At 41.9% G+C, this 115,343-nt stretch carries 105 protein-coding genes, 1 tRNA gene and 1 riboswitch (2 of these 107 cut by a window edge); of the genes, 88 read left to right on the top strand and 18 right to left on the bottom strand.

All coding sequences use genetic code 11. The features are described from left to right. From G602_RS0102530 to clpX, 5 genes are all read left to right on the top strand, one after another. Nucleotides 1–1,075, top strand: the 3' portion of a protein-coding gene (locus tag G602_RS0102530) for a UTP--glucose-1-phosphate uridylyltransferase (RefSeq protein ID WP_026657517.1). It extends 152 nt beyond the left edge of the window; the window shows 1,075 of its 1,227 coding nt (coding positions 153–1,227); its start codon lies beyond the left edge, outside the window; its stop codon occupies nucleotides 1,073–1,075. Between the two features lie 349 nt (nucleotides 1,076–1,424). Next, complete coding sequence (gene galE / locus G602_RS0102525; protein ID WP_026657516.1) at nucleotides 1,425–2,441, top strand: UDP-glucose 4-epimerase GalE; 1,017 nt, start codon at nucleotides 1,425–1,427, stop codon at nucleotides 2,439–2,441. Nucleotides 2,442–2,566: 125 nt separating this feature from the next. After that, nucleotides 2,567–2,845, top strand: coding sequence for a hypothetical protein (locus tag G602_RS0102520; RefSeq protein WP_026657515.1), 279 nt, complete (start codon nucleotides 2,567–2,569; stop codon nucleotides 2,843–2,845). 205 nt (nucleotides 2,846–3,050) lie between these two features. After that, the gene (locus G602_RS24865; protein WP_049945010.1) at nucleotides 3,051–4,859 is read left to right on the top strand and encodes a S1C family serine protease; all 1,809 of its coding nucleotides are present in this window, start codon (nucleotides 3,051–3,053) and stop codon (nucleotides 4,857–4,859) included. Between the two features lie 244 nt (nucleotides 4,860–5,103). Then, entirely contained in the window at nucleotides 5,104–6,720 is a 1,617-nt protein-coding gene (gene clpX / locus G602_RS0102510; protein ID WP_081675805.1) for an ATP-dependent Clp protease ATP-binding subunit ClpX, read from the top strand. Between the two features lie 110 nt (nucleotides 6,721–6,830). On the opposite strand, the gene arcC is transcribed toward clpX, so the two are convergent. The 6 genes from arcC to G602_RS0102480 form a co-directional block, all read right to left on the bottom strand. After that, the gene (arcC, locus tag G602_RS0102505) at nucleotides 6,831–7,766 is read right to left on the bottom strand and encodes a carbamate kinase (RefSeq protein WP_026657512.1); all 936 of its coding nucleotides are present in this window, start codon (nucleotides 7,764–7,766) and stop codon (nucleotides 6,831–6,833) included. A 108-nt stretch (nucleotides 7,767–7,874) separates the two neighbouring features. Further along, a complete protein-coding gene (locus tag G602_RS0102500) occupies nucleotides 7,875–8,477 on the bottom strand; it encodes a DUF6553 family protein (RefSeq protein WP_026657511.1) in 603 nt (200 codons plus the stop codon). A 45-nt stretch (nucleotides 8,478–8,522) separates the two neighbouring features. Beyond that, the gene (locus G602_RS0102495; RefSeq protein WP_026657510.1) at nucleotides 8,523–10,454 is read right to left on the bottom strand and encodes a glycoside hydrolase family 2 protein; all 1,932 of its coding nucleotides are present in this window, start codon (nucleotides 10,452–10,454) and stop codon (nucleotides 8,523–8,525) included. A 28-nt stretch (nucleotides 10,455–10,482) separates the two neighbouring features. Next, nucleotides 10,483–11,232, bottom strand: coding sequence for a DUF975 family protein (locus G602_RS0102490; protein ID WP_026657509.1), 750 nt, complete (start codon nucleotides 11,230–11,232; stop codon nucleotides 10,483–10,485). A 108-nt stretch (nucleotides 11,233–11,340) separates the two neighbouring features. Then, nucleotides 11,341–11,889, bottom strand: coding sequence for a hypothetical protein (locus G602_RS24860; protein WP_044930843.1), 549 nt, complete (start codon nucleotides 11,887–11,889; stop codon nucleotides 11,341–11,343). Nucleotides 11,890–11,903: 14 nt separating this feature from the next. Next, nucleotides 11,904–12,308, bottom strand: a complete 405-nt coding sequence (locus tag G602_RS0102480) for a hypothetical protein (protein WP_026657508.1) — start codon at nucleotides 12,306–12,308, stop codon at nucleotides 11,904–11,906. Nucleotides 12,309–12,578: 270 nt separating this feature from the next. Here G602_RS0102480 and G602_RS0102475 point away from each other — a divergent pair, with 270 nt between their 5' ends. Next, the gene (locus G602_RS0102475; RefSeq protein ID WP_026657507.1) at nucleotides 12,579–14,984 is read left to right on the top strand and encodes a Tex family protein; all 2,406 of its coding nucleotides are present in this window, start codon (nucleotides 12,579–12,581) and stop codon (nucleotides 14,982–14,984) included. Between the two features lie 90 nt (nucleotides 14,985–15,074). On the opposite strand, the gene G602_RS0102470 is transcribed toward G602_RS0102475, so the two are convergent. The 5 genes from G602_RS0102470 to G602_RS0102450 all read right to left on the bottom strand — a co-directional run bounded on the left by G602_RS0102470 (nucleotide 15,075) and on the right by G602_RS0102450 (nucleotide 19,647). Then, the gene (locus G602_RS0102470; protein WP_026657505.1) at nucleotides 15,075–15,617 is read right to left on the bottom strand and encodes a PepSY domain-containing protein; all 543 of its coding nucleotides are present in this window, start codon (nucleotides 15,615–15,617) and stop codon (nucleotides 15,075–15,077) included. Nucleotides 15,618–15,809: 192 nt separating this feature from the next. After that, nucleotides 15,810–16,502, bottom strand: a complete 693-nt coding sequence (locus tag G602_RS0102465; protein WP_026493032.1) for a YczE/YyaS/YitT family protein — start codon at nucleotides 16,500–16,502, stop codon at nucleotides 15,810–15,812. Nucleotides 16,503–16,634: 132 nt separating this feature from the next. Then, on the bottom strand, nucleotides 16,635–18,041 hold the full coding sequence (locus G602_RS0102460) for an MATE family efflux transporter (protein ID WP_026657504.1): 1,407 nt from the start codon (nucleotides 18,039–18,041) through the stop codon (nucleotides 16,635–16,637). A 141-nt stretch (nucleotides 18,042–18,182) separates the two neighbouring features. Continuing rightward, the gene (locus G602_RS24855; protein ID WP_081675804.1) at nucleotides 18,183–19,385 is read right to left on the bottom strand and encodes a type II toxin-antitoxin system HipA family toxin; all 1,203 of its coding nucleotides are present in this window, start codon (nucleotides 19,383–19,385) and stop codon (nucleotides 18,183–18,185) included. Beyond that, on the bottom strand, nucleotides 19,372–19,647 hold the full coding sequence (locus tag G602_RS0102450; RefSeq protein ID WP_022763376.1) for a helix-turn-helix domain-containing protein: 276 nt from the start codon (nucleotides 19,645–19,647) through the stop codon (nucleotides 19,372–19,374). Before G602_RS0102450 ends, G602_RS24855 begins: the two co-directional genes overlap by 14 nt. A 455-nt stretch (nucleotides 19,648–20,102) precedes the next feature. Then, a riboswitch (SAM riboswitch) is annotated at nucleotides 20,103–20,196 on the top strand. 146 nt (nucleotides 20,197–20,342) lie between these two features. Here G602_RS0102450 and metK point away from each other — a divergent pair. The 17 genes from metK to thiI all read left to right on the top strand — a co-directional run bounded on the left by metK (nucleotide 20,343) and on the right by thiI (nucleotide 39,729). Further along, the gene (gene metK, locus G602_RS0102445) at nucleotides 20,343–21,539 is read left to right on the top strand and encodes a methionine adenosyltransferase (RefSeq protein ID WP_044930842.1); all 1,197 of its coding nucleotides are present in this window, start codon (nucleotides 20,343–20,345) and stop codon (nucleotides 21,537–21,539) included. 362 nt (nucleotides 21,540–21,901) lie between these two features. Then, nucleotides 21,902–22,243 carry a hypothetical protein gene (locus G602_RS0102440; RefSeq protein ID WP_155829664.1) on the top strand — a complete coding sequence of 114 codons (342 nt, stop codon included), beginning with the start codon at nucleotides 21,902–21,904 and terminating at the stop codon, nucleotides 22,241–22,243. Between the two features lie 84 nt (nucleotides 22,244–22,327). Next, entirely contained in the window at nucleotides 22,328–24,217 is a 1,890-nt protein-coding gene (asnB, locus tag G602_RS0102435; RefSeq protein WP_026657501.1) for an asparagine synthase (glutamine-hydrolyzing), read from the top strand. 56 nt (nucleotides 24,218–24,273) lie between these two features. After that, entirely contained in the window at nucleotides 24,274–25,317 is a 1,044-nt protein-coding gene (locus G602_RS0102430; RefSeq protein ID WP_026657500.1) for a glycosyl transferase, read from the top strand. 137 nt (nucleotides 25,318–25,454) lie between these two features. Then, a complete protein-coding gene (locus tag G602_RS0102425) occupies nucleotides 25,455–26,225 on the top strand; it encodes a DUF5672 family protein (RefSeq protein ID WP_242835476.1) in 771 nt (256 codons plus the stop codon). Next, complete coding sequence (locus G602_RS28500; RefSeq protein ID WP_026657497.1) at nucleotides 26,222–27,343, top strand: glycosyltransferase family A protein; 1,122 nt, start codon at nucleotides 26,222–26,224, stop codon at nucleotides 27,341–27,343. Before G602_RS0102425 ends, G602_RS28500 begins: the two co-directional genes overlap by 4 nt. Next, complete coding sequence (locus G602_RS0102415) at nucleotides 27,333–28,286, top strand: glycosyl transferase GT17 family protein (RefSeq protein WP_026657496.1); 954 nt, start codon at nucleotides 27,333–27,335, stop codon at nucleotides 28,284–28,286. The genes G602_RS28500 and G602_RS0102415 overlap by 11 nt, the downstream gene beginning before the upstream one ends. Further along, nucleotides 28,283–29,479, top strand: coding sequence for a pyridoxal phosphate-dependent aminotransferase (locus G602_RS0102410; protein WP_026657495.1), 1,197 nt, complete (start codon nucleotides 28,283–28,285; stop codon nucleotides 29,477–29,479). The genes G602_RS0102415 and G602_RS0102410 overlap by 4 nt, the downstream gene beginning before the upstream one ends. Before the next feature lie 91 nt (nucleotides 29,480–29,570). After that, entirely contained in the window at nucleotides 29,571–30,149 is a 579-nt protein-coding gene (locus tag G602_RS0102405; RefSeq protein WP_049945009.1) for a DUF6465 family protein, read from the top strand. Nucleotides 30,150–30,289: 140 nt separating this feature from the next. After that, entirely contained in the window at nucleotides 30,290–31,321 is a 1,032-nt protein-coding gene (gene hrcA / locus G602_RS0102400) for a heat-inducible transcriptional repressor HrcA (protein ID WP_026657493.1), read from the top strand. A gap of 20 nt (nucleotides 31,322–31,341) precedes the next feature. Next, nucleotides 31,342–32,049 (top strand): nucleotide exchange factor GrpE, encoded by a 708-nt coding sequence (gene grpE / locus G602_RS0102395; RefSeq protein WP_026657491.1) that lies wholly within the window; start codon nucleotides 31,342–31,344, stop codon nucleotides 32,047–32,049. A 123-nt stretch (nucleotides 32,050–32,172) separates the two neighbouring features. Continuing rightward, nucleotides 32,173–34,053, top strand: coding sequence for a molecular chaperone DnaK (dnaK, locus tag G602_RS0102390; RefSeq protein WP_026657490.1), 1,881 nt, complete (start codon nucleotides 32,173–32,175; stop codon nucleotides 34,051–34,053). 149 nt (nucleotides 34,054–34,202) lie between these two features. Beyond that, nucleotides 34,203–35,378, top strand: a complete 1,176-nt coding sequence (dnaJ, locus tag G602_RS0102385; protein ID WP_026657489.1) for a molecular chaperone DnaJ — start codon at nucleotides 34,203–34,205, stop codon at nucleotides 35,376–35,378. Nucleotides 35,379–35,441: 63 nt separating this feature from the next. Beyond that, nucleotides 35,442–36,497, top strand: a complete 1,056-nt coding sequence (locus G602_RS0102380; RefSeq protein WP_026657488.1) for a 50S ribosomal protein L11 methyltransferase — start codon at nucleotides 35,442–35,444, stop codon at nucleotides 36,495–36,497. Between the two features lie 38 nt (nucleotides 36,498–36,535). Then, a complete protein-coding gene (locus G602_RS0102375; RefSeq protein WP_026657487.1) occupies nucleotides 36,536–37,285 on the top strand; it encodes a 16S rRNA (uracil(1498)-N(3))-methyltransferase in 750 nt (249 codons plus the stop codon). A 22-nt stretch (nucleotides 37,286–37,307) separates the two neighbouring features. After that, complete coding sequence (locus tag G602_RS0102370; RefSeq protein ID WP_026657486.1) at nucleotides 37,308–38,516, top strand: cysteine desulfurase family protein; 1,209 nt, start codon at nucleotides 37,308–37,310, stop codon at nucleotides 38,514–38,516. A 10-nt stretch (nucleotides 38,517–38,526) separates the two neighbouring features. Next, on the top strand, nucleotides 38,527–39,729 hold the full coding sequence (gene thiI / locus G602_RS0102365; protein WP_026657485.1) for a tRNA uracil 4-sulfurtransferase ThiI: 1,203 nt from the start codon (nucleotides 38,527–38,529) through the stop codon (nucleotides 39,727–39,729). A 64-nt stretch (nucleotides 39,730–39,793) separates the two neighbouring features. Here thiI and G602_RS0102360 read toward each other — a convergent pair whose 3' ends face one another. Next, nucleotides 39,794–40,024, bottom strand: coding sequence for an HPr family phosphocarrier protein (locus tag G602_RS0102360; protein ID WP_022760362.1), 231 nt, complete (start codon nucleotides 40,022–40,024; stop codon nucleotides 39,794–39,796). Between the two features lie 90 nt (nucleotides 40,025–40,114). Between G602_RS0102360 and mtaB the strand changes: the two genes are divergently transcribed. The 22 genes from mtaB (at nucleotide 40,115) to G602_RS0102250 (ending at nucleotide 62,582) form a co-directional block, all read left to right on the top strand. Further along, nucleotides 40,115–41,464, top strand: coding sequence for a tRNA (N(6)-L-threonylcarbamoyladenosine(37)-C(2))-methylthiotransferase MtaB (mtaB, locus tag G602_RS0102355; protein WP_026657483.1), 1,350 nt, complete (start codon nucleotides 40,115–40,117; stop codon nucleotides 41,462–41,464). Nucleotides 41,465–41,514: 50 nt separating this feature from the next. Then, nucleotides 41,515–41,790, top strand: a complete 276-nt coding sequence (locus tag G602_RS0102350; protein ID WP_026657482.1) for an IreB family regulatory phosphoprotein — start codon at nucleotides 41,515–41,517, stop codon at nucleotides 41,788–41,790. Continuing rightward, complete coding sequence (ruvX, locus tag G602_RS0102345) at nucleotides 41,790–42,221, top strand: Holliday junction resolvase RuvX (protein WP_026657481.1); 432 nt, start codon at nucleotides 41,790–41,792, stop codon at nucleotides 42,219–42,221. Before G602_RS0102350 ends, ruvX begins: the two co-directional genes overlap by 1 nt. After that, on the top strand, nucleotides 42,221–42,481 hold the full coding sequence (locus G602_RS0102340; RefSeq protein WP_026657480.1) for a DUF1292 domain-containing protein: 261 nt from the start codon (nucleotides 42,221–42,223) through the stop codon (nucleotides 42,479–42,481). The genes ruvX and G602_RS0102340 overlap by 1 nt, the downstream gene beginning before the upstream one ends. Nucleotides 42,482–42,496: 15 nt before the next feature. After that, a complete protein-coding gene (locus G602_RS0102335; protein WP_026657479.1) occupies nucleotides 42,497–42,955 on the top strand; it encodes a Fur family transcriptional regulator in 459 nt (152 codons plus the stop codon). Beyond that, nucleotides 42,952–44,634: a ribonuclease J gene (locus tag G602_RS0102330; RefSeq protein WP_026657478.1), complete on the top strand. Its 1,683-nt coding sequence runs from the start codon at nucleotides 42,952–42,954 to the stop codon at nucleotides 44,632–44,634. The genes G602_RS0102335 and G602_RS0102330 overlap by 4 nt, the downstream gene beginning before the upstream one ends. A gap of 17 nt (nucleotides 44,635–44,651) precedes the next feature. Beyond that, nucleotides 44,652–45,047 (top strand): endolytic transglycosylase MltG, encoded by a 396-nt coding sequence (locus tag G602_RS24845; protein WP_044930841.1) that lies wholly within the window; start codon nucleotides 44,652–44,654, stop codon nucleotides 45,045–45,047. Then, nucleotides 45,044–45,685, top strand: coding sequence for an O-methyltransferase (locus G602_RS0102320; protein WP_026657477.1), 642 nt, complete (start codon nucleotides 45,044–45,046; stop codon nucleotides 45,683–45,685). The genes G602_RS24845 and G602_RS0102320 overlap by 4 nt, the downstream gene beginning before the upstream one ends. A 133-nt stretch (nucleotides 45,686–45,818) precedes the next feature. Continuing rightward, nucleotides 45,819–47,075, top strand: coding sequence for a peptidase U32 family protein (locus tag G602_RS0102315; RefSeq protein WP_026657475.1), 1,257 nt, complete (start codon nucleotides 45,819–45,821; stop codon nucleotides 47,073–47,075). Between the two features lie 156 nt (nucleotides 47,076–47,231). Beyond that, nucleotides 47,232–49,343 carry a glutamine synthetase III family protein gene (locus tag G602_RS0102310; RefSeq protein ID WP_026657474.1) on the top strand — a complete coding sequence of 704 codons (2,112 nt, stop codon included), beginning with the start codon at nucleotides 47,232–47,234 and terminating at the stop codon, nucleotides 49,341–49,343. A 125-nt stretch (nucleotides 49,344–49,468) separates the two neighbouring features. After that, the gene (gene sdaAB / locus G602_RS0102305) at nucleotides 49,469–50,134 is read left to right on the top strand and encodes an L-serine ammonia-lyase, iron-sulfur-dependent subunit beta (protein WP_026657473.1); all 666 of its coding nucleotides are present in this window, start codon (nucleotides 49,469–49,471) and stop codon (nucleotides 50,132–50,134) included. Between the two features lie 5 nt (nucleotides 50,135–50,139). Beyond that, a complete protein-coding gene (sdaAA, locus tag G602_RS0102300) occupies nucleotides 50,140–51,009 on the top strand; it encodes an L-serine ammonia-lyase, iron-sulfur-dependent, subunit alpha (protein WP_026657472.1) in 870 nt (289 codons plus the stop codon). A gap of 205 nt (nucleotides 51,010–51,214) precedes the next feature. Beyond that, nucleotides 51,215–52,306 (top strand): pyridoxal phosphate-dependent aminotransferase, encoded by a 1,092-nt coding sequence (locus G602_RS0102295; RefSeq protein ID WP_049945008.1) that lies wholly within the window; start codon nucleotides 51,215–51,217, stop codon nucleotides 52,304–52,306. A 155-nt stretch (nucleotides 52,307–52,461) separates the two neighbouring features. After that, entirely contained in the window at nucleotides 52,462–53,835 is a 1,374-nt protein-coding gene (locus G602_RS0102290; RefSeq protein WP_026657470.1) for an MATE family efflux transporter, read from the top strand. A 22-nt stretch (nucleotides 53,836–53,857) separates the two neighbouring features. Then, nucleotides 53,858–54,865, top strand: coding sequence for a 2-hydroxyacid dehydrogenase (locus G602_RS24840; protein ID WP_049945007.1), 1,008 nt, complete (start codon nucleotides 53,858–53,860; stop codon nucleotides 54,863–54,865). A gap of 138 nt (nucleotides 54,866–55,003) precedes the next feature. Continuing rightward, complete coding sequence (locus G602_RS0102280) at nucleotides 55,004–56,110, top strand: pyridoxal phosphate-dependent aminotransferase (protein WP_026657468.1); 1,107 nt, start codon at nucleotides 55,004–55,006, stop codon at nucleotides 56,108–56,110. Between the two features lie 26 nt (nucleotides 56,111–56,136). After that, nucleotides 56,137–56,826 carry a cytidylate kinase-like family protein gene (locus G602_RS24835; protein WP_044930840.1) on the top strand — a complete coding sequence of 230 codons (690 nt, stop codon included), beginning with the start codon at nucleotides 56,137–56,139 and terminating at the stop codon, nucleotides 56,824–56,826. A gap of 17 nt (nucleotides 56,827–56,843) precedes the next feature. Beyond that, a complete protein-coding gene (locus G602_RS0102270; protein WP_026657467.1) occupies nucleotides 56,844–57,776 on the top strand; it encodes an ABC transporter permease in 933 nt (310 codons plus the stop codon). Nucleotide 57,777: 1 nt separating this feature from the next. Continuing rightward, nucleotides 57,778–58,779 (top strand): ABC transporter permease, encoded by a 1,002-nt coding sequence (locus tag G602_RS0102265; RefSeq protein WP_044930838.1) that lies wholly within the window; start codon nucleotides 57,778–57,780, stop codon nucleotides 58,777–58,779. 33 nt (nucleotides 58,780–58,812) lie between these two features. Further along, on the top strand, nucleotides 58,813–59,925 hold the full coding sequence (locus G602_RS0102260) for an ABC transporter ATP-binding protein (RefSeq protein WP_026657465.1): 1,113 nt from the start codon (nucleotides 58,813–58,815) through the stop codon (nucleotides 59,923–59,925). Nucleotides 59,926–59,939: 14 nt separating this feature from the next. Next, a complete protein-coding gene (locus tag G602_RS0102255) occupies nucleotides 59,940–60,863 on the top strand; it encodes an ABC transporter ATP-binding protein (RefSeq protein ID WP_026657464.1) in 924 nt (307 codons plus the stop codon). 21 nt (nucleotides 60,864–60,884) lie between these two features. Continuing rightward, on the top strand, nucleotides 60,885–62,582 hold the full coding sequence (locus G602_RS0102250) for a peptide ABC transporter substrate-binding protein (protein ID WP_026657463.1): 1,698 nt from the start codon (nucleotides 60,885–60,887) through the stop codon (nucleotides 62,580–62,582). Between the two features lie 6 nt (nucleotides 62,583–62,588). Here G602_RS0102250 and G602_RS0102245 read toward each other — a convergent pair whose 3' ends face one another. Next, a complete protein-coding gene (locus tag G602_RS0102245; protein WP_026657462.1) occupies nucleotides 62,589–63,560 on the bottom strand; it encodes a LysR family transcriptional regulator in 972 nt (323 codons plus the stop codon). Between the two features lie 235 nt (nucleotides 63,561–63,795). Between G602_RS0102245 and G602_RS0102240 the strand changes: the two genes are divergently transcribed. Next, nucleotides 63,796–63,868: transfer RNA gene (locus tag G602_RS0102240), tRNA-Gln, on the top strand. Nucleotides 63,869–63,995: 127 nt separating this feature from the next. After that, complete coding sequence (locus G602_RS0102235) at nucleotides 63,996–64,631, top strand: CPBP family intramembrane glutamic endopeptidase (protein ID WP_026657460.1); 636 nt, start codon at nucleotides 63,996–63,998, stop codon at nucleotides 64,629–64,631. A gap of 54 nt (nucleotides 64,632–64,685) precedes the next feature. Here G602_RS0102235 and G602_RS0102230 read toward each other — a convergent pair whose 3' ends face one another. Both G602_RS0102230 and G602_RS24830 read right to left on the bottom strand, forming a co-directional pair. Continuing rightward, nucleotides 64,686–66,365 carry a bifunctional diguanylate cyclase/phosphodiesterase gene (locus tag G602_RS0102230; protein ID WP_026657459.1) on the bottom strand — a complete coding sequence of 560 codons (1,680 nt, stop codon included), beginning with the start codon at nucleotides 66,363–66,365 and terminating at the stop codon, nucleotides 64,686–64,688. Then, nucleotides 66,362–67,516 (bottom strand): AI-2E family transporter, encoded by a 1,155-nt coding sequence (locus tag G602_RS24830; protein ID WP_044930837.1) that lies wholly within the window; start codon nucleotides 67,514–67,516, stop codon nucleotides 66,362–66,364. The genes G602_RS0102230 and G602_RS24830 overlap by 4 nt, the downstream gene beginning before the upstream one ends. A 273-nt stretch (nucleotides 67,517–67,789) precedes the next feature. Between G602_RS24830 and G602_RS0102220 the strand changes: the two genes are divergently transcribed. Next, nucleotides 67,790–68,227 (top strand): sugar 3,4-ketoisomerase, encoded by a 438-nt coding sequence (locus G602_RS0102220; RefSeq protein WP_242835475.1) that lies wholly within the window; start codon nucleotides 67,790–67,792, stop codon nucleotides 68,225–68,227. Here G602_RS0102220 and G602_RS0102215 read toward each other — a convergent pair. Next, on the bottom strand, nucleotides 68,198–69,793 hold the full coding sequence (locus G602_RS0102215; RefSeq protein ID WP_026657457.1) for a hypothetical protein: 1,596 nt from the start codon (nucleotides 69,791–69,793) through the stop codon (nucleotides 68,198–68,200). The genes G602_RS0102220 and G602_RS0102215 overlap by 30 nt on opposite strands. Before the next feature lie 48 nt (nucleotides 69,794–69,841). On the opposite strand from G602_RS0102215, the gene G602_RS0102210 reads away from it, so the two are divergent. From G602_RS0102210 to G602_RS0102200, 3 genes are read left to right on the top strand one after another with little or no spacing between them, the layout of a single operon-like run. After that, entirely contained in the window at nucleotides 69,842–71,644 is a 1,803-nt protein-coding gene (locus tag G602_RS0102210) for a DUF6020 family protein (protein ID WP_026657456.1), read from the top strand. Between the two features lie 21 nt (nucleotides 71,645–71,665). Next, nucleotides 71,666–72,433, top strand: a complete 768-nt coding sequence (locus tag G602_RS0102205) for an acyl-[acyl-carrier-protein] thioesterase (protein WP_026657455.1) — start codon at nucleotides 71,666–71,668, stop codon at nucleotides 72,431–72,433. Beyond that, nucleotides 72,427–73,260, top strand: a complete 834-nt coding sequence (locus G602_RS0102200; RefSeq protein ID WP_026657453.1) for a CvfB family protein — start codon at nucleotides 72,427–72,429, stop codon at nucleotides 73,258–73,260. Before G602_RS0102205 ends, G602_RS0102200 begins: the two co-directional genes overlap by 7 nt. 183 nt (nucleotides 73,261–73,443) lie before the next feature. Here G602_RS0102200 and G602_RS30840 read toward each other — a convergent pair whose 3' ends face one another. Continuing rightward, a complete protein-coding gene (locus G602_RS30840; RefSeq protein ID WP_026657452.1) occupies nucleotides 73,444–73,635 on the bottom strand; it encodes a YjfB family protein in 192 nt (63 codons plus the stop codon). A gap of 180 nt (nucleotides 73,636–73,815) precedes the next feature. Here G602_RS30840 and G602_RS0102190 point away from each other — a divergent pair, with 180 nt between their 5' ends. The 37 genes from G602_RS0102190 (at nucleotide 73,816) to G602_RS0102015 (ending at nucleotide 114,637) form a co-directional block, all read left to right on the top strand. Next, nucleotides 73,816–74,898 carry a PucR family transcriptional regulator gene (locus tag G602_RS0102190; RefSeq protein WP_026657451.1) on the top strand — a complete coding sequence of 361 codons (1,083 nt, stop codon included), beginning with the start codon at nucleotides 73,816–73,818 and terminating at the stop codon, nucleotides 74,896–74,898. Between the two features lie 142 nt (nucleotides 74,899–75,040). Next, a complete protein-coding gene (gene ftsE, locus G602_RS0102185; protein WP_026657450.1) occupies nucleotides 75,041–75,730 on the top strand; it encodes a cell division ATP-binding protein FtsE in 690 nt (229 codons plus the stop codon). Then, nucleotides 75,717–76,613 (top strand): permease-like cell division protein FtsX, encoded by an 897-nt coding sequence (ftsX, locus tag G602_RS0102180; protein WP_026657448.1) that lies wholly within the window; start codon nucleotides 75,717–75,719, stop codon nucleotides 76,611–76,613. Before ftsE ends, ftsX begins: the two co-directional genes overlap by 14 nt. Before the next feature lie 27 nt (nucleotides 76,614–76,640). Continuing rightward, on the top strand, nucleotides 76,641–77,921 hold the full coding sequence (locus tag G602_RS0102175; protein WP_049945005.1) for a murein hydrolase activator EnvC family protein: 1,281 nt from the start codon (nucleotides 76,641–76,643) through the stop codon (nucleotides 77,919–77,921). A gap of 55 nt (nucleotides 77,922–77,976) precedes the next feature. Continuing rightward, nucleotides 77,977–79,236, top strand: a complete 1,260-nt coding sequence (locus G602_RS24825) for a S41 family peptidase (protein ID WP_049945004.1) — start codon at nucleotides 77,977–77,979, stop codon at nucleotides 79,234–79,236. A gap of 248 nt (nucleotides 79,237–79,484) precedes the next feature. After that, entirely contained in the window at nucleotides 79,485–80,105 is a 621-nt protein-coding gene (locus tag G602_RS0102165; RefSeq protein WP_026657446.1) for a hypothetical protein, read from the top strand. Continuing rightward, on the top strand, nucleotides 80,093–80,956 hold the full coding sequence (locus G602_RS0102160; RefSeq protein WP_026657445.1) for a serine/threonine protein kinase: 864 nt from the start codon (nucleotides 80,093–80,095) through the stop codon (nucleotides 80,954–80,956). The genes G602_RS0102165 and G602_RS0102160 overlap by 13 nt, the downstream gene beginning before the upstream one ends. Before the next feature lie 59 nt (nucleotides 80,957–81,015). Next, nucleotides 81,016–83,010, top strand: a complete 1,995-nt coding sequence (gene uvrB / locus G602_RS0102155) for an excinuclease ABC subunit UvrB (RefSeq protein WP_026657444.1) — start codon at nucleotides 81,016–81,018, stop codon at nucleotides 83,008–83,010. Nucleotides 83,011–83,171: 161 nt separating this feature from the next. Further along, nucleotides 83,172–86,069 carry an excinuclease ABC subunit UvrA gene (gene uvrA / locus G602_RS0102150; RefSeq protein ID WP_081675799.1) on the top strand — a complete coding sequence of 966 codons (2,898 nt, stop codon included), beginning with the start codon at nucleotides 83,172–83,174 and terminating at the stop codon, nucleotides 86,067–86,069. Between the two features lie 206 nt (nucleotides 86,070–86,275). Then, a complete protein-coding gene (locus tag G602_RS0102145) occupies nucleotides 86,276–87,268 on the top strand; it encodes a rod shape-determining protein (RefSeq protein ID WP_026657441.1) in 993 nt (330 codons plus the stop codon). A gap of 33 nt (nucleotides 87,269–87,301) precedes the next feature. Beyond that, entirely contained in the window at nucleotides 87,302–88,162 is an 861-nt protein-coding gene (locus G602_RS0102140; protein WP_026657440.1) for a flagellar hook-basal body protein, read from the top strand. 88 nt (nucleotides 88,163–88,250) lie between these two features. Beyond that, a complete protein-coding gene (locus tag G602_RS0102135; RefSeq protein ID WP_026657439.1) occupies nucleotides 88,251–89,078 on the top strand; it encodes a flagellar hook-basal body protein in 828 nt (275 codons plus the stop codon). Nucleotides 89,079–89,093: 15 nt separating this feature from the next. Continuing rightward, on the top strand, nucleotides 89,094–89,471 hold the full coding sequence (locus tag G602_RS0102130; protein ID WP_026657438.1) for a hypothetical protein: 378 nt from the start codon (nucleotides 89,094–89,096) through the stop codon (nucleotides 89,469–89,471). A gap of 70 nt (nucleotides 89,472–89,541) precedes the next feature. Beyond that, the gene (gene recD2, locus G602_RS0102125; protein ID WP_026657437.1) at nucleotides 89,542–91,764 is read left to right on the top strand and encodes an SF1B family DNA helicase RecD2; all 2,223 of its coding nucleotides are present in this window, start codon (nucleotides 89,542–89,544) and stop codon (nucleotides 91,762–91,764) included. Continuing rightward, complete coding sequence (locus G602_RS30835) at nucleotides 91,754–92,035, top strand: double zinc ribbon domain-containing protein (protein WP_049945003.1); 282 nt, start codon at nucleotides 91,754–91,756, stop codon at nucleotides 92,033–92,035. Before recD2 ends, G602_RS30835 begins: the two co-directional genes overlap by 11 nt. Further along, entirely contained in the window at nucleotides 91,953–92,474 is a 522-nt protein-coding gene (locus G602_RS28490) for a ComF family protein (RefSeq protein WP_155829663.1), read from the top strand. The genes G602_RS30835 and G602_RS28490 overlap by 83 nt, the downstream gene beginning before the upstream one ends. A gap of 29 nt (nucleotides 92,475–92,503) precedes the next feature. Continuing rightward, nucleotides 92,504–92,929, top strand: coding sequence for a flagellar protein (locus G602_RS0102115; RefSeq protein WP_026657435.1), 426 nt, complete (start codon nucleotides 92,504–92,506; stop codon nucleotides 92,927–92,929). A gap of 7 nt (nucleotides 92,930–92,936) precedes the next feature. After that, nucleotides 92,937–93,326 carry a hypothetical protein gene (locus G602_RS0102110; RefSeq protein ID WP_026657434.1) on the top strand — a complete coding sequence of 130 codons (390 nt, stop codon included), beginning with the start codon at nucleotides 92,937–92,939 and terminating at the stop codon, nucleotides 93,324–93,326. Between the two features lie 5 nt (nucleotides 93,327–93,331). Beyond that, nucleotides 93,332–94,297, top strand: coding sequence for a hypothetical protein (locus tag G602_RS0102105; RefSeq protein WP_026657433.1), 966 nt, complete (start codon nucleotides 93,332–93,334; stop codon nucleotides 94,295–94,297). Between the two features lie 6 nt (nucleotides 94,298–94,303). Next, on the top strand, nucleotides 94,304–95,185 hold the full coding sequence (gene cdaA, locus G602_RS0102100) for a diadenylate cyclase CdaA (RefSeq protein WP_026657432.1): 882 nt from the start codon (nucleotides 94,304–94,306) through the stop codon (nucleotides 95,183–95,185). Further along, entirely contained in the window at nucleotides 95,182–96,462 is a 1,281-nt protein-coding gene (locus G602_RS0102095; RefSeq protein WP_026657431.1) for a CdaR family protein, read from the top strand. The genes cdaA and G602_RS0102095 overlap by 4 nt, the downstream gene beginning before the upstream one ends. A gap of 15 nt (nucleotides 96,463–96,477) precedes the next feature. Further along, entirely contained in the window at nucleotides 96,478–97,827 is a 1,350-nt protein-coding gene (glmM, locus tag G602_RS0102090) for a phosphoglucosamine mutase (protein ID WP_026657430.1), read from the top strand. A 55-nt stretch (nucleotides 97,828–97,882) separates the two neighbouring features. Beyond that, complete coding sequence (locus tag G602_RS0102085) at nucleotides 97,883–98,146, top strand: HPr family phosphocarrier protein (RefSeq protein ID WP_026657428.1); 264 nt, start codon at nucleotides 97,883–97,885, stop codon at nucleotides 98,144–98,146. Nucleotides 98,147–98,258: 112 nt separating this feature from the next. Further along, on the top strand, nucleotides 98,259–99,137 hold the full coding sequence (gene rfbD / locus G602_RS0102080) for a dTDP-4-dehydrorhamnose reductase (protein WP_026657427.1): 879 nt from the start codon (nucleotides 98,259–98,261) through the stop codon (nucleotides 99,135–99,137). Nucleotides 99,138–99,153: 16 nt separating this feature from the next. Continuing rightward, nucleotides 99,154–100,950: an LIC_10190 family membrane protein gene (locus G602_RS0102075; RefSeq protein ID WP_026657426.1), complete on the top strand. Its 1,797-nt coding sequence runs from the start codon at nucleotides 99,154–99,156 to the stop codon at nucleotides 100,948–100,950. A gap of 63 nt (nucleotides 100,951–101,013) precedes the next feature. After that, a complete protein-coding gene (locus G602_RS0102070; RefSeq protein WP_026657425.1) occupies nucleotides 101,014–101,955 on the top strand; it encodes a GDP-L-fucose synthase family protein in 942 nt (313 codons plus the stop codon). Between the two features lies 1 nt (nucleotide 101,956). Continuing rightward, complete coding sequence (locus G602_RS0102065) at nucleotides 101,957–102,889, top strand: glycosyltransferase family 2 protein (protein WP_026657424.1); 933 nt, start codon at nucleotides 101,957–101,959, stop codon at nucleotides 102,887–102,889. After that, nucleotides 102,889–103,662, top strand: a complete 774-nt coding sequence (locus G602_RS0102060) for a glycosyltransferase family 2 protein (RefSeq protein WP_026657423.1) — start codon at nucleotides 102,889–102,891, stop codon at nucleotides 103,660–103,662. The genes G602_RS0102065 and G602_RS0102060 overlap by 1 nt, the downstream gene beginning before the upstream one ends. A gap of 10 nt (nucleotides 103,663–103,672) precedes the next feature. Further along, complete coding sequence (locus tag G602_RS0102055; RefSeq protein WP_026657421.1) at nucleotides 103,673–105,088, top strand: sugar transferase; 1,416 nt, start codon at nucleotides 103,673–103,675, stop codon at nucleotides 105,086–105,088. Further along, a complete protein-coding gene (locus tag G602_RS0102050) occupies nucleotides 105,089–106,222 on the top strand; it encodes a hypothetical protein (RefSeq protein ID WP_026657420.1) in 1,134 nt (377 codons plus the stop codon). A 1-nt stretch (nucleotide 106,223) separates the two neighbouring features. Next, the gene (locus tag G602_RS0102045; RefSeq protein ID WP_044930835.1) at nucleotides 106,224–107,048 is read left to right on the top strand and encodes a glycosyltransferase family A protein; all 825 of its coding nucleotides are present in this window, start codon (nucleotides 106,224–106,226) and stop codon (nucleotides 107,046–107,048) included. 9 nt (nucleotides 107,049–107,057) lie between these two features. Further along, a complete protein-coding gene (locus G602_RS0102040; RefSeq protein ID WP_026657418.1) occupies nucleotides 107,058–108,218 on the top strand; it encodes an EpsG family protein in 1,161 nt (386 codons plus the stop codon). Between the two features lie 8 nt (nucleotides 108,219–108,226). Continuing rightward, nucleotides 108,227–109,180, top strand: coding sequence for a glycosyltransferase (locus G602_RS0102035; RefSeq protein WP_026657417.1), 954 nt, complete (start codon nucleotides 108,227–108,229; stop codon nucleotides 109,178–109,180). A 10-nt stretch (nucleotides 109,181–109,190) separates the two neighbouring features. Then, a complete protein-coding gene (locus G602_RS0102030; protein ID WP_026657416.1) occupies nucleotides 109,191–110,519 on the top strand; it encodes a glycosyltransferase family 4 protein in 1,329 nt (442 codons plus the stop codon). 14 nt (nucleotides 110,520–110,533) lie between these two features. Continuing rightward, the gene (locus G602_RS24815; protein WP_049945001.1) at nucleotides 110,534–111,787 is read left to right on the top strand and encodes a glycosyltransferase family 4 protein; all 1,254 of its coding nucleotides are present in this window, start codon (nucleotides 110,534–110,536) and stop codon (nucleotides 111,785–111,787) included. Then, nucleotides 111,787–112,842, top strand: coding sequence for a glycosyltransferase family 2 protein (locus G602_RS0102020; RefSeq protein WP_044930834.1), 1,056 nt, complete (start codon nucleotides 111,787–111,789; stop codon nucleotides 112,840–112,842). The genes G602_RS24815 and G602_RS0102020 overlap by 1 nt, the downstream gene beginning before the upstream one ends. After that, a complete protein-coding gene (locus G602_RS0102015; RefSeq protein ID WP_026657413.1) occupies nucleotides 112,817–114,637 on the top strand; it encodes a hypothetical protein in 1,821 nt (606 codons plus the stop codon). The genes G602_RS0102020 and G602_RS0102015 overlap by 26 nt, the downstream gene beginning before the upstream one ends. Before the next feature lie 44 nt (nucleotides 114,638–114,681). Here G602_RS0102015 and G602_RS0102010 read toward each other — a convergent pair whose 3' ends face one another. Beyond that, nucleotides 114,682–115,343 carry the 3' portion of a hypothetical protein gene (locus tag G602_RS0102010; RefSeq protein ID WP_026657412.1) on the bottom strand. 16 nt of this gene lie beyond the right edge of the window, so only the last 662 of its 678 coding nucleotides appear in the window; its start codon lies beyond the right edge, outside the window — the gene reads right to left on this strand; its stop codon occupies nucleotides 114,682–114,684.

Below are 115,343 nucleotides of genomic sequence, written 5' to 3'. Positions count from 1 at the left end.
AGGACATGGTTCTGAGAGAGGGAAATTCTCGCCTCTTGCCTGCATGCAGCTTTCTGAGATTGAGAAGAGAAAAGATGAGTTTACCAAGATCGGAACAGATGCTATTAAGGAAGGAAAGGTAGCAGCATGTCTTCTTGCCGGTGGTATGGGAACAAGACTTGGTTCCGATGATCCTAAGGGTATGTACAATATCGGTCTTACTAAGGAAGTGTTCATTTTCCAGAGAATTATTGAGAATCTTCTTGATGTAGTTAATGCTACAGGTTCATGGATTCACCTTTTCATCATGACAAGTGAGAAGAACCATGAGAAGACTGTAAACTTCCTTACAGAGAAGAATTTCTTCGGATATAAGGCAGATAAGGTTACTTTCTTCAAGCAGGACATGGCTCCCGCTTCAGATTATGAAGGTAAGGTTTATATGGAAGAGAAGGGACGTATCTCTACATCTCCTAACGGAAATGCAGGATGGTTCTCATCTATGATCAAGGCAGGGCTTGATAAGACACTTCATGCTGAGGGTATCGAGTGGGTTAATATATTTGCTGTTGATAATGTACTTCAGAGAATCTGCGATCCTACATTTGTAGGTGCTACAATTGAGCAGAAGGCTGAGGTTGGTGCTAAGGTTGTTAAGAAGAATGCTCCTGATGAGGGTGTTGGTGTTATGTGCCTTGAGGATGGCAGACCTTCAATTGTAGAGTATTATGAACTTACACAGGAGATGATGGATGCTAAGGATGAGGCAGGAGATCCTGCTTACAACTATGGAGTTATCCTTAACTATCTCTTCAATGTTCCTGCACTTGAGAGAATTGCTAAGAATGAGCTTCCTCTCCACGTTGTTGAGAAGAAGATTCCTTTCATCAATGAGAATGGTGAGCTTGTTAAGCCTGAGACACCTAACGGATGCAAATTTGAGCAGCTTGTTCTAGATATGATTCATGAGCTTGACAGCTGTGTACCTTATGAAGTTGTTCGTGAGCATGAGTTTGCACCTATTAAGAATAAGACAGGTAAGGATTCAGTAGAGTCAGCTAGAGAACTTTGCAAGAAGAACGGAATTGAACTGTAAATAGTACCCCTCATCCGGCGCTGCGCGCCACCTTCCCCCCAAGGGGAAGGCAAAATAGTAAAGCAATCTACCTTTGGTAAGTAAAGTATTAAAGTCTTCCCCCAAGGGGAAGGCAAAATAGTAAAGCAATCTACCTTTGGTAAGTAAAGTATTAAAGTCTTCCCCCCAAGGGGAAGGCAAAATAGTAAAGCAATCTACCTTTGGTAAGTAAAGTATTAAAGTCTTCCCCCCAAGGGGAAGGCAAAATAGTAAAGCAATCTGCCTTTGGTAAGTAAAGTATTAAAGCCTTCCCCTTGGGGGGAAGGTGGCAGCGAAGCTGACGGATGAGGGGAAATAGGGAGGACAGAGTATGGCAATATTAGTTACAGGTGGTGCCGGATATATCGGAAGCCACACAGTAGTAGAGCTTCAGAACGCAGGCTATGATGTAGTTGTTATGGACAACCTTGCTAATGCAAGCGAGAAGGTTCTTGGACGAGTTGAAGCAATTACAGGCAAGAAGGTTCCTTTTTATAAGACAGATATACGAGACAGAAAGGGCCTTGAAGAGATCTTCACTAAGGAGAAGATTGACAGTGTTATTCACTTTGCAGGTCTTAAGGCTGTTGGCGAGTCAGTGCAGAAGCCTTGGGAATACTATGAGAATAACATTGGCGGAACACTTACACTTGTTGATGTTATGAGACAGCATGGATGCAAGAATATCATCTTCTCTTCATCCGCTACAGTTTATGGTAATCCTGCATTTATTCCGATTACAGAGGAGTGCCCTAAGGGACAGTGCACAAACCCTTATGGCTGGACCAAGTCAATGCTTGAGCAGGTTCTTACAGATATGCAGTTTGCAGATAAGGAATGGAACGTAGTTCTTCTTAGATACTTCAATCCTATCGGAGCTCACAAGAGCGGAACTATCGGTGAAAATCCTAACGGAATTCCTAACAACCTTATGCCTTATATTACACAGGTTGCGGTTGGCAGACTTCCTAAGCTGAACGTATTTGGTAATGACTATGATACTCCGGACGGAACAGGTGTCCGTGATTACATCCATGTAGTAGACCTTGCAGTAGGACATGTTAAGGCTCTTAAGAAATTAGAGCCCGGCAGTGGTCTTTCAATCTACAATCTTGGTACAGGTGTTGGTTACAGTGTTCTTGATATTGTTAAGAATTTCGAGGAAGCTAACGGAGTGAAGATTCCTTACGAGATTCAGCCCAGACGTGCGGGAGACATCGCTACCTGCTACTCCAATGCTGATAAGGCAGAGAAGGAGCTTGGCTGGAAGGCACAGAACGGCATTCGCGAGATGTGTGAAGATTCCTGGAGATGGCAGAGCCAGAATCCTAATGGTTATGAGGACTAATTACACTGACAATTAGAATATCAGGTTAATGAATTAGTTGATTTAAGGGAAGGTGTGTAGCCTTCCCTTAATTAGATATATGACATTTGACCGGAAAAGATAAGTTATATGGAGATTTTGAGTTAATGTTTAGACTTTGGGTTCGGCTAATTAATGATAATCATTTGTTGAAAGATGTTACTATTGAAGATAATACGATGGATACCAGAACACACAAGGTTATGAATGCTATTGAAAAGGCCTGCTACGAGCTTGATCTTAGTAAGCCAATATGGCTTAAGTCAACGGTCCATGACTTTCAGCTTCATAATAAGTGTCGTTTTACAAAGGATGCATTTATTGAGGAAATTCCATTTGAATATATGGAAATCCAAGTGATTGAAGAAGACGATTTTTATTATTAGGAAAAATTAGAAATATACGGTTGCCGGTACAAGAAAAAGCCTTGTGCCGGCTTTTTTGAAATTATCTTTTAGGTTCAATTTAAGTATAAGAAATATTTTTTTGATACTTTTATCACAATTTCGTCACATTCTCTTTCTATACTGAGTACATGCAAAGAGAAAAATATAATTTATCAAAAAGTTTATCAAAGAAAGAAGGTAATGGATGATGTTTGATAATGAGAATAATGAGCAAAACAAAGTAGAAGGTGGGGGAAACACCTACAGCTCAGATAACCAGAGCGGAGGTTACGGTGGTTATAATCAAAACAGTAGTAACAACAATGGCGGAACATATGGTGGATATAACGGAATGAGCAGTGAATCCAACGGGATGAACAACGCTAACGGTAACTACAACCAGAGTGGTAATTATAACCAGAATGGTAACTACAATCAGAACGGTAATTACAATCAGAATGGCAATAGCTATGGTAATTACAACTATGGTAACAAAAATACATATGGTAATTACCAGTATTCTTACAATCAGCCCGGTATGAATGGTGGAAACGGACCTCACAAAAAGGGAACAGGGAAGAAAGTTGCAGCAGCAATTGCCATTGCACTCGTTCTTTTCCTCGGACTTGGAGCAGGATATTACAGCATGACAAAGATTTCCCAAATGCCTGCAGCTATACAGGATAAGGCAGATGCCGGAAATGAAGACAAGCAGGAAGCAAAGGAGAAGGGTTCTTCGGATAGCGCTGTGAATAACAACAATCAGGCACAGGCTGATGAGAATGCAATAGACTCTACTATTACTGCAAACAATGCTGAGTCAGGAATTGCTCAGACTGAAACTGTTGAGAATTCAAGAACAGTTGTGACAGATGTTACAGAGGTTGTTGCCAAGGCAATGCCTGCTATGGTTTCAATCAACAATAACTATACACAGTCTGCTTCATATTTTGGACAGACATATAGCCAGGAGCTTACAGCTTCAGGATCAGGTATCATTGTAGGTACAAATGAGACAGAGCTCCTTATCGCTACTAACTATCATGTTATTGAAGGTGCTGATTCTCTTGAGGTTCAGTTTGTAGATGAGAATACTGCAAAGGCAGAGGTTAAGGGAACAGATTCCAACATGGATCTGGCAGTTATAGCTGTTCAGCTTAGTGATCTTAGTGTTGAGACAAAGAATGCAATAGCAATAGCAACTCTTGGAGATTCCAATTCACTTACACTTGGCGAACCTGCAATTGCAATAGGTAATGCTCTTGGATATGGACAGTCGGTTACAACAGGTGTCATCAGTGCTGTGAATCGTGTAATAGATCTTGATGACAGTAAGCAGGGAACTTTTGTACAGACAAGTGCAGCTATTAATCCCGGTAACTCAGGTGGTGCGCTTCTTAACATAAGTGGTGAAGTCATTGGTATTAACTCAAATAAGATTGGTGGCGAAGCTATAGAAGGCATGGGATATGCAATACCGATTTCAACTGCTAAGCCTATCATTGAACAGCTTATGACAGAGAAGACACGTGCTAAGGTTTCTGAGGATAACAGAGGTTACATCGGTATTTCAGGTGTTAGTGTAACTTCAGATGTATCACAGATGTATGGACTTCCTCTTGGAGTATATGTTGCAGGTGTTTCCGAGGATGGCGGCGCTAAGGCAGCAGGTATTCAGGAAGGTGATATCATAACAAAGTTTGACGGAAAAGAAATTTCATCAATGGATGATCTTCAGAACAGACTTGCTTATTATGAAGCAGGTGAGACTGTTACCGTTACAGTGCAGAGACAGGCAGAGGGTGGTTACCAGGATCAGGAGATAACCGTTACTCTTGGTTCAAAGCCTACAGTACAGTCAGACAGCGGTGCTGATAACAAGACTTATCAGGGTGAGAAGCAGCCCGATGCAAAGCAGGAAGAAGGTCAGGGTAGTCAGGGACAGGGCCAGCAGAGTGATGAGCTTGATCCTTTCCAGAGTCCCTTCGGATTTGGTTTTAATTTCGGAAACTAAAGAATGATAATTATATTTTTTGATTTGATTCAATCGCATGATAATAAAGGGAAGAGTGCTGTATGAATCAATGAAAACCCTCTTTGTCGGATTGATTAACCGATAAAGAGGGTTTTTATATTTCATAGTTTCTTTACTTGAAGCAGGGCGGAGGCGCGCATATAATGGTGTATGGGCATTAGATTGTATGAAATGAATAGTAAAAAGCTTAAAGCACAGAAACTAACTTAACGGAGAAAACATAATGGGTAATAATTTTGATAATAAAGATAATGATGAGCTTGATTTCAGAGAGGTTCCGGAATCTGAAATAAAGAGAGATATAAATAAAACAAGTGATAATAAAAGTGACAATTCAGTTGATGTAATTGATTCAGGTAATGTAAACGGAGATAAGGAGACGAGCAAGGATTCAGGCAATAATTCAGGTAATGAATCAGGCAATGCTTCCAATAAGGAAAGCGACTATGAGGATGTCTGCTTTATATGCAGACGACCTGAGAGCAAGGCCGGCAAGATGTTCCATCTTCCAAACGGTATAAGTGTCTGCGATGATTGTATGCATAAGACTATGGATACTGTCAGCCAGTTTGACTATCAGAATCTTTTGAATAATCCAGACCTGATGAATGAGCTTAATAAGCATTCAGGAATACCTGGATTGAATTTCATGGATTTAGGAAACTTTATGAATTCCGGTGGTATTCCTAATTCTCAGAAGATAAAAAAGAAGAAGGAAGAAGATATCAAGGTAAAGCCTGAGTTTAGCATTGATAATATACCTGCACCGCATATCATCAAGGGTAAGCTTGACGATTATGTTATTGGTCAGGAGCAGGCAAAAAAGATAATTTCAGTGGCTGTTTATAATCATTATAAGCGTGTTAAGACAGGTACAATGGATGATATAGAGATTGAGAAGTCAAATATTCTCATGATCGGACCAACAGGTAGTGGAAAGACATATCTTGTTAAAACACTTGCTAAGCTTCTTGATGTGCCGCTTGCCATAACAGATGCGACATCTCTGACAGAGGCAGGATATATCGGTGACGATATAGAGAGCGTTGTAAGTAAGCTTCTTGCTGCAGCCGGAAATGATATTGATAAGGCTCAGCAGGGTATTATTTTCATAGATGAGATTGATAAGATTGCGAAGAAAAAGAATACAACCTCAAGAGATGTAAGCGGTGAGTCTGTTCAGCAGGGTATGCTTAAGCTTCTCGAGGGATCTGATGTTGAGGTTCCTGTAGGCGCCAGCAGCAAGAATGCTATGGTTCCTATGGCAACAGTAAATACCAGAAATATTCTGTTCATCTGTGGTGGTGCTTTTCCGGAGCTTGAGGAGATAATAAAGCAGCGTCTGAATAAGCAGACTTCTATAGGCTTTGATGCCGATCTTAAGGATAAGTGGGATAAGGATCCTGATCTTATTACAAAAGTTACAATAGATGATCTTAAGAAGTTTGGAATGATTCCTGAGTTTTTGGGAAGACTTCCCATCATTTGTACGCTCAAGGGATTGTCAAAGGAGATGCTTGTGGAGATCCTGAAAGAGCCCAAAAATGCAATACTTAAGCAGTACCAGAAACTGCTTGCACTTGATGAGGTTAATCTTGAGTTTGACGATGATGCACTTGAGGCAATAGCTGAAAAGGCTATGGAAAAGGATACCGGAGCCAGAGCTCTGCGCGCTATTATTGAGGAGTTCATGCTGGATATTATGTATGAAATTCCAAAGGATGATAATATCGGAAATGTAACCATAACCGGTGATTATATCAGAGGAAAAGGCGGTCCGAGAATTGAACTTCGTACTACTGAGGTGCCTAGGGCGATACCTCTGAAGACAGTAGATTAATCTTTGTGATGGCATAAGAGAAAGCCCCATATATGTAGTGCTTCGATTCAATCGATTATGCGTAAGCAACGAGATTGAAGCGAAACACTACATATATGGGGCGTATTATTTTATGCAGTAATAAAGGTTCCTGCCTTACCCTTAAGCGCGTCGCTAACCTCTCCAAGAGATGTAATAAGAACACTTCCTGAAGGATTTTTTCTGAGATATTCAATAGCAGCTTCAATCTTAGGAAGCATATCTGTAGCGCCGAACTGGCCGTCACGGATATATTCTTCTGCAGTAGCTACATTCATACGTTCAATAGGTGCCTGAGATTCTTTTCCGAAATCCTTGTAAACATAAGGAACAGAAGTCAGGATGATAAGTCTGTCTACGCCGAGATCAGCGGCAAGTTTTCCGGCTATAGCATCCTTTTCAATAACAGCGGAAGCGCCTTTTAGTACATGATTCTGCTGTATTACAGGGATTCCGCCGCCTCCGCAGGCGATAACAATCTGGCCGGCATCTGAAAGAGCTCTGATAGCATCAATTTCTACAATATCTATGGGCTTGGGAGCAGCAACGATACGAAGGTATCCCTTTCCGGGAACTTCCTGTACAAAGTTTCCCTTCTTAACCTCGTTATCAGCGTCCTCTTTGGACATGTATCTTCCGATAACCTTGGTGGGAGCATAGAAAGCCTCATCGTAAGGATCAACAGTAACCTGAGTCAGAATTGTGCTGACAGGGGTGGATATTCCTCGACTTGTGAGCTCGCTTTTCAGGGAGTTTTGGAGATCGTAGCCTACATATCCCTGGCTCATTGCGCTACAAACACTCATAGGAGCAGGAGTGTAGTCGATGTAAATTCTTCGCAGCTCTGTCATAGCCTTGTGAATCATGCTGACCTGAGGACCATTACTGTGAGTGATATTCAGCTGGTAGCCTGCTTCAACGAGATCGGCAAGAGCTTTTGCGGTTACTTTTGTGGCTTTCATCTGTTCATTGGTTGTGTATCCGAGGGCTTCGTGGCCAAGGGATACAACGGCCTTCTTGTTTTCCATTGCGTTTCCTCCCGATTATGCTAATAAAAATATGTCTAATCATACCATAAAATGGAATGGTGAGATACATTATTGCACTGTATAATACAAGCTTTACGTTAAAGTTTTTTAATGTGTGCGACTGGACAAATACTCCTGCCATAGATCTTCACCCTTTTCAAGTATCTGGAAATAAGTTTCCTTAAAAATATTAAAAATCGGCTCAGATTTTTCAAAAAGACCATAGGATTCAGGTACCTCATGAAGAGCGGTATCAATATCTGCCGCAATTTTCATGGCGATATTCTTATCGGGCATTGTTATCATACCAAGGAAGGCAGAGCCGTAGGCTTTGCTGGAGGTACAAGAGCCGATGTAGCAGGCTGCAAAATCAACCCATTCCTGAATCTGAAAAGAATCCATAGTGCAGTCATCGAGCCCAAGCTCTGTGAGATAGCCGGAAACTTCTTTTTTTCTTTTGTTGTTTAGAAAGCCCAAACCGGAAGCACGGTTCATGGTAAGTAGCATCATGAAGGCGCGCATATATTTATCAATCCACTGGTTGTCTTTTTGTTCATATCTGCTGTCAAAAAGTGAAAGACATCTTGCAGCATCTTCCGGGGCACTGTCATATAATTGCTGCAGATAAGCTCTTCTTTCGGATAATTCTTTTATTTCGTGATAGTTATTAATTTCTCTTGGTTTATCATAGATGTTTTTGCTGTTTAGCATTTGGAACCCTCATCCGTCAGCTCTCCCTTGAAAGGGGAAGTCTTATTAAGCCATAAATAGTTTATTCTTTCTGCGATCATACGTCATTATACCGTTTACTTCCTCTTCAACATCGGAAAGCTGAGTATAAACGGCACCTGCGAGCCCCTTTTTCTTAAGGGGCTCTATGGTTTCTTCCATTAAAAGCCGGTAAGCTTTTTGGAAATCTGCAACGGTATCAAACTTCTTATAACCGAAAACTCTGTCCACACTGCTGTGTCCTTTGATATAGCAGGTATATCCTCCGTATTCGGAGACTACAAAAGCACGATGCTTCTTATCTTCAATGACATCCAGCGGTCTGAAATAGTTGTGTACACTTCTGAAATCACCGCCGTTTTCGTCAAACCAGCCGCTGGCCTGGTCAATCAGCCTGTTGTCAGCAAATTGTCTTGCCTGTATGGTTGCCGCAGAGGCATTGAATTGTCCCCAACCCTCATTGAAAAGAACCCACACAGATATACTGGGGACATTTATCAGATACTGAATGGTCTCCTTCATCTCGTGTGTCCATTCTTTTCTTCCGTCGGCAGATTCGCGTGAAAAAATGTGATAGTTTATCGGACCATCAGGCATGTGACCAAAGATTCCCGGGAAAAGTGTGGGAAGGTAGGTTACAATGGGCTTCGCATAGGATGAACCGCCGCTTACCATATCCTGCCAAACGATCATTCCAAGCCTGTCGCAGTGGTAGTACCATCTTGCGGACTCAATTTTTATATGCTTTCTCAGCATGTTAAAGCCAAGCTTTTTCATCTCTGTAATATCAAAAATAAGAGCCTCATCACTTGGGGCGGTATACAAACCGTCAGGCCAGTAGCCCTGGTCAAGAACTCCGTTAAGGAAGTAGGGCTTGCCGTTAAGGAAAAACAGAGGATGTCCTTCATTGTCAAATTGTCTAGTAAATGAACGCATTCCAAAGTAAGTCCAGGCTTCGTCCTGCCCTGCAGTGATGCATACCTGGTAGAGATAAGGATCCTCGGGGCTCCATAGATGGGGCTTGGGGATAGTTATCTTGCATGAGTAAACGTAGTTAGATACGCCCTTGCTCTCGATATCGGGTGAAAAGGTGGCAAGTTCATCGGAGTTGTGATTAAAGGAATCATGGAAATCCTCTGATTCAAAACGATCGCGATTTTTGTCGCTTCTGTGGGTTGTATCGCCTTCATTTTCAGCATTCAGAATCTGTCTCTTTGAATCCATTACCTTAATTGACATCGGGCATTCACCGGTGGTGTGAACTGTGACATAGATTACGTCAAGGTCGCGGTCAGGGATGATTCTGTAGGCTGAAATATGCGTTGCAGGAACGATTTCAAGCCATACTGTCTGCCAGATGCCGCTTTGGGCAGTATAATACATTCCGCCACGCTTTAAGGTCTGTTTGCCTCTGCTGTGATAGGAGGAGTCACTGTCATCCTGAACACACACTGTAAGTGTCCCGCCAAGACATAAAGTATCATCGGGTGCTTCAGGCTTAAGCTGCTCTGTAATATCAATTGTAAATGGAAGATATCCGCCGGAATGAGCACCGACCGGAGTGCTATTTATGAAAATAATGGCGCGCTGATCAATGGCACCAAAATGTAAAAGTACACGGGAATCCTTCGAGGGGAGTTTTATAGAGGAAAGTCTCTTTTTATACCATAAGTATTCGTCAGGCTTTAGCTGTCTTTCGACGCCTGAAAGAATAGTTTCCGGTGAAAATGGAACGAGAATGGTACCAGCCATTTTTTTAGGATGTACATCGCTTTTTGAGATGGCATATTCCCATTCTCCGTTCAAGTTTATGTAGCTGTCGCGAACGAACTGTGGACGGGGGTATTCCTGTAAAACATTCTCTTTATCGAGTGAATCGCCCCAGACAGTGGTCAATCTGTGAAGTACATCGTCCTCATGTGTTTTGTCTATTGCTTTAATTGCATCTATTATATCCATGTATTAGTCCTTTCGGGAATGCCCTTCATTATATATTAGAATTCTGAGCTTTCACTGCGACGAGGTCCTGATAAAATGCTGCATCTGATGTGGTCAGATATGCTGTTACCCAGAAAAGCGGGATAAAGCAGGCAAGCATTCCGATAAGCCCAAGAGGTATGAAGCTGAGGTAAAGGAGGAGAAGTCTTCCTTTATTGCCGCGCATAAGCTTCATGCTGGTTTTTAATATTGAAGTGGCCGATTTTTCCGGAAAATCCTGAAGTATGTAATAGGACTGTGAAAATGTCAGGCGTACATAAATGTTCACTATAGCTAAAATCGCGATCACGGCTATGACTGCGATAGTAACCTGCGAATCAATGTTCCCTGTGAGTTTGGCATTCGTTGCAAGGATTACTGAAAGTACCTGGATGGGGATCATGGTGAGTGTGTCCATAACCGCCAGCGGAATCTGAAGAACGATTGCCTTATCGGGGTGGTTCTTAAAGCCGTGGAAGATGTCAGCTACAGACACGGACTGTCCATAGACAATGTTCATGAAAAGATAGGCAATCCCTGATTCAAATACTCCAAAGAACAGGTTGACCAGGATTGTTGCCGCAAAATATACCAAATATGAAAGAAGAGTATTTGGGATGATTGAACCAATAATGAAGTTAATAATCATAAATGAAATGAATCGGTAAAGAATTATGGCTGAGATCGTAGTGCCATAGTGCCCAAGGAGTCTTTCTCTTGCTGTGGCCTTGAGTGCGGTAGTGTTCTTTAATTGTCTCATAAGTTCCTCTTTTTGTTAGTTTTTTATGCTGAGCTTCAAAAATGCCACACTCAGTATATTTACATAAGATAAGGCGAAGCACTGGGGCTTCACCTTATATAAAACGTATTAAACTGCAGCGTCGAAGCTTGATCCTATGATACCGCTTGCCGCATCTGCAGATTTTTTGTTTTTCTGATAAGGATTGTCTTCGTTTTTATACATTATCTGAGTGGTTGTGAGTCCGCCGGATACATATGTCCTTCCACACTCGGGGCATACCGCTGTAGTAATCTTGACGGATGCCTGTAATACCTTACCGTTACCCTCAGCTGCTTTTTTGTATGCGTTGGCAACATGTTCCTGTTCATGCCCGCGAACTCGTGCAGGAGCCGCTTCGGGAGAGATATGCGAGGCGCTCTTGAAAGAAACGTTTTCGTTTGAGCCATCCTGATATTTGCGATTCTTGCAGGTCTCGCATTCAGCCGGTGATGAGCGCATACCGGGCTTTTTCTCAACGGATTCCCCGGGATTCAGTGTAACCTTGCCATCGCCCATGACGGGGACAGAACCGGCTGCTGCTTCAGAAACTGTTCCGGAGCCGCCGTTATTAAAGGCAGGACCAAAGAATCCTGATGCGTATGAACTGTTAAATCCAATTCCACTGATACCACTCATAAGCACATCCTCTTTTAATTCTCAGCAGGAATGTCAAATTGTATTCCGAGATTATTGGTGATCTCCTTGAACATGTCATCAAAGCTCTCACCTGTAATCGCCTGAGAATACTGATTTACCATTTTGTGCGCTTCGGGATCGGTAAATACCGTCACGAAGGATGTAACAATCAGTGCGTATCCCCCAAATAATCCGATGAGGCCAAAGATTATTGCTCTCTTTGCCTGCGGATATAGATAGCCCTTTTCATCTCTGGTGAGAAATGCAAGGGTTATTGCAATTCCTCCAAGTATGATGGAGAAATAAACACTTAATAAAAGTGCTATTGAAACCAGGCCTATAATCGAGGCGATAGTAGCCAGTGTAACCCTGGGATTTAAAGGGTTATGGGTCCGGTTATATTCAAAACTCTCAGTCATTTATCAGTTTGTGTGCCGGGCATCTGATAACTGTGCCGGCAGGTTCCTCCTCTTGCCGTTTCTTATTTTTTTGAATATGGCATAATAAAAAATGACAATACTTCACTTTAAGTTTACCGCAAAAAGAGGGGATTGTGTATTAAATTTTGATGAAAAATGACTATGATTGAAAAAGGGGGCGACCTCATAGTAAAATAGTGAAGTGTCGCTTTACATTTCTTTTTTGAAAAAGCGAAGAGCTGAATAAATTCAAGGAGTTATACAGTCAGTATGGATATTTTACAGAAAATTACAGAAGAACTCAGTGTACAGAAATGGCAGGTGGAGGCAGCAGTTAAGCTTATTGATGAAGGTAACACCATACCTTTTATTTCAAGATATCGTAAGGAGGTAACCGGATCTCTTAACGATGAGCAGCTCAGAACTCTGGGCGAGAGACTTACATATTTAAGAGGTCTTGAAGAGAAAAAAGAGCAGGTTATTTCCAGTATAGAAGAGCAGGGTAAGCTTACAGACGAGCTCAAGGCTAAGATCATCGCAGCTGAGACCATGGTTGCGGTTGAAGATCTTTACAGACCTTACAGGCCTAAGAGAAAGACAAGAGCTTCCGTTGCGAAGGAAAAGGGACTTGATGGTCTTGCGGATATCATCAGGGCTCAGGAGACCACTAAGACACTTATTGAGGAAGCGGCTCCCTACGTTAATGAAGAAAAAGAGGTTAAGAATATTCAGGAAGCTATTCAGGGTGCCATGGATATCATCGCCGAGGAAATCTCTGATAATGCTGACTATCGTACATATATCCGTGAGGAAACCTGGAATCAGGGCTTTGTGACATCTAATGCCAAGGATGAGAAGGCAGAGAGCGTTTATGAGATGTACTACAACTTCGAGGAGCCTGTAAACAAGATCCTCGGACACAGAGTACTTGCCCTTAACCGAGGCGAAGCAGAGAAGTTCCTTACAGTTAAGATTACAGCACCCGAGGAACAGATACTTCGTTTCCTTGAAAAGAAGACAATTACAAAGGAAAATCCCGAGACAACACCAGTACTTCAGGCTGTTTGCAAGGATTCCTATGACAGACTTATAGCTCCCGCAATTGAGCGTGATATCAGAAACGAGCTTACTGAAAAGGCAGAGGACAGCGCTATAGGCGTATTTGGCAAGAACCTGGAGCAGCTTCTTATGCAGCCTCCGATTGCAGGTAAGACAGTACTTGGCTGGGATCCTGCTTTCAGAACAGGCTGCAAACTTGCTATCGTTGATGCCACAGGAAAAGTTCTTGATACAAAGGTTATCTATCCCACAGCGCCTCAGAACAAGGTTGAGGAAGCCAAGGCAGAACTTAAAAAACTTATCAAGAAGTATGATGTTGACCTTATTTCAGTAGGTAATGGTACTGCTTCAAGAGAATCGGAGCAGGTAATCGTAGAGCTTATTAAGGAGCTTGATAAGCCCGTTCAGTACGTAATCGTAAACGAGGCAGGTGCTTCGGTTTATTCAGCAAGTAAGCTTGCTACAGAGGAGTTTCCACAGTTTGACGTAGGACAGAGAAGTGCAGCTTCCATCGCTAGACGTCTTCAGGATCCTCTTGCAGAGCTTGTAAAAATCGATCCTCAGAGTATCGGTGTCGGACAGTATCAGCACGATATGAACCAGAAGAAGCTTGGAGAAGCTCTTTCAGGTGTGGTTGAGGACTGCGTTAACAAGGTAGGTGTTGACCTTAATACAGCATCAGCTCCACTTCTTACTTATATATCAGGTATCAGCAAGGTAATTGCCAAGAATATCGTAGAGTACCGCGAGGCTAACGGCAAATTTGAGAGCAGAGATGAACTCCTTAAGGTACCGAAGCTTGGTCCCAAGGCCTATGAGCAGTGTGCAGGATTTTTACGTATTCACGATGGTAAGAATGCTCTCGATGATACGAGTGTACATCCGGAGTCCTATGAGGCAGCTGAGAAGCTTATGGATAAGCTTGGACTTACCATGGATGATGTAAGAGAAGCTCAGAAGAAGAGTGCCAAGGCAAAGGCTGAAGCCAAGAAGGCAGAAGCTAAGGGTGCAGGTGATAGAAACAAAGGCAAGAACCCCAAGAAGGAAAAGACATTTGTTGTCAAAAATACCAGTACCGCTATGGGAGCAGCTCTAGCGGCAGCATTAAACGGGGCAAATCTTGTTGCAGATAGCGCACAGTCAGCTTCTGATAATGGCGTTGCTAAGGGAAAATCCGGCAATAATGCAGGCGCAGGTATTGGTGCAGGATTTGCAGGTGGAAGCCTCCTTAATAAGGTGGGCGATAAGAAGAAGCTCGCTGAGGAGCTCGGAGTTGGTGAGATTACTCTTACTGATATTCTCTCAGAGCTTGAGAAGCCTTCACGTGACCCCAGAGAGAGCATGCCTGCTCCTATCCTCAGAAGTGATGTAATGGATATGAAGGACTTAAAGCCCGGAATGATTCTTAAGGGAACAGTAAGAAATATCGTAGACTTCGGTGCTTTCGTGGATATAGGTGTTCACCAGGATGGTCTTGTGCACATCTCTCAGATAACAGACCGCTATATCAAGCATCCTCTTGATGCAGTAAGCGTCGGAGATATCGTTGATGTCCAGGTTATCGAGGTTGATGTGAAGAAACAGAGAATCGGACTTACCATGAAGATAAAGAAGTAAGTAGATTTTTAAAGAAAATGATAGGTTTAGAAATATTATTATAATAGAGTGTAAAGGCTGCTGCAGTTGACTGCGGCAGCCTTGAATTTATTAATGATCAATCTCATAATCAAGAATTTGTCCATCTGATACTCTGATATCGTATTGGTATTCTTTTCCATAAATATAGAATACAACTTCATAGATGTTTTCACCCTGATCGTAGTCGTTTTTGACTTCAGAGCCGGTGGTCTCAGCAGCGGTGTAGCCTGCATGCTTTAGAGCAATATCAAGAGCCTGATCCGGGGGTATCTCCTGCGGAGGTGGAACAGGATTGGATTCCCTGAGCTTGCGCTTTTTCTCGTCATAGTACATATAATAGAGTATTTTGCCGGTAGAAGCCTCTATTTCGTAATAATACTCATCGGGTTCTACAACGAAACCTATATCATATTGTGCGATTCCATTCTCGACTTCTCTTTCAGATTTTATGATAACGACCTCATCTGCATTAAAGCCTGCATTCAGAAGAGCAATCTGTGTGGCTTCGTCTAGAGAAATCTCTGTGTTGGTCATAGCACTTGCAGGTGAAAAAAATAAAGTGGCTGCCAGAACTATGGCGGTAATAGGGATTGCTAAAATGATTTTTTTCATTTGGAAATTCCTTGCAAAAAAAGAGATGAATCAATTCAAATCATCTGTAAAGCTGTAAGTTTTTTACATCTATATATTTAATTATATGGTTTTTAAGAAAGGTAAGGATGAAAGGTTTATTAAATATAGATAAACTCTTTTGAAAAAAGGCTATGGAAAATCAATCTTCCATAGCCTTTGGTATCCTTACTATTATTTTGCGTTCTTGCCATATCTTAGAGGTCTTGCTACATGAACATTGAAGAACTCGATGAGAGGTCCCATGAAAAATGCAGTAATAATGGTTCCTATTCCCGGGAGAACACCCATCACAAATCCCAGTCCTGTGCAGATGAGGTCACAGGTTATTCTTACAAATTTAAAGTCCCATTTTTTCTGCTCGGACAGAGAGAGTGCTATTGCGTCGTAGGTTGACACACCGAGGTCACTTGTGAAGTATAATGCAGAACCAAAGCATATGATTACAATCGCTACGAGAAGGAATACAATTCTTATTAAAAATGTCGGCTCGGGTATCAGCCTGATCCAAATACTATAGGAGAAATCAACCACATAACCAAGCAGAAACAGATTGATGAAGGTTGCGATTCCTATCTTCTTTTTATCCAAAAAGAAATCAAACACCAGCAGCACCATATTGATTATCATATAAACGATACCGTAGCCTATGACTGCGTTTGCCGGATCAAATTCTGTAAAGAACCTTGGTGTTCCATCAGTCATTATATGCAGGAGCTGTGTCCAGATTCCGTGGGCAAATACTTGGAACGGATCCATTCCCATAAGTGAAAACTGGAACATTCCAACGGAAAAACCTGATATAAGTACGCCTCCAAAGGTCATGGCAAGGCGACGTTTCATTTCTGCGTCAATCTTTTTTAACATTGATTCCTCCAAAGAAGATTACGATGACTTCATGTATGTAAAAGCGGAAGAAGTCATATTTTGTTACTCAAAGTACTATAGCAAAATCGATTTTGGGCAACATTGTCATTTTGTGTGTTCTTTTTCTGATAATCATGCCTTTTTGTGCTCTTTTTCATCGGATGCGTAATTGATGATATCAGGATTCTTTACTATTTGAGCTTTGCCCTTCCACTTAATGTTGTAGTAGATGAGCTCTACCACGCAGCAGCACATCCAACCCACGGGATAACCAAATCCTACCCACTTCGGGTCATTTACTATGAAATGAGTTAGTACGAAGAGATATATCTGTCTTACCACAACGAAGGTTGCAATCATAATGACCATGGGACCTCTGGAATCACCGCGTCCGCGAAGGGCAGCAGCGAGAGTGTGGTTTACGCAGTTTGCAATAAGGAAGAACACGTTTGTCTGAATGAAAAGTGCTCCGAATTCGATAACCGACTCGTCTGATGAAAAGAGTCTTATGGCAGGTCTTGCAAATATGTAAAGCATGAGGGCAATAACAAAGGTAACAAAGGTTGACAGAAGTATAGCTGTTCTGGTTCCTTTTTCTGCTCGTTTTTCTTTTCCTGCGCCGATGTTCTGACTGACAAACGTTGTGGCAGCCATAGCAAAGCTGGACATGGGCAGCATTATGAAGGTATCGAGTTTGTTGTAGCTGCTCCAGCCTGCCATGCAGCTTGAACCGAAATGATTTATGTAGGATTGCACGAATACATTAGAAAAAGCTGTAATAACTGACTGTATACCTGCAGGGAGGCCAACCATGAAGATGCCTTTAAGGATAGTTTTATCAAGTGTCAGATCCTTCCAGACAAGCTTGTAGATATCGTTTGTCCTTGTAAGAAGCATCAGCGTGAGAATGGCTGAAATAAACTGGGAAATGATGGTTGCATAGGCAACACCTGCAATTCCTGCGTGGAGACCGATTACGAAGACAAGGTCAAGAACGATGTTCATAAGACTTGTCAGAATGAGGAACATAAGAGGCCTCGTAGTATCACCTACAGCTCTAAGGATTCCGCTTCCCATGTTATAAATAAGAAGACCTGAAAATCCAAGGAAATATATTCTAAGATAAGTGGTTGCCTCGGGCATAACATCATCAGGAGTTGCCATAAATTTCAGCATCGGAACCACGCCTGCACTACCGATAATTGTAAACAGTACGCAGAATACAAGTGTTGTAGCAATCGTGGTTTCGATTGCAAGGTGGAGACCTTTTAAATCCTTTCCTCCAAAATATCTGGAGATCAGAACGCCTGCTCCGATTGAAAATCCGTTAAAAAAGAACACCAGCATATTTACAATCATGGTGGTGGAGCCCACTGCAGCAAGGGCTTCTTTTCCTACGAAATTGCCCACCACGATCGAATCTACGGTGTTATATAACATCTGAAAAATATTTCCGAACATAAGCGGCAGCGAGAACGCAATTATCTGCTTTAAGATTGAGCCGCTTGTCATGTTTCTTGTTGTAGTTTTTTGTGCCATTTTTTGTATCCCTGGTTTCGTTTAGTTATTTGTTTTTATGTAAAATCACTTTGAATAGTTTCCATTTATAAAGTTTAGCACAAAGGGATAGTGTGTTGTCTTACCGAAATTTGTCTTTTTATGTCCGTTTTTTGACATGATTTATAAGTTTGGTTTTGTAATATCAGATAATCGTTTGTTATATGGTACGTGGGAATTATTGCCTGCTTTCTGATTATCAAAATATTTTTCTAATGCTTTTACTTCGTTTCTTATATCAGTCAGATGTTGGTTACACATTTTTTCAGATAATCCTGCACCAATTCCGAGTGTGATTAAGTCGTTGTCGGATATGTTTTTTCCTTTACCATTCACAGAAGTTGTATGTTCGCCCCAGTAGGTATCGCTATAAGTGAGATCGTATGCCGGGGCCAGTTTCCAACCATTCATATCTGTATAAAGAAATGAAAAATTCTTAGTATGATCATCTCTGTTATGAGCCAGGACGTTGAAACACATTATTTTATACAACTGTTCTATGTCATAATAGGCATCTTTTGTAAGTACTCTTACTAATTTGAAAAAAGCCTCATAATCACATGAGGGAGAGCGAAAATCTGCTTCTAAAAGTGCTGCGAAGGTTATGGTAAAAATTTTTTCTCCTCTTTTTCTGTCAAATCGTTCAGTTTTAAAGTAACCGTCACAGACAGAAGATGGAATAAGTTCTGCTTCAGTCATGGAAATACCGCAGCTTTTAGCGCATAGAGAATAGTCATATTCGCGTTTTCCACTAACCTCGGGATCGGTTTTGGCTGGGAATTTAACAATCCATTCCCGATTACCTTCGGAAAGAAGTATTTTGGGACGTGTTCCACCACTTGATCCACCCATTTTATAGAGTATATCCAATTGCTCAGTATGCTTTGATGATAGGATATTTGCGCATTCTTTCGCAATCATATCATAGTCAAGGCCAATATTTTTCAAATCAAAGTCGGATTCCTTAGATGGTAAATATTCAAGAGCGCCCATTCCGCTTTGGCCTACATATGCTAAACGTTCAAGAGTTGATATTTCTCCACGCTTTATTCCAAGTGTCTCAAGATGTCGGTCTAATAACAGCTCACCCCAGCTATCCGGCAGGCTGTCAGCAAAAACGCCGAACAAACCACCAAAACGGTCCATAGCCCTTTCGTTAGGCACAAAGACATCATTCCGTAGAGGTAATGAAAAGGGGCTAATGGCAAAGCCATTTCTTTGCCACTCGCTACTATATTGAAAGGCGATTCTCTTGTCGGGAGTTTCCGCAAGTGTTCCCACATGCTGTCCGTGATAATATACGTCAAGTGTCTTATTTGTTCGCATTTATAACTTCCTCAATACTGTTGTAAACGGGTTCGGTAAATAGTTCATTGAGTTCATTAACAACGCCAAGTTCCATGGTTAGTTTTATAAATGATTCCAAAGATATTTGCCCGGTCTTTTCGAATTTTCGGAGCGTAGCATAGCTTACATTACTACGTCCTGCTAATTCTTTTTGAGTTATCTTTTTTCTTTTTCTGATATCTCTTATTTTTGTTGCCAATCTTTTTGCAACGTCAGAAGGGGTGTCCCATAAATAATCCATCGCTTAATTCTCCTATTGCTATTATAATAGCATTTAGGCTATTATCATTCAATAAAATGCTATCATGATAGCAAAAAAGAGCTGCCAATTGTCAGCCAATTGGCAGCTCCGAGTATATAAATTTCAAATAACGAGTTTATTAGTTTGGATATTTTTTTTCTTTGAATTTAGCCTTTTGCAAACCGGCTTTCTTTATGAGCTGTTTGATTTTTGAAAACTGTTTAGAGCTCATGTTACGGACAGTAACTTTTGCTTTCTGAGGTGTGTTTCCAAATGCTTCCTTGCCTAAATTGAAAGTGATTTATTAAATGCAAATGTATTATCATTTTATAATATCAGAATTGTTATTGCTATATTATGCGATGATTTATTAATTTTTCTTAAAACATCTTGCAAGATTTAAATTTATATAGTAGTGTATCTAGAAGATATGACAATTCCATATTGTGACATTTCTCTTATTCAGAGTGGTGGAGATACATAGGATCTGTGAAGCCACGGCAACCCCGGACGTCCGGAAGGTGCCAACCTGAGCGTAGTGAGTAAGTGATCGAGTATCGGTTTGCAACATATTTGCCGATAGGATCTGCGAGCAATAAGAGGATTTGATTATCTGATATCAGGTCCATTTGGCTTCGCAACCGGATGGACTTAATTTTTTGTTTGAGCGCAAGTGCGCAGAAAGGAAATTTATAATGGCAGAAAAGTTTATTTTTACTTCCGAGTCAGTTACTGAGGGACATCCCGATAAAATTTGTGATAACATCTCTGATGCTATCCTTGATGCCTGCCTTGCACAGGATCCCATGAGCCGTGTTGCTTGTGAGACTACAGCCTGCACAGGTTTTGCACTTATCACAGGAGAGATCACAACTAAGGCAGTTGTTGATTATGCAAAGATCGCAAGAGAGACTATCGTAGAGATTGGTTATGACAGCTCAGAGAAGGGTTTTGATGGTAACACATGTGCAGTTATGGTAGCTCTTGATCAGCAGTCAGCAGATATCGCTATGGGTGTTGACAAGGCTATCGAGGCCAGAGAGAACAAGATGACTGACGAGGAGATCGAGGCAATCGGTGCCGGAGATCAGGGGATGATGTTCGGTTATGCTACAAACGAGACAGAGGAGCTTATGCCTTATGCTATTTCTCTTGCTCACAAGCTTACAAAGAAGCTCACAGAGGTTCGTAAGAACGGAACACTTCCTTATCTTAGAGCAGATGGTAAGAGCCAGGTTTCTGTTGAGTACGATGAGAACGGCAAGCCCATCAGACTTGAGGCTATCGTTGTTTCAACACAGCATGACGAGAAGGTTACTCAGGAGCAGATCCACGCTGATATCAGAAAGCACGTTATTGATGCAGTAGTTGACGCTTCTATGGTTGATGACAATACAAAGATTTATATCAATCCTACAGGCCGTTTCGTAATCGGTGGACCTCAGGGTGATGCAGGTCTTACAGGACGTAAGATCATCGTTGATACTTATGGCGGAGCTGCTCGTCATGGCGGCGGTGCTTTCTCTGGTAAGGATTGCACAAAGGTTGACCGTTCAGGTGCTTATGCAGCTCGTTATGTTGCTAAGAACATCGTTGCAGCTGGTCTTGCTGACAAGTGTGAGGTTCAGCTTTCATATGCTATCGGTGTTGCACAGCCCACATCTGTTCTCGTAGATACATTCGGAACAGGTAAGGTTTCAAACGAGAAACTTGTTGCTGCAGTTCGTGAGTTATTCGACCTTCGTCCTGCAGGAATCATCAAGATGCTTGATCTTCGTCGTCCTATCTACAAGCAGACAGCTGCTTACGGACACTTCGGACGTAACGATCTTAACCTTCCTTGGGAGAAGACAGACAAGGCTGAGGAGCTTAAGAAGATTGTGAATGCATAATTGTCGCTGAAAATTTTATATTTAATGTAATGAGCGCTGTACTTTCGGGTATGGCGCTTTTTATATGGGGGATATCCCTCATCCGTCAGCTTCGCTGGGATATTTCTTCACTCCGCTTCGGCCTGTGCTAAGCCAACGGCCCTCTGGATGCTGAGTGCCCCTTAAGAAGGTGGAAGGCTGTAGATAAAGGAGAAGGCCATAATAAAGGAGGAGGCGATAGATAAAGGGGGAGGCTTTATATTATAGGCTTTAGTGTGGTAGTATAATGATATTAATGACAAGATCCTAGTGTGGTTGTTTTTTCTTTTATCATAAACAACATCAGAATTTGTTTTATGTTGTTTGCGGCGCAGGATTTTGGGATGTTTAGCCTGCTGTTATTTGGGAAAGCGAGAATTAGAGCAGGCGATTTTGGGACGTTGAGCCTGCTGAAGTTTAGGAAAATGATAATTAGGGCAGGTGATTTAGGGATGTTGAGCCTGCTGTTATTTGAGAAAACGAAAATTAAGGCAGGCGATTTTGGGAAATTATGCCTGCTATTATTAGGAAAACAGATAATTATGGCAGGCGATTCTGGAATATTTTACCTGCTATTATTAGGAAAATATACAATTAAGGCAGGTGATTCGAGAATATTTTACCTGCTGATATTAAGAGAATGGACAATTAGGGCAGACGATTTTGATAAAATGCGCCTGCTCTGATTGAAGAAATTACAAATAGAAGCAGGCATTTTAGCAAAAGTGTATGTAATTTGATAGCGATGTACTAGTGTAAGGGAAAGACATATGTGTGGAATAGCAGGACTAATCAAATTCCGTGGTGATGCGAAGGTGAACATTCAGAGGATGAATGACCGCATGGTGCACAGAGGCCCGGATGATAACGGCGTATATATCAGTGACAATAAGGAAGTAGCGCTTGGACACAGGCGCCTTTCTATTGTGGACCTTTCGAAAAATGGTGCACAGCCCATGACGAGCCACTCCGGAAGACTGGTGATGGTTTATAACGGAGAGATTTATAATAATAAGGATGTGAAGCAGAAGCTGATAGCGGATGGTTTTGCTGCTGATTCTGATTTCAGGGGAAGCTCTGATACGGAGGTTTTGCTTGAGGCAATTGAGTATTATGGTGCAAAAGAAGCTCTTTCCATGTGTAAGGGAATGTTTGGAATAGCTGTTTATGATACTGAGGCAGGGACAGTTACACTTGCCAGGGACAGAGTAGGGGAGAAGCCGCTTTATTATGGAAATGTTGCAGGTGCCTTTGGCTTTGCATCTGACCTTGGATGCCTCAGAGTTGTAGATGGTTTTGATAATGAGATTAACACTGATGTGCTGGATATTTATTTTACGGAAGGATATATTCCCGCACCCTACACTATATATAAAGGGATAAATAAGCTCGAGGCAGGTACTCTTTTAACAATAGACATCGATACTCTGAAAACCACGGAGACGGTCTACTGGTCAATGAAGGAGACTGCAAAGAAAGGACAGGACAATCCTTTTAAGGGAACAAGGCAGGAAGCCTCCGTGGAGCTTGAGAGACTTCTTAAGGAGTCCATTAAGGGGCAGATGGTTGCAGATGTTCCGGTTGGAGCATTTTTATCAGCAGGTATTGATTCAAGTACGATTGTTGCACTGATGCAGGACTTACAGCCCGGTAAGGTTAGAACCTTCACCATAGGTATGGAGGATAAGGCTTACAATGAAGCTGTTTATGCAGCTGAGATTGCAAAGCACCTTGGAACTGAGCATACTGAGCTCTACATCACAGAAAAGGATGCGAAGGCTGTGATTCCAAAGCTTTCGAAGATGTTTGCTGAGCCTTTTGCTGATTCATCACAAATTCCTACCTATCTTGTAAGCAAGATGACCAGAGATCATGTGACGGTATCTCTTAGCGGAGATGGCGGAGATGAGCTGTTCTGCGGTTATACCTCTTATGAGTCCATCAGCAGAATCTGGGGCAAGATGCACGGAATCCCTTATCCTATCAGGAAGGCTGCAAGTGCCATGGTGCTAGGCTCTCCTCTGTCAAAGAAGGAAATTTACAGGATAAAAGGTACGCTCCTTGGAGCTGAGGGACCGGTTGATCTCCACAGAATGGAGCATGAGACAGATCCTCTTACCAAGATGATCGCGCTTAAAAAGGGAAATCTTCCCTATAAATATACCGAGCTTCAGAATGGTTTCTTAAATGAAGTGAATCACGAGACCATGCTTATGGATATGCTTGTTTACCATCCCGATGATATTCTGGTGAAGGTGGACAGGACTGCCATGGCTGTTTCGCTTGAGACCCGCGTGCCCATGCTGGATAAGGATGTGGTTGAATTCGCATGGACACTTCCTGTAGAATACCTCCGTGACGGAAATGTTGGTAAGCAGGTTCTTAGAGATGTGCTTTACCGCTATGTTCCCAGGGAGATGATGGAGCGCCCCAAGAAGGGCTTCTCAATTCCTATCGAGAAGTGGCTTAAGGAGAGCGAGCTTCGCGACTGGGCAGAGGGACTTCTTAATAAGGAAAAGATCAGGCAGCAGGGTATTCTTGATCCTGATGTTGTTGAAAGAATTTGGACGGACTTTACTGAAAAGGGAATTTACCGCATACAGATATGGTACATATTGATGTTCCAGCAGTGGTATGAAGAAGAGTTTATAAAGAAGTAAAGCCTTCTCCTTGGGGGGCTGACGGATGAGGGGATATCTGTAAGAAGGATATAAATATGATAGGAACAGAATTTATAAAAGGATACGGCTTGGGAAATCAGCTGTTTTTCTATATAGTGACAAGATGTCTTGCCGAGGAAAAGGGCGTTCCCTTCGGATTCGTTAATCCTGGACAGGTGGGCAATGTTTTCCATTCAAATAAGGGAATGTACTTTATGGATATAGACCTTGGAGAGGAAATCCCCAGGGAGGATATGGATAAGTTCACGATTTTCAAGGAGCAGGATGACAGACTTTATATGGGGAATTCCATTCATGATATGACGAATGGATGTTACATATCAGGCGCGGATCCGAAGCTCTTCGAGATAGAGGACAATACACTGATTTATGGTAATCTTCAGGATCAGTCCTATTTTGAAAAGTACAGGCATAAGATTAAGGACTGGCTCCACGTAAAAGAAGAGGCGGAGTCCTATGAATATACAGCGGATGATCTTTGCATAATTAACATGCGTGGCGGAGAGTATACGAGCTGCCCAGAGCTTTTTCTTGACAGAAAGTATTGGCTTAATGCAATTGAGAATATGAAAAAAGTGAACCCTGATATGAGGTTCATGATAATTACAGAGGATGAAGAGGCAGCAAGGAAGGTGCTTCCGGAGTATGAGTGCCACCATTTTGATATGGGTAAGGATTACGTCACCATAAAAAATGCCAGATACCTTATTCTGTCCAATTCGTCTTTTGCGATGATGCCGGTTATGTCCAGCACAGAGCTTAAATATGCCATAGCTCCAAAATACTGGGCAAGGCACAATATTTCTGATGGCTTCTGGTCATCGGAGCAGAATATATACAGCTTCCTGACTTATCAGGATAAAAAAGGAAAGCTGTTTACAGCTGACGAGTGTAGAGCTGAACTTGAGGAATACAAGAAGAGATCGGCGCTCTATGCTAAGAGGAATGTAAGACCGGGAGGGGTAGTGACCTTTTTCCAAAATATAAAGAGAAGGCTTCTGTATGGGCGATTTTTCTTCTGGAAGATTGTGAGATCTCTTGGAAGAAGAACCGGTCTTATCAAGACCTACAGGAAATAGGATGCTATCATCCGTCAGCATTGCTGATACCGGTCTACGTTCCGCTTCGGTCTGCGTAAAGCAGACGTCCTCTGGACGTCTTACGCCCCTAAGGGGAAGGCTTTATTGGAATTGTGTGCGAAAAAAGAGTATTAAATATGAGCGAAACAACGAAAAAAATCAAACTTCCCAATGTCACCATCGCAGCAATGACGAGTGTTGATGTATATGAGACGGTTGAGGCTATGAAGTACAGCATGCGGGACATAGAGTTCGGTGATGCTGTTCTTATTACGGACAAAAAGCCTTTTTACCTGCCAAAGAACATCAGATTCAGTTATACAACCAAGCTTGATGATATTGATAAATTTAATTATAAGATGGTCTACGAGCTGGGAAGACATATTAAAACCGAGTTTGTTCTAATTGTTCATGCAGATGGATTTGTTATACATCCCGAAAACTGGTCGGACGAATTTCTACAATATGATTATATTGGATCACCCTGGCCTCTTCCGAAGAATGATTATGCCTATCGTGACAGGAACGGAGAAATCTGTCGTGTGGGAAACAGCGTGTCAATAAGATCAAAAAGACTTCTGGAGTATCCGGTGGAGCATCATCTTCCATGGGAAAAGGTATACGATGGTTTTTATAATGAAGATATATTCCTTTGCTGCTATTGCAAAAATGAAATGGAGGAGCATGGACTCAGATGGGCTCCGATCGAGACGGCGGTGAAATTCGGAAGAGAACATCCTCTTCCCGAGAACAAGGGAATTGAACCTTTTGTATTTCATAAATGGTGGGGAGAAAATAAGAACTATCCGAGATTTTACAGTCCTAAAAAGAGATTTAAACGTGCTGTCAGACCGCTGCTATTCTGGAGAAAATCAGAGAAATGGAAGAGGGAGCATAAGATTACATGAAGTTTTCAGTAATAATTCCTGTTCATAATGCTGAAAAGTACATAAGAGAAGCGGTAGATTCCGTGATTGCTCAGGAGATACCATCCGATGTTGAACTGGAAGTTCTGCTGATTGAAAATGGCTCTGAAGATGGCAGTGCTGATATTTGCGATGATTATTCAGCAAATAGTATATGTGAGAATATTCGGATTAAGAACACCCATATGGGTAAAGCATCTGCTTACGAAGCAAGGCAGGAGGGCGTAAGACTTTCTTCCGGTAAGTGGATAGTTTTTATGGATGCCGATGACAAGGTGGTGCCGGGGCTGATTAAAAACCTTCATGAAGAAATTAGTAAACATGTACTTGAAGACAGTTCTTCTGATAAAGAGTATGAGGATAGTGGACATAAGACTGTGGATGGAAGAGAGGCTGTTGATGTAATTCTGTACAATGCTGCTGAACTCCAGACGCCTGATAATAAAATGTTTAAATTTCCTTTTAAGGAAGGTGTTGTTTACGGAACCGAGGACAGAGCGGATTTTCACAGACTCATGTGCTCCGGAGATTCACTCAATGCCATGTGGAACAAGTGCATAAAAAGAGAACTTGCAAGAGAAACATGCCTTTCGGATGGGAAACGCCTTAATCACGGAGAGGACCTTTTGCAGACCGCAGCAATAATTGATAGGGCAAAAGGTATTGCATATCTTGACCGCATACTGTATCTTTACAGGATAAATGAGGAAGGACTTACAGGAAGCTATCACGAGGAATTTCTTGATAATCAGGCTAAGGCCTGGGAGGCTTTTGATGAATATGCTCATAAGTGGTGCGGTGATAAGTACGATGAGATTATCAGGCAGAGGAAGACACTGACCTGCACAATAGGCATGAAAAAGCTGATTTATTCAAGCCTTCCTGTCGGTGATATAAAAGTAAAGCTTAAGGACATGATGACGACGGATTTTTATGAAAAGTACGCCCTGCAAGAGCTTCCCGACTGGGCACCCGAGGAGGATGTTTTCGTACACGGGCTTCAGGTTATGGATGATGCTGAGAAGAAGCTCATGAATTCATGTCGCAAGCATAAGTTTAAGTCCTATATTAAAGCGAGGATCAGAAAAAATGGTATATGATTGTATCCCGTTTTTTAATGAGGTTGATATATTAAAGCTCAGATTAAATATACTCGGCCCATATGTTGATAAATTCATAATCGAAGAAGCAACCATGACCTTTTCCGGCGAGGAAAAGGAGTTGTGCTTTGAGAAAAACAAAGAGTTCTACAAAGAGTTTCTTGACCGCATAGAATATGTGGTTGTTACCGATACTCCAAAAGAAGCGCTTACTCATGAGAGAGACTATTTTCAGAAGAATTATCTGGAAGAAGGCTTGAAGAGAGTCGGAGCTACATCAGACGATATTATTCTTTTTGGAGATGTGGATGAGATACCCAATCCTAAGGTTTTGGAAGAAATTATCCATAATTTTGATAAGACAAAGGTTTATCATCTTGCACAGAGAAACTTCTATGGCTTTTTTAATATGGAAGAAAAATCAGGAAAACTGTTGTCAATAACAGGAGAATTTCCTGAGATTGCAGTTTCTGCCAGGAAGTGGCTGGGAACTAAGGTAACTTCCATAGATAATATTCCCGGAGAAGGAATTGTCCGCTTGAGAGATCTTGTACCGCCTACTGATAAAAGGTCGGTGAGAATAGCCGGTGGTGGCTGGCATTTTGGTTATATGGGCGGACACCATGAGACAAATCCCGCAAAGAGAATCGGGGTAAAGGTCAAGGCTGCCGCACACCAGGAATATAATGACAGAGAGATTCTTGCAGAGACTATGGACAGGCTGGTACTTGGACAGGATATATTCGGAAGAGACGCAAAATTCGAAAGAGTTCAGATAGATGAAACTTACCCTGCGTATTTAAGGGAGCATATTGGGGAATATGACTACCTGGTGATGCCGGAGATTACTCCGCTTTCGAGACTTTATCACAAGTTTGATATTACGGTGGGGAGATTTTGCAGAAAGGCTTATCACAAGCTGAGGAGGATGTTGAAAAAATGAGCACAAATTTATCCAGTAGGATGTCGACCTTAAGAGTTTCGCCGACCACTGCGCTTTTTGCTAAGGTGGATGAGATGAGGCGAAAGGGCGAGGACATTATTTCGCTTAATGTGGGAGAACCGGATTTTCCAACGCCTGAAAATGTTAAAGAGGCAGGAATAAGGGCTATCCGGGAAGATTTTACGAAGTACACGACCGGAAACGGAATTGCGCCTCTCAGAGAGGCTATTATAGAGAAGCTCCGCAGGGACAATGGTGTTACCTACGGAATGGATGAGGTTGCTGTCATGGTTGGCGCGAAGCAGGCGCTGTTTGCTGCGCTTTGTGCTGTTGCGGGCGAGGGTGATGAAGTAATAATCCCGACTCCCTGTTATGTCAGCTATCCCGATATGGTTCGCCTTGCAGGTGGAACGCCTGTTATGGTTCCCAGAAACGATGATTTTTCACTTAATCTTGAGGCTATTGAGGATGCTTGCAATGAGCATACAAAGGCCGTCATAATATGTACCCCTGATAATCCCACCGGTAAGGTTTACGGCGAGGATGAGCTCAGGACCCTTGCGGAGATCGCGGTCCGCAAAGATATCTTTATTATTTCCGATGAAATCTATGAAAAAATAATATTTGAAGGTAATCGTCATTTTAGTGTTTCTTCTATTGAAGGAATGAAGGACAGGACAATTGTCGTGAATGGTTTTTCAAAGACCTATTCAATGACAGGCTGGAGACTTGGATATGTGTGCGGAAGGCGAGATGTTATCGCGAACGCAGTTAAGGTGCAGAGTCAGACTACCACAACTCCTCCAAGCATTTCACAGTATGCAGCCGTTGAGGCACTTAATGGTCCGCAGGAGTGTGTTTCCTATATGGCATCTGAGTTTGGGAAAAGGAAGGACTACGTTCAGGACAGGCTTTCAAAAATTCCGGGAGTTATTTGCCATGAGATACAAGGCGCCTTTTATGCTTTCTTCGATATAAGAGCTTTCCTGGGAAAAGAATATGAAGGATATGGTGTGATTGAAAAGGATACAGATATTTGTGAATATCTTTTGGAGAAACATCACGTTGCCGTAATGCCCGGAAGTGCCTATTTTGCCCCTGGATTCCTGAGAATTTCGTTTGCGAGTTCCATGGAAGTGCTTAAAATGGCGATTGACAGAATTGAAATAGGTCTAAATGCGCATAAATGTTGACTTTTTTCGATAATTGTACTAAACTCAAAATCGTAATGATAAATTTGCTAAAACGCATAGCATGCGTTCCTTACGTGAAAGAGAGGGAGATATGGCTGACGACAAGTTGAGAGAAGCAGCTTTAAAGCCGATTGCAACTATCAAGAAACCGGTAATTGCTGCAGAAAAGAAAGAAGAAGTAAAGACAGAAGAGGCTCCGAAGGAAGAGGCTAAGGCTGCTACAAAGAAAGCCGCTGCCAAGAAGCCTGCAGCAAAGAAGACAACAGTTAAAAAGGCTACAGCTACAAAGGCTGCTGAGAAGAAGGCAGAACCTAAGGCAGCTGATAAAAAAGAAGAGAAGCCCGCTGCAGAGAAGAAGCCTGCTGCAAAGAAGGCTGCAACTAAGAAGGTTGAGGCTAAGCCCGTAGAAAAGAAGGCAGAAGCTAAAAAGCCTGCAGAAAAGAAGGCTACAGCTACAAAGGCTGCTGCAACAAAGACAAATATTGTTCTTCAGTATGCTGACAAGAGTGTTACTTATGACACATTTGTAGAGAATGCTAAGAATGTTTGGCAGTATGATTTAGGAAGAAAAGTTTCTGAGATCAAGACTCTTGAGCTTTATGTTAAGCCCGAAGAGGAGAGAGTATACTTCGTTGTTAACGGCGAGGTTCACGCTGATTTTGGAATGTAATATTCTGATGGTTAATCCCCGAGAACGTAGTTCTCGGGGATTTTTTGTTGACATTAATAATTTATAGTGGTAATTTATTCTCAGAAGATGTTAGCACTCAACCTCAATGAGTGCTAACATAAAAATTAAGGAGGTATGTGATGCAACTGGATGACAGAAAAAAGAAAATACTGCATGCAATTGTTCGCAATTACCTCGAGACGGGCGAACCGGTAGGAAGCAGAACAATTTCCAAATACACTGATTTGAATCTTAGTTCAGCTACTATCAGGAATGAGATGGCAGACCTTGAGGAGATGGGACTTATATTACAACCCCATACTTCCGCAGGACGCATTCCTTCAGACCAGGGGTATCGTGTTTATGTAGACGAGATGCTTGCAGAGAAGGAACAGGAAGTTGAGAACATGAAGGAGATGCTTCTTGATAAGGAAGAGAAGCTTGAGAAACTCCTTAAACAGGTGGCTAAGACACTGGCTGTCGATACCAATTATGCTTCCATGATTTCAGCGCCCATGATTAGCAGGAATAAGCTGAAGTTTGTACAGCTTTCCAAAGTGGATGAGGAACATCTCCTTACTACCATAGTAATTGAGGGTAATGTTATTAAGAACCGCATGGTTGAGGTGGATCAGGAACTTTCGGAGACGGATCTGTTGAAGCTGAATATTCTTCTTAATACCAGGCTGGCAGGGCTCTCGGTTGAGAATATCAATTTGGGACTTATAACTGCCATGAAGCAGGAAGCAGGTATACACAGTGAGATAATCGGCAAGATAATAGATGCTGCTGCGGAAGCCATTACAGAGGATGAAGATCTTCAGATTTACACCAGCGGAGCTAATAATATATTCAGATATCCCGAGCTTGCTGACAAGGAGAGGGCAAGTGATCTCATTACCACCTTCGAGGACAAGAGTGATCTTACGAGCATTGTTGAGAATGCACTTCAGTCCACATCAGAGGAGACCGGAATTCAGGTTTATATCGGTAATGAATCTCCGGTTCAATCCATGAAGGATTGCAGCGTTGTAACCGCGACGTACGACCTCGGAGAGGGAATGAGGGGGACGGTAGGTATTATCGGACCTAAGCGTATGGATTATGACAAGGTTGTCGGAGCGCTTAAGAATATGATGAGAGCGCTGGATGATTTATATAAAAAAGAATAGAACCATAAGGAGTATTAAAATTGAGTAAGGAAGTAAAAAAGGACGTTAATAAAGAGTCCGGTAAGAAAACTGCAAAGGAGCTTCAGCAGGAAGTAGCTGAGAAGGCTAAGCAGGTAGCGGATGCAGCTAATAAGGTTGCAGAGGCGGCTGAGGAAGAGGCGGCTGAGGAAGAGGCAGCTGAAGCAGTTGCAGAAGCTGCAGCAGAGGATGCTGAAGTTGAAGCAAATGCTGAAGGTTCTGAGAAAGCTGAAGGCGAGAAAAAAGGCCTTTTCGGTAAGAAAGAAAAGAAGAATCCCTTCAAGGAAAAATTTGAAGAGATGCAGGATAAATACATGCGCCAGCTTGCTGAGTTTGAGAACTTCAGAACAAGAACTGACAGAGAAAAGGCGCAGATGTTTAATCAGGGAGCATCCAGTGTACTTGAGAAATTTCTCCCTGTTGTTGATAACTTCGAGAGAGGACTTGCTGCTGTCCCCGAAGAAGAAAAGGGTTCCGCTTTTGCTGACGGAATGAACATGATATACAAGCAGCTTATGAAGCAGATGGAGGATCTTGGTGTAACTCCCATCGAAGCCGTTGGAAAGGAATTTGATCCCAATTTCCACAACGCAGTAATGCAGGTTGAAAGCGAAGATGTCGAGGAAGGATTCGTAGCACAGGAGCTTCAGAAGGGTTATATGTATCACGACACAGTGCTCAGACACAGCATGGTTGCCGTTGCAAAGTAATATAGAGAACAGTAAAAATTATATTTTAAAAATAATGCCCTTGTTATAAAGCCTTCCCCTTGGGGGGAGGTGTCAGCGGAGCTGACGGATGAGGGGAATTGATATTCAATGGAGGAATAAAAAATGAGTAAGATCATAGGTATCGATTTAGGAACAACTAACAGCTGTGTAGCTGTTATGGAAGGTGGACAGCCCACCGTTATCGCTAACGCAGAGGGTGCAAGAACAACACCTTCAATCGTAGCTTTTACAAAGAATGGCGAGCGTCTCGTAGGTGAGCCTGCTAAGCGTCAGGCTGTAACAAATGCTGAGAACACAATCTCTTCAATCAAGAGAGATATGGGTACAGACAACGGTCGTACAATCGACGGCAAGAAGTATTCACCTCAGCAGATTTCAGCTATGATCCTTCAGAAGCTGAAGGCAGACGCAGAACAGTATCTCGGCGAAAAAGTAACAGAGGCAGTAATCACAGTTCCCGCATATTTCAATGATGCACAGCGTCAGGCTACAAAGGATGCAGGTAAGATTGCAGGTCTTGAAGTAAAGCGTATTATCAACGAGCCTACAGCAGCAGCTCTTGCTTACGGCCTTGATAACGAAAAAGAGCAGAAGATCATGGTATACGACCTTGGTGGTGGTACCTTCGATGTATCAATCATTGATATAGGTGACGGTGTTATTGAAGTTCTTTCAACAAACGGTGATACACACCTTGGTGGTGATGACTTCGATCAGAAGATCATCGACTGGATGGTAGCAGAGTTCAAGGCTAAGGAAGGTGTAGACCTTTCAGGCGACAAGATGGCTATGCAGAGACTTAAGGAAGCAGCTGAGAAGGCTAAGAAGGAGCTTTCATCTTCTACAACAACCAACATCAACCTTCCTTTCATCACAGCTACAGCAGAAGGCCCTAAGCACTTTGATATGGATCTCACAAGAGCTAAGTTCGAGGAGCTTATCCACGATCTCGTAGAGAGAAGTGCTATTCCTGTACAGAATGCTATGAAGGATGCAGGCCTTAACTATTCAGATCTTGGTAAGGTTCTCCTTGTTGGCGGTTCAACACGTGTACCTTGTGTAGTAGAGAAGGTTAAGCAGCTCACAGGTCATGAGCCTTCAAAGAACCTCAACCCTGATGAGTGCGTAGCAGTAGGTGCCGGTATCCAGGGTGGTAAGCTTGCAGGTGATGCAGGCGCAGGCGATATCCTTCTTCTTGATGTAACACCTCTTTCACTTTCAATTGAGACAATGGGTGGTGTTGCTACAAGACTTATCGAGCGTAACACAACTATTCCTACAAAGAAGAGCCAGGTATTCTCAACAGCAGCTGATAACCAGACAGCAGTTGATATCAACGTTCTTCAGGGTGAGAGACAGTTCGCTAAGGACAACAAGTCGCTTGGACAGTTCCGTCTTGATGGAATCCCTCCGGCAATGAGAGGCGTTCCGCAGATCGAGGTTACATTCGATATCGATGCAAACGGTATTGTTAACGTATCCGCTAAGGATCTTGGAACAGGTAAGGAGCAGCACATCACAATCACAGCCGGTTCTAACATGTCTGATGAGGATATTGATAAGGCTATTAAGGAAGCTGCTGAGTACGAAGCTCAGGATAAGAAGCGTAAGGAAGGCATCGACGCCAGAAACGAAGCTGATTCCTTCGTATTCCAGACAGAGAAGGCTATTCAGGAAGTTGGCGACAAGATCGATCCTTCACAGAAGCAGACTGTAGAGGATGACCTCAAGGCTCTTAAGGATACACTTGAGCAGACTAAGGATCGCGAGCTTACAGACAGCGAGATCGATACAATCAAGAGTCAGAAGGAAAAACTCATGACTGATGCTCAGGCTCTCTTTGCTAAGGTTTATGAGAGTGCACAGGGCGCAGCAGGTGCTCAGGGTGCAGGTCCTGACATGAGCGGTATGGGCGGAGCAGCTCAGAGCTCAAACAATGGTGCAGCTGACGACGTAGTTGACGGCGATTATAGAGAAGTTTAATTTAGTAGCTTTATAAAAGTTTAATAATTAAATTATTGCTAATGCCCAATACATCATATAAGATGTATTGGGCTTTAAGTAATCAATTGGCAGATTATATCGGAGTCGGTTGACTACTTCCATATATAATATTTTTTTAGGAGACATAAATGGCAGATCAGAAGCGCGATTATTACGAGGTCCTTGGCGTAAGCAAGGGAGCTAGTGATGATGAAATAAAAAAGGCATACCGTGTTCTTGCTAAGAAGTATCATCCGGATATGAATCCCGGAGATGCTGCGGCAGCAGATAAATTCAAGGAAGCTTCAGAGGCATACGCCGTTCTGAGTGATCCTGAGAAGAGACGTCAGTATGACCAGTTCGGACATGCTGCATTCGATCAGGGAGCTGGCGGATATGGCGGATTCGATTTCAATGGCGCTGACTTTGGTGATATTTTTGGCGATATATTTGGAGATTTCTTCGGCGGTGGCAGAAGAAGTCAGGGGGCAAGAAGTGGCCCTGCAAAGGGAGCCAATATTCGTGCAAGCGTACGAATTACTTTTGTAGAGGCCGTATTTGGTTGTGAGAAGGAGCTTGAGTTAAAGCTTAAGGATCCCTGCCCGAACTGTAAGGGAACCGGAGCTAAGCCCGGAACAACAGCTCAGATGTGTCCTAAGTGCGGTGGTAAAGGACAGGTTGTATTCACACAGCAGTCATTCTTTGGCACTGTAAGAAATGTACAGACATGTCCTGATTGTAACGGTAGCGGTAAGGTGATCAAAGATAAGTGTCCTGATTGTGGTGGTACAGGTTATGTAGCAAGCACAAAGAGAATTCAGGTATCCATTCCTGCCGGTATTGACAACGGACAGAGCGTACGTATTCGTGAGAAGGGTGAACCCGGTAGAAACGGCGGACCAAGAGGAGATCTTCTTGTAGAAGTTATAGTTGCAGATCATCCTATTTTCCAGAGACAGGATTATGATATCTTCTCAACTGTTCCTATGTCCTATGCTATAGCAGCGCTCGGTGGAACTGTTGCCATCGATACAGTAGACGGCAAGGTTCTGTATGATGTAAAGGCAGGAACACAGACTGATACAAGAGTAAGACTTCGTGGAAAGGGCGTGCCCACACTTAGAAATAAGGATATTCGCGGAGATCATTACGTAACACTTGTGGTTCAGGTTCCGGATAAGCTGTCAAAGGAAGCAAAGGAGCTTCTTAAGCAGTTTGATGAGAAGACAGGTGATAGTCTTCATGCAGCCGATGCCATATCCGGTAATAAGGACGGAAATGATGACGGCAAGAAAAAAGGTGGTTTTTTCGGTAAGAAAAAATAATATATGAATATGGAGCGGGGAGAAAAAATTCTCCCCGCTATTCGCATGTAAAGGAGTCTTAATATGAAATGGATGCGTTTCCGAATCAGAACCAATGAGGAATCAGAGGATATTATTGTAAGCAGTATGATGGATATAGGCCTTGAAGGTGCACAGATTGAAGATAATGCGCCGCTTACTGCTGCTGACAAGGAGCAGATGTTTACAGATGATCTTCAGGATGCTGATGATGAAGAGACAGGTGTGGACAGCTGTGCGGTAACAGCTCCCGGAGAAGAGGGAATAGCTTATCTCAATTTCTTTGTAGAGGTTGATGACAATAATATACTTACAATTCATGAGTATGATGATGACGGAGAGGAAATTGAAGTCAAAAAGACTCCCGACGAGATGAAGGAAGCTATAAAGGGTGTCCTGGATGAGCTTAAGGAGTTTTCTGATATCGGAGACGGAACCATTTCAGTAGACGTAACTGAGGATATCGACTGGATAAATAACTGGAAGCAGTATTTTCATAAGTTCTTTGTAGATGATGTACTTGTAATTCCATCCTGGGAAACTCCCGATGAAGAGGATAAGAAAAAAGCAAACATTACACTTCATATAGATCCCGGAACTGCGTTCGGAACAGGTATGCATGAGACAACACAGCTTTGCATACGTGCCCTCAGGAAATATATTACTCCCAGAGCAAGAGTACTTGACGTAGGAACCGGAAGTGGGGTATTGTCTATACTTGCGATGAAGTTCGGAGCAGGTCATACTGTCGGTACTGATCTGGATCCGTGCGCTGAACCCGCAGTTGCTGATAATAAGGAAGCAAACGGCATAGCAGCGGAAGATTTTGATCTAATAATCGGTAATATCATTGATGATGATAAAGTTAAAGAAGAGGTTGGCACAGGATATGATATAGTGGTTGCCAATATTCTTCCATATGTACTTGTTCCGCTTACCCCTATTGTTCCAGGCCTTTTAAAGGATGGTGGAATTTATATTACTTCAGGAATTATTGAGGCCAAGGAAGAGGTTATTCGTAAGGCTCACGAAGAGGCAGGCCTTAATGTGATAGAGGTTTGCAAGCAGGGCGAGTGGGTAAGCGTTATTTCCAAAAAGTAAATTTGTGAATTCCTGGTATAGGAACGGATGAGGACTATATGTACCATTTTTTCGCTGAGAGCAGTCAGCTTTTTGATGATGGAAAAAGAATAGCTATAACGGACTCTGATTATAATCATATGGTGAATGTTCTCCGCATGAAGGCCGGCGAGGAATTTTCTGTCAGCTTCAGGGAAGAGGAGGACAAGGAGTATCGCTTTGGTATAGAGTCAATAAATGATAATGAACTGATCGGAGAGCTTCGTTTTGTGAAGGAATCGGGAGTGGAGCTTCCCTCGAAGATTTACCTTTTTCAGGGGCTTCCCAAGGCAGATAAGATGGAGCTTATTATTCAGAAGAGTGTTGAGCTGGGAGTTTTTAAGATTATACCGGTTTCTATGAAAAGATCGGTTGTTAAGCTTGATGACAAAAGAGCGGCTAATAAGATTAAACGTTGGCAGGCTATAGCTGAGGCGGCAGCAAAACAGAGTAAAAGGGCTTTTGTTCCTGAAATCGATATGCCCATGAGTTTTAAAGAGGCTGTTAAACTTTGTGCTGATATGGATGTTAAGCTTCTTCCCTATGAGCAGGCTGAGGGAATGAAAAAGACACGTGAACTTATTGATTCAGTAAAGCCCGGGCAGAGCATAGCGGTATTCGTAGGCCCTGAGGGCGGCTTTGCCGATGAGGAAGTAGAATTTGCAACAGAGCAAGGCTTCAATTCAATAACTATGGGAAAGAGGATACTTCGTACGGAAACTGCCGGTTTTACCATGCTGGCATGGCTTATGTATCATCTGGAAGAGTGAAAATAAATTAAAACGGTGAATTATGGAAATATACTTAGACAACTCTGCAACAACTAAAATTTACAAAGATGTGTCGGAATTATGCATAAAGACTATGACTGAGGATTACGGTAATGCCTCCAGTATGCATCACAAGGGTGTTGTTGCCGAGAATTACTTAAAAAAAGCGACAGAGCAGATAGCGAAGACACTGAAGGCTAAGCCAAAGGAGATATTGTTTACATCAGGTGGAACAGAGTCCGATAATATCGCAATAATCGGCGGAGCCATGGCTCACCACAGAGAGGGTAAGCATCTTATTACCACCTGTATAGAGCATCCTGCTGTTGGGAATTCAATGAAGTACCTTGAGGATCAGGGCTTTGATGTGACTTATCTTAGTGTGTCAGAGGAAGGCCTGATAGATTTAGAAGAACTTAAGAATGCAATAAGAGAAGATACTATTCTTGTTTCTATAATGGCAGTAAATAATGAGATGGGTGCTGTAGAGCCTTTGGAAGAAGCCGGAAAAATAATTCACGGCGCAAATCCAAAAATTCTTTTTCATGTAGATGCGGTTCAGGGCTATGGAAAAGAACAGCTTATTCCCAAGCAGCTTGGAATAGACATGATGTCTGTAAGCGGACACAAGATTCATTCACCCAAGGGAATTGGATTTTTATATATAAGAGATGGTGTAAGAATTGTTCCCATAACCTATGGCGGAGGACAGCAGGGCGGATTGAGATCAGGTACCTTGAACATACCCGGAATCGCCGGGCTTGGAAGAGCTTCTGAAAAAATTTATACAGGTTTTGATGAAAAGCAGTCAAAACTTTTTGAACTGAAATTCAGACTGATAAAAGGACTTACAACAGAGCTTCCTGATATAAGGATTAATGGTATCGAGACTTCGGAAAGAAAGATTAGTGAGTTGTCTGATGATGAACTCATGGATGTTATAAAGAAGACAGCACCGCATATTGTCAGCGTGTCTGTCAAGGGAGTCAGGGCAGAGGTTCTGCTTCATGCGCTTGAGGATAAAGAGATATATGTGTCTGCGGGAAGCGCATGCTCTTCAAATCATCCGTCAGTTTCAGGAACCCTGAAGGCTATCAGGATTCCGAAAGAGTTTTACGATAGTACAGTAAGAATCAGTATGTCAGAGTTTACAACTTCAGAAGAGATAGATGAGACAGTAAAGGCATTTGCGGAAATAGTTCCAATGCTTCGCCAGTTTTCAAGGAGATAAAGGAGAAAATATGCAGTACCATGCATTTATAATCAAATATGCAGAGATAGGAATAAAGGGTAAGAACAGATACCTTTTTGAGGAAGCACTTGTAAAGCAGATGGAGCGTGTGCTCTCAAAGTGCGAAGGAGAATTCAGTATATTCCGCGTTTCAGGAAGAATATACTTAAATGCCAAGGGCTTTGATTTTGACGAAACAGTTGCAGCGCTTCAGACAGTTTTTGGTATTACCGGTATCTGTCCTGCTGTCTGCATAGAGAGAGATGGTAATGGCAAGCTTCCGGACATCAATGGTCTGTCACAGGAAGTTATCAAGTTCCTTGACGGGGTATATCCTGATAAAAACAAGACATTTAAAATTAAGTGCAGACGCGTTGATAAGACATATCCTCTTGATTCAATGGAAGCTGCAGCGGAGATAGGAGCACAGGTTCTTGATGCATTCCCGGAGATGAAGGTTGATGTAAGAGAACCTCAGATTCTTGTAAGTGTGGAAATCCGTGAGAAGGTAAATATCTATTCAGAGATTATTCCCGGACCGGGAGGAATGCCTATAGGAACAAGCGGCAAGGCATGTCTTCTTCTTTCAGGCGGAATTGATTCTCCTGTAGCGGGATATATGATTGCCAAGCGTGGCGCCGAAATTGAGGCAGTATATTTTAATGCTCCGCCCTATACCAGTGAGAGAGCTAAGCAGAAGGTAATTGATCTTGCCAGAGTTATAGCAAGATTTACCGGAAAAGTGCGTCTTCACGTGATCAATTTCACCGATATACAGATGTATATTTACAAACAGTGCCCGCACGATGAGCTCACTATCATCATGCGCAGATACATGATGAGGATTGCGGATACAATTGCTGCTCATAATAAGTGTATGGGACTCGTTACCGGAGAGAGCATCGGACAGGTTGCATCTCAGACTATGGAGAGCCTTATGGCTACCAATGAGGTAGTGACAGATATGCCGGTTTATCGCCCTCTTATTGCATTTGATAAGCAGGATATTGTGGATATTTCATTAAAAATTGATGCGTATGAGACTTCGATTCTTCCTTATGAGGATTGCTGCACAATATTTGTTGCCAAGCATCCGGTAACAAAGCCCAGGTTGGAAGTTATTCGCTCACACGAGCACAGACTTGATGAGAAGATTGATGAACTTGTGCAGACAGCACTTGAGACAGATGAGATTATTACGCTTGAAGCATAACAATCTAAAAAAACCTGCGACCAGGTCGCAGGTTTCAGTAGTTTTTTTGAAATTAGATCTAAAATTAGATCATGTAAGGCTTTAAGATTGAAAGCACTTCATCGGCGCCGTCTTCAGCATGGATGTTAAGGTCAATCGGCTTTGAAAGGTCGAGTGAGAAAATACCCATGATGGACTTTGCGTCAATTACATATCTACCTGATACAAGGTCGAAATCATAATCAAACTTTGTAATATCGTTTACAAAGGACTTAACCTTATCGATAGAGTTTAAAGAAATTTTTACGGTTTTCATTGCGCAAATACCTCCTTCTTTTCTTCATAATAAACGGAAGGACGTTAAAAGTCAATGATGTAAATTCGTCAAAATTAGCGGAGGTTTAATATGAAAAGTGTCGCCTTGCATAGTCTTGGCTGTAAAGTAAACAGATACGAGACAGATGTTATGGGACAAAAGTTACAAGAATGTGGATATAAAATTGTACCATTTGATGAAATGGCAGATATTTATATCATCAATACCTGCTCGGTGACGGCTATTGCAGACCATAAGAGCAGACAGATGCTGCACCGTGCCAAGAGAAAGAATCCGGAGTCTGTTGTTGTGGCCTGTGGCTGTTATGTTGAGACAGACAAGGAAGGTGTCAAGCTGGATGACAGCATAGATCTCATCGTTGGAAATAACAAAAAGGCAGATATAGTCGGTATCCTTGATGAGTATTTCAGAGAAAAGGAAGATAATTCAGAAGGATGCACGGATAAGGTTCTTGGAGGAATCAGTGTCACTGAGATAAATGATCCTGAGCAGCAGTATGAGCGCATGGAGCTTGCCAGCATGCCTGGTCACACCAGGGCGTATATCAAGATTCAGGACGGATGTAACCAGTTCTGTACGTACTGCATTATTCCGTATGCCAGAGGAAGAATCAGGAGCAGGGATGAGGCAGACATTATTGATGAAGTTAATAAACTTGCAAAGGATGGCTGTAAGGAAATAGTTCTTACGGGAATACATATCAGCTCATATGGTGTGGATAAGGGTGAATCAGCCCTTTTACCTCTTTTACAGAAACTCAATGATATTGAGGGAATAGAGAGAATAAGACTCAGTTCTCTTGAACCGAGAATAATCACAAAAGAGGTTGCTTTCGGAATGGCTGCGCTTTCCAAGGTTTGCCCTCATTTCCATCTCTCGCTTCAAAGTGGCAGTAATGACACCTTAAAGAGAATGAACAGACATTATTCCGCAGAGGAATACATGGACAGCGTTAAGCTGCTGCGGGAAGCATACGAATTGCCGGCAATAACAACGGATGTTATTGTGGGATTTCCCGGTGAAACTGAGGAAACCTTTGAGGAGAGCAGAAAATTTGCAGAGGATATAAATTTTTATGAAATGCATGTCTTTAAATATTCTCCGAGAAAGGGAACTGTAGCTGCGAAGATGGAGGACCAGCTGACAGACAGGGAAAAAACAGCAAGAAGTAATGTTCTTCTTACAATGACTAAGCAGCAGTCAAAGGAATACCGTGAGAAATTTATCGGTAAAACAGAGAAAATTCTCTGGGAAGATATGGAAAAAATCGGTGGAAAAAACTATATGATAGGGCTTACCACAAGATATATAAGAGTAGCAGCTCCTGAAGATAAAGCAAAGGAATTAAATATTTTTTCAGGCAGCATAACAGAGCATACGCTTAATAGTTTCTTAAGAGACGATACATTGCTTATTTAGGCGTAATGCGGTATTATTTTTTTAAGTAAAGTTTTAGCGAGGTCGGCAATATGACAGATAACAATCTTGGCAACACACAATTTTTTAAAGTAGAAGTTGATCCGGAAACAGGCGTTAAGAAAGTACTTTCTATCGTATATGAAGCGCTTCTCGAGAAGGGATATAACCCTGTAAATCAGATTGTGGGTTATATTATGTCAGGAGATCCTACTTATATCACAAGCCACATGGGTGCCAGAAGCCTTATCATGAAGGTTGAGCGTGATGAGTTGGTAGAAGAAATGCTCACAGAGTATATTAAAAATAATAACTGGTCCAGAAAATAATGAGAATTATGGGATTGGATTACGGATCTAAGACGGTCGGTGTTGCGATTAGCGACGAACTCCTTTTGACAGCACAGGCCAAAGAGATTATCCGTAGAAAAGAAGAGAACAAACTTCGGAAAACACTGGCTAGAATAGAAGAGCTGATTCAGGAATTTGGTGTGGAGCTTATAGTACTTGGGCTTCCACTGAATATGGATCAGTCTGAATCAGTGCGTTCTGCTCTCTCTGAGAATTTCAGGGATAAGCTTGAGAGACGTACATCTCTTCCTGTGATTATGTGGGACGAGCGCCTTACTACGGTAGAGGCTGATGCCATAATGGATGAAGTGGGTATTAAGAAGTCTGATCGCAAGGAATATGTGGATATGATCGCAGCGCAGATTATCTTGCAGGATTATCTTGATAACAGAAAAAAGGAAAATGAATAATGGAAAAAATTACATTCCGTCCTGAAGGTGATGAACCTGTGGACTTTTTTGTGCTGGAACAGACAGTGATCGGTGCCAAGTCATACATTCTTGTGACAGACACTGAGGATGGAGATGGTGAAGCACTGATTCTTCGCGATGATTCGGACGAAGGTGAGGCTGAGGCCAATTATACAATTGTTGATGATGACAAGGAGCTTGAAGCAGTTGCTGCTCTTTTCAGAAAGCTTCTTGAAGAGGATGATATAGGATTGGATTAACCGGGAGGATGATCCATGGGAATGGTTTCAACCGATGAATTCAAGGTATTATTAAAAGGAAAAGGTCTCAAGATCACTACTCAGAGACTTGTAATATTGGAAATTCTTGGCAGGAATCCCGGGAAACATCTGACTGCCGAGGAAATTTATAATTTGGTAAAGACAGAGCACCCTGAAATAGGGCTGGCTACTGTTTATAGAACTATACAAGTACTGATGGAGTTACATCTTATAGATCGGGTGAACTTTGATGATGGTGTAGAACGTTATGAACTCGCTCATGAAGCGGATGCAGATGGCGCACACCACCATCATCATTTGATATGCGTTAAATGTGGGAAGGTCTTGGAATTTGAGGAAGACATGCTTGAGGGGCTGGAACTCAAAATCGCCGAGAAGACCGGATTTAAAGTTACCGATCATGAGGTTAAACTCTACGGCTATTGCAATGAATGTGGAGGAAAAACTGATTGAATAAAAAGAAAACTAATAATTCTGCTTCAGGGCTTCAGGTCATACCGCTTGGTGGACTGGAGCAGATTGGTATGAATATAACTGCCTTCAGATATGAGGACAGTATTATTGTGGTAGATTGCGGTCTGTCATTTCCGGATGATGACATGCTGGGAATCGATCTCGTAATTCCTGATATTACATATTTGAAAAATAATATGGATAAAGTAAAGGGCTTCGTAATCACTCATGGACATGAGGATCATATCGGAGCGCTTCCTTATATCCTGAAAGAGCTTAATGTTCCTATCTATGCTACCAGACTGACAATGGGAATAATTGAGCATAAACTTGAAGAGCACGGCCTTTTAAAGAAGGTAAGAAGAAAGGTTGTAAAGTTTGGCCAGTCAATAAATCTCGGAGATTTCAGAGTTGAGTTTATAAGGACTAACCATTCCATAGTAGATGCAGCGGCACTTGCTATTTATTCGCCTGCAGGTATTGTGGTTCATACAGGTGACTTTAAGGTTGATTACACACCTGTTTTCGGAGATCCCATTGATCTTCAGAGATTTGGTGAAATTGGAAAGAAGGGTGTTCTTGCACTTATGTGTGATTCCACAAATGCGGAGCGTCCGGGATTTACAGCATCTGAGCGTACGGTTGGTAAGACCTTTGATTCACTGTTTGAGGAACATAACGATTCCAGAATCATTGTTGCGACCTTTGCATCCAATGTAGACCGTGTTCAGCAGATTATAAACACAGCATACAAGTTCGGAAGAAAGGTTGTTGTAGAGGGCAGAAGTATGGTCAATATTATTGATATTGCCCAGAAGCTTGAGTGTATCCAGATTCCGGATAATACCCTTGTGGATATTGACCAGCTCAAGAATTACCCTGACAACAAGACGGTAATTATCACTACCGGAAGCCAGGGTGAGAGCATGGCTGCTCTTAGCAGAATGGCCAGCGGACAGCATAAAAAGATAAGTGTTCGTCCCGGCGATACAATCATCTTTTCATCACATCCCATACCGGGAAATGAGAAGGCAGTTACTAATATTATAAATGACCTCCTTGTCAGAGGTGCTGATGTTATATTCCAGGATGTTCATGTATCCGGACACGCCTGCCAGGAGGACATCAAGCTTATTTATACACTGGTTCGTCCCAAGTATGCGGTTCCTGTTCACGGAGAGTATAAGCATCTTATTGCGCAGAAGAACATTGCCATGGGGCTTGGAATGGACAAGGATAATATTTTTATTATCAGATCCGGTGATGTCCTTGAGCTTAAGGAGGACAGTGCAAAGGTTGTAGGTAAAGTTCCGACAGGAGCTATTCTTGTAGACGGACTCGGCGTAGGTGATGTCGGAAACGTAGTTCTTCGCGACAGACAGAGACTTGCAGAGGACGGAATTGTTATCGTAGTATTTGGCATAGACAGAGAAAATGCGCAGCTTGTATCCGGTCCCAGCATTGTATCGAGAGGCTTTGTATATGTGCGAGAATCCGATGAGCTTATTGATGATGCTACAGATCTCGTGCTTGATGAGGTAACGGAGGCACTTGATAAGAATATTACAGACTGGAATAAGCTTAAGAATATAGTTAAGGATGTTCTTTCTGATTTTATCTGGAAGAAGACCAAGAGAAGACCCATGATTCTTCCTATTATCATGGACTCTAACTACTGATTGGGAAAAGAGGACTTATGAACGTTAGAAGTGTAGGATTAGGTGTTGTGGACACAATAGTAAAGGCGTTCCTTATTATTGTCGCTATAATGCTTATTAGCAAATATGCATCACTTGCATATACCTATGGATATAACATATATAATCAGCTTCCGGCTTCTCAATATGATACGAGGACAGTTACTGTATCAATAACGGATAGCATGTCAGTCGGAGATATTGCAGAGCTTCTTGAGAACAGAGGACTGGTTAAGGATAAGAATCTGTTTTGGATGCAGGAGCGCTTTTCGGAATATCATGGAATGATCGCTCCGGGAACCTATGAGCTTAGCCCGTCGATGACACCTGATGAGATAATAGCAATTATGTGTGCTGCAACTATCGAAGCAGACAAAGAGGAGTCGAAGCAGTGATCAGTGACGAGAGAATAAGTACCTTTATCAATTCACTTGATCAGGGAAATGAGCCTTTTCTGGATGAGCTTGAGAGAAAATCCCTTGCGGACGATGTTCCTATAATCAGGAAGGATACTCAGAGCTTAATAAGATTTTTACTCAGTATGAATCATCCGAAGAATATTTTAGAGGTAGGCTGCGCAGTTGGATTTTCCGCGCTTTTGATGGCAACCTATTCTGATCCGGATACGAAGATTACGACGATAGAAAAGTTTGAGAAACGTATCCCGGTGGCTTATGACAATTTTGATAAATATGATGTAAACAAAAAAATCACACTGCTTGAGGGGGATGCAGCAGATATTTTAGCAAAGCTTTCCGGGCAGTATGATTTTATTTTTATGGATGCAGCTAAAGGACAGTATATAAATTTCCTGCCTGACTGTAAGAGGCTTCTTACAAAGGGAGGATTGCTACTGTCGGACAATGTACTCCAGGATGGAGATGTAATGGAGTCGAGGTTTGCCGTAACAAGAAGAAACCGCACGATCCATGAGAGAATGAGGGAGTATCTGTTTGCAATAAAGCATGACCCCGAGCTTCAGAGTGTAATACTTAATGTCGGTGATGGAATGGCGATGTCGTTGAAGCTATAAATATATAGCAATGTAGCTGAAATAATGATTTAAGCAATGTAGTTAAAATAGATGATTTAAAATGTAACCCAAGGGCGTTTTTATATGCCTTCCCCCTCTGGGGGAAGGTGCCCGAAGGGCGGATGAGGGCTTTATGAGAGAAAGAAGAAAACCTGAGCTGCTTATTCCTGCAAGCAGCCTTGAAGTATTAAAAACAGCAGTAATTTTCGGAGCAGATGCCGTTTATATCGGCGGTAACTCCTTTGGACTTCGTGCCAAGGCAAAGAACTTCAGCCATGATGATATGGCTGAGGGCATAAAGTTTGCTCACGAGCATGGTGTTCATGTTCATGTAACAGCGAATATCCTTGCTCACAATGATGACCTTAAGGGAGCAGAGGAATATTTCCATGAGCTTAAGGAGCTTGGTCCTGATGCACTTATTATCGCTGACCCCGGCATGTTCATGATGGCGAGAAGAATATGCCCTGAGATAGATATTCATGTATCAACACAGGCTAATAATACTAATTACGAGACTTACAAGTTCTGGGCTGATCTTGGTGCAAAGAGAGTAGTTGCGGCAAGAGAGCTTTCATTAAAGGAGATAAAGGAAATTCGCGAAAATATTCCTGATGATCTTGAGGTTGAGAGCTTTATTCACGGAGCTATGTGCATAAGCTATTCAGGAAGATGTCTTCTTTCAAACTATTTCACAGGCCGTGACGCAAACCACGGAGAATGTACACACCCCTGCCGCTGGAAATATGCTGTTGTTGAGGAGACAAGACCCGGAGAATATCTTCCTGTTTATGAGAATGAGCGTGGATCTTTCATCTTCAATTCCAAGGATCTGTGCATGATCGAGCATATTCCGGAGCTGGTTGATGCAGGAGTTGACAGCTGCAAGATAGAGGGACGCATGAAGACCGCTCTTTATGTTGCTACTGTTGCCAGAACCTATAGAAAAGCTATTGATGACTTCTTCGAATCAGAGGAGAAGTATCGTGAGAATATGCCCTGGTACCTTGATGAAATCTCAAGATGCACCTACAGACAGTTCACAACAGGCTTCTATTTTGGTAAGCCCTCTGATGAGGCACAGATTTATGATGCCAATACCTATGTGAACGAGTACACATACCTTGGCATAGTTGGTGAAGTGACAGAGGATGGTCTTGCTAAGATCGAGCAGAGAAATAAGTTCTGCGTCGGAGACACGATCGAGATCATGAAGCCTGACGGAAGAGATATCGAGACCAAGGTTCTTGGTATCACCAATGAGGATGGAGAAGCTATGGATAGCTGTCCTCATCCGAAGCAGGTTCTTTATATAAAGCTTGATAAAGAGACTGAGAAATACGATATTCTGAGAGTGCACACAGGATCTTCAGAGAAGATATCCTGCTAATAAATAGTTTTTAGATTTAATTGAAACCACAAATAATTGAGCAAAAAGTCTCAGCGGGTACAAACTACCTGCTGAGATTTTTAGTTTGTGTAATTTGAACGAATATAGTACAATCATTGGCGAAATTACTTTTTATAAAAAGAAAATGAGGTGTATATGAGTAAGCAGGTCATGGTTGAGGAACTATTCGGTAAAAACGTATTCACACTAGAGAAAATGCGCGAGCGTCTTCCCAAGAGTGTCTACAAAGAGGTCATTCAGGTCATGGAAAATGGCGGAGATCTCTCACTTGCTTCTGCAGATGCTGTTGCAAATGCGATGAAGAACTGGGCGATGGAGAATGGTGCTACACACTATACGCACTGGTTCCAGCCGCTTACCGGTATTACTGCTGAGAAGCACGATGCATTTATTACAAGTGCCCGTGGTGACGGACATATGATGACATCTTTTTCGGGAAAAGATCTCATCAAGGGTGAGCCCGATGCTTCATCCTTCCCGTCAGGCGGCCTTCGTGCCACATTCGAGGCAAGAGGTTATACCGCATGGGATATTACATCCCCTGCATTCCTCAAGGAAACAGGCGCAGGCGTTACGCTCTGCATACCCACCGCATTTTGTTCATATAACGGAGAGGCTCTTGATAAAAAGACTCCTCTTCTCAGATCCATGGAGGCTGTAAATGAGCAGGCTTTGAGGATTGTTCATCTTTTCGGAAATACCGAGGCAAAGAAAGTAAACGTATCTGTTGGTCCCGAGCAGGAGTACTTCCTTGTAGACTGGAAGAAGAGTTTACAGCGTCCTGACCTTATCTTTACAGGCCGCACACTTTTTGGAGCTCAGCCCCCTAAGGGACAGGAGATGGAGGATCACTACTTCGGCGTTATCAGAGAGCGCGTCGGAGAGTACATGAAGGACCTTAACAACGAGCTCTGGAAGCTTGGCGTTCCCGGAAAAACCCAGCACAACGAGGTTGCTCCCGGTCAGCACGAGCTTGCACCTATTTACGAGACAGCCAACATTGCTGTAGATCACAACCAGATTATAATGGAGACCATGAAGAGAGTTGCGGAGCACCACAACATGAGATGCCTTCTTCATGAAAAGCCGTTCCAGGGAGTTAATGGTTCCGGTAAACATGATAACTGGTCTCTTTGCACGGACAATGGAGTTAATCTCCTTGATCCCGGTGATACACCTAATGAAAATATTCAGTTCCTGTTTGTTCTTGCCTGCGTAGTTAAGGCTGTTGACAGACATGCAGACTTATTAAGACAGAGTGCATCAGATGTAGGTAACGACCATCGTCTTGGTGCGGATGAGGCACCTCCGGCAATTATTTCAATTTTCCTTGGAGAGCAGCTTGAGGACGTAGTTCATCAGCTCATTGAGACAGGTGAAGCCAAGAGATCCAAGCGCGGCGGAAAGCTTAAGACAGGTGTTTCCACACTACCTGAATTTGAGAAGGACGCTACAGACAGAAACCGTACATCACCCTTCGCATTTACAGGTAATAAGTTTGAGTTCCGTATGGTTGGATCATCCGATTCAATGGCAAGCTCAAATACAGCTCTTAATACAATTGTTGCAGAGGCATTCAGTGAGGCAGCAGACAGACTTGAAAAGGCTTCCGATTTTGATATGGAAGTACACGATATCATCAAGGAGTATTTAACAGATCACCAGAGAGTAATCTTTAATGGTGACGGATATTCTGAAGAGTGGAAGAAGGAAGCGGAAAGAAGAGGTCTTCCAAACATTCCTTCCACAATTGAAGCTGCTGAGGTTCTTACAACCGATAAGGCAATTGAGCTTTACAAGAAATTCGGCGTATTTACAAAGACAGAGCTTGAGTCACGTCAGGAGATCATCTTCGAGACCTACTCAAAGACTATAAATATTGAAGCGCTTACAATGATTGATATGGCCAGCAAGCAGATCATCCCTGCAGTTATGAAATATGCAGGAGGACTTGCTGCAAATATCAATGAAGTTAAGGCAGCAGGCTGCGATGTATCAGTAATGACAAGTGAGCTTACAGAGGTTACAAAGGAACTCGGTGCCATGAAGAAGGCACTTGATGAGCTCAATAAGGAAGAGGAGAAGGCCAGAAGCATAGCTGAGCCCAGAGAGAGAGCATATTATTGTAAGGATAAGGTAGTTCCTGCAATGACAGCACTCAGGACTCCTGCCGATAAGCTTGAGATGCTTGTCGATAAAAATGACTGGCCGTTCCCGACATATGCAGATCTTCTTTTTGAAGGCTAATGCAGAAAAATAAATTTTCATATTGTGAGTGGCTTACTGTAAGCCATATAATCAACTAAAACAAAGGCGTATGTAATCTTTATTGGATTTACAGCGCCTTTTGTTGCCTTAGGGAGGAATAGGCTTTGGAATTATTTGATATTATAGGCCCTGTGATGGTAGGACCATCAAGCTCGCATACAGCAGGGGCTGCCAGAATAGGATTTATCGCAGGAAAGCTTCTTGGAGAAAAAATAAATGAGGCAAAAATCCTTCTTTATGGCTCATTCATGGATACCGGTAAGGGACATGGAACAGATAAGGCTCTGGTTGCAGGACTTCTTGGTATGACACCGGATGACTACAGACTTTCGAAGAGTCTTGAGATGGCAGCGGAAGAAGGCATGAAAATTGAGTTCGGTGAGGCAAAGCTGGTGGATGCCCACCCCAATTCCGTACAGATGATTTTAACAGGTGAGAGCGGAAGTACCATAGATATTGTTGGGGAATCCATAGGCGGGGGGAAAATAAACATTGCCAAGATAGATGGAATAGCTACCAATTTCTCCGGAGAATTCCCCACACTTATAGTTCATAACCTTGACCAGCCGGGACATGTGTCGGAGGTTACCTCGATGCTGTCGCATAAGCTTGTGAATATTGCGACCATGCAGCTATATCGTGACAGTAGAGGCGGAATGGCTGTTATGGTAGTGGAATGTGACCAGGAGATACCTGAGGATGGAATCAACTGGCTAAAGAAAAGCGAAGGTGTTCTTAAAGTTACTTATTTTGAAGGCATAAGAGGATAAAAGACATGTATAAATCTATAGCAGATATATTGCAGCAGGCTAAGGAGCAGAAAAAACAATTTTGGGAAATTGTACTTGAAGCAGACATGGAGAGCAGAAATGTATCTGCGGAAGAATCATTACAGGATATGGAACAGATGTATGACGCCATGAAGGATGCTGATTCCAAATATGACGGGAAGCTTAAATCTGCAAGTGGAATGAGCGGAGGGAATGGCAGTCTTCTGGATGAGTACAATGCATCCGGGAAAAATCTGTGCGGTGACTTTCTTGGAACCGTAATGGCAAGAGCAATAAAAATGGGTGAATCCAACGCCTGCATGAAGAGAATAGTTGCTGCGCCAACAGCCGGTTCCTGCGGAGTTCTGCCTGCAATTCTTATAAGCTATGAAGAATATGGGAACTGCTCAAAGGAAGAAATGATAAGGGCGCTTTACGTGGCAGCCGGAATCGGCAAGGTGATCGGAGAAAATGCGAGTATATCCGGAGCCTATGGGGGATGCCAGGCAGAGATAGGAACGGCATCTGCTATGGCAGCAGGAGCACTTGCATATCTGCAGGGTGGGGATAACTCTGCGGTAGTCAACGCACTGGCTCTGGCACTTAAAAATATGCTGGGTCTTTCCTGTGATCCTGTTGGAGGACTGGTGGAAGTCCCCTGCGTTAAGAGAAATTCTCATGGAGCTGTAAATGCTGTGGCGTCAGCTCAGCTTGCACTTGCGGGAATAAAAAGTGTTATCTCACCTGATGATGTAATTGACAGCATGAGAAGGATCGGGAATGAGATGGCACCTGATATAAAGGAGACCGGAAAGGGAGGACTCGCAACAACGGAGTCAGCCAGGAAGATTTTTTGTCAGCAGGAAAAACAATAACTTATAAATTTTATTCTAAGGGGAAAAATAACCTATAACAAAAAAGTTATGAGGTATAAAAAAACAGATATTTGTTTTTCATTTGTTTTGCTAACTATAATACAAGCATTACAGATGCGAAGGCGTGATCTCAGTAAGAGATTGCGCCTTTTTGCATTTTTAAATGGAAGGATATATGAAAAGAGTTAGGAAAGGAGAGTTAATTATGACAACAAGGGATTTGATGAGAGAGTCACTTAGGAATTTCAGGGCATATGTTGCGGGTGGAAAGCAGCTGCAACCGGATTTGTCCATGCCTATTGTTAAGCTTAATGCGAATGAGAACCAGATGGGGCCGGGACCTAAGGCGGTTATGGCCATGACAGCAGAGCTTGGTTTGGGACATCTGTATCCTATGGAGACCATACAGAGACTTAAGAAGAAAATATCAGAGCATGTGGGACTTCCTGTGGAATGTGTATCTGTCTATCACGGATCCGGAAGTGGAATTGGTGCTATCGGAGAAGCTTTCCTTAATCCGGACGATGAGATGCTTGTCTGCTCTCCGACATACATGGCTTATTACATGCTGCCGGGAAGATTTGGTGCAAAGCTTGTTGAAGTGGAGGCTGATGACGGAGTAAGCACGGACCTGGATAAGATTTATGATGCTATCACAGATAAGACCAAGCTTATTTTTATCTGCAATCCCAATAATCCGACGGGTACGCTTTTGGATGCAGAAAAGCTTTTTGACTTTATAAAAAAGGTACCGGAACATGTGATTACAGTAGTGGATGAAGCATATATTGACTGGGTATCTGATGAGTCATATCCAAGTGCTATGAAGATGGTAGAGGATGGAAGGAATCTTATTGTTCTAAGAACCTTTTCAAAAATATACGGACTTGCGGGCTGCAGAGTCGGCTATGCCATAGCTAATGCAGAGGTTACGGAGTGCCTTGGAGCTGTTGCCATGGGGCCAAACAGAATAGGTGCAGCGGGAGCGGCAGCAGCTCTTGATGATATTGAATACTATAATGCGGCTAAGGAAAATAACTCTACCCAGCGTGAATATCTTACCAGAGAAATGGAAAAGCTGGGAATTACAGTAGTTCCAAGCTCTACAAGTTTCATTTATTTTGCGCCGCACTGTGATACTAAGGACTGCATGGATTTTCTGGAGTCTCAGGGAGTATTCATAAGATACTTTTCAGAGGAATACATCCGGGTAAGTATAGGATTACCGTGGCAGAATAAGCAGTTCTTAACAGCGCTCTCAAAATACCTTATGCGTTACCAAAAGAAAGCGGTATAACAAAAATATTATAAGGTATAAATCAACAGGTATTTGTCTTATAAAACAGATGCCAATATAATACACCCATAGCAAAGACAAAGGCGTCGGAAATAAATAATTCCGGCGCCTGTTTTCGTTTAATAAGAAAAAATGACAGGGAGGAGAGCAGATAAATGTTTAGCAGAGAAAAACTAATGAAGCTGATCATCCCAATGGTTATAGAACAGCTCCTGGCAGTAACAGTAGGTATGGCTGACATGATCATGGTATCGGGAGCCGGTGAAGAAGCTGTCTCAGGAATATCACTTGTAAATTCAATATGTGTACTTCTGATAATGGCCTTCGCAGCAATGGCTTCCGGCGGATCGGTTGTTGTAGCACAGCTTATAGGAGCGGGAGATGAGAAAAAGGCCTGTGAAGGAGCTAACCAGCAGATGCTTATCTGTATCCTTATTTCAGGGGTACTCACAGCAGTGGCACTACTCTTTAACAGACAGGTGTTGGGACTTATATACGGAAATGTTGATGAGCTGGTTATGAAAAATGCTGTTACTTACTTTTACATAGTGGCCTGTTCGTTTCCGTTTCTTGCCACTTATAACGCAGGGGCGGCACTTTTCAGAGTAATGAATAACGCACATATCTCAATGATAATGTCAGCGATAATGAATGGCATCAACATTACACTGAACTACATCCTGGTATTCAAAATGGGAATGCAGGTTTCCGGTGTAGCATATGCGACTCTCGTATCAAGAGCAGTTGCAGCGACAGTAATTATGACAATGATAAGGAAGCCAACACTTCCGGTTCATATAGACAAGTACTTCAGATTTGGATGGCATCCTTCGATGTTGAAAAAGGTTTTATCAATCGGAGTACCGCAGGCAATGGAAAACAGTATGTTCCAGGTTGGAAAACTCCTTACACAATCTCTTATATCCAGTTTTGGAACAGCTGCAATTGCCGCAAATGCCTGCGCCAATACAGTGGAAATGCTGGCAGACATTCCGGGCTCGGCGATGGGACTTGCACTTGTAACAGTAGTAGGACAGTGCGTAGGAGCAGGGAGATATGACCTGGCAAGAGGATATGTAAAAAAGCTTTTGAAAGTAACCTACGCATTTTTGATAACACTGAATATAGTGCTTTTCCTGATAGCAAGAAATATCGCAGGTATGTATAACCTTACAGACCTTGGAACACATTATGCGGTACAGCTCATCAGATACCACAGCATCTGTTGCATGGCCATCTGGCCGCTGTCATTTACGATCGCAAGCGTGCTTCGAAGTGCAGGGGATGCGAAGTATACAATGACCACTAGCATCGTATCAATGTGGGTATTCAGAATAGGTTTTGCATACATAATCGCAAAAGGGCTTGGAATGGGAGTCCTGGGAGTGTGGATAGCGATGACAATAGACTGGGCCTTCAGAGCAGTTATGAACACAATCAGGTTTCATGGACATAAATGGGAGACAAAGGCAGTTGTTAAGGCCAGGGTTTCAGAAATGCCAAATAAGAAAACAGCTGCAGCATCATAAAACATCTGACAGGAGGAATGTTATGAAAATAGCAATTGTAAAACAAAGATCTATGGAATCAACCTACGGACCGGGTTTTGATGAAGCATTTTTCGAGAGGTTATGGGAAAAATCCCTTATTGACAGGCTTGATCCTTCGGACGAAGTTGACTGGATTGATTTCATGAAGCTGAGAGACTTTGATAAAACTGTTTCTGATTACGATGCAGTTATAGGAGCGTGGATACAGGATGGAATGATATCGGAAAAACTCCTTTCGGAGCATCCCAGACTAAAGTATGTTTCAACTCTTGCTCATGGATTCGGGCAGATAGATGAGGAAGCGTGTCATAAATATCATTGTACAGTTACAAATACAGTGTATGGGGACACAACAATAGCTGAATACGCCTGGGCACTACTGATGGATATCTGTCACAACATAAGTAAGAACGATTATTTCTACAGAGTGACACAATGGGAGCCCGGTAATGAAGGAAAAAGACAGTTCACAAGACAGATTGAACTCTATAATAAGACCTTTGGCGTTGTGGGACTTGGAAATATAGGTCTATGCGCGGCAAAGATGGCTAAGGGATTCGGGATGAAGGTTGTAGCAAACAGCAGACATAAGAAGACCGGTCCTGAATATGAAGGAATCGAGCAGGTTAGCCTTGATGAGGTACTGGAAAGGAGTGATGTCATTTCAATCCATTGTCCGCTCACTCCGGAGACAAAGAATCTGATTGATGCAAAGGCCATCTCAAAAATGAAGGATGGGGTGATCCTCATAAATACAGCAAGAGGAGCAATCATTGATGAAGCGGCATTAAAGGAAGCACTTGATAGCGGAAAGATATACGCTGCAGGGCTTGATGTAGTAGCAGGAGAGCCTCTCACAGAACCCTGCGAGCTTATGAAGTGTCAGAACACGAGAATTACAGAGCATATTGCATGGATGCCGATAGAGGCAAAGATAAGAAGCATCATGATAGCAGGAGAAAACTTCCTTAACTGGAAGGAAGGTCATCCTACAAGTGTAGTTGCATAAATGCATTTCACAAGTGTAATTACATAAATACCTTACTCAGGGGTGTAGAAAAACAACTTAGCCTTCCCCCATTGGGGGAAGGTGTCAGCGAAGCTGACGGATGAGGGGAAATAGTTCAAGTTGAAGAAGGAGGAGCGTATGAATACTGCAGAAGTTAAGAATTTATTATGTAAGGCCCTTAGAGAAAAACCTGAGACACTGCGTGCCAGCAGAAAGATGGGGAATATCGATTTTGCCAAGTTAAGACACATGGGACTTAACGAAAATGTATTTGGAATGTCACCCAAGGCACTTGAAGCAATCAGCGAGGCGAGTGCAACCTCTAACCTTTATGCGGACTGGACACAGAAGGAATTAAAGGAAGCCATAGCAAAGACCTTTGGACTTACTACCGATTATGTGATAACGGGCTGCGGATCAAGCGCAATGATCGATGCCATGGGAACAGCTTTTTTGGATCCCGGGGATGAGCTTATTCTGTGTATGCCTACATTCCCCGCAATCATAGATACGGCACAGATGCACGGGGCTTCTGTAAAGGTAATTCCTCTTAAGGATGATCTCAAATATGACCTCACCAGAATGCTGATGGAGATATCCTCCAAGACCAAGATGATTTACATATGTAATCCCAATAATCCTACAGGAACATATCTTGGTATTGATGAGCTTAGACAGTTTGCTTCAGAGTGTCCGGATGATGTGATTCAGGTTTATGACGAAGCATACATTGAGTTTGCAGAGGCTTCCGATTGTCAAAGCATAGTTGAAGTGATGAAGGAAATGCCTGAAAAGCCAATTGTATGTCTTAAGACTTTTTCAAAATTCTACGGTATGGCAGGTGTAAGAGTCGGATATTCACTGGCTCAGCCTGAAATCAGTTCCTGGCTTGCAAAATGCGGTACACAGTTTGGTGTATCCAAAACTTCACAGGCAGCAGCTGCAGCAGCCATCATGGATAAGGAGCATGGAGCATATGTTCATGAACAGGTCAGAAGAGGACGTGAATATCTGGCACAGGAGATGAAAGCATTAGGATGCGAAGTATATGATTCACAGACCAATTTCATTTTCTTTGATGCTCATGTGGATCCGCTGGAAGTTCAGTACAGGATGATGGAAAAAGGAATTTTTATATCTGCACAGGCTGGGATGAACAGAGTCTCGGTTTCATATATGGAGGATTGCGAGAGATTCATCCTGTATCTTGCGGAAATAATGCATAGCCTTAAAGCCACCGCATAAAGCTCACGTAAAGAGAGGTGAGGAGTATGAAAAAAAATTATGTGATTACCATAGCCAGGGGATTCGGTTCCGGAGGAAAGGCACTTGGTATGAGGCTTGCAGATGAGTTGGGGATCAGCTGCTATGAAAATACCATCCTGGCACTTGCTTCCAAGATGACCGGCAAGGAGACAGCAGAGCTTATTGAGATTGATGAAAAGCTAAGAAAAGGCTCCATAAATGCTCTCCTCAGAAAGCTTCCGCGAACAACAGAACCCAAGGCGGTCCAGAAGAAATTTGAGTCAGACGAGGAGATATACAGAGCTCAGTGCGATATTATAAGGAACCTGGCAGATACGGAATCCTGCATTATTATTGGTAAGTGCGCTGACTTTGTTCTGAAAAATTATGACAATGTAGTTTCCTTTTACGTAGAAGCTCCAAGAAGTTACTGTCTCGAGAGAATCACCAAAAGAATGCATGTCGACGAAGAGGAAGCTGCAAAGCTTATTGAAAAGACAGATAAATACAGGGCTAAGTACTACGAGTATTACACAAACGGTAATTATTGGACAAATCCCGTTAACTACGACATGACCTTTAATATGGCAAGAGTCGGAGAGGACAAATGTGTGCAGGTTATAAAGGATTATCTGGTTTCAAGATTCGGAAAAAATGTAGTTTATCCTGAAGCACCATCAGAGAGTAACCTCTTCACATTTTCAAAAAATGCATAAGAAAGGGGAGGAGCCGTATGACTAAGTATATTTTAAAAAGAGCATTGATGGCGGTGGGAACAACACTGGTTATCATAATCATTCTTTTCTTCCTGCTCCAGTTAATGCCTGGTTCACCTTTTAATAACGAGAGACTGACAGAAACACAGCTGCAGGTTTTGTATGAGAAATATGGATTGGATAAGCCTGTTCCTGTTCAGATAGTGATTTATATAAAGAACATGCTTACAGGAAATTTCGGTGTTTCCTATAACATTCAGCAGAATTATCCGGTGGCGAGTCTTCTGTCAACCAGATTTCCAATAACCATAAGGATCGGTGTACAGGCATTTGTGGTGGGAGTTGTGTTTGGACTTATTCTTGGAATCGTAGCAGCACTTCACCATAATGGAGCTCTTGATACAGGTACTACAGTATTCTCCATGCTGGGATCAAGCATACCTTCATATGTTGTAGCACTTGGATTGGTTTACTTCCTGGCATATAAGGCGGGACTTTTCCCACTTACCTATTCATCAGAGCATCCGTTCTTATCATCAATTCTTCCTACACTTGCCTTATCGATTGCACCAATGGCCATGACGGCGAGATTTACAAGAAATGAAATGATAGAGGTTATGGATTCTGAGTATATTCAGCTTGCTGAAACAAAGGGAATGCCGAGATGGAGAGTAGTTGGAATACATGGTCTTAAAAATGCAATGGTTCCGCTGGTTACGGTTATGGGACCGATGCTTATGGGAATGATGACAGGTTCTACGGTGGCTGAACAGATTTTTGCAATACCGGGAATCGGCTCACTTTTCATAACAGCGATTGAAACAAATGATTATAACGTTGTTATTACACTGGCGTTTATCTTCAGTGCAATGTACATAGTAACACTACTGGTTATCGATATACTGTACGGACTCATCGATCCCAGAATACGCCTGGCAGGAGGTGATTGATATGGTAGCACATGCTGAATTACAAAGATATGCATTTGCAAACAAAGACGGAATATACAGGGATGATGCTTATGCAGTTCAGGCATCCTGGAAGGAATCGCTTCATATTTTTGCACAGAATAAAGGAGCGGTGCTTGGAACTATATTTCTTACCTTCATGATTATCCTGGCGGTGTTTGGACCAATGATGACTTCCTATACATATGATGAAGTAAGCGTGGAAGAGCAAAACCTTCCGCCAAGAATTTCCGCCTTTGAAAGGTTCGGAATATTTGATGGAACCGTAAGTGGAGTGAATATCTACGAGTTTACGGGAAATAGTAAGGTTTATCACTGGTTTGGAACAGATAATCTTGGAAGAGACCTGTTTACAAGGTTCTGTCAGGGAACAAGAATTTCACTCATTATTGCAGCAATCAGTGCTGTTCTGGATATTCTTATAGGAGTTGGATATGGTCTTATTGCAGGCTACTATGGCGGCAAGGTAGATACAGCCATGATGAGGGTGATAGAAATTATTAACGGTATTCCGTCACTGGTCGTTGTTTCACTTCTGGTCGTTGTCTTAAATCCCGGTCTTACATCCATCATTATTTCGATGACAATTTCCGGATGGACGGGAATGAGCAGACTGGTAAGAGCAAATACACTAAGACTTAAACAGAGTGAGCACATTATGGCATCAAGAACACTTGGAACAGGAACTGTTACCATCCTTTTCAGAGAGATTTTTCCTAATCTCTTAAGCTCGGTTATCGTAATGGCTATGATGTCTGTACCTAATGCGATTTTCATGGAATCCTTCCTGTCGTTCATAGGACTTGGAATTCCTGCACCGCAGGCATCACTTGGAAGTCTCATAAATGACGGCTATAACCACATGCTGAGTTATCCGTATCAGTTGGCTATACCTGCAGTATTCTTTGCGCTACTGATGCTTTCACTCAATCTTATAGGAGATGGGCTCAGAGATGCTCTTGATCCTAAGCAGAAGAGGGTGTGACCTAATTATCCGGCATCCAGGGAGGAGGCAGTTATGAAAGAAATTAATTATGGAGAACCAATTCTTGAAGTTAAAAATCTTTCCATATCTTTTCGGACTTCAGCGGGAAATCTGAATGCTATTCGCGGAGTGAGCTTTACACTGCATAAGGGCGAGACCGTAGCAATTGTTGGAGAATCGGGAAGCGGAAAATCCATAACCGTTAAATCAGTTATGGGAATAGAAAGTTCCAATCAGAAAATAAATGACGGGGAGATTCTTTATACCTTTTCAGAAAAGGGTAAGAAAAAAACAGTTGATCTTCTGAAGTTTTCAAAAAGAGATAAGATAGCAAGGTTCAATGGACAGAGAATCGCCATGATTTTCCAGGATCCCATGACAGCACTTAATCCGCTATTATCCATAGGAGATCAGCTTACGGAAGGTATGATAAGGCATCTTAAGATGAGTAAAAAGGACGCCTGGAAGAGAGGAATAGAGCTTCTGGATGAAGTAGGAATTCCCAACCCCACACTTTGCATGGAAAACTATCCACATCAGCTCTCCGGTGGTATGAGACAGAGAATAGTCATAGCGATAGCTCTTTCCTGTAATCCGGACATTCTTATCTGTGATGAGCCCACAACGGCTCTGGATGTGACAATACAGGCAAAGATACTGGATCTTATAAAGACTATGCAGGAAAAGCGCGGAATATCCGTTATTTTCATCACCCATGATCTTGGTGTGGTTGCAAAGGTTGCAGATTATGTCTGTGTAATGTATGCAGGAAAAATTGTTGAGAGAGGTACAGCGGAGGAAATTTATTTAAAGCCGAGGCATCCATATACATGGGGACTACTTCTGGCACTTCCTACACTGGATACAACATCGGACAGGCTGTATGCCATTCCCGGTACACCGCCTAACCTGCTTAAGAAAATCGTTGGTGATGCGTTTGCACCTCGTAACAGATATGCTCTTAACATCGATTATGAGGAAGAGCCACCGGAATATCAGATTTCGGAATCTCACATGGTGAGGTCGTGGCTTGAAAATCCTCAGGCGCCTATTGTGGAAATACCTGAGGAGTTGCAGGAGAGAATCATGGTAATGCTGGATAAATCATCAGCAGAAGATATCAGAGAGAGCTCCGTGGCAAGCTGAGAAAGGAGACTATTATGGAAAACAACACTCTTTTGGAAGTAAAGAATTTAAAGCAGTATTTTAAAAGCGGAAAGACTACTGTGAAGGCTGTTGATGATGTCTCCTTTAAAATTAAGAAGGGCTCTACTTTCGGTCTTGTAGGAGAATCTGGCAGCGGTAAATCAACCATAGGACGTGCGATCATCAGGCTCTATGATCCCACTGACGGTGAAGTGATTCTTGGAGGCAAAGAGGTATCCGGAAAAATGACAGCTGAAAAGAAAAAGTATCTCACAAGTAAGATGCAGATGATTTTTCAGGATCCCATGGCAAGTCTTAACCCCAGGAAAAAGGTAATTGATATTGTTGCAGAGGGGCTTGATTCCAATCATCTGTATAAGAACCGCAAGGAGAGAGAGGAGAAAGTCTTTGCAATGCTTGAGAGAGTCGGACTTAACCACGAGCAGGCAGGCCGATATCCGCATATGTTTTCGGGTGGACAGAGGCAGAGAATAGGAATTGCCAGAGCCATGATCATGGAGCCGGAACTGATTATCGCAGATGAGTGTATAAGTGCATTGGATGTATCAATTCAGGCACAGGTTGTAAATATTATGAAGGATCTGCAGAAGGAAAGAGGACTTACCTATCTTTTCATAGCACATGATCTCGCAATGGTTAAGTATATATCTGATTATATCGGAGTTATTCATTTGGGGCATTTCGTTGAGATGGGGACAAAGGAGGAGATTTTTGAACATCCGGTACATCCCTATACAAAATCACTTCTGTCGGCGATTCCGGAACCGAATCCACTGACGGAACCCACAAAGAAGCTTATCACATACGATAAGGCTAAGGAGAAAGTAGATTATTCCGCAGGAACAAATCATTTTCTGTCGGAGAATCATATGGTACTTGGAACTGACGAGGAGGTTGCCCGCTGGATGGCAGTTTAACAGCGGAGAGAGGAGAGGCTTATGAAAAAAGATCTATTGAAAAAGACTATTGGAATGATGACGGCACTGACGATGGCAATGTCTGTGACAATCAGTGTGACAGGCTGTGGCAGCGCGGGGGCAAAATCCTCAAGCGGAGTCGGAGGAACAACAGCATCGGCTGCAGAGGGAATTAACCTTAAGTATGCGCTTACGGAAGAACTGAATTCCCTTGACCCCAATCTTAACTACTCAGCAACATCCATGAGTATGATCAGTAACACAAACGAGGGTCTTTATAAGTACGACAAGGACGGCAGGATATCATATGGTCTTGCTGATAAGGTGGATATAAGTGAAGACGGTCTGACCTATACCTTCCATATCAGGGATGATGCGTATTGGTCAAACGGAGATAAGGTAACCGCAAACGACTTTGTATATAGCTGGAAGCGTCTGGCAGATCCCGATATGGGCTGCGTATATTCTTATATGCTGGTTACGGCAGGAGTCGAGAATGCACAGGAGGTAATAAGCGGAGCAGATGGCTTTACTACTGATGATCTGGGAATAAGCGCTCCTGATGAGAGCACCTTTGTTGTAAAGCTTACGGCGGCTAAATCCTATTTTGATTCTATTTTGGCATCAGGTACGTATTTCATGCCGGTAAATCAGAAGTTTGCTGAGGAAGCAGGAGACCAGTTCATGCTTGATAAAGAGAACTCAATCTACTGTGGACCGTTTGTAATGACCGAGTGGGAAGTAGGCGGAACAACCTATACACTTTCCAAAAATCCTGATTATTACGCTGCAGACGATATTGAGGTATCAACAATACATTATTCACTTTTAACAGATGCACAGCAGAAAATACTGGCTTGGGAAAGCGGAGAGCTTGACAGTGTGACCCTCACGGGTGACTATATTGCAAAGTATAAAGGTGACGAATCAATGCAGGTTCAGCTTCTTGGCGGACTGTTCTTTATAGCCTTTAATACAGAAAACAAGTACCTTTCCAATCAGAACTTAAGACTTGCTATCAGTACTGCAATCAACAAGGAGCCTATTGTAGACAGCATTCTCTGTGATCAGTCGGTGGCAGCGGATTATATTATTCCCGCAAGCTTTGCAGCTACCTCTGACGGAACCTATTACAGAGATTATGCAGGCAATCCTACATTCAATGAGTACGATCCCGATAAGGCAGCTGAGTATTTTGAAGCAGCAAAGAGTGAACTTGGAACAGATACGTTTGAATTGGAATTTTTGTACAACGATGACAGTAACCTTGCGGCTATTGCAGCAGATATTCAGTCTGAGCTTCAGGAGAAGCTCCCCGGTATGGTGATTACCCTAAGAAGTACCTCATATAACCAGAGACTCCAGGATATGGGAAATGGCGATTATGATTTCGGTATCACAAGATGGTATGGTGACTATCAGGATGCATCTACATTCCTTGATATGTGGATTGACGGCTCAGGACTTAACTATGAGAGATTCCACGATGATGAGTATATGGAGCTGTACAACAAGGTAATCGGCGAGCTGGCTACAAAGGATAAGGAAGCAGAGAGACTTGCAGCTCAGATGCGAATGGAAGAAATCATGGAAGAGCAGGCAATCATCTGTCCTCTCTATCAGCCTTCATCGGTAACACTGGTAAACACAGAGTATGAATATACATATAACACAAGCGGTTATATCATTCCCAGGTATACAAGAAAAAAAGCTGAGTAATAAGGATTACTCCCCGCGACCACAGTGGTACCGGGTGTACTTTATGAATGCTTCCTGTGCAGGCGTTATGGTAAGGGAATTCTGATAATAAAAATTAATATTTCTTATAGCCAGGTCGTCGTCTATTTTATAGAATACGACCTGGTTTTTATCGTTTTCAGAGGGCTGGGGAACTACATGAAGTGTTGTGTCCCTTATAAGTGTGAAACCATAGCCGTAGGATACAAGGTGGTAGGCCGTAGGTATCTGATCAAGATACATATAAACTTTTGGCACACTTCCCACGTGGTCGAAGAGTTCTAAGCTTCTGGAGTATAGATCATTCCCTTCTCTAAGGGATAAAAAGGGGAGGTCCTTAAAATACTCAAGAGAAACCCGTGGACAGGTATAGCTGCGCTGCCTGCCATCAAGAATATCCTCAAAGGAGAGCTGAAATTCCTTAAGAGTTTCGTTTATTTCCCATGAGCCCGGGATTGCAAGGATGAGCTGCTCCTTTAGGAAAAAAAGTTTTTTGAATTCTTCAAAGCCTGCAGGGTTGCTGCTTAGTGCGAAGTCAGTATGACCAAGCCTGAGGGACTTTATCATTTCCTCGCTTATGGTGTTTTCGCTAAGGTTAATATTTATGTGCGGATATTGAGAACGGAATGGATTTAGATATATTGGGAGTGAATAACAGCAATAGAAGCTTGTAGTTGTGAAATTAAGGTGGCCCTGATCAGAATTTTTAAGGCTTTCAAAATAATTCTGTGCTTCATTTTCAAGTGCCATGTACTTTTCTGCATACAAAATATACTGTCTGCCGGCATCAGTCAGAGTGATGGGATTGGTTGAACGATCGAATAAAGTGGTCCCAAGTTCATTTTCAAGGCGCCTTATAGTGGCGCTTAGTGATGGCTGCGAAATAAACATACTGGCAGCAGCCTTGGAGAAACTTCCACTTTTATAGACAGCATTGACATATTTGGCTTCACGTAACATATCAGAATTCCTTTCCTTTTTAAAAAACAAATAAAAAACGAGGGCGCTTTTTTAAACGTCCTCGTTTGGATTATAATAATACAAGCGTATACAAAATTCAAACACCTTTTTTGAATAAATTCCTAAAAACGATGTATAAAAATACAATTTATGGAAACTGCAAAATAAAATTATAAAAATTTTAAAAAAGTGCTTGCAATTTCTAAAAAACATCCGTATAATACAATCTTGTCGATGGGCTATCGCCAAGCGGTAAGGCAACGGACTCTGACTCCGTCACTCCGTAGGTTCGAATCCTACTAGCCCAGCTAATACTCCTCAGAAATAGTTCTGAGGAGTATTTTTTTACTATAATGTTATATACTAATATAAAATATAATGACTGTTGTGCTATAATTAGTTGATATATAGATGAATCAAGCTTAGAGGTGCGTTGTGAAATCTCAAATTAAGAATCTTGCATTCCCTATTGTATGGGAAGCATTATTTATAGCATTTTGTATAATAAAGCCTTTTAAGACTTTGTATATATTCTTTGTGTTCTATCTGGTTCTTGCTGTATATTTTGCCAGGGACTTTTCCTTTAAAGAGTATTCGCGCAATTTTAAGAGTCTTAAAAAGTTTTGGATTCCTGTTGCGTTTACGATTGTAGGAGCGCAGATAGCCTATATGGTTAAAATGAACCTGATTCAGGCTAATTTTATCGGGATTCTTGACGGGACGTATGGAATCACCTGGGAGAATAGCTATATTGGTGAACTTCTTTATGCTGTTACGATTTTATTCCTTTGTCCTGTTTCAGAAGAACTGTTTTTCAGAAAAGCAATTATGTGTTTTGATTCCGCAACCTGTGCTCTTTTGACATTTGTTTTGGGTGTCGTTCTATGCGGACTTAGCTATGCATATCTTCCATTGGGGATTGTAGAAGCTATGGTGTTATCGTTTCCTTACGCCATCGCATTTTTCTGCACCAGAAACATATATGTTCCGATCACAGTACATATGCTTTTCATGATGTATCAGCATATCCCGTCTATTGTCTACGATGTTGCGCGCATATCATTGAGGTAAAAAAATACGAGTTCCCTGAATATACAACTGCATGGGACCCGTATTTTTTATTATCTAATATTTTTCCTCAAAGTCCTGAATAGAAATAGCATGTGAGAAATAGTAGCCCTGGAATCTGTCGCAACCTATGGATTTCAGGAAAGCAAATTGCTCTTCAGTCTCAATCCCTTCTGCAACAACCTTCATGCCGAGCTTTTGAACCAGCTTAAGAGATGCCTCCAGGACTATTCTGGTTCTGTCATCGGATATACCCGCAATAAAGGATTTATCAAATTTTACATAGTCTGTATGAAGCTCCTTTAGCATATGTAAAGAGAGGTTTCCTTCACCGAAATTGTCGATGGCAACTCTGAAGCCTGCCTGTTTGAATCGGTCTATGATGGCAAGCTTGCCTTCGGTATCATTCATCAGATCTATCTCTGAGAATTCCAAAATAAGTTTATCAGCATCAATATTATATTTCTGTACAAGCTCCTTGACCTTTTTTAGAGCGTCCATGTAGAACAGATCCTTAGGCGATACGTTTACTGATATTACCAGGTGATCTCGGGCTGTGTTTTGCCATGAGCTGAGCTGTTTCATTACGTTTTCCCAGTTCATGATGTCGAGATCTGCTATATGTTCAGATTTTTCAAGAATGTGAATATATTTGTCGGAGGATACAACAGTTCCATCGGGCTTTATCCATCTGGTGAGGGCTTCTGCCCCTGTTATGTTTATTTCAGCGTCAAATACCGGCTGCAGATAGATATGGAATTGTCCATCCTCGAGGTTTTCCTTAAAGGTATTTAGAAATTCTATTTCGCTTTCAGCCTGTTTTAATAGTTTATTTGTATAGAAGGTTAGCACGTTTTCCCTGCGCTCATGCAAGGTTTGCAGGGCAAGGTCTGCTCTTTCAATCATAAGGGTTACCGGAATATCGGGATCGTCAATTCTGTATACACCCATATGGAAATACAGATGATAGTTCTCAGTGTCGATAATCTTGCCGATTTCTTCAATGGCATCCATAAAAATGCCCTCATCAAAGCGGCTCTCGGGCATACAGAGGACAAAATGGTCAGCATGGGTACGGCCATAAACGGTATCGGGACCGCAGCTTTTTCTTAGCATATCTGCTATGGCGATAAGGACTTCATTGCCTCGCTTTTGACCGTAGCGCTCATTGAGCGTGCGGAAGTGACGTATATCACCGGTTATAAGAACACGGTCCACATCGGGATCGTCAACTAACAGACGTCTTATTTCGCGGCTTAATCCGTCAAGGTTATAGAGTCTTGTGAGTAAGTCGTGGGTTGCAAGATAGTCAGCCTCAGTGCTGCCCTGAGACATTTGACGTCCGTCCACGCTATAGGATACTGCAGGAGCAGCTTCGGCCGGTTCCCCTTCCTTGTCGTCAATGCTTATAAGTTCCATTACACATGAAAAGTTATTTCTGTCCGGAAGTATCAGCTTAATAGGAATCGATTGGACGAGAAAACGATGACCTTCAAACACCTCGTCTTTTGTCTGGCGCTGTCCGCTCATAACCGCACGATAACTACAGCAGTTTGAGCATCTTGCTGCTGCATTCCAAGCTGCGTGACATTCTTTCTCGTAGTGAAGCTCACCGGAAGTATCTACTGAAATCTCGCGGCACTCAACGGGATCTACAATGCGAACAGTATCGTACATTCGCTTCATGTAATCCAACATATGCTTCAGTTCCTGATATGTGTACTCCTCTACATTCATGTCTGTTCCTCTTCGGGTGGTTCATTATGTGAAGCACGGGCAGCTTCTTTTTTCTGAATCCAATCCTGATATGTAAAATTGAAGATAGCTGCAAAAGGTATGGCGAGCATGATTCCTGCAATTCCAAACATTCTTCCGCCAACTACCAGGGTTACAAGTATCCAAACAGAAGAAACACCTAAAGTGTTACCGAATAACTTAGGCTTTATTACATATCCGTCCAGCGTCTGTAAGACAATGGTGAAGATAAGGAAAATAAGTGCGTGGATCGGATTAACAAGCACAAGTATAAATGCTCCGATAATGGCGCCTACGATGGGACCAAAGGTAGGAGCAAGGTTTGTCACGGCTACAAAGAGCGAAATAAGTACGGAATATGACATCCCGGTAATGAGCATAAAGATCCAGTTGATCACGCCGACAAGTAAGCCATCAAGAATATCTCCGGCTATGTAGCGTTTGAGGATATCATTGCAGGTGCTCCAAAATATACTTGCTCTCTCATACATGGCAGAGGGGATAAAAAGCTTCATAAGTCTTGTTGTTCCGTACTGCAGCTTTTCCTTACCTGCCAGAAAATATATGGCGAGGATTGAGCCAAGTATGAAATTGAAGAATCCCTTACCGATACCTGCTGATACATTGATTATCTGAGATACTGCAGCAGGAAGAGTTTGTGCAAACTGTGAAAGGAAGGTATTGATCCTGCTTGTGATACCGGATAAATCTATGTGGTAATTGCCTGCTGTAGCGCTGAAGTTGTTAAGGAGTGACTCCAGTGACAAAGCGTAATCATTCAGGTTATAAACAAAGGTTGATATACTGTCAACAAGCTGAGGAATAAGCGCAATCATAAGTACTACTATAAAAAGTATAATGGTCATAAAGGATAGCAGTATAGCCAGCGATCTTTTTATTGCTGCCTGTTTTATATCAGATAATACTGTTCTTTCGAAGAAAGAAACCAGTGGATGAACTACATATGCCAGTATCAGTCCGGTAATAACCGGGGCAAAATATTTTCCGAGGACACCGATTCCTTGGAAGAGCAGGTTGATATTTGATAGACCAAGATAAACAACAACTGCAGTACACGATGCGACAGTATATGGGAACCATTTCTGGTTGATGCATTTTTTAAAAAAGTTCATAGCCTTATTTGTGCTAAAATTGCACAAACCCCCCATCTTTGATATTTTTATATAGAACCAAGCATAAATATGTAAAAATACATATATCAAGCTTGCTTGTGTATATGTATTTTTGCATATTTATATTTGGCGAAAGCCAAAAATGAGAAAATGCTTGCATTTTCGAGTCTTGGTTCTATATATACTATATATCAATTGTAGACTCACAGACGAAGTCTTTCAATTAAAAAAGTATTAAGTTTCGTACAATTATTTACGTATAGGAGTATAACTATGTTAAATCACATGGATCGTGTAAAGATGATCGAATTTAAAGATATGGGTGATGAGAGGGGGCAGCTTGTTGTAGTTGAAGGCGGGATAGACATCCCTTTTGAGATAAGAAGAGCTTTCTACATTTATGGAAGTGATGCTACTGTTGTACGTGGTAAGCACGCAAATAAAAAGACAGAATTTGTATTGATAAATGTTGCCGGAACAAGTAAGGTCAAGGTGATGGATGGAGCAGGAAATGAAGCCATCTTTTGCCTTAACAGACCGAATACCGGAATCTACCTTCCAAACATGGTTTGGAAGGAAATGTATGATTTTAGTCCGGATTCAGTACTCCTGGTACTTGCCAGTGAGCACTATGATGCAAGCGAGTATATAAGAGACTATGATGAGTACGTAAAAGAGATATCATCTTTTGCCTTTAGCTCTGAGAATTGAAATAAGTAAAACTGATAAAAGGCCTGCCCATAATCCACAGGAAACAATGCTCCGTATGTATTCCATATGCGGAGCCTTTTTCTTGAAGACATACATGGTGGGATCTTCGGGACTGTATCCCTCAACGAGGTTTCCCTCTGCAATGGCGGCATCTACATCTGCCTGGGTCATCTCGATGTTCTTGTGTTTGAAATACGGATCCGCAATCTTTGTATTTACATAAAGAATCTGCGGCTCTGAGGTAGCTTTTTCATATACAAATGAGCCAAGCATACAGACAACCACAAAGATAAGGGTGTACCTGATTGCATGAGATGCGATTTCGCAAAAAGTACCTGAAAAGAAATTCCTGATTTTTTCGGGTATTACAGGAGAGCAGGTTATCTCTTTTTCACCGAAAGGGAGTATTAGAAATTCCTTTGAGAGAAATTCGGGATATTTTTCCGACTGCTTTTCCAAAGTGTTGTACAGCCATTGTCCAAGGAAAATGAAGGTCAGGTTCTTATAGCTTAGGTTGAATAAAAAAGGATCACTCATTCCTATAAAGCAAAAGGTAATGATTACAGCCAGTTCTCTGATTTTGTTTTCAGAAATAAGATTCCTTATCCAAAGAAGGTATATAATGCAGACGAATGCAAAGGGCACGACTCCTAGCTGTAAAAACAGATACAGAAAGGAATTATCAAGCATATACCAATTGGTCGGAGGCTTTTTAAAATATGATCCGAATAAGGTAATCTTTTCGTTGGTAAGAAAATAAAGAGCATATTCGTAGCGCTTGTGAAGGAGCTTATTGAGTATTGTAAAAAGACTTCCCTTCGCAAGAATGGGGCCGACGATTGAAAAGATTACAATAGCAGGAAAGAGAATGTGCAACAAAGCGTTTTCAGGTTTTGATCTGTCTGTTCTTGCATGTAAATAGAAATTAATTGCAAGATAAATTGTAATTGAAAGCAGACCTGTAAGACTGACTGTGTAGAGATAGACATACAGGTTTAAAAGCATGGCGATTATTTCTGCTTTCAGGAGTGCCTTGAGATCAGAGGCTTCGTACAGAAAGAAAAAAAGGATCACAAGGATAAGCAGAGTAGTATGTGCGGTGTTGGGGTAGGGGTATCCAAGGGAATGCCGTAAGAGATACCCATAGCCTGTTCGCCTGTTTATGTGGTTTAGCTCGGTTATCAGACCTGTAACGGAGAGCAGGTATAAAATAAAATATGCTGCACTAAGAATACAAAGTCCAAGGCGCATGACCTTCTTTTTGTTTATGCTTTTCATTCCAAGCATCATGGTGAAATAAAGAAGAAGCCCTTTTTCACCTGAGCACAGATAAGTCAGGGCACCGATTGATAAAAAGGATGCGATGGCAAGGTATTCCGCCAGGGTGTGTCTTGTTGACAGAACCTTAATTCCAAAGGCGAGTACTCCAAGGACCAGACATACATTATAAATCTTTTGTCCGTCGTAAAGTCCGACTGCTCTGGCTCCGAAAAGAACAAGAAAATAAATATAGTAAATAAGCTCGTATATTTTTATACTGTTTGTTGAGGGAACTGCTTTTTCCATGAGATTATGTGCTTCCTCCGCTAATATTCTAAAAGGATTATATCAGATATGTATGTATTTAATGCAAAAGAATTGAAGAACGCTCTTGTGGCTTTTATGTGTACATGGGGGGTGCAGCTTCTTTTTGGAATGACAGTCAGAAATCCGCTGACACTGATTTTCTTTGCGGTTTTCTTTTTAATGGGAGAAAAAGCAGGGGGTGGACACAGTAAAAGAGCCTTCCTGGTAATGGCTCTGATTTCTGTTTTTTTGTCTGCTGCCATTACATTTTTATGTGGGAAAAAGGCAGTATCAGCTTTCGACAGCGCGCTCTTTAAGCTTATGGGAATGGTTATTATTTTTGCAGGAGTGTCGCTTGTTGCCTTCAGGGTGATTCTGTTTCTGATAAGCCTTGTTCACGGGAAAAATGATTTGGGTAATGCTGCAGTAAAAGGCGATATTTTCTCAGAATTAAGGCCCGGGGAAGAAGAGGAAAAAGAATGCGGGTTTACTCTAAAAGACTGTGGGGTGATGCTTTTCTTTGCGCTAATTTGCTTTTTGTGCTGGTTTCCCTATTTTTTATATGAATACCCCGGAATAATGACCGCAGATTCCATAGTGCAGTATGAGCAGATTATAGGTGTTAATCCTTTGTCCAATCATCATCCTGTAATACATACGCTTACGATCGGTTTTTTCTACAATATAGGAATGAAGTTTACAGGGGATGTGAACAGAGCTATCAGCTTTTACACAATTGCGCAGATGGTGTTTTTGGCTTTATGTTGTGGAAGGACGGTCGTTCAGGTAAAGAGAACCCTTAAAGGGGGTAAATGGTTTATTCTTTCTCTTGTGTTTTTTGCACTGGTTCCCTTTAATGCAGTGTTTGCCGTGACAATATGGAAGGATGTTCCTTTCGCCGGGGTTGTAATGCTGATGGGATGCAGGCTCTGTGAAATGATAAGGAAAGAGAAGGCCGGTTTGTGTGATTATGTACTTTTGATGATACTGTCAGTATTTCTATCTCTTTTCAGATCAAACGGATGGTATGCTTTCCTGCTCTGTGCACCCTTTATGGTATGGGCATTCAGACGGGATATGGTAAAAGTTCTGATGGCTGTAGGCGGTGCGGTGCTGATTACTGCTATTGTCAAGGGACCTGTGATGAATGGCGCAGGGATAATACAGCCGGATTTTACAGAGTCGCTGTCGCTTCCGATTCAGCAGGTTGCCCACGTGCTTGTAGAGGATAAAGATATCCCGGTGCAGGATATGGAGAAGATTGAAGCTGTTATAGATACTACCTATATCCACGAGCTGTATGCTCCTGATTTTGCAGATAACATGAAAGAACTGGTAAGGGCTGGACATCCTGAGGTTATAGAGAATAATAAGGGGGAATATCTTGGATTATGGATCCGGACTGGTCTTAAGTATCCTGTTCAATATTTAAAGGCATGGTTTGACTTAGAGGGCGGATATGTGTATCCTGATATTCCTTATGAAGTGGGAAATATCGATGGAATAATGGGCAATGACTATGGCCTTATCCCTACTCCGCTCATTGGCGGAAAGGCTGTTGTAAAGGGGAAAGAGATACTTATTAAGCTTGGAAGCTTTGTTCCTCTTTACGGTATGCTGTGGTGTGCGGGCGCTTATACCTGGATGGTATGCTTTGCGCTTTTTGTGGTGATAAAAAAAGACAGGGGATATTTACCTTTTGTTATTTTGCAGGCGGCACTTATTTTGACACTTCTCATAGCAGCACCTGTGGTGGATTTCAGATATGAGTACGGGATTACCATGCTGATGCCGCTAACAGTTGCAATTTGTGTTATGATTATGAAAAAAAGAGGGATATTACATAGATAGAACTACTGGCGGAGATTTTACATGTATACGTTTAATTCAAGAATTAGATATACTGAAACTGATTTGGAACAGTACCTGACCCTCGAATCGCTGATTGATTATTTTCAGGACTGTTCAACCTTTCAGACGCAGGAGGGACCTGCAACCATTGAGTATATGGAGGAAAGAGGACTTGCCTGGGTGATAAACAGCTGGCAGGTAGTTGTAAAAAGGTTGCCGCATCTTGGCGAAAAGGTTACAATCGGAACACTGCCCTATGAGTTAAAAGGATTCATTGGGATGCGTAACTTTTTTATGGATACCGAAGATGGCGAGAGACTCTCGCTTGCAAATTCGGTGTGGTCGCTGATAAATATAAAAGAGGGAAGTCCTTACAGAATAGATGATGCGGTTGTTGCGACTTATCCTCTTGATGAAAAGCTACCCATGAATTACGAGGCTAGGAAGATTGCGATGCCGGATACTTCCGAGATTTATGAGGCAGATAGCAAAAAGGTCGGGATGCACCATCTTGATTCCAATCATCATGTTAACAACGGACAGTACATTAGAATTGCTCTGCAGGCATTTGATGCAGTTGCTAAGCGAGAAGAACTTGAGGATTTAAGAACTCTCGCTGAAAGCAGGGATGGGATTCAGCTCAGGGCGGAATACAGGCAGCAGGCGCATCTTGGTGACGTAATCAGCCCGGTTGTTTATATTAAGGATGGAGTTTATACGGCATTTTTAAATGATACAAACGGAAAACCATATTCAATAGTAGAAATAAAAAGGATAGAAAAATGTTAAGAATTGGAGAAAAACAGGAACTGATAATTATAAAGCAGGTGGATTTCGGTGTTTACCTTGCAGAGAAGGAAGGAAGCGACGACAAGGTCCTTTTGCCTAAGAAGCAGGTGCCGGAGGATGCGAAGCTTGGAGATAAGCTCTCGGTATTCTTATATAAGGATTCTGATGATAGGCTTATAGCAACAACAAGAACGCCCAAGCTTATGCTTGGACAGGTAAATATGCTTACCGTAAATGATGTGGGTAAGATAGGTGCTTTCATGGACTGGGGACTTGAAAAGGATGTGCTTTTGCCCTTCAGAGAGCAGACTCGCAAGGTGAAAAAGGGAGAAACTGTACTGTGTGCTCTTTATGTGGATAAGTCCGGAAGGCTTGCCGTGACAATGAATGTTTATGAGTTCCTTCGCACAGACAGCCCTTATCACAAAGAGGACAGAGTCCGCGGAACGGTTTACGAGACCAGCAGCAATTTTGGAGTATTCGTGGCAGTTGATGATATCTTTTCTGCACTTATCCCCAAAAAAGAACTGTACGGAGATATTAAGATCGGCGATGAAATAACAGCGAGAGTGGTGGACGTTCGTGAAGACGGGAAGCTGACATTAAGTGTCAGGGAGAAGGCATACCTTCAGATAGATACCGATGCACAGGTTATTCTTGATAAAATGGATAAAAACGGTGGTGTTTTATCTTTCACGGACAAGGCTTCGCCTGAGCGCATCCGTGAAGAAATGTCCATGAGTAAGAATGAATTCAAACGCGCCGTGGGACATCTTTTAAAAGAGGGTAAGATTGAGATTCTTGAGAATGAAATAAGAAAAATATGAGAATTATTACCCTCATCCGGCACTTCGTGCCACCTTCCCCCTGGAAGGGGGAAGGCACTGGAATGAGGTATAAACAAACAGGTAGCCCCATATGTATATGTGGTTTTTCAGCCGATTGTACGTCCATCGTAACGAGACTGAAACAACTACATATACATATGGGGCTACCGTCCGGTTAAACAATTATAACCTAACGTCGATTGTGCCACCCAGTTCGGGGGTTACACTCCTTTCGAGGGCGGACACATCCAACATATCTTCAATGGTATTTCCGGCTTCCTTAAGTGCATCAAGATTTTTGGAGAGCATAGCTGTTCCCCAGTCCGATTGAACCTTACTTGCTGATAATGCCATTGATAATTCGGGTATGTCCATAGGCACCTCCTTTTGCGCATGGAATACGCATCTACTTTTCTGTATCTTATATCGGATAAGTGTCCTGAAATTTTTATTATGGAAAATTAACAAAAAAATAGATAAAATTTGTGGATTTTTATGCATTTATCGAGTAGAATGAGAGAAGAACAATGAAAATATAATCGTGGGAGATTATCTATGATTTCAAATCAAATCCTTCAAAATACCATAGATGGGCTGAAAGGCATTGCCCATGTTGATTTATGTGTGCTGGATGTGGATGGCAATGAGGTTGCTGCCACAAGACCGGATTTTGCTAACATGGGAGAGTCTGTAAGGGACTTTGTCAGATCGCCTGCAGATTCACAGGAAGTTCAGGGACACCAGTTTTTCAAGGTGTATGATGAACAACAGCTGGAGTATATTCTGATTGCTGCCGGAAGTGGTGAGAGTACCTATACGATTGGTAAGATGATTGCTTATCAGATACAGGGACTGCTTGTCGCTTATAAAGAGCGCTTTGATAAGGATAACTTTATCAAGAACCTGCTTCTTGACAACCTGCTTTTGGTGGATATATATAGTAGAGCGAAGAAACTGCATATTCCTGCAGATTCCAAGCGGGTTACCATGATTATCGCAGCTGAAAAGGTTAGAGAAAACAATGTCCTTGAGCTCGTAAGAACCCACATAACAGGTAACGGCGGAGACTTCGTGACAGAGGTTGACGAGGATAATGTTATTGTTGTGAAGGATGTTTCTGAATACTCTAAGAATGAGGATATTTCCAAATCTGCGATTGAGCTCCAGGAGCATTTGGAATCACAGGGTATAACAGGGGTTCATATAGCAATCGGTACAGTTGTCGGTGAGATTAAGGAAGTCAGCCGTTCTTACAAAGAGGCTAAGATGGCACTTGATGTAGGAAGGATTTTCTTTGATGAGCGCAAGGTTATAAGCTATGGGGAGCTTGGCATCGGCAGACTTATTTATCAGCTCCCGATTCCGCTTTGCAAAATGTTCATCCGTGAGATATTCGGTGGAAAAAATCCTGATGGATTTGACCAGGAGACTCTGGCTACGATTGATAAATTCTTTGAGAATAACCTGAATGTTTCCGAGACTTCAAGACAGCTTTTCATACACAGAAATACCCTTGTGTACAGACTTGATAAGCTGCAGAAGAGTACGGGACTTGACCTCAGGGTCTTTGATGATGCGATTACCTTTAAGATTGCACTTATGGTTGTGAGATATATGAAATACATGGAGCGATATTAAATTTCCAAAGTCAAAGCCGTTGTGCTTGCACAAAACGGCTTTTGACCTCACCATGTGTTCTGTAAAATGATTTAAGAGGAGTTTTTGTATGGAAAAAGTTAACAGGAGAAAGCGCTCAGTCAGTGTCGATCTGGCTGATGATATAATCACGCTTGATAACGTGACCAAATCATATTCGACGGGCGCACCAGCTTTAAATGGAGTCACCCTTCATATCAGGAAGGGTGAATTTGTTTTTATAGTAGGAGACAGCGGATCGGGTAAATCTACTTTGATCAAGCTTCTTTTGAGAGAGCTTGTTCCCACTGACGGAACAATAACAGTCATGGGGCAGGATCTTGGCAGAATGCGCCACAGAAACATTCCGAAATTCAGGAGAAAACTGGGGATAGTTTTCCAGGATTTCCGTCTGCTAAAAGACAGAAATGTATATGAGAATGTTGCATTTGCGCAGAGAATAATTCAGAAATCCACCAGGGATATCAAGAAGAATGTTCCTTCGGTACTGGCTATGGTGGGACTTGCAGGAAAGTACAAAAGTAAGGTTACTCAGCTTGCAGGTGGTGAGCAGCAGAGAGTTGCTCTTGCAAGAGCTATCGTGAACAGACCTGAAATACTGCTTGCAGATGAGCCTACAGGTAACCTTGATCCTAATAATACCTGGGAAATTATGAAGCTCATGGAACAGATAAATGCGAATGGTACAACAGTCATAGTTGTTACTCATAACAGGGAGATCGTTAACGCGATGCATAAGCGCGTTATTACTATGAAAAAAGGCGTCGTGATTCACGACGAAGAAGAGGGTGAATATCACGATGAGGATGAGTAGTTTATTTTATACACTGGGACAGGGCTTTAAGAACCTTAGGCGAAACAGATGGTATACGCTTGCGTCTATAGCAACAATCAGTGCCTGCCTGTTTTTGTTCGGTGTATTTTATTCAATAGTTACTAACTTTCAGCATGTTGTTCAGACTGCTGAGGAAGGGGTGTCGGTCACTGTATTTTTTAATGAGGGCACAAGCGAGGATGTTATTCTGGCGACGAAGGCTCTTATTGAGAAAAGACCTGAAGTTAGCAGGGTAGATTACATATCTGCCCAGGATGCATGGGATAGTTTTAAAACAGATTATCTTGGAGAGTATGCAGATGGCTTTACCGAGAACCCGCTTGAAGATTCGGCCAACCTGCAGATATATCTGAATGATGTATCCATGCAGCCTGCAGTGGTTACCTATCTGGAGTCTATTGATGGCGTCAGAATGGTTAACAGATCAGAGGTTACCGCATCTACGCTTAGTGGAATAAACAGTCTTATAGCATATGTTTCACTTGGAATAATTGCTATACTGCTGCTGGTTTCCATTTTCCTTATAAGCAATACTGTCACAATCGGTATTTCTGTAAGAAAAGAAGAAATTAATATCATGAAATACATAGGTGCTACAGACTTTTTTGTTCGTGCTCCGTTTGTAATAGAGGGTATCATAATCGGCCTTATAGGCTCGCTTATACCGCTGGTTATTATTTATTTTGTTTATAACAAGGCAGCAGAATTCTTGGCAGTAAGATTTTCAATGCTCAATTCTATATTGGATATTCTTCCTGTTGGAAAGATATTCGAAGCGCTTACGCCCATTTCAATACTTATTGGTGTGGGAATTGGCTTCCTTGGAAGTGTTACAACTGTTCGTAAGCACTTACACGTATAAAAAGAGCATTTGGGAGGCTGCTATATTTTGGACAGCAGAGGAATCGGAAAAAGAATAATTGGGGTAGTCATGGTTCTGTGCCTGCTTGCGGGCACAGTTTCTTTTGATTTCAGAGACCATGTCCGGAGCAGGGATTTCGCATTTGAAATTTTATCTGAGCACTGTTCTATTCATGTGAAGGCTAAAGTTACATCTGAGAGCATCAAACAGAAGGAGAGTCAGATTTCAAGTGCGAAGAAGGAAAGGGATTCTATGAAGAACTCCCTGACGGATCTTCAGAATGTGAAGAAGTCACTGGAAAAAGAAAAAGCGGACTTAAATAGCTATATAACACAGCTGGATGCTAATCTTGAGGGTATACAAAAAAAGATTGATGACCTTACTCAGAAGATAGCCGAGAAGGAGCAAAGTATCGAGGAGACCACAGCGGAGCTTGAAGAGGCTGTGCGTATTCAGAACGAGCAGTACGAGGCGATGAAAAAGAGAATTCGCTTCATGTATGAAAAGGGAAACGACCTGTATATTCAATTTTTTATTGAGGCAGGAAGCTTTTCGGAAATGCTGAATAAAGCTGAGTACATTGAAGAACTGTCAGCTTATGACAGGGCAAAGCTGAATGAGTACATTGAGCATACGGAGCTGACTCAGCTGACCAAGGAAGCGCTTGAGGAAGAGAAGAAGACTCTTGATGAGGCAAAGGCTAGTGTGGTAATTGAAGAGGAAAATCTTCAGAACCTTATTGTTGAAAAGAATAAGGAAGTCAACAGTATAGCCGGAGATATCAAGGACAAAGAGGCGGCAATCGCTGAGTATGAGAAGCAGATTGCTGAGGAAAACGCGACTATCGCTGCTCTGGAAAAGGCGGTTGAGGCTGAAAAAAAGGAACTTGCTGCTCAGAATGCAAGAAAATATGACGGAGGAATGTTTGCTATGCCATGTCCGTCATATTCAAGAATTTCAGACAATTTTGGAATGAGAATGCACCCTACCCTGGGAATTCAGAAAATGCATAATGGTGTGGATTTTGCCGCTCCCAGTGGCTCATCTATACTTGCTGCCTATGATGGAAAAGTTGTTGCGGCAGCATATAATTCTACTATGGGTAATTATGTTATGATATCTCATGGAAGTGGTTTGTTTACGATTTATATGCATGCGTCTTCTCTAAGTGTTTCTACGGGACAGGAAGTGTCCAAAGGACAGAAAATAGCAGCTGTCGGATCAACAGGAAGATCAACAGGACCACATCTCCATTTCGGAGTAAGATTGAACGGAAATTATGTAAGTCCTTGGAACTATTTGAAATAATAGTAGTTATTCCATATTATTCAGGAATGATTAAGCTGAGGCGAAAGGAAGAATTATGGAGCAAAAAGATAACAGACTGGGTATGCTCTTTGTCGGACTGATAATGGGATTTTTTTGTACAGCACTTCTGGTTGGAGTAGGTTTCCTGGTGGTCAGAATCAAGGGATTCGCAGTTGCGCCTGTTCAGGGAAAAATTACCAACTCCGAAACAGCCATGACCGATAGTACAATCGAGAAGGTAAAAGTAATCGAGGATGCAATAGGAACGTATTATTACAAGACTGAGATAGACAGGGATGCAGAGGCCAATGCAATTTATAAAGGTGTGGTTTCTTCCCTTGGCGATCCCTATTCCGAGTACTATACACCTGAAGAATATCAGGATCTGATGTCTGATACGCAGGGAATTTATTACGGTATCGGAGCTTATGTCAGCATGGACAAGGATACGAATCTTCCGAGAATTACAGGTACTATCAAGGACTCCCCTGCAGAGAAAATAGGCCTTAAGGCTAATGATGTAATCTATAAGGTTGCTGATGAAAGCGTTCAGGGCATGACACTTACAGAAGTTGTAGGTATGATAAGAGGTGAGATAGGAACGAAGGTCAAGCTCACAATTTATCGTGAGGGTGAATCTGATTATCTTGAGTTTGAAGTTAGCCGCGATAAGGTTGAAGCACAGACTGTTAATACCACAATGCTTGAAGATGATATTGGTTACCTGGGAATTACAGAATTTGATTCCGTAACCACGGAACAGTTCAAAGAGGGTATGAAGGAACTCAGATCCAAGGGAATGGTTGGACTTATCCTTGATCTTAGATCAAACCCCGGTGGAAGTCTTGCAGCTGTCTGTGATATAGCACGTGAGCTTCTTCCAAAAGGCGATATAGTTTATACTGTGGACAGGGACGGTAATCGTGAGGATTATGAGTGTGACGGAAAGAATGAAATCGACATTCCGGTTGTGGTTCTTGTAAACGGATATTCAGCGAGTGCTTCAGAGATTCTTTCAGGTGCAATAAAGGACTATGGCGTTGGTATAATCGTTGGTGAGACAACATATGGGAAAGGAGTTGTACAAAGAATTTTCCCGTTCTCTGATGGAACAGCCGTAAAGCTTACAATAAGCAATTACTTTACACCTAATGGGAATGACATAAACGGCGTAGGAATTACTCCTGATGTTGAGATTGCACTTGATAGTCAAAAGTACAATGAGGATGGTACAGACAATCAGCTTAACAAGGCTATTGAGATTATAAAAAAGGAATTAAAAAAAGCCGGTTCGGCACTTGATGATGCAGCGTAAGGGCTTGTAATAAACAGAATATAACAATTGCGGGTAGAGGTTAATGGAATTAGCTCTACCCGTTTGTTTTTTACCCAAGAAGTCATAAGAAAAAGTATTTGGCAAATATCCATATGAAAAAATGCTTTACAAATTTAATCTTCTGAGATATATTCATTTATGTTTTTATTTCTGATTCAATGTCCGGTTTCACCGGATGTTTATTCCATTAAAAGTTTGAAATATTTATTTGAAAGGATGTGTAGTAAATGGAGTACTATGCGGCCACTTTGCGTGAGCCGGGAGAAAAATTGAATAATGATGGTCTAATGGTTAAAGGGATTCATACAAAAAGTCGCTCTGATGTAGTAGTAATGGTTTTAAGTGCTCAAAAATCAGATGCAAAATTAAATGATAAGGTGATACGAACAGCTGAGAAGATGGTATATAAATCGCCGGAGGATATCGAAAACAGGCTCACGATACTTTTTGACAAATTTGGAAAAGGGAGAGTTTTTCATAGAAAGGCAACGCCTGATATTACAATTTTGGTCTTAAAAGGTATTAACTATCACATCATGAACCGCGGGAAAAATAAGGTGGTCAGGATAGGCAGAATGGGAGTTGAGGAGATTATCTGTGAAAAAGAAGGAGAGGATTTCGGAGATTATTATTATGCCTCGGGACGATTATCGGAAGGAAGTACGCTGATTGCCGGAACCAGGTCTTTTTATGACAGACAGCTGGGAGCTGATATGCATAAAAGACTTTGCCCGCAGATGTGTGTTGATAATGAGGCCATGCAGGAAAATATTGAATATCTGAAAAAGCTTCTTTGCAGCAGGGGAGAGGAGAGACCTGTAACGGCAGCGGCTTTATGTATGAAATAAATGTAACGCATAGGATTGGAAGCGGCGGTAATGGTGAGATCCTTAAAGGATTATTGGGTAAGGATAAAACAGAGTGTGTTGTAAAAAGAGTGTCAGGTAATAGCAAAGCTTCCTATATGCAGCTAACGAATGAGGGAAGAGTTCTTAAATATCTGTGCGACGCAGGTTTTGTGGATGCACCCTGTTACTTTTGTGAGAAAGATGGAGCGCTCGTTATGGGATTTGTTCCGGGAAGAACGATTGGTGCGATGGATATACGACAGATGTCAGAAAAGGAACTCAGGTCGCTGTTTGTGGATATTACCAGCCTCATTGTAAGGCTGCACGGACTAAATCCTCCGGTTATACATAGGGATATAAAACCTTCAAATATAATGATTGATGATAGGGGAAGATTATATCTGATAGATTTTGGAACTGCAGAAATACTTGATGATTTCTCTGTGGAAAATAAGCGGAAGGGAAAATCTCTTCCTGCCGGAACGAAAAGCTATGCGGCTCCGGAACAATATGGAGGACTCGGGAGTGAAAGCTATCAGGTTGATATCTATCAGCTTGGAAAAACTATGGAGAGGCTTTTGGGTAAAGCTATAGTATCAAAAAGATTTGCGGGTGAAATGAAGGGAATAGTGGACAGATGCTGTATGCCAAGCTGTGCGGAAAGGTATCTGAGCGCATACGATATAAGAAAAGATCTTATGAGTATCAGTGTCAGAAAAAATAATTTTCCTATCAAAATATTTAATAAAAAGTTTATGGGAAAGTTTCCTTATAAAGATGGAAAATGTAAGGAGAATAACGAGGTTTTTATTGATATAGTAAGAACATATGACACGATTGAGTTTTTATAAACCATATGTTAGAATTAAGAGATATCGAAAATATGTTCGGAAGATGAAAAGGAAAATTCATGGATCATTTTGAACTGAAATCAGAGTATAAGCCCACCGGAGACCAGCCGCAGGCTATAGAAAAACTTGTTAACGGATTTAAGAGCGGGAATCAGTTTGAGACTCTGCAGGGAGTTACCGGATCGGGAAAAACATTTGCCATGGCAAATGTAATACAGGCCTTGAACAAACCAACCCTTGTAATAAGTCATAATAAGACTCTTGCGGGGCAGCTGTATGGTGAGTTTAAGGAATTTTTTCCAAATAATGCGGTTGAATATTTTGTATCCTACTATGACTACTATCAGCCCGAGGCGTATGTACCTCAGACTGATACCTATATTGCCAAGGACTCGGCGATAAATGATGAGATAGACAAGCTGAGACTCTCTGCGACAGCATCTCTTACCGAGAGAAGGGATGTTATTGTTGTTGCCAGTGTGTCATGCATTTATGGGTTGGGTAGTCCGGATGAATTCAAGGGGATGTCAATATCATTAAGGCCGGGCATGGAGAGAAGCCGGGACCAGATTCTTAAGGATCTTGTAGCTATTCAGTATACAAGAAATGATCTTGATGTTGGCAGATGTAATTTTCGCGTCAGAGGGGATACGATTGAGGTTTTTCCTGCCCAGGCTGATGATTATCTCATCCGTATAGAGCTTTTTGGCGATGAGATAGACAGAATCTGTGAGGTTGAGCCTGTGACGGGAACTATTAAAAATGAGCTGTCACACGTTATGATTTATCCTGCTTCTCATTATGTGGTTCCGCAGGAAAAGATAAATCTTGCCTGTCAGAATATTGAAGCTGAGCTTGATGAGCAGGTTAAGTTTTTTAAGAGTGAAGATAAGCTCATTGAGGCACAGAGAATCGCAGAGCGCACTAACTTTGATGTTGAGATGATGCGTGAAACGGGATTCTGTTCAGGTATTGAGAATTATTCAAGACATCTTAATTTTGCCAAGCCCGGGGAACCGCCGCTCACGCTGATGGACTTCTTTGACGGAGAATTTCTGATAATTGTGGATGAGTCACATATGACTATCCCGCAGATAGGCGCTATGTATCATGGCGACAGATCGCGTAAGACTACTCTGGTAGATTACGGGTTCAGACTGCCCTCTGCACTGGATAACAGACCGCTTAACTTTGAGGAGTTTGAGACACATATTGACCAGATGCTGTTTTGCTCTGCTACTCCCGGCCCATACGAGGCAGAACATGAGCTTTTAAGAGCTGAACAGATAATACGACCTACAGGACTGCTTGATCCTGAGATTTCCGTCAGACCGGTTGAGGGACAGATTGATGACCTTATTACGGAGATAAACAAGGAGACTGCTAAGAACAGCAAGGTGCTTATTACAACCCTTACCAAAAAGATGGCGGAGGATCTGACAGAATATCTTGCTGAGACCGGTATAAGAGTTAAATACATGCATTCGGATATAGATACCTTGGAGAGAGCACAGATAATACGCGATATGCGACTTGATGTTTTTGATGTGCTTGTGGGAATCAATCTTCTCAGAGAGGGTCTTGATATTCCTGAGATTTCCCTTGTGGCAATAATCGATGCTGACAAAGAGGGATTCCTCAGATCCGAGACATCGCTAATCCAGACTATCGGAAGAGCTGCGAGAAATGCTGACGGACATGTAATCATGTACGCTGACAACATGACCGATTCAATGAAAAATGCCATTGAGATAACCGAGCGCAGGAGGAAGATTCAGCAGGCATACAATGAAGAGCATGGAATAACTCCTCAGACTATTCGCAAGGCTGTACGTGATCTTATAAGTGTTACCAAGGCTGTTGCTAAGCAGGAGGTTCAGTTTGAAAAAGATCCTGAATCAATGGATAAGAAGGAGCTTGAGAAGGTAATTGCTGATGTTGAGAAGCGTATGAAACGTGCTGCTACTGAGCTTGATTTTGAGACGGCAGCCATGCTCAGGGATCAGATGATTGATCTGAAGAAGCATTTGCTTGAGGTTATCGGAGGAAAATAACCCTCATCCGTCAGCTTCGCTGACACCTTCCCCCAGAGGGGGAAGGCAGGATAAGGGTAAAGAAAATAATGTCTATCCCTGAGGGGTAGGATAGGTAATGTTAAAGCCTTCCCCCTCTGGGGGAAGGTGTCAGCGAAGCTGACGGATGAGGGCAAATACAAATGACAGAAACAACACACTTTACTAAAGAAAATACAACCGCAAAGAAGATTCTCTCCGAAGACATCCACGATTACATCCGTGTCCGCGGAGCAAATGAGCATAATTTAAAGCACATCAAAGTCAATATCCCAAGGGATACATTAACTGTTTTTACCGGACTGTCCGGATCCGGAAAATCATCGCTCGCCTTCGATACAATTTTTGCAGAGGGACAGAGAAGATATATGGAATCTCTATCCTCTTATGCAAGAATGTTCCTGGGACAGATGGATAAGCCTGACGTTGAAAAAATAGAAGGCCTGTCACCGACGATTTCCATTGATCAGAAGTCGACAAACAGGAACCCCAGATCAACTGTCGGAACAGTCACGGAGATATATGACCATTTCAGACTTCTGTATGCACGTATAGGTGTTCCGCATTGTCCTAATTGCGGGCGTGAGATCAGAAGACAGACAGTTGATGAGATGGCTGATCAGATTCTGTCGCTTCCCGTGGGTACCAGATTTCAGATTCTTGCACCTGTTGTAAGAGGAAGAAAGGGAGAACATGCCAAGGTTCTGGATAGAGCTAAGAGAGCGGGATTTGTCCGTGTAAGGATAGATGACAGCCAGTATGATCTTTCCGAAGAGATTAAGCTTGATAAAAACATCAAGCATAATATTGAAATAATTGTGGACAGACTGGTTATAAGGGAAGATACGGATGAGCTTAGAGGACGACTTACAGATTCTATTGAGAGTGCTCTTAATCTTGCGGAAGGGCTTCTGACTGTGGATGTTATTGACGGAAAGCCAATGAACTTTAGCCAGAGCTTTGCGTGTCCTGATTGCGGAGTCAGTATCTCAGAGATTGAACCCAGAAGCTTTTCCTTTAATAATCCCTTTGGTGCATGCCCTGAGTGTACAGGTCTGGGATACAAGATGGAATTCGATGAAGATCTTATGATTCCTGATAAATCCCTTTCCATAAATGAAGGATGTTTTCAGGTAATGGGATGGCAGTCTTCCAATAAGGAAGGCAGTTTTTCCAATGCTGTACTCAGGGCTCTCGCCAAGGAATATAAATTCAGTCTGGATACACCTTTTGAAAAGCTGACTCCTAAAGTGAGAAACATGCTTGTACACGGGGCTGACAGGGAAGTTACGGTTGCCTATTCAGGCCAGCGCGGTGAAGGCAGATATCCTATAACCTTTGACGGTTTGATCAAAAATGTAGAGCAGAGATACAGGGAAACATTTTCCGAAAATCAGAAGGCTGAATATGAGCAGTATATGAGAATTACCCCCTGTCCTGCATGTAAAGGACAGAGACTGAAGGCTGATTCACTTGCAGTTACAATTGATGACAAGAATATATTTGAGATAACCTCCATATCCATAGGAGAGTTACACGAATATCTTGAAGGGCTTAAGCTTACCAAACAGCAGGAGCTGATCGGAGCGCAGGTTCTCAAGGAAATCAGAGCCAGAGTCGGATTTCTTATTGATGTCGGACTTGATTATCTCTCCCTGTCCAGAGCGACAGGAACATTGTCCGGAGGTGAGGCTCAGCGAATAAGACTTGCAACCCAGATCGGATCGGGGCTTTGCGGGGTATGCTACATATTGGATGAGCCGAGTATAGGTCTCCATCAAAGGGATAACGATAAGCTGCTTAATACGCTGAAAAACCTGCGGGATCTTGGCAATACTCTTATAGTGGTCGAGCATGATGAGGATACCATGAGGGCTGCGGACTATATTGTGGACGTAGGTCCGGGTGCCGGTGCCCATGGAGGAGAGATTGTTGCTGCGGGTACAGCTGAGGAGATAATGCAGGTAAAGGAATCAATTACCGGCCAGTATCTATCGGGTAAGCTTAAAATAGCAGTTCCTGACCACAGAAGAAAACCCACAGGATGGCTAAAGGTAAAAGGAGCGGAAGAAAACAATCTTAAGAATATAGATGTAAAATTCCCCCTTGGCGTTCTTACAATAGTTACGGGTGTATCAGGATCCGGTAAAAGTTCTCTGGTAAATGAAATATTATATAAGCATCTTGAGAGAGATTTAAACAGGGCAAGGTGCATCCCGGGAAAGCATAAAGGAATAGAAGGAATAGAGCAGCTTGATAAGGTGATTGCCATAGATCAGTCCCCGATAGGCAGAACGCCAAGGTCAAACCCCGCAACCTATACAGGTGTGTTTGATATGATAAGGGATCTTTTTGCGGGAACCCCTGATGCCAAAACCAGAGGCTACAAGAAGGGAAGATTTTCCTTTAATGTTAAGGGAGGAAGATGTGAAGCCTGTGGCGGAGACGGCATCATCAAGATAGAGATGCATTTCCTGCCGGACGTTTACGTTCCATGTGAAGTCTGCGGAGGAAAGAGATACAACAGAGAGACGCTTGAGGTTCATTATAAAGGGAAAAATATTTATGATGTGCTGAACATGACTGTTGAGGAAGCACTGCCGTTTTTTGAAAACATTAAGACTATAAAGAGAAAAATCAAGACCTTGTACGATGTGGGACTGGGATATGTAAAGCTGGGACAGCCTTCAACAGAGCTTTCCGGAGGTGAAGCACAGAGAATTAAACTTGCAACCGAGCTTTCAAGAGCAAGTACCGGGAAAACAATTTATATTCTTGATGAGCCGACCACCGGACTCCATTTTGCAGATGTACAGAAGCTGGTGAAAATACTTCACGAGCTTGTGGATGCAGGGAATACTGTGGTTGTTATAGAGCATAACCTGGACGTTATAAAGACAGGTGATTATATCATTGATATGGGACCGGAAGGAGGCTCCGGAGGTGGAACAGTGGTTACTCAGGGCACGCCGGAGCAGGTCGCAAAGTGTAAGGAGTCATATACCGGGGCATATATTAAAAAGATGCTTGAGAAAAAATAAAAAAATTTTGCAAAAAAGTATAAAGTTTTTATAAAGTGCTGCCGATATATCTTATGACGCGAATGTGGCACATGAAAAATTTGTTATTTTGTGTTTCAAATATTGCCCTATTGGTTTATAATGCTTAATGAATTATATCTTTATAATAGTTAATGTGAGCGACTATGCGCTCTTAGCCTTATTTCCAGAAAGGGGTAATAGATTTCATGCAGTATACAGACATAGGTATTGATTTAGGAACAGCAAGTATCCTTGTTTACATCCGTGGTAAGGGTGTTGTCTTAAAAGAGCCCTCAGTTGTGGCGTATGACAGGGATACAGAGAAGATCAAAGCCATTGGTGAAGATGCAAGACTTATGCTTGGCCGTACACCCGGTAACATTGTAGCGGTTAGACCTCTTAGACAGGGTGTTATTTCAGATTACAAGGTAACCGAGCAGATGATGAAGTATTTCATCACCAAGGCGATTGGACACAGAACATTCCGTAAGCCTCTTATAGCTGTTTGCGTACCCAGTGGAGTAACAGAGGTAGAGCGTAAGGCGGTTGAGGATGCTACCCTTATGGCAGGTGCCAGAGATGTTCGTATTATTGAGGAACCTATCGCGGCTGCCATCGGTGCAGGAATAGATATTACAAAGCCTTGCGGCAATATGATTGTTGATATAGGTGGTGGTACATCTGATATCGCCGTTATCTCTCTTGGAGGAACTGTTGTCAGCACATCTGTTAAGATCGCGGGCGATGATTTTGATGAAGCTATAGTCAGATATATGCGTAAGAAGCACAATCTCCTTATCGGTGAGAGAACTGCCGAGGATATTAAGATTAAGATTGGTGCGGCTTATCCCAGAGCTGAGGCTGATTATATGGATGTCAGAGGACGTAACCTTGTAACGGGTCTTCCCAAGACGGTTAAGGTGTCCTCAGAGGAAACTGAAGAGGCTTTGCGTGAGACTACAGCGCAGATAGTAGAAGCTATTCATGGCGTACTTGAGAAAACTCCTCCGGAACTTGCAGCGGATATCGCAGACAGAGGAATAGTTCTTACAGGTGGCGGCAGCCTTCTTCGCGGACTGGATGACCTGATTGCATCAAAGACAGGCATCAATACAGTAACTGCGGAGGATCCCATGACAGCAGTTGCTATCGGAACCGGCAGATATGTAGAGTTCCTTGCAGGATATCGCGAAGTGTAATCTCTTAATAAAAAATCAGATAGGGGATAGTATATGGTTAAAGGTCTTTACACCGCGTACACAGGAATGGTAAACGAGCAGAAACGCATGGATATCCAGACGAACAATCTCGCCAATGTGAATTCCACGGGTTTTAAGGAAGAACGTTCGGTGAGCCAATCGTTTCGTGATCTTCTGGGATTGAAGATCAAGGACTATTCCGATGCGCCCTGGACTGCCAGAAGACTTGGCCTCATGAATCCGGGTGTAAAGCTTGCGGGATCATATACTAACTTCGAACAGGGAGCCCTTAGACAGACAGGTCAGACCTATGATGTTGCTCTTAATAACGGACTTCCGAATGTCGATGACCAATCGGTTAAAGATAATATGGGCGCAGGTGGCAATGCTTTCTTTGCTACCTCTTTCGCCTCAGATGACCCTGATGGCGGAGGACAGCTTATCAAATATACCAGAGACGGTAATTTTACCCTGACGCAGGAGGGCTATATGGTCACCAGCGAGGGTAATTATGTCCTGGATGTCAATAATAATCCCATTCAGATTGATCCATCAATGGATTCAACAATTATGCAGGATGGCAGAATTGTTCAAAATCTAAATGAAGTTGCGACAATACAGGTTGCACGATTTGATTCACCTCAGCTTTTGCAGAGATATCAGGATAATGCTTTTATCATAGGTGATGGTGGGGCGCAGGTGATTTCCACAACAGCTGCTGAAGCCAACGCAACTGTTAATCAGGGGTACCTTGAGTCATCTAATGTCAGTGTTGTAGACCAGATGGTAAATATAATTTCGATTCAGAGAAATTATGAAACTAATTCCAAGGCAATGCAGGCAGAAGATGATACAATAGATATAGCAGTTAATCAGCTTGGAAAAGTTCAGTAAACCATAACGCTTAGGTCTAAATTTTAAGAACTAAGCAGCCGATATATTAATTGCCGAAGTATGGTTTTTAATCGCTAGGAGGTATTTTATGGTAAGAAGCTTATGGACAGCAGCATCCGGAATGAATGCTCAGCAGACAAATGTAGACACCATAGCGAACAACCTCGCTAATGTTAATTCAGCAGGTTATAAGGCACAGAGTGCAAAGTTTAAATCACTTCTGTATCAGGAGCTGAAAACAAAGACAGTGCAGACTACCGGTTCACCTGTTAATTCAGATGTGGGACTTGGTGTTAGAGTATCCTCTATAAATCAGTTTTTTACACAGGGTAATTTGCAGGATAATGATTCAAGTTCTGCATTTGCTATTCAGGGAGACGGATTCTTTGCATATTCTACAGATGCACAGGATTTGAACCAGAATAATATCAGATATACCAGAAACGGTAACTTTGTATGGGCTCTTACAGATCAGAATACACTTGAGCTTACAACCTCTGAGGGTAATCCGGTACTGGGTGTCGATGGTAACGCTCTTGTAGTTAACGATGAGACAGTTAAGGCATCAGATATTACCTGTGATGCTGACGGAAACCTGTATTATCTGGATGCTAACCAGGAGAGACAGGACATCGGAACAATAGCACTTTTCCAGTTTAGAAATGCTGAAGGTCTGGAAAGAATCGGTGATACAAGCTTTATGCAGACCATGGCATCAGGTGCAGCTCTTCCGGAGGCTACAACTCAGGGAATCAGAAGAAGTACAGTAGTTCAGGGATATCTCGAGGGATCAAATGTTAATGTGGCAACAGAGATGGTTAACCTGATTGTTGCGCAGAGAGCTTATGAGATGAACTCAACGGCTATTACTACTACCGATGAAATGATGCAGACAGCAAACGGACTTAAGAGATAAGTAAGGGTGTAAGATATGGCAATTGATATGAATTCTTTAAACAATTTGTCCGGAATTTCACAATATGCCAGCAGCCAGGCTGCTTCTGATAAGGTAAACTCAGCAGCTTCCAAGGTGAGACGGGTTCAGACTGACGAGGATAAAGCTGAAGTTGATAAGGAACTTATGGATGCCTGCAAGCAGTTTGAGGCATACTTTATGGAGCAGATCTATAAGGGATATGAAAAGACTGCAAAGGTTTTCAGCAAGGATGAGTCCGGATCTATGAGTAAGATGGTTGATTATTTCAAGGATCTGACCATTCAGGATATTGCGTCTACCGGAGCAGATACACAGAGTAACGGACTTGCGCAGATGCTGTATGAGAATATGAAGCGTAATTATGACTTGTAAATTATGATCAAGTGAACAAATAATTGAGAAAAGAGTCGCTTGCGGCTCTTTTTATTTTTTAGGGAGGAAAATGGAAGCAAAGGGGTATATAGACCATTTTATATACAGAAGTCCTGACAAGACCTACGGAGTTATGGTTTTTGTATCGGATGGAGAGGAGATAACCTGCGTTGGAAGCTTCGTGGATGTGGATGAAGGAGATACTCTGATAATTGAAGGGGATATGACTGAGCATCCTGTCTATGGGGAACAGATAAAAGTAAGCAGTTATAAAATATCCGTACCGGATGATACCGAATCCATGGAGAGATACCTGGGATCAGGTGCTATAAAGGGCATCGGAGAGACGATGGCCAGGAGGATAGTGAAAAAATTCGGTGCCGATACATTCAGGATTATAGAGGATGAGCCGGAGAGGCTTGCTGAAATAAAAGGAATAAGTGAAAAGAAGGCCCGGGACATAGCCATTCAGCTGGCTGATAAAAGAGAGATGCGTGATGCATTTGTTTTTATGTCCGGGTATGGAATTACCGGAAATATGTCGGTAAGGATATATGAAAAATACGGTGCGCAGGTCTATAGGATATTAAAGGAAAATCCCTATAAACTGGCTGATGATATCGAAGGAATAGGTTTTAAGACCGCTGATGAAATAGCGGCAAGAGTCGGAATAAGCGTTGATTCAGACTATAGAATAAGAAGCGGAATTCTGTATGTTCTGCTGGAAGCCTCTGCTGACGGGCACAGTTTTTTGCCAAAAGAAGAGCTTTTAACAAAATGTGTTCAGCTTTTGGGCGTTCAGAAGGATAATGTTGCACTTCAGATGGATAATCTCATGGTAGAAAGGAAGCTTATCTACCGGGGAGAAAATGAAGTTTATGCATCTTCGTTTTTTTATGAAGAGCAGGCTATTGCGGTTATGTTAAAGGAATTGAATCTGCAGGTATCGGATACTTCGGATAAGGCTCTTCTTGAAAGAATTAAGAAAATTGAACAGAAACGTGATATTGAGCTTGATGATTTGCAGAGAAAGGCAGCGGCAGCAAGTGCAAAGAATGGTGTGGTTATAATTACAGGAGGACCGGGAACAGGAAAAACCACAACAATTAACACCATAATAGAATATTATGCGGAAGAACAGATGGAGATACTCCTGGCTGCGCCTACGGGGCGCGCTGCCAAGAGAATGAAGGAAGCAACCGGATATGAGGCGTATACTATACACAGACTTCTGGGAGTGGGAGGAGGCTTATCAGACGATAATACTGACAGGGCAAGAATTCATTTTGAAAAGAACTCCGATAATCCATTAGAGGCGGACGCTATCATAATCGATGAAATGTCAATGGTGGATATGCATCTTTTTGCTGCGCTGTTAAAGGCTATCCTTCCTGGAACACACCTTATACTTGTGGGAGACAGCTCGCAGCTTCCAAGTGTGGGACCGGGACAGGTCCTACATGATCTTATAGAGAGCGGAGTGTTCACAACTATAACTCTTCAGAGAATTTTCAGACAGGCTCAGCAGAGTGATATCGTAATGAATGCTCATAAGATTAAGGATGGAAATCAGATAAAGATGGACAATAAGAGCAGAGATTTCTTTTTCCTTAAAAGAGATAACGCTGATGTCATATATAAGCACATGATTGAGCTTATAAGAGATAAGCTCCCGGGGTATGTGGAGGCTTCCAGCAGTGATATACAGGTGCTTACGCCAATGAAGAGAGGACCACTTGGGGCACAGACTCTTAATGCGGTTCTGCAGAGATATTTAAACCCTGCTGATGAGCATAAAAAGGAATATGTTCATGGCGACAGGGTGATAAGGGTCGGCGACAGGGTCATGCAGATACATAACAACTATCAGGCCGAGTGGGAAATATGCGGAAAATACGGCATAGCAGTTGAAAAAGGTCTCGGTGTTTTTAATGGCGATATGGGAGTTGTAAAAGAGATAAATACCGCCATGAAGGAATTGGTGGTTGAATTTGATGAGGGAAGGCGCGTTACGTATCCCTTCTCTGATCTGGATGATCTTGAGCATGCCTATGCCATAACAATACATAAATCGCAGGGATCGGAATATCCGGCAGTTATATTACCTCTTCTTGGAGGACCGAGGATGCTGCTTAACAGGAATCTTCTGTATACGGCTGTAACTAGAGCACAAAAATGTGTAGTGATACTTGGAAATAAGGAAACTGTGGATACGATGATTGAGAATGAAGAACAGCTCAGAAGATATACGGGACTTAGAACCAGAATTACGGAGGTTATGAGTGCGGACTAATGAGCTAAAGGAGGGGGTAATATCAATTCTCTATCCTAGAAGATGTCCTGTATGCGATGATATTGTCGGGAGAGGTAAAGGGCTCATACATCCTGAATGCAGAAGAATTATTAAGCCTGCAGGAAAAGATATCTGCATGAAATGCGGAAAGCCTTTGGGAGACCCTGATAAAGAGTTATGTCCTGATTGTGAGAAGACAAGGCACTATTTTGACAGGGGGCTTTGGAATTTTCAGGTACAGATCCATATCAGGATCAATATACAGATTTAAATATTCGGGAAGAAGAGAATATGCTGATTTTTATGCAAAAGCGGCGAGGGATTATCTTGAGGAAATCATTTGCAGCATGAATGCGGATGCCATCATTCCTGTACCAATGTATAAGAAAAAACAGCGAAAACGTGGATATAATCAGGCTGAAACCTTTGCACGGGCACTGGGGAAAGAATTTGACATACCTGTCAGAAATGATATCGTATCCAGGGTCCGTGATACGGTTCCCATGAAGCTTTTGGACGCATCACAAAGGCGTTCTAATTTGAAAAAAGCTTTTAATATAAGTAAAAATGATGTAGAATTTAAGTGTATTATCCTTGTTGATGACATTTACACAACCGGCAGTACTATTGATGAGCTAGCCAGGGAATTTCGAAGACATGGAGTGAAAAGGGTATTCTTTGTAACGCTTGCAATAGGCCAGGTGGTGTGAAAATAACCACTGCAAAATAGGAGGATATCATGAGTAATATTCGTAATTGTTCCAGATGTGGTAAGATGTTCAATTATGTCGTAGGTGATGTTATTTGCGACAATTGCAAGAAGGAGATTGAGGAAAAATTCCAGCAGGTCAAGAAATATATTGAAGAGAACCCTGGAAGCGGCATCAAGCAGATAGCTGAGCAGTGCGAAGTTTCAACAAAGCAGCTGAAGAAGTGGATATTGGAGGAGAGGCTGGTATTTTCGGAGGCATCTCCCATACAGATCACTTGCGAGAATTGCGGAACGCGCATAGCTACAGGCAGACTTTGTGCAAAATGTAAGGCAACTGTTACAAACGCATTAAATAATACAGTTAAGGAACGCCAGCAGGCCCTTGCTGCTGAGATAGCCAAGAAACAGGCAGCTCAGAAGCCGAATGCCGGAATGAAATTCCTTAAAACCTGAGGATATTATGTTAAACGAGGAGAGAGTTATCCTGATGACCAGGATGGCTGCTTACGAGCAGCATGAGGGGAAAAAGAATAACGCTATAAATTCGTACTTTCGCAGCGACTATGTCGGATTCCAGGTGCTGAAGTCTATTATCAGTGCCACAGTGGTATATCTGATACTGGTCGCTGCCTATGTGATGTATCATTTTTCTGATGTACTTCAGGATCTTTACAACACGGATATTGCAGCCACAGCCAGAAAATATCTGGTTTATTATGTTGCGCTTGTAGTCGTGTACTCAGTAATTTCATACATCATTTATTCCATACGTTACGGAAGAATGCGTAAGAATATGAGAGCTTATTTTTCCTGCCTTAAAAAGTTGGGGAAAATGTATGAAAAGGAATAAGGAAAATGACATCTTTACTAGAATTACGAGAATATATAAAGAATTTTTATGTTAAATATGAATTATACATCACATATGTGTGGAAGTTTTTGCTTTCGCTGATCGCGCTTACGATGATTAGTAATAAGATTGGATATCAGACCAATCTGACAAAATTACCTATATTGTTAATGGTATCGTTGCTGTGCTCGATAATGCCCCAGAATTTCATGGTACTGATTTCTGCCGGCTTTATTCTTGCACATCTGTACAAACTTTCCATTTTTTGTGCGGCTATAGCTCTTATTATCTTTCTTTTGATGTTTCTGCTTTATTTCAGATTTTCACCAAAGGATACAATTGCGGTAATGCTGACACCTATGTGCTTTTATCTTAGTATTCCTTATGTGATGCCGATTGCACTTGGACTTATGGGAACTCCTGCTTCAATTGTTTCCATGTCATGCGGAATAATTATTGCGTTTCTTGTGAATTATATTTCAGGGAATGCTACCACACTTACAGGCGGACAGATTGAGGAGACTGCTGCACAGTTTCAGACAGTAGTGTCCGAGCTTATGAGTAATAAACGCATGTGGGTATTTGTTGTGGCATTTGCGATTACGCTTGCAATAGTTTATTTCATTAGAAGAATGTCCATAGATCATGCATGGACAATAGCTATTATTTCGGGCGCACTTGCAGATATAATCTGTCTTCTTATTGGTGACATGATTTATTCTACAGAGCTTTCATTCATAGCAGTTATATTACAGACTGTTATTTCGATTCTGCTGCTTATGATTCTTCAGTTCTTTGCGTTCAACCTTGATTATTCGAGAATTGAGAAGGTTCAGTTCGAAGATGATGAGTACTATTACTATGTCAAGGCTGTTCCGAAGGTTACGGTTTCCACACCTGCACCTAAGGTAAAGAAGATCAGTGGATCAAATTCAGGCAGAGACTATAGAGGTAAGGATAGAGGCGAGTAATTTTAGATGCAACACATCGGATTTTTTCTTGATAACAATCTGACAAACCTGCATATGCCTTCGGTCAGGGCTCTCGATATAGTTGAGATGCTGATAATTGCATTCCTGATCTACCATATTCTGGTTTGGGCCAAAACTACAAGACTATGGTCCCTTTTAAAAGGGGTCGTAGTTATTGTTGTCTTTATAGTTATTGCAGCTGCATTCAATATGTCTACAATATTGTGGATAGTTCAGAATGTATTTGGTATTGCGGTAACAGCGATGGTTGTAATTTTGCAGCCTGAACTGCGAAAGGCACTGGAGGGTATCGGACGAAGGAATTTCCTCCACGGCTTATTCAACTTTACTGAGGCAACAGAAGAAGGAAGGTTTTCAGATAAGACAATTAACGAGATTATAAGAGCCTGTGTCGAGATGGCTAAGGTTAGGACAGGTGCACTCATAGTGATTGAGCAGCTGTCTTCACTTAGTGAGTATGAACGTACAGGAATTGATATAGACGGCATTATTACAAGTCAGCTGTTGATCAATATTTTCGAACATAATACACCGCTCCATGATGGTGCGGTTATAGTCAGGGGGGACAGGATTACTTCCGCTACCTGTTATCTTCCGCTTTCCGATAACATGGAGCTTGGTAAGGAACTTGGAACAAGACACAGAGCCGGAGTAGGTGTTTCCGAGGTTACTGATTCCCTTACGATTATTGTTTCGGAGGAGACGGGTAAAATAAGCGTTGCTTATATGGGCGAACTCGAGAGAGGCGTGGACAGTGAGCGCCTAAGAGAGAGACTGCGCCAGATCCAGAACAAATCCTCTGAAGATAAAAAGGATAAAAAGAAAAAGAATAAGGGACTTAAAAAAGGGAAAGGAATTGCAAAATGAAGAAGCTCAATTTGACTGCCAACATGGGGCTGAAGATTGCTTCACTTTTATTTGCAGCACTTCTTTGGTTCCTGGTTACAAATATCAGTGATCCGGTAGATTCGGTTAGGTTTAGTAATGTTCCGGTCACTCTTAGAAATGCAAACAGTATAACGGATAATAATCAGGTTTATCAGGTGCTTGATGACACTGATGTGATTTCAACGGTAACTGTTTATGCACCAAGATCAATCGTAGATTCTTTGGATAAAGAAAATATCGTGGCATATGCCGATCTTGAAAATACTACGAATATTAATGGTACATACTATGTAGCCATAACGCTTCAGACAAATAAATACTACAATCAGATACAGAGTATAAACGGAAGTATAGACTCAGTGGAGCTGAGTATAGAAGAAAGAGCTTCCAAGACGCTGGCAATTTCAGCAATTACGACAGGTACCTTGACTGATGGGTATATAATAGGGGATGTTGTTACTGACCAGAATCAGATCAGAATTACAGGACCCGAATCAGTTGTTGATAGCGTGAAGGACGCACAGGTTAATGTAGAGGTTACGGGTTATACAACTAATATTGGAACCAATGCTGAAATTCATCTGTATGATGAAGAAGGCAATGAGGTACCAAAGGATAATCTCAAGCTTAGCAGTTCTTCAGTCGGTGTATCTGTTAATATCCTTGCTACGAAGAGAGTACCGATCATATATCAGGTATCGGGAATCCCTGCTGAGGGATATGTTGCAACAGGAGAGATTGAGGCAAGTCCTGAAGATGTTCTTCTTGCAGGCAGGATGTCCGTACTTAATAAGATTGATTCAATCACGGTATCGGATGATCAGCTTGATATAACAGGATACACAGGAAATCTTACGACCACCATTGACTTATCCGGATACCTTCCGGGTAACGTAAGCTTTGGGGATCAGGACTTCAACGGAATAGCAACAGTTGTTGCCTATATTGATAAAAAGAGCGAGAAGACTTTAAGTGTACCTTATAGTCATATAGAGATAATAAATGTACCTGAGGGTTATGAAGCACAGCTTGTTGACGAAGATAAGTCCTTTGATCTGCTTGTAAGCGGTCTTTCCGATAAGGTAAACAGTATTAGGGCTGATGATGTGTCAGGTTCTGCCGATCTTTCGCAGATTGTTAGCGAGAACGAGGATTTGTCGGGAGAATATAATGTAAATGTTTCATTATTACTTCCCGGAGGGCTTACAACAGGTGATGTGATAAACGCTACGGTAATATTGACTAAGAACGAGTGATATTTGGAGGATAATATGTCTAGATTATTTGGAACAGATGGAGTAAGAGGTGTAGCAAATGATGAACTTACACCACTCCTTGCAATGCAGCTTGGACAGGCAGGAGCATATGTGCTTTCTAAAGAGTGCAAGCATAAGCCTACTATTATGGTAGGATGCGATACAAGACTTTCAGGAGATATGCTTGCTTCTGCGCTTATGGCAGGAGCCTGCTCTGTTGGTGCGAATGTTGTAAACGTAGGAGTTCTTCCCACACCTGCTGTTGCGTATCTTACAAGAAAATATCGTGTGGATGCAGGCGTTGTTATTTCTGCTTCACATAATCCCATGGAATTTAATGGAATCAAGTTTTTTGATGGCAATGGTTTTAAACTTCCCGATGCAATGGAAGATGAGATTGAAGAGCTTATAAGGAATAACCTTGAGGGTGTTAAGATGCCCACAGGTGCCGGGGTAGGTAAAATCAAAAATCGTACCGATGCACGTGAGGAGTATATCAATCACAATCTCACCTGTGTTGATGTAAGACTTGATGGATTCAAAATTGTAATGGATTGTGCTGAGGGTGCAAGCTCTTATACCTCTGTTGAGACAATCAGACAGACAGGAGCCCAGGTAATAGCGATCCACACTAATCCTGACGGAACAAATATCAATGCTAACTGTGGTTCTACACACATGGAAGAGCTCATGGGACGTGTTGTTACCGAGAAGGCTGACATTGGTCTTGCTTTTGACGGAGATGCAGACAGATTCCTTGCTGTTGATGAGAACGGTAAATTTGTTGACGGTGATGAGATTATGGCCATCATCGGTAAACATATGAAGAATAATGGTGATCTTAAGGGTGATACCATTGTGGCAACGGTTATGAGTAACCTTGGCTTTTTCAAGATGGGAGAGCGTGAGGGAATCAAGATTGAGAAGACTAAGGTCGGAGACAGATATGTTCTTGAGCGCATGAAGGAAATTGGTGCTAATCTTGGCGGCGAGCAGTCAGGACACATAATTTTCCTTGATGACAACACAACAGGAGACGGACTTCTTTCTGCACTTCATCTTCTTAAGGTAATGAAGGATACAGGCAAAAAGCTTTCCGAACTGTCCAAGGTTATGGAAGTTATGCCTCAGGCTCTTTGTAACGCAACAGTGCCTACACATAAGAAGGATCATTACATGGAGTATCCTGAGATTGCAAGCGCAATTGAGGAACTTGAAAAGAAATTTGCCGGAGATGGAAGAGTACTCATCAGACCCTCAGGAACTGAGCCGCTAGTTCGAGTAATGATAGAGGGTAAAAATCAGAAGGAAATTGATGAAGAAGCAAAGAAGCTTGCGGAGTTAATACAGGATGTAATGCTGTGATTTCGTGGGCAACATGCCGGTTTATTAGAATGGTTCTATTAGAGGAAATGCATATATGATTACACAAAAGGTGGTTATTAAAAACCCTACAGGGTTGCATTTGCGCCCTGCCGGAAATTTATGTAAGGTCGCGATGAATTACAAATCGCACATCACATTTATGTATGGTGACAACTCAGCAAATGCCAAGAGTGTTTTAAGTGTTCTCGGTGCATGCATAAAGTGTGGAGATGAATTGGAATTTAAGTGCGAAGGGCCTGATGAAAATGAGGCAATGGAGGCGCTTGTAACAGCTATCGAGAACGGACTTGGTGAATAAAGCACCGAAAATTAACGGACGGCATTTACTTGTCGTCCGTATGCGCGTTTCATAGGGAATTTTTATTTTTGCTTATTATTTATGAAAAATTATCAAGAGAGGTGAACTGAAAATGAAGAAAATTATAGTAACAGGATGCAACGGACAGCTTGGAAGAGCAGTAAATTTTGAGCTTGGAAAAACAGGCGAGTATGAGCTTGTAAATACTGATGTTTTTGAGGGTGAAGGAATAACACCTCTTGATATTACAAATGTAGATGCTGTTGTAGCGCTTGCAAAAGAAGTAAAGCCTTACGCAATAATCAACTGTGCGGCTTATACAGCAGTTGATGCTCAGGAGAGTGATGTTGATCTTGCATACAAAATAAATGCCATTGGTCCCAGAAATCTTTCTATTGCTGCTACTGACACAAATGCAAAGCTTGTTCACATATCAACTGATTATGTTTTTGCAGGTGATGGTAATAAACCTTATACAGAATTTGATAAGACAGGTCCTGTCAGCAAGTACGGTATAACAAAGCTTGCAGGAGAGCAGTTTGTTGAGAAGTTTGCCAAGGAATATTTTACTATCAGAACAGCATGGCTCTATGGTGATGGTAAGAATTTTGTAAAGACAATGCTTGGACTTTCTGAAAAGTATGATGAGGTTAGCGTTGTATGTGATCAGCTTGGAACACCTACAAGTACCTATGAGCTTGCAAGGGCAATTCACTATCTTCTTGAGACAGAGAATTATGGTCTCTTCCACGGAACATGTGAGGGAGATACCAACTGGGCTGACTTTACTGAAGAGATTTTCAGGCTGGCAGGTAAGAATACAAAGGTTAATCATGTCACAAGTGCAGAATATTCTGCCAAGAATCCGCAGGCTGCACCAAGACCGGCATATTCAATACTTGAGAACTATATGTTTAAGCTGACATCTGATTTCATGTTTGCAGACTGGCATGATGCAATTGAGAGATATCTTAAGGATCTGTTAGGGTAAAGGGTAGTAACCTGAAATGCTGGGTGTAATTGCTAATTGGATCTATGTGCTTATAACTACATACATAATTGGATTTGCTACTCTTGAAGGAATTTCAACAATAAGCTGTATGCACGCTTCGAAAGGTCAGAGGAAGTTTGCATATACATATAAATATAACGAGAGCTTCCTTATAGCGGGAATACTGGTTGTAAATGTATATGCGGAATTGTTCAGCCTTATTAGCAGGGTATCACTTGCAGCTAATCTGGTTTTGATATTTGCCTGTTTTATCTTATATTACGAATACAGAGAAGCGATGAATGAGAGGCTTATAGCCGGTGTCGGAAGAATAATAAGTACCGGGAGCTTTTGGCTGTATCTTGCTATCTTTTTGATCATGGCCTATGGAACTTCCCATGGGCTTATGCACTATGATACAGATCTCTATCACGCGCAGGCAATAAGATGGATTGAAGAGTTTGGAACCATAGTAGGACTTGGAAATCTTCATTTGAGACTTGGGTATAACAGTGCGGCCTTTGCTCTTTCAGCTCTTTACAGCGGTTCTTTTTTCGGTAAATCATATCATGCTATGGCAGGTTACTTTGCTTTACTGCTTGCCTGGCAATGTGCTGATATAAAGACCATAGTTAGAAGAAAACATCCGGTATTATCCGATTTTGTAAGGCTTATAGCCATATATTATTTGTTTACAATTTTTGATGAAATGGTTTCACCGGCATCAGATTACTTTATGGCTACCATGGTATTGTATATAGTCATCCATTGGCTGGACCTGTATACATTTCGGGAGAGAGCTTTTTTGCCATATGCCTTATTGAGTATATGCACAGTTTATATTACAACGATAAAATTGTCGGCAGCACCGCTTTTGCTTCTTTCCGTGTATCCGATTATCAGGATTTTAAGAAAGTATGGAAAAAAAGGAATAGCAGCAATACTTCTGAGCGTTTTTCTTTGTATTATAATTGCAATTCCGTATTTTACCAGAAATGCCATACAGACGGGATGGCTGATATATCCCTTTACGGGAATAGATTTATTTCACTTTTCATGGAAAATTCCTTATGAAACCGCGCTCAGTGATGCGAATGAAATAACCGTATACGGGAGAGGATTTACTGATGTATCCATGATAGGCGCAGCTTTTGGTGAATGGTTTCCCGCATGGTTTTCAAAGCTTTCATTATTTAATAAAATCATGCTCTCGCTTGATGGAATATGTTTTCCTGTTTTCCTGGGATGCGTGGGATATTACGTTACTGAAAGGATTAAGGGAACCGGGAAGAGGCTGCCCGCTTCAGAGAATGCGATTTCAAATGTATTCCATTTACATCACAGAAGATCGGTTTCACTTTCGGATTTTTTGTTTATTGAAGGAATATCCTACATTGCACTTTTATATTTCATATGCACTTCACCACTTGTTCGCTATGGATGTGTGTATTTATGGCTTCCTGCGGTAATGCTGATTGGAAGATTTGTTATCCTTCTGGATAATGCGTTTGACAATCCTGTAAAAAATTATATCTATAAATGTGCCATAGTGATATTTGCAGCGTTTATGGCATTTAAGTTTGGTGTGCTGATAAGGGATGATATTCCCAGATTCAGATTAAATAATCTGGTGACACAGCAGCCATATAATAGTTATTCACTTAAGGAAAAGCAGATAAACGGGCAGACTTTTTATTATCCTGAGGAAGGTGACAGGACCGGGTATGATCCCTTTCCGTCAACGCCGAACCCGGATGGATTCAGAATGGCAGGGGAAAAGATTATTGATGGTTTTTTGCCACCCGCCGAGTGAGTTGAAAAAAACAAGTAAAATAGAGTAAAATATAGTATTGTAGTTTGATTGGAGATATATGTTATGGAAAAAAATGCAAAAATTTATGTTGCCGGACATCGTGGAATGGTTGGTTCGGCAATTGTAAGAGCACTTGAAAAACAGGGCTATACAAATATTATTACTCGCACACACAAAGAACTTGATCTCACAAGGCAGGATGCAGTAGAGGAATTTTTTGCAAAGGAGAAACCTGAGTATGTGTTCCTTGCAGCTGCCAAGGTTGGTGGTATTGAGGCTAACCAGAGTGCGCTTGCAGATTTCATGTATGAAAACATGATACTTGAGATGAATGTTATACATGCTGCATGGAAGAATGGCTGTAAGAAGCTTGAGTTTTTGGGATCATCATGTATCTATCCCAGAATGGCACCCCAGCCTATGAAGGAGAGCTGCCTTCTTACAAGTGAGCTTGAAAAGACAAATGAGGCGTACGCCCTTGCTAAGATATCAGGACTTAAGTACTGCGAATTTTTGAATAAGCAGTATGGAACAGATTATATTTCTGTTATGCCTACTAACTTATACGGACCTAACGATAATTATCATCCTACACATTCACATGTACTTCCTGCCATGCTGAGAAGATTCCATGAAGCAAAGGAAGCAGGACTTGAAAAGGTAACATGCTGGGGAGATGGTTCACCTCTGCGTGAGTTTCTTTATGTAGATGATCTTGCTGATATGTGTGTATTCCTTATGAATAACTACAGCGGAGATGAGACTGTTAATGCCGGAACAGGTAAGGAATTAACTATCAAAGAGCTGGCAGAGACAATAGCAAGAGTTGTGGGATATGAAGGCGAAATTGAGTGGGATACAAGTAAGCCAAACGGAACTCCCAGAAAGCTTCTGGATGTATCCAAGGCAGCAGCACTTGGATGGACCTATAAGACAGAACTTGAAGATGGAATAAGACTTGCCTATGATGACTTTTTGAATAATCCCATGAGAGCGGAGAGGTAAAATGCAGTTGATAAGTATCATCGTTCCCTGCTACAACGAAGAGGAGAACGTAAAAGATTTTTATGATGAACTCATGAAGACAGAGGGCTTCTTTAAGGAGCATGATGTCGAGATGGAAATAATATATGTAAATGATGGTTCAAAGGACGGTACAGTTTCGGAAGTAAAGAAACTTCATGAGAAGGATGAGAGAGTTCATCTGATTAATTTCTCAAGAAACTTCGGGAAAGAATCAGCTATTTATGCAGGTTTGCAGAAGGCAAAAGGAGATTATGTGGTTATGCTTGACTGCGATCTTCAGGATCCGCCGGCTATGCTGCCTGAGATGTACGGATATATTGTAAATGAAGGTTACGATTCTGTTGCAACAAGACGAGTTACACGAAAAGGCGAACCGCCTATCAGATCATTTTTTGCACGCAGATTCTACAGTCTTATAAATAAGATGTCAAAGACAGAGATTGTTGATGGCGCAAGAGATTACAGACTTATGACCAGACAGTTTGTTGATGCTATCCTTTCCATGGAAGAGTATAACCGCTTTTCAAAGGGAATATTCGGATGGGTTGGATTTACAACAAAATGGCTGGAATTTGAAAACATAGAGCGCAAAAAGGGAGAAACCAAGTGGTCCTTCTGGAAGCTGTTTTTATATGCTTTGGATGGAATTATGGCTTTTTCAACAGCACCCCTTGCATTTTCCTCAATACTGGGAGTGGTATTCTGCTTCCTGGCGCTTGTACTTATTATTGTAACAATTATCAGAAAGGCAGCTTTTGGGGATCCTACAAGCGGATGGCCGTCACTGGTATGTATTATTTCATTGGTAAGCGGTGTTCAGCTGTTCTGTCTTGGAATTGTTGGACAGTACCTCAGCAAGACCTATCTTGAAGTTAAGCGTAGGCCGATTTATATCGTTAAGGAAGAGCTTTAATGAAAAGTGACAGAAGCCTTGAGAATCGTATCAGTATTGTAGTTCCTGTATTCAACGCTCAGGATTATATTCTTGATACCATTAGAATGGTTCAGCGTCAGACTTATGAAAACTTTGAACTTATTCTGGTTGATGATGCATCCTCGGATAATAGTACGGAAATTATTGATGGTGTTATTGCAGAGGGTGATGACAGGATAAAACTGATACGAACAAGTACTAATAACGGAGCAGCTTCTGCGAGAAATACAGGAATTAATGCAGCGACCGGAAGATACCTGGCATTCCTTGATGCGGATGATATCTGGATGGAGGATAAGCTGCAAAAGGAACTCACCTTTTTAAGAGAAAAAGATGCTGCATTTGTCTTTACTGCATATGAATTCGGGGATGAGAATGCAAAGCCTACAGGGCGTATAGTTCATGTGCCGGAGAGACTTTCGTTTAAGGAAGCGCTTTCAAGAACGATCATATTTACAACCACTGTTATGATCGATATGGATAAGCTTCCTAAAACGGTTATCTACATGCCGAAGATTGAGAGTGAGGATACTGCCACATGGTGGAATATCCTTAAGACAGGAACCGTAGCATACGGACTGGATGAAGTTCTTGCGATATACAGAAGACCTCGTAAGTCACTCTCCTCTAACAAATTTACGGCAGTACGAAGGATTTGGGGACTGTATAGAAAAATAGCCGGATTATCAGTAGTGGCCAGTGCGTTTTATTTTATCGGCTGGGCATTCAGAGCAACTGTTCGCCGGCTATAAGGGTAATTGTATGAAACAGGTTGAATCTATCAAAAGAGTATTTATATTATGCCTAGGTCTGACAGGCCTTCTTATGCAGACTGCAGTCTATGGCTGGTTCTGGTTTAAGGTCTACTATCCGCTTTTGTCTGCGCCCAGAATCAGTGTGGACGGATATATGCTTGGTAACGGACTTAAGCTGTACTTCAGGGGACATTTACTGGTTATCGCCATATACTTTGTCCTGATGCTCTTTTTCTCTAACACCTATGGCGGATTGAAGATTGGATATCTGAAAGCTATGGATATCTTTCTTTCACAGATATTCGCGCTCTTTATGGTGAATGTTATCTCTTATTTTCAAATATCACTCATGAGAAACTGGCTTGTGCCGGTATATCCTATGTTTGAAATACTTGCTGTTCAGATGGTTATATCCTTCTTGTGGGCGGTGTGTACTAACTGGCTTTATCGGCAGATATTTCCTGCAAGACAGATGCTTCTTGTCAGTGGGGAGTATCCGGTAGATGATATCTTAAGAAAATTCAATTCCAGACAGGATAAATACAATATTGTAAAATGCATGAATATCAGTGAAGGACTGATGACTATCGAAAGGGAATGTCTCGAACGATATGATGCGGTTGTTATCTGGGATATCCCCACTAAGGAAAGAAATAAGCTTCTTAAGTTTTTGTATTCAAATTCTATAAGAGTTTATATGATGCCCAAGATTACGGACGTGCTTGTAAAGGGATCCGAGCAGCTTCATATATTTGATACGCCTGTTCTTCTTTTGCGTGAATACTATCTTAAGATAGAGCAGAGGGCTATAAAGAGACTCATTGACATAGTCTGTTCGCTGATACTTATAGTGCTGTCTTCACCTGTAATGCTTATTACAGCAATAATAATAAAGCTCTACGATCGTGGTCCGGTGCTTTATAAGCAGATTCGATGCACCGTTAATCAAAAAGAATTCAAGATCATGAAGTTTAGAAGCATGAGGGTTGATGCTGAAAAGGATGGCGTTGCAAGGCTTGCTACTAAAAATGATTCAAGAATTACTCCTATCGGAAAGTTTATCAGAGCATGCAGAATTGATGAACTTCCACAGCTTTTCAATATATTAAAGGGAGAAATGTCATTTATCGGACCAAGACCCGAGAGGCCTGAAATAATTGCGCAGTATATGGAAACAATGCCTGAATTTGCCTTCAGAATGAAGGTGAAGGCCGGACTTGCAGGATATGCGCAGGTATATGGAAAATATAACACAACTCCCTACGATAAATTAAAACTTGATCTGGCTTACATTGAGAATTATTCGGTTTGGCTCGATTTTAAGCTTATGCTACTGACACTTAAGATTTTGTTTACTCCCGATGCAACGGAGGGGGTAGAGGAATCTCAGACTACAGCACTTAAAAATTCCGGTGAAAACTAAATGACAACAAAACGTGAGAGCTATGATAACGAAATATTGAACCTCAGGGCTTTTTATCTGGTACTGCTAAAAAAGATATGGTTAGTTCCGGTAGTGGCGGTTTTAGGGGCTATTGTAGCAGGAATAATATATTTTCTTGCAAATGTGGTATATGCGCCTGCAAGAAATTACGTGACGGAGTCAACATTATATATTTACTTTGCATATGATGAGAATAAAAGATCAGAGGTGGACTTCTACAATGCTTATACTTGGAATATTCTGGTAAAAGCAGAGGACAGTAACCTGGAGGTCAGGACAGAGTATAACATTCTTGACAGGATAATGGAGAATCTTGAAGCTGCAGGGTATAAGGAAGGCGTCGATATCACCAGGGAAGAGGTGAAGGCATCAGTTAATGCGGATATTCCTTCTGATATCAGGGTTATGATTTTCACTGTTTCCAATCCCGACAGGGAGCTGTCAGGTGCAATTGCCGATGCAGCAAACGATGCACTTGTTGAATACGGAAAAGCAAATTATGCCTTTACGCACATAGAACTCCTTGGAAGATCTGATACCAAATTGGAACTGATTCCTGACAGAATGGGAGTGGCAGTAACATTCGGAGCAGTTTTGGGAGCGGTTTTGGCGTGTTTATCATTACTCTTTTCCAAGGCCATGGACGATGCGGCATATGTTCCTGAGGATTTGGAGAGAAGATATAATCTGCCTGTGCTCGGAGTACTTAGTAAAGAGGGGGAGGAGGAGCCTTCGTTTTTTAGAAATGAACTTCTTCTTACATTTAAGGAAAAGCTAAAGACAGAGAAAAATATCGTAATCATAAGTGCTGATGATAAAAACGGGGCCGAAACGGCTGAGGCTGTTGTTAAAAGACTGAAAAATGTCATAGGAAACGGATTGCCGGAGGGCTGCCCTGTATTTAAGCCTATGTCACTTCCCGGAAATGACAATGATTCCGCATCTCAGCTTTCAAGTATGGATGGAGCGATTATTGCTGTTCAAATGGGAAAACACAACGGAGCCATGACAGAGCATCTGATTTCTTTACTGAAAAAGCTTGGCTGTAAAGTATGCGGAATGGTGGTTACGGATGCTGATATGAAGTTATTGAACAGATATCTGGGACTTTAATATGTCAAGAATACAACTTTTGGTATCCGGCGTTAATCAGGATACAGTGGCGCTACCACGAAAAATGAATATTCAGTCTGATGCTGTAATTGTGAATCAGTGCAAGGAAAATCAGACTTTTGAAAATGAATACACGGACATTTTTGGACGTATCTGCAGTATAAAATGTATTCACAGGAATGAACGGGGAGTAGGATTATCAAGAAATCTGGCTCTGGATAATGCAGACCATGAATTCCTTCAGTTTGCCGACGAGGACATTGTGTATGACGATGGTTATACAACTCTTGTGGAGAATGAGTTTGATAAGCATCCTGAAGCAGATATGCTCCTGTTTAATGTCAAGGCCGCTGAAGGCAGGGAAACCTATCACAATACGGATTTTGCGAAGGTTACCTGGAAAAACTATGGGAGATATCCGGCATATGCCATAGTTGCAAGAACAGAATCCCTGAAAAGGGCAGGGGTAAGATTTTCCACACTGTTTGGCGGAGGTGCTAAATACAGTAACGGCGAAGATTCACTTTTTTTACATGATTGTTTAAAAAAAGGAGTCAGGATATATCGTACTGATATCCATTTAGGTCATGAAGTGGCAGATAGACCTTCTACCTGGTTTAAAGGCTTTAATGACAAATTCTTTTTTGACAGAGGAGTATTGTATCATTTTTTGTACGGCTGTCTTGCCGTCCCCATGAGCCTGAGATTCCTGCTGATAAAAAAAGATGTTATGTGTCGTGATAAGTCGGTATGGGAATGTTACAGACTCATGAAAAAAGGCATAAGACAAGGGAAAGCTGAAGAAAAACATACCGTTTCCCAATGAGGATAACATATGCTTGTTTATTTGGTGCTTACAGCGGTAAGCCTTATAATTGCATATCAAATAAGCAGTACAAATACGAGCCCTAAGATAAGGGCAGGAGAATATCGCATTATTCACCGCGGTATAAGCAGAATACAGGTAAGAAATATTGCAGGACTTATCTTCCTTTTTTTTATTCTTACAGGGGTATCCGCGCTTAGACTTAATGTGGGTAATGATTACAGCAAGTATGTGGAATTTATGCACAGGACCTACAGTAATGCGATAGTTCCCACAGAGATTGGGTTTAATTACCTTACTAAGATTATTTATTTCCTTTCGGGATTTGAGAACTACGTAGCGGTCTTTGCAATATTTGCCGCAGCAACTGTTTTTTTCTTTTTGAAGGGAATATATGACCAGTCAGAAAATTTCTTTTTATCCTTTGCCATGTTTATGCTGCTGGGATATTACTTTCAATCGCTAAACACAGTAAGGAATTATCTTGCTCTCGGAATAGCATTTTATTCGATTAAATACTGCATAAAAAGAGACTGGCCAAGGTTTGTATTATTGATACTGTTTGGAGCACTTTTTCATAAATCACTTTTGCTTGTATTGGTATTGTATCCGCTTGCACAGATGAAATGGAAGAGGTGGATGCATGGAGTGCTGATTTTGTTATGCATCTCATGTCTGTTTTTAAAGGACACATATCTGGAGCTGGCAGTTAAACTCTATCCGTCATACGAGGGAACAGAATTTCTGTCCGGTGGAACAAGTAAAATGGGGATAGCAAGATGTGCGGCAGTCCTTATTCTTGCATTTTATGTCCTCGCAAAAGATGTTGTATCGGAACGCAGAATGAGATTTTATTTCTATGCAAATTACGGAGCACTGATGCTGTATGTATTCTGCTCATTTCTGCCTACGATTTCAAGAATTGCATATTATTTCACAATTACACAGATTTTGTATGTGCCTGCTCTTTTGGCGAGACTTCTTAATGATCGGGAGAATACGAGATACAGGGCAGGAAAAGTTTTTAGAGCACTTACTATAGTCGGATGTATATTGTATTTTGCGGTATTTATGATGAAAGCGGGTGACGACGGAATGAGGATTTTACCGTATGAGACCTTCCTGTTTCATGAACTTCCGGCGACATTATCAGAGAGAGGCTTTGGCTAAGGTTCGATATGAAGAGACCATTTTTTACAATCATTGTAGTTACATATAATGCCGGTGAGGATCTTATCAAGACGCTGGAGAGCATAAAAAATCAGACCTTTAAGGACTTTGCTGTTGTCATAAAGGACGGGGGCTCGACTGACGGATCTCTTGAGAGGGCGGTGGATTGTTTCGGCCTGGAAGATGGTTCCGGGGAAGGAACAACTGAGAAAAGAAAACGTCTGAGTGCCGGTAAAATATCCTCAGGGGGATCCTTTGACATCAGGTATAAGGACGGAAGGGTCAGAATTATCCGAAGCAAGGATCATGGCATTTATGATGCTATGAATATGGCGGTGGATGCAATCAAGAATGACGAACAGAGAAGGATTTCGGAAACTGCTCCGGGGTATGTTTATTTCCTTAACTGTGGTGACGTCTTTTCCAATAACAAGGTTCTGCAGAGAGTTTATGAAAAGATTCAGCGGGATTCGAAGGATTCAGGCACAATAGTTCCTACTGTTTATTACGGTGATATTTTTGAGATGAAAACAGGCCAAAGAGTCTCATCCAATCCAAAGATTGATGATTTTGCCTGCTACAGGAATGTACCTTCACATCAGGCATGTTTTTATGATGAGAGACTGGTTTTAAGATATGCCTTTGATACAGTATGGAAGGTCAGAGCAGACTATGAGCACTTCCTTCGCTGTTTTTATGTGGAAAAAGCAGAGACAAAATATATGAATCTGCTTATAGCCGATTATGAGGGAGGCGGGTTCTCAGAAACAAGGGAAAACCGCAAGATATCTGAGACAGAAAGACAGCAGATAATTCATTTGTATCTTACAAGGCAGCAGATCAAGAGATTTGATATGATCCGAATGCTTACGCTTGCACCGCTTAGAACTAAGATAGCTGAAAATCCAAAGACTGCAGGTGTTTATAATAAAATCAAGAGTCTGATTTACAGGCATCGCTGAGAGGTTTTGTATGAGAGTTTTGTGGGTGTGTAATATAATGCTTCCTGCGTTTGCAAGAGCTGGTAATCTTCCCTGGTCAGATCGCGAGGGATGGCTTTCCGGTGCCTATGACCGGATTTCTTCCGGGAAAAAGTCAGGAAATATAACCCTTGGTGTTGCTTTTCCTGCTAGTGATATGGGAAAGGAAGCCAGAGAGATTGACGGTGTAAAATTCTATGGCTTTTCGGAAAATCTGAATACGCCGGAGATATATGATGAGAGCCTTGAGGGCAGATTTTCTGAAATATTCGAGGATTTTAAGCCTGATATTATTCATGTCTTCGGTACGGAATTTCCGCATTGCCTTGCGGCCATAAAGGCTTTTAATAATCCGGAGAGGACACTGCTTGGAATACAGGGTATATGCAGCGAAATAAGTAAGGTATATATGGCTGAGCTTCCTGAAAATGTATATACAGATACTACTTTCCGTGACAGATATAAAAATGATTCCCTTATTCAGCAGCAGGAGAAATTCAAAAAGCGCGGTGAAAATGAGAAGGAAGCGATCAGGCTTACCGGAAATATAACAGGAAGAACGAATTTTGACAGAGAAACAACAGCTGCCATAAATCCTGAAGCAAAATATTATAAAATGAATGAAACCATGCGACCGACTTTTTATAAGGGTGCATGGCGATCGGTGAATACGGTTCCGCATAGTATTTTCCTCTCACAGGGGGATTATCCCTTGAAGGGATTTCATTTCATGCTTGAAGCCATGCCCGAAATACTAAAGGAATTTCCGGATACAAAGGTATATGTAGCCGGAAATAGTGTTATTGGGAAAATAAGGAGGAAAACCGTAACCATACCTGATGAGCAGAAAAATGCATCGGGAAAGAGCAAATATCCTCTTGCTGTAAGGATATCAGCCTATGGTAAGTATTTAAAGAGGCTGATAAGACGGGGGCGTCTCGGCGGAAAAGTGATTATGCTGGGAAAGCTTTCTGCAGAGCAGATGAAGGAACAGCTTCTTAAATGCAATATTTTTATATGCCCCTCCATTCTGGAAAATTCACCAAATACTATGGCAGAGGCAATGCTCCTGGGAGTTCCTACTATCGCAGCCGATACGGGCGGAATACCCAGCATGCTTGAAAAGAACGTTGACGGATTGCTTTTTGAAGCAGGAAATGTTGAAGAGCTTACAAAGTGTGTAAAGCAGATGTTCAGGGAGCCTGTAATAGCAGCGGTTTATGGTGATAATGCAAGAAAGCACGCCATGATAACACATGATGCGAACGAGAACTACAAAAGACTTATTGAAATATATAGAGATATAGTCAGAAATAAATAGAGCCTTCCCCCAATGTGGGAAGGTGGCGCGAAGCGCCGGATGAGGGGGCAATTATCAGGATTACTTTCATATCCAACTACATAAACCACCACCAGATTCCCTTCTGTGATGAATTATACGCACAGATAGGCGAAGCCTTTTCATTTATAGAGGCTCAGCCCATGGAAGCAAACAGAAAGAACATGGGATGGGATGCTGATACAAAAAGTCTCTCCTATGTACACAGGCTCTACGAGGATGAGAATAATTGCCTTGAGCTTATAGATAGCGCAGATGTGCTGATTGCAGGCTGGACGGGCCTTGGTAATGACAGCGCAGCTATGAGGAAAATAGCAGCCCGAATGGATTCTGGAAAACCTGTCATCAGGGTAAGTGAGAGAATTTACCGTGAGGGCAGATGGAAAATGATTTCTCCCAGAGGCTTGAAGGCGAAATATGAGGAGCATACAAAGTACAGGAATTCTCCGGTGTATATGCTCTGTGCAGGTGCATATGTGTCAGGCGATTATAAGCTTATAGGCGCATATCCTGGAAAAATGTTCAAGTGGGGATATTTTCCTCCTTTTAGAAAATATGATGATGCAAAGTTGTCAGATATGCTTTACAGAGAAGGGGAGCAGATAAGGCTTTGTTTTGCGGCCCGCCTGATAAAACTAAAGCACCCTGAGCTTGCAATTAAGATGGCTGAATATCTGAGCGAAAAAAAAGTTGATTATCATCTTGATATAGTAGGAGACGGACCGCTTTGGGCAGATATATCAAGGATGATAAAGGAGAAGGGACTTGAAGATAAAGTAAATCTCCGAGGGTTCATGAAGCCTGATGAAGTCAGGGATATAATGGAGAAGAGTCATGTATTTCTTTTTTCAAGCAATTACCTTGAGGGATGGGGAGCAGTAGTAAATGAAGCGATGAACAGTGCCTGCGTGGTTATAGCTTCTTCTGAAGCCGGAGCTGTGCCATATCTTATAAGGGATGGTGAAAATGGCCTCATTTTTAACGGATGCAGTGAAAAAGAATTGCAGAGAAAACTGGATATAATAATATCCAAAAGTGATATTATAAATCGTATGCAGAAAGCTGCATATGAAACAATAGCTAATGAATGGAACAGCCATATTGCTGCGAAGAGATTATTGGATTTTTGCGGGAAGCTGGTAAATGCGGAAAGGATTGATGTTCCTTCAAGCGGTCCGATGAGCGAAGCGGAAATCATAAAGGCGCCAGGTCTTATCAGAATACTTCAGGAGGATAATCATTTAGAGTGATGACTTTCAGAAAAAGAATAAGTGTAATAATACCTGCTTATAATATTGAGGACCTTATAATCCGCTGCGTTAAGTCTGTTTGCGAGCAGACCTATCCCCATGAGCTGATGGAGGTCATTATCGTTGATGACGGCTCAACGGATGATACGTATAAAAAGATAGAAGATTTTATCGATAAAGCAAATCAGGATAGCGAAAACAGGCAGTATCCAAAGCTCCTGCTTTTGCATCAGGAAAACGGCGGGAGCAGTAAAGCAAGGAATTTTGCACTCTCCGCAGCTACAGGTGATTATATAGGTTTTGTTGATTCGGATGATTATATAGATTCCCACATGTATGAGAGCCTGATGAAGGCGATAGAGGAAAATAGTTCGGAAGAGTCGCCTGTTTTGATGGCACAGGTATCCAGAGATGAAATAGCAGAGGACGGAACGAAGCTTCCCGATGTCTGTATTCCGCCGAAGGCTGTGAAGACAATTAACGGAGAAGAGCACCTTAGAACTCTTCTGATGCATACCGGCGATGCATCCTTTTGTACCAAGCTTACCAGCAGGGAATTGTTCAGGGGTGAGTGTAAGGGATTTCCTGAAAACGAGTTAAACGAAGATTTTTATCTCATGATACATATGCTTAAGAGGATTTCTAAACTGGTAATTCTGCCGCAGCAGTACTATCATGTTTTTTACAGAAGCGGAAGCAATTCCAGGAAAAAGGCTGACCAGAAGGATTATTTCCCGCCTGTTTTCACAGATATCGTGAGAAATTCAGATGTGGCATACAGGCTTGTTAAGAAAAATTTCCCGGGACTAAGGGATATAGCAATGAGATTCTGCCTCATTCAGAGGCTGGATTATCTGCTGCATATTCCGATCAGCAAAATGAATCGGTCAAATAAATTCTACAGAAAAGAAGTTGTGGGCTTTTTGAAAAAACATATGAAGGATATTTTTCAGAATAAATATCTCACATCAAAGAACAGGGTATATCTGCTTGCCCTTGGTATTGCGCCCAAAGCAGTAAGAAGTGCGCATGCCAAAATCAGAGGTATCAAATAACCAGGGAGATAGAAAGCTTCTAATGAAGATTAAGTCAAAAAAATACAGCTTAATATTACTTCTTATATTAATCATTCAGGTGGCCTTTATCTGCTTTTTCGGAGTACAGAAGGCGGGCTTTCATCAGGATGAGTATTACTCATATTTTTCTTCAAACAGGAGCCTTGGCTTCTATTATCCTGACAGGGAATGGGTAGATACAGACACTATAAGAGATGAATTTGTGGTAAAAAACGGAGAGGGCTTTAACTATGGACTTGTCCATCTGGTGCAGTCCTGGGATGTACATCCGCCGCTTTTTTATGATCTTTTGCATACCGCATGTTCTCTGACACCGGAGGTCTTCAGTAAATGGCAGGGTATTGTAGTAAATCTGATTGCCTTTGTAATCAGCTTTGTTATTCTTAATAAGCTGGCAAAATCCATAGGAATGAGTAAAGAATTGAGAATTATTCTGATGCTGGCCTATGGGTTTAATCCTATGACCATATCCTGTGTTTTGTTCATTCGTATGTATATGTGGCTTACGGTTTTTGTTTTGGCTTCTGCGTATTTGCACATGAAGCTTATAAGCCTCATAAAAAAATATTATGCAGGGAATGAACTTAAAGGCTTTGTTCTTGACAAGCCTTTTGATGCAGCTTTTAAAAAGGGCTTTGTGTCTTATGTTGTTGCAATCGCGATTGTAAGTATCCTTGGGTTCCTTACGCAGTATTATTATCTTGTTTATATGTGTGTTATGGGGCTTTCCTTTGCAATTTGGTTTTTGTTCCTTATGCCAAAAAACAGGAAGAAAAAGAATGATGAAACGGATAAGGACAATACCGGAGTTCTGAACATCGAGAATATTTTAGGAGACGAGGAATTTGTTCAGCAGGCAGCTTCAATGGCGGAAAGATCCAAATATATCCTTGTTTATGTGCTTGGCGGTATTGTAGCGCTGGGCATATCTCTTGCAATTTATCCATCGGCACTCTCACATATTTTCAGAGGATACAGAGGTCAGGAGGCTGCAGAAGCATTTTCCAACATGTCAAATATCTGGGAAAGATTTGTTTTTTTCCTGGGACTTGTAAATGATTATCTGTTTTCGGGAATGCTGTGGCTGATAATAGTGCTGGCGGTAATTGCTCTGATTGCGCTTTTCTTTATGCTCAGGGTTAAAGGAGAAAAGGATAAGCTGCATATTGCGCATATCAGAATACTGTTTGTTTCCGCATTAGGTTATTTCTTTATCGTGGCTAAAACAGCACTTTTGCTTGGCGATACCTCAAACCGATATGAGATGCCGATATATCCTATTGTATTGCTTGTGTCTGCCTATTTTACAAGAATAGGAATAAGAGCAATAGTAGGAAACAGAAGCTTTGCCAAGGTACAAATACCGGTACTCGGAGCACTGCTGATTTTTGCAATTATAACTGTTAAAGGTCTCGCAATTGATCAGAATGTTCTCTTCCTATACCCTGAGGATAAGGAAAGGGTAGAATTTTCAGAGGAGATGAAGGCAGAGGATGCCAGGGCTGTCGTTATATATAACAGTGCCACGCCTGATAATATATGGCGTCTTACTGATGAACTTCTGGTATACGATAAGCTATACTATGTTAATTCGGATAATCTTGAGGCAATAGACGACAGCGAGATAGCGAATGCAGACATCCTTGCAATTTATGTTGCAGATAATGATAACAGGGATAATATACTGAACGTACTTATGAAAGCAAATTCAAATGCTTCATGGACCGGAAAGATATCACAGAAGGATATGTGGACGGTATATGAAATGCAATAAAACAAACGAATAAGGCGCAGGCATTTGCCTGCGCCTTAATATATTTATGCTACAGTAAGGAGCTTATTTTTTATGCAAATCTTAGCTCCGAGGATTTTTTCAACTGAATTATCAAATTCAACTGTTATTCTTCCGGTAGAAACTGACTTAACGATTCCGTGACCGTATTTTGTATGTGTAACAGCACAGCCCTCAGGGTAGATTTCGCGTATCTCTTCATCAGTGAGTTCGGGCTCTGCTACTTTTGTTACCTTGACAACAGGAGCTGCGACCTTCTGCTTTGTCTTGGACTTATCAATTTCGCAGAGGCAGTCCAGAATGAGATTCAGATTTTCATTGGTAAAGAATATGATCTCGTGAGGAAGGTTCTTTTCAGTCTCGTTTAACTGAATAAGACGGTTGCCGTTTTTTATGAAAAGGATGGCCTTACTTCCAACTTCCTCATAGCCGGAGACGAGGTCTTCTATCTCGTCTTTATCAGTCTCCCTTAAAACAATGGCAAGATTCTCCGATTCAGCCATTCTCTTGATTGCATTAAAGTCTTTTTCGGTAGCATGAAACTGATAACGGTTATATAAAAGTGTGTTTACATTAAGGATTGATCCGCGTTCACCAAACTGGCAGATTTTATTGAGGTCTTCATCACGCTTCTTAAGGATTTTGAGATCCTTATGCTCAATAAGTTCACACACTTCTTCGTAAGAGT

This window comes from Butyrivibrio sp. AC2005 (assembly GCF_000424145.1).
In the GTDB taxonomy this organism is placed as follows: domain Bacteria; phylum Bacillota; class Clostridia; order Lachnospirales; family Lachnospiraceae; genus Butyrivibrio.
The sequence above is the reverse complement of the archived record's forward strand: the minus strand, read 5'-3'. Positions and strand labels throughout refer to the sequence as shown.

Bases quoted from the DNA above. Each gene is read 5' to 3' on its own strand.
- G602_RS0102500 (WP_026657511.1), bottom strand. From the start codon at position 8,477: ATGCTAAACAGCAAAAACATCTATGATAAACCAAGAGAAATTAATAAC.
- G602_RS0102380 (WP_026657488.1), top strand. From the start codon at position 35,442: ATGAAATGGATGCGTTTCCGAATCAGAACCAATGAGGAATCAGAGGAT.
- G602_RS0102115 (WP_026657435.1), top strand. From the start codon at position 92,504: ATGAGTAATATTCGTAATTGTTCCAGATGTGGTAAGATGTTCAATTAT.
- G602_RS0102415 (WP_026657496.1), top strand. From the start codon at position 27,333: ATGGTATATGATTGTATCCCGTTTTTTAATGAGGTTGATATATTAAAG.
- G602_RS24840 (WP_049945007.1), top strand. From the start codon at position 53,858: ATGAAAATAGCAATTGTAAAACAAAGATCTATGGAATCAACCTACGGA.
- G602_RS0102315 (WP_026657475.1), top strand. From the start codon at position 45,819: ATGAGAGAAAGAAGAAAACCTGAGCTGCTTATTCCTGCAAGCAGCCTT.
- metK (WP_044930842.1), top strand. From the start codon at position 20,343: ATGGCAGAAAAGTTTATTTTTACTTCCGAGTCAGTTACTGAGGGACAT.
- G602_RS0102370 (WP_026657486.1), top strand. From the start codon at position 37,308: ATGGAAATATACTTAGACAACTCTGCAACAACTAAAATTTACAAAGAT.
- G602_RS0102075 (WP_026657426.1), top strand. From the start codon at position 99,154: ATGCTGGGTGTAATTGCTAATTGGATCTATGTGCTTATAACTACATAC.
- G602_RS0102035 (WP_026657417.1), top strand. From the start codon at position 108,227: ATGAAGAGACCATTTTTTACAATCATTGTAGTTACATATAATGCCGGT.
- G602_RS0102110 (WP_026657434.1), top strand. From the start codon at position 92,937: ATGTTAAACGAGGAGAGAGTTATCCTGATGACCAGGATGGCTGCTTAC.
- G602_RS0102410 (WP_026657495.1), top strand. From the start codon at position 28,283: ATGAGCACAAATTTATCCAGTAGGATGTCGACCTTAAGAGTTTCGCCG.
- mtaB (WP_026657483.1), top strand. From the start codon at position 40,115: ATGAAAAGTGTCGCCTTGCATAGTCTTGGCTGTAAAGTAAACAGATAC.
- G602_RS0102250 (WP_026657463.1), top strand. From the start codon at position 60,885: ATGAAAAAAGATCTATTGAAAAAGACTATTGGAATGATGACGGCACTG.
- G602_RS0102220 (WP_242835475.1), top strand. From the start codon at position 67,790: ATGTTAAATCACATGGATCGTGTAAAGATGATCGAATTTAAAGATATG.
- G602_RS0102070 (WP_026657425.1), top strand. From the start codon at position 101,014: ATGGAAAAAAATGCAAAAATTTATGTTGCCGGACATCGTGGAATGGTT.
- G602_RS24865 (WP_049945010.1), top strand. From the start codon at position 3,051: ATGATGTTTGATAATGAGAATAATGAGCAAAACAAAGTAGAAGGTGGG.
- G602_RS0102255 (WP_026657464.1), top strand. From the start codon at position 59,940: ATGGAAAACAACACTCTTTTGGAAGTAAAGAATTTAAAGCAGTATTTT.
- G602_RS0102095 (WP_026657431.1), top strand. From the start codon at position 95,182: ATGAAGAAGCTCAATTTGACTGCCAACATGGGGCTGAAGATTGCTTCA.
- G602_RS0102480 (WP_026657508.1), bottom strand. From the start codon at position 12,308: ATGACTGAGAGTTTTGAATATAACCGGACCCATAACCCTTTAAATCCC.
- G602_RS0102430 (WP_026657500.1), top strand. From the start codon at position 24,274: ATGATAGGAACAGAATTTATAAAAGGATACGGCTTGGGAAATCAGCTG.
- cdaA (WP_026657432.1), top strand. From the start codon at position 94,304: ATGCAACACATCGGATTTTTTCTTGATAACAATCTGACAAACCTGCAT.
- G602_RS0102280 (WP_026657468.1), top strand. From the start codon at position 55,004: ATGAATACTGCAGAAGTTAAGAATTTATTATGTAAGGCCCTTAGAGAA.
- G602_RS0102270 (WP_026657467.1), top strand. From the start codon at position 56,844: ATGACTAAGTATATTTTAAAAAGAGCATTGATGGCGGTGGGAACAACA.
- G602_RS0102140 (WP_026657440.1), top strand. From the start codon at position 87,302: ATGGTTAAAGGTCTTTACACCGCGTACACAGGAATGGTAAACGAGCAG.
- clpX (WP_081675805.1), top strand. From the start codon at position 5,104: ATGGGTAATAATTTTGATAATAAAGATAATGATGAGCTTGATTTCAGA.
- G602_RS0102375 (WP_026657487.1), top strand. From the start codon at position 36,536: ATGTACCATTTTTTCGCTGAGAGCAGTCAGCTTTTTGATGATGGAAAA.
- G602_RS0102460 (WP_026657504.1), bottom strand. From the start codon at position 18,041: ATGGCACAAAAAACTACAACAAGAAACATGACAAGCGGCTCAATCTTA.
- G602_RS0102190 (WP_026657451.1), top strand. From the start codon at position 73,816: ATGATTTCAAATCAAATCCTTCAAAATACCATAGATGGGCTGAAAGGC.
- G602_RS24825 (WP_049945004.1), top strand. From the start codon at position 77,977: ATGGAGCAAAAAGATAACAGACTGGGTATGCTCTTTGTCGGACTGATA.
- thiI (WP_026657485.1), top strand. From the start codon at position 38,527: ATGCAGTACCATGCATTTATAATCAAATATGCAGAGATAGGAATAAAG.
- G602_RS0102440 (WP_155829664.1), top strand. From the start codon at position 21,902: ATGTTTAGCCTGCTGTTATTTGGGAAAGCGAGAATTAGAGCAGGCGAT.
- uvrB (WP_026657444.1), top strand. From the start codon at position 81,016: ATGGATCATTTTGAACTGAAATCAGAGTATAAGCCCACCGGAGACCAG.
- G602_RS0102020 (WP_044930834.1), top strand. From the start codon at position 111,787: ATGACTTTCAGAAAAAGAATAAGTGTAATAATACCTGCTTATAATATT.
- G602_RS24860 (WP_044930843.1), bottom strand. From the start codon at position 11,889: ATGAGTGGTATCAGTGGAATTGGATTTAACAGTTCATACGCATCAGGA.
- ruvX (WP_026657481.1), top strand. From the start codon at position 41,790: ATGAGAATTATGGGATTGGATTACGGATCTAAGACGGTCGGTGTTGCG.
- G602_RS0102295 (WP_049945008.1), top strand. From the start codon at position 51,215: ATGACAACAAGGGATTTGATGAGAGAGTCACTTAGGAATTTCAGGGCA.
- G602_RS0102215 (WP_026657457.1), bottom strand. From the start codon at position 69,793: ATGGAAAAAGCAGTTCCCTCAACAAACAGTATAAAAATATACGAGCTT.
- G602_RS0102495 (WP_026657510.1), bottom strand. From the start codon at position 10,454: ATGGATATAATAGATGCAATTAAAGCAATAGACAAAACACATGAGGAC.
- G602_RS0102230 (WP_026657459.1), bottom strand. From the start codon at position 66,365: ATGAATGTAGAGGAGTACACATATCAGGAACTGAAGCATATGTTGGAT.
- G602_RS30840 (WP_026657452.1), bottom strand. From the start codon at position 73,635: ATGGACATACCCGAATTATCAATGGCATTATCAGCAAGTAAGGTTCAA.
- G602_RS0102335 (WP_026657479.1), top strand. From the start codon at position 42,497: ATGGGAATGGTTTCAACCGATGAATTCAAGGTATTATTAAAAGGAAAA.
- recD2 (WP_026657437.1), top strand. From the start codon at position 89,542: ATGGAAGCAAAGGGGTATATAGACCATTTTATATACAGAAGTCCTGAC.
- G602_RS0102475 (WP_026657507.1), top strand. From the start codon at position 12,579: ATGGATATTTTACAGAAAATTACAGAAGAACTCAGTGTACAGAAATGG.
- G602_RS0102015 (WP_026657413.1), top strand. From the start codon at position 112,817: ATGCCAAAATCAGAGGTATCAAATAACCAGGGAGATAGAAAGCTTCTA.
- dnaJ (WP_026657489.1), top strand. From the start codon at position 34,203: ATGGCAGATCAGAAGCGCGATTATTACGAGGTCCTTGGCGTAAGCAAG.
- G602_RS24855 (WP_081675804.1), bottom strand. From the start codon at position 19,385: ATGCGAACAAATAAGACACTTGACGTATATTATCACGGACAGCATGTG.
- G602_RS28500 (WP_026657497.1), top strand. From the start codon at position 26,222: ATGAAGTTTTCAGTAATAATTCCTGTTCATAATGCTGAAAAGTACATA.
- arcC (WP_026657512.1), bottom strand. From the start codon at position 7,766: ATGGAAAACAAGAAGGCCGTTGTATCCCTTGGCCACGAAGCCCTCGGA.
- G602_RS0102135 (WP_026657439.1), top strand. From the start codon at position 88,251: ATGGTAAGAAGCTTATGGACAGCAGCATCCGGAATGAATGCTCAGCAG.
- G602_RS0102265 (WP_044930838.1), top strand. From the start codon at position 57,778: ATGGTAGCACATGCTGAATTACAAAGATATGCATTTGCAAACAAAGAC.
- G602_RS0102340 (WP_026657480.1), top strand. From the start codon at position 42,221: ATGGAAAAAATTACATTCCGTCCTGAAGGTGATGAACCTGTGGACTTT.
- G602_RS0102085 (WP_026657428.1), top strand. From the start codon at position 97,883: ATGATTACACAAAAGGTGGTTATTAAAAACCCTACAGGGTTGCATTTG.
- G602_RS24830 (WP_044930837.1), bottom strand. From the start codon at position 67,516: ATGAACTTTTTTAAAAAATGCATCAACCAGAAATGGTTCCCATATACT.
- G602_RS0102165 (WP_026657446.1), top strand. From the start codon at position 79,485: ATGGAGTACTATGCGGCCACTTTGCGTGAGCCGGGAGAAAAATTGAAT.
- G602_RS0102470 (WP_026657505.1), bottom strand. From the start codon at position 15,617: ATGAAAAAAATCATTTTAGCAATCCCTATTACCGCCATAGTTCTGGCA.
- hrcA (WP_026657493.1), top strand. From the start codon at position 30,290: ATGCAACTGGATGACAGAAAAAAGAAAATACTGCATGCAATTGTTCGC.
- G602_RS0102060 (WP_026657423.1), top strand. From the start codon at position 102,889: ATGAAAAGTGACAGAAGCCTTGAGAATCGTATCAGTATTGTAGTTCCT.
- G602_RS0102350 (WP_026657482.1), top strand. From the start codon at position 41,515: ATGACAGATAACAATCTTGGCAACACACAATTTTTTAAAGTAGAAGTT.
- G602_RS0102310 (WP_026657474.1), top strand. From the start codon at position 47,232: ATGAGTAAGCAGGTCATGGTTGAGGAACTATTCGGTAAAAACGTATTC.
- dnaK (WP_026657490.1), top strand. From the start codon at position 32,173: ATGAGTAAGATCATAGGTATCGATTTAGGAACAACTAACAGCTGTGTA.
- sdaAA (WP_026657472.1), top strand. From the start codon at position 50,140: ATGTATAAATCTATAGCAGATATATTGCAGCAGGCTAAGGAGCAGAAA.
- G602_RS0102055 (WP_026657421.1), top strand. From the start codon at position 103,673: ATGAAACAGGTTGAATCTATCAAAAGAGTATTTATATTATGCCTAGGT.
- ftsX (WP_026657448.1), top strand. From the start codon at position 75,717: ATGAGGATGAGTAGTTTATTTTATACACTGGGACAGGGCTTTAAGAAC.
- G602_RS0102465 (WP_026493032.1), bottom strand. From the start codon at position 16,502: ATGTTAAAAAAGATTGACGCAGAAATGAAACGTCGCCTTGCCATGACC.
- G602_RS0102040 (WP_026657418.1), top strand. From the start codon at position 107,058: ATGCTTGTTTATTTGGTGCTTACAGCGGTAAGCCTTATAATTGCATAT.
- G602_RS24845 (WP_044930841.1), top strand. From the start codon at position 44,652: ATGAACGTTAGAAGTGTAGGATTAGGTGTTGTGGACACAATAGTAAAG.
- G602_RS0102290 (WP_026657470.1), top strand. From the start codon at position 52,462: ATGTTTAGCAGAGAAAAACTAATGAAGCTGATCATCCCAATGGTTATA.
- G602_RS0102245 (WP_026657462.1), bottom strand. From the start codon at position 63,560: ATGTTACGTGAAGCCAAATATGTCAATGCTGTCTATAAAAGTGGAAGT.
- asnB (WP_026657501.1), top strand. From the start codon at position 22,328: ATGTGTGGAATAGCAGGACTAATCAAATTCCGTGGTGATGCGAAGGTG.
- G602_RS0102130 (WP_026657438.1), top strand. From the start codon at position 89,094: ATGGCAATTGATATGAATTCTTTAAACAATTTGTCCGGAATTTCACAA.
- galE (WP_026657516.1), top strand. From the start codon at position 1,425: ATGGCAATATTAGTTACAGGTGGTGCCGGATATATCGGAAGCCACACA.
- G602_RS0102200 (WP_026657453.1), top strand. From the start codon at position 72,427: ATGTTAAGAATTGGAGAAAAACAGGAACTGATAATTATAAAGCAGGTG.
- G602_RS0102260 (WP_026657465.1), top strand. From the start codon at position 58,813: ATGAAAGAAATTAATTATGGAGAACCAATTCTTGAAGTTAAAAATCTT.
- G602_RS0102045 (WP_044930835.1), top strand. From the start codon at position 106,224: ATGTCAAGAATACAACTTTTGGTATCCGGCGTTAATCAGGATACAGTG.
- uvrA (WP_081675799.1), top strand. From the start codon at position 83,172: ATGACAGAAACAACACACTTTACTAAAGAAAATACAACCGCAAAGAAG.
- G602_RS0102205 (WP_026657455.1), top strand. From the start codon at position 71,666: ATGTATACGTTTAATTCAAGAATTAGATATACTGAAACTGATTTGGAA.
- G602_RS0102450 (WP_022763376.1), bottom strand. From the start codon at position 19,647: ATGGATTATTTATGGGACACCCCTTCTGACGTTGCAAAAAGATTGGCA.
- glmM (WP_026657430.1), top strand. From the start codon at position 96,478: ATGTCTAGATTATTTGGAACAGATGGAGTAAGAGGTGTAGCAAATGAT.
- G602_RS0102405 (WP_049945009.1), top strand. From the start codon at position 29,571: ATGGCTGACGACAAGTTGAGAGAAGCAGCTTTAAAGCCGATTGCAACT.
- G602_RS0102490 (WP_026657509.1), bottom strand. From the start codon at position 11,232: ATGAGACAATTAAAGAACACTACCGCACTCAAGGCCACAGCAAGAGAA.
- G602_RS0102520 (WP_026657515.1), top strand. From the start codon at position 2,567: ATGTTTAGACTTTGGGTTCGGCTAATTAATGATAATCATTTGTTGAAA.
- G602_RS0102105 (WP_026657433.1), top strand. From the start codon at position 93,332: ATGACATCTTTACTAGAATTACGAGAATATATAAAGAATTTTTATGTT.
- G602_RS0102145 (WP_026657441.1), top strand. From the start codon at position 86,276: ATGCAGTATACAGACATAGGTATTGATTTAGGAACAGCAAGTATCCTT.
- G602_RS0102050 (WP_026657420.1), top strand. From the start codon at position 105,089: ATGACAACAAAACGTGAGAGCTATGATAACGAAATATTGAACCTCAGG.
- G602_RS0102160 (WP_026657445.1), top strand. From the start codon at position 80,093: ATGTATGAAATAAATGTAACGCATAGGATTGGAAGCGGCGGTAATGGT.
- G602_RS0102360 (WP_022760362.1), bottom strand. From the start codon at position 40,024: ATGAAAACCGTAAAAATTTCTTTAAACTCTATCGATAAGGTTAAGTCC.
- rfbD (WP_026657427.1), top strand. From the start codon at position 98,259: ATGAAGAAAATTATAGTAACAGGATGCAACGGACAGCTTGGAAGAGCA.
- G602_RS0102210 (WP_026657456.1), top strand. From the start codon at position 69,842: ATGTATGTATTTAATGCAAAAGAATTGAAGAACGCTCTTGTGGCTTTT.
- G602_RS0102425 (WP_242835476.1), top strand. From the start codon at position 25,455: ATGAGCGAAACAACGAAAAAAATCAAACTTCCCAATGTCACCATCGCA.
- G602_RS0102030 (WP_026657416.1), top strand. From the start codon at position 109,191: ATGAGAGTTTTGTGGGTGTGTAATATAATGCTTCCTGCGTTTGCAAGA.
- G602_RS24835 (WP_044930840.1), top strand. From the start codon at position 56,137: ATGAAAAAAAATTATGTGATTACCATAGCCAGGGGATTCGGTTCCGGA.
- G602_RS0102065 (WP_026657424.1), top strand. From the start codon at position 101,957: ATGCAGTTGATAAGTATCATCGTTCCCTGCTACAACGAAGAGGAGAAC.